At 61.9% G+C, this 112028-nt stretch carries 104 protein-coding genes and 1 tRNA gene (1 of these 105 only partly in view); 48 read left to right on the top strand and 57 right to left on the bottom strand.

All coding sequences use genetic code 11. From position 1 onward, the window contains the following. Positions 1–298: 298 nt before the first annotated feature. Both CLV89_RS15660 and CLV89_RS15655 read right to left on the bottom strand, forming a co-directional pair. Positions 299–2779 carry a hybrid sensor histidine kinase/response regulator gene (locus CLV89_RS15660; RefSeq protein ID WP_243395034.1) on the bottom strand — a complete coding sequence of 827 codons (2481 nt, stop codon included), beginning with the start codon at positions 2777–2779 and terminating at the stop codon, positions 299–301. Between the two features lie 65 nt (positions 2780–2844). Continuing rightward, entirely contained in the window at positions 2845–3318 is a 474-nt protein-coding gene (locus tag CLV89_RS15655) for a putative pterin-binding protein (protein ID WP_106164592.1), read from the bottom strand. A gap of 345 nt (positions 3319–3663) precedes the next feature. Between CLV89_RS15655 and CLV89_RS15650 the strand changes: the two genes are divergently transcribed. Beyond that, positions 3664–4278 carry a response regulator gene (locus CLV89_RS15650; RefSeq protein ID WP_106164591.1) on the top strand — a complete coding sequence of 205 codons (615 nt, stop codon included), beginning with the start codon at positions 3664–3666 and terminating at the stop codon, positions 4276–4278. Positions 4279–4604: 326 nt separating this feature from the next. On the opposite strand, the gene CLV89_RS15645 is transcribed toward CLV89_RS15650, so the two are convergent. Then, positions 4605–5897, bottom strand: coding sequence for a glycosyltransferase family protein (locus tag CLV89_RS15645; RefSeq protein WP_243395033.1), 1293 nt, complete (start codon positions 5895–5897; stop codon positions 4605–4607). A 346-nt stretch (positions 5898–6243) separates the two neighbouring features. Here CLV89_RS15645 and CLV89_RS15640 point away from each other — a divergent pair, with 346 nt between their 5' ends. Next, complete coding sequence (locus CLV89_RS15640; protein ID WP_106164590.1) at positions 6244–6579, top strand: TfoX/Sxy family protein; 336 nt, start codon at positions 6244–6246, stop codon at positions 6577–6579. Positions 6580–6693: 114 nt separating this feature from the next. On the opposite strand, the gene ndk is transcribed toward CLV89_RS15640, so the two are convergent. The 3 genes from ndk to CLV89_RS15625 all read right to left on the bottom strand — a co-directional run bounded on the left by ndk (position 6694) and on the right by CLV89_RS15625 (position 10237). Beyond that, positions 6694–7116 (bottom strand): nucleoside-diphosphate kinase, encoded by a 423-nt coding sequence (gene ndk, locus CLV89_RS15635; RefSeq protein ID WP_106164589.1) that lies wholly within the window; start codon positions 7114–7116, stop codon positions 6694–6696. Between the two features lie 156 nt (positions 7117–7272). Further along, the gene (locus CLV89_RS15630) at positions 7273–8493 is read right to left on the bottom strand and encodes a multidrug effflux MFS transporter (RefSeq protein ID WP_243395032.1); all 1221 of its coding nucleotides are present in this window, start codon (positions 8491–8493) and stop codon (positions 7273–7275) included. A gap of 154 nt (positions 8494–8647) precedes the next feature. Further along, entirely contained in the window at positions 8648–10237 is a 1590-nt protein-coding gene (locus CLV89_RS15625) for a DUF2235 domain-containing protein (protein ID WP_106164588.1), read from the bottom strand. 183 nt (positions 10238–10420) lie between these two features. Here CLV89_RS15625 and CLV89_RS15620 point away from each other — a divergent pair, with 183 nt between their 5' ends. From CLV89_RS15620 to CLV89_RS15610, 3 genes are read left to right on the top strand one after another with little or no spacing between them, the layout of a single operon-like run. Continuing rightward, entirely contained in the window at positions 10421–12280 is a 1860-nt protein-coding gene (locus tag CLV89_RS15620; protein WP_106164587.1) for an ABC-F family ATP-binding cassette domain-containing protein, read from the top strand. Further along, positions 12280–12903 (top strand): MarC family protein, encoded by a 624-nt coding sequence (locus tag CLV89_RS15615; RefSeq protein WP_106164586.1) that lies wholly within the window; start codon positions 12280–12282, stop codon positions 12901–12903. The genes CLV89_RS15620 and CLV89_RS15615 overlap by 1 nt, the downstream gene beginning before the upstream one ends. Positions 12904–12953: 50 nt before the next feature. Next, positions 12954–13535 (top strand): retropepsin-like aspartic protease family protein, encoded by a 582-nt coding sequence (locus tag CLV89_RS15610; protein ID WP_106164585.1) that lies wholly within the window; start codon positions 12954–12956, stop codon positions 13533–13535. Between the two features lie 78 nt (positions 13536–13613). Here the strand turns inward: CLV89_RS15610 and CLV89_RS15605 are convergent, their stop codons facing one another. Beyond that, a complete protein-coding gene (locus CLV89_RS15605; RefSeq protein ID WP_106164584.1) occupies positions 13614–14078 on the bottom strand; it encodes a DNA polymerase III subunit chi in 465 nt (154 codons plus the stop codon). An 8-nt stretch (positions 14079–14086) separates the two neighbouring features. Next, the gene (locus CLV89_RS15600) at positions 14087–15559 is read right to left on the bottom strand and encodes a leucyl aminopeptidase (RefSeq protein WP_106164583.1); all 1473 of its coding nucleotides are present in this window, start codon (positions 15557–15559) and stop codon (positions 14087–14089) included. A gap of 224 nt (positions 15560–15783) precedes the next feature. Here CLV89_RS15600 and lptF point away from each other — a divergent pair, with 224 nt between their 5' ends. The 6 genes from lptF to rsmA all read left to right on the top strand — a co-directional run bounded on the left by lptF (position 15784) and on the right by rsmA (position 23431). Continuing rightward, positions 15784–16917 (top strand): LPS export ABC transporter permease LptF, encoded by a 1134-nt coding sequence (gene lptF, locus CLV89_RS15595; protein ID WP_106164582.1) that lies wholly within the window; start codon positions 15784–15786, stop codon positions 16915–16917. Next, positions 16914–18020 carry an LPS export ABC transporter permease LptG gene (lptG, locus tag CLV89_RS15590; protein WP_106164581.1) on the top strand — a complete coding sequence of 369 codons (1107 nt, stop codon included), beginning with the start codon at positions 16914–16916 and terminating at the stop codon, positions 18018–18020. Before lptF ends, lptG begins: the two co-directional genes overlap by 4 nt. Further along, positions 18004–20202 (top strand): LPS-assembly protein LptD, encoded by a 2199-nt coding sequence (locus tag CLV89_RS15585; protein WP_106164580.1) that lies wholly within the window; start codon positions 18004–18006, stop codon positions 20200–20202. The genes lptG and CLV89_RS15585 overlap by 17 nt, the downstream gene beginning before the upstream one ends. After that, entirely contained in the window at positions 20187–21464 is a 1278-nt protein-coding gene (locus CLV89_RS15580) for a peptidylprolyl isomerase (RefSeq protein WP_106164579.1), read from the top strand. The genes CLV89_RS15585 and CLV89_RS15580 overlap by 16 nt, the downstream gene beginning before the upstream one ends. Further along, positions 21461–22441: a 4-hydroxythreonine-4-phosphate dehydrogenase PdxA gene (pdxA, locus tag CLV89_RS15575; protein ID WP_106164578.1), complete on the top strand. Its 981-nt coding sequence runs from the start codon at positions 21461–21463 to the stop codon at positions 22439–22441. The genes CLV89_RS15580 and pdxA overlap by 4 nt, the downstream gene beginning before the upstream one ends. A 144-nt stretch (positions 22442–22585) precedes the next feature. Continuing rightward, positions 22586–23431, top strand: a complete 846-nt coding sequence (gene rsmA / locus CLV89_RS15570; protein ID WP_106164577.1) for a 16S rRNA (adenine(1518)-N(6)/adenine(1519)-N(6))-dimethyltransferase RsmA — start codon at positions 22586–22588, stop codon at positions 23429–23431. Between the two features lie 103 nt (positions 23432–23534). Here rsmA and CLV89_RS15565 read toward each other — a convergent pair whose 3' ends face one another. The 3 genes from CLV89_RS15565 to prfA all read right to left on the bottom strand — a co-directional run bounded on the left by CLV89_RS15565 (position 23535) and on the right by prfA (position 26320). Continuing rightward, on the bottom strand, positions 23535–24203 hold the full coding sequence (locus CLV89_RS15565; protein ID WP_106164576.1) for a DUF4167 domain-containing protein: 669 nt from the start codon (positions 24201–24203) through the stop codon (positions 23535–23537). 231 nt (positions 24204–24434) lie between these two features. Next, complete coding sequence (gene prmC / locus CLV89_RS15560) at positions 24435–25271, bottom strand: peptide chain release factor N(5)-glutamine methyltransferase (RefSeq protein WP_106164575.1); 837 nt, start codon at positions 25269–25271, stop codon at positions 24435–24437. Beyond that, positions 25268–26320 carry a peptide chain release factor 1 gene (prfA, locus tag CLV89_RS15555; protein ID WP_106164574.1) on the bottom strand — a complete coding sequence of 351 codons (1053 nt, stop codon included), beginning with the start codon at positions 26318–26320 and terminating at the stop codon, positions 25268–25270. Before prfA ends, prmC begins: the two co-directional genes overlap by 4 nt. 72 nt (positions 26321–26392) lie before the next feature. On the opposite strand from prfA, the gene CLV89_RS15550 reads away from it, so the two are divergent. Then, complete coding sequence (locus CLV89_RS15550; RefSeq protein WP_106164573.1) at positions 26393–26701, top strand: hypothetical protein; 309 nt, start codon at positions 26393–26395, stop codon at positions 26699–26701. A gap of 99 nt (positions 26702–26800) precedes the next feature. On the opposite strand, the gene speB (CLV89_RS15545) is transcribed toward CLV89_RS15550, so the two are convergent. The 3 genes from speB (CLV89_RS15545) to CLV89_RS15535 form a co-directional block, all read right to left on the bottom strand. Next, on the bottom strand, positions 26801–27748 hold the full coding sequence (speB, locus tag CLV89_RS15545) for an agmatinase (RefSeq protein ID WP_106164572.1): 948 nt from the start codon (positions 27746–27748) through the stop codon (positions 26801–26803). Next, the gene (gene speB / locus CLV89_RS15540) at positions 27745–28710 is read right to left on the bottom strand and encodes an agmatinase (protein WP_106164571.1); all 966 of its coding nucleotides are present in this window, start codon (positions 28708–28710) and stop codon (positions 27745–27747) included. The genes speB (CLV89_RS15545) and speB (CLV89_RS15540) overlap by 4 nt, the downstream gene beginning before the upstream one ends. Positions 28711–28800: 90 nt before the next feature. Further along, positions 28801–29964 (bottom strand): M20 aminoacylase family protein, encoded by a 1164-nt coding sequence (locus CLV89_RS15535; RefSeq protein ID WP_106164570.1) that lies wholly within the window; start codon positions 29962–29964, stop codon positions 28801–28803. A 63-nt stretch (positions 29965–30027) separates the two neighbouring features. On the opposite strand from CLV89_RS15535, the gene mazG reads away from it, so the two are divergent. Continuing rightward, complete coding sequence (mazG, locus tag CLV89_RS15530; protein WP_106164569.1) at positions 30028–30855, top strand: nucleoside triphosphate pyrophosphohydrolase; 828 nt, start codon at positions 30028–30030, stop codon at positions 30853–30855. A 27-nt stretch (positions 30856–30882) separates the two neighbouring features. Here mazG and CLV89_RS22790 read toward each other — a convergent pair whose 3' ends face one another. Further along, entirely contained in the window at positions 30883–31083 is a 201-nt protein-coding gene (locus CLV89_RS22790; RefSeq protein ID WP_207796948.1) for a hypothetical protein, read from the bottom strand. A 75-nt stretch (positions 31084–31158) separates the two neighbouring features. Between CLV89_RS22790 and CLV89_RS22785 the strand changes: the two genes are divergently transcribed. The 3 genes from CLV89_RS22785 (at position 31159) to CLV89_RS15515 (ending at position 33282) form a co-directional block, all read left to right on the top strand. Then, positions 31159–31746, top strand: a complete 588-nt coding sequence (locus CLV89_RS22785) for a hypothetical protein (protein WP_207796947.1) — start codon at positions 31159–31161, stop codon at positions 31744–31746. Between the two features lie 148 nt (positions 31747–31894). Beyond that, the gene (locus tag CLV89_RS15520; protein ID WP_106164567.1) at positions 31895–32836 is read left to right on the top strand and encodes a nucleoside hydrolase; all 942 of its coding nucleotides are present in this window, start codon (positions 31895–31897) and stop codon (positions 32834–32836) included. Beyond that, the gene (locus CLV89_RS15515; protein WP_106164566.1) at positions 32833–33282 is read left to right on the top strand and encodes a GNAT family N-acetyltransferase; all 450 of its coding nucleotides are present in this window, start codon (positions 32833–32835) and stop codon (positions 33280–33282) included. The genes CLV89_RS15520 and CLV89_RS15515 overlap by 4 nt, the downstream gene beginning before the upstream one ends. Positions 33283–33332: 50 nt before the next feature. Here CLV89_RS15515 and CLV89_RS15510 read toward each other — a convergent pair whose 3' ends face one another. The 3 genes from CLV89_RS15510 to eno form a co-directional block, all read right to left on the bottom strand. After that, positions 33333–33743 (bottom strand): hypothetical protein, encoded by a 411-nt coding sequence (locus CLV89_RS15510; RefSeq protein WP_106164565.1) that lies wholly within the window; start codon positions 33741–33743, stop codon positions 33333–33335. A gap of 311 nt (positions 33744–34054) precedes the next feature. Further along, positions 34055–34654: a GNAT family N-acetyltransferase gene (locus CLV89_RS15505; RefSeq protein ID WP_106164564.1), complete on the bottom strand. Its 600-nt coding sequence runs from the start codon at positions 34652–34654 to the stop codon at positions 34055–34057. 136 nt (positions 34655–34790) lie between these two features. Then, positions 34791–36068, bottom strand: coding sequence for a phosphopyruvate hydratase (gene eno / locus CLV89_RS15500; RefSeq protein ID WP_106164563.1), 1278 nt, complete (start codon positions 36066–36068; stop codon positions 34791–34793). 246 nt (positions 36069–36314) lie between these two features. Here eno and CLV89_RS15495 point away from each other — a divergent pair, with 246 nt between their 5' ends. After that, complete coding sequence (locus tag CLV89_RS15495) at positions 36315–37553, top strand: MFS transporter (protein WP_106164562.1); 1239 nt, start codon at positions 36315–36317, stop codon at positions 37551–37553. A gap of 2 nt (positions 37554–37555) precedes the next feature. Here the strand turns inward: CLV89_RS15495 and CLV89_RS15490 are convergent, their stop codons facing one another. Further along, complete coding sequence (locus CLV89_RS15490) at positions 37556–38449, bottom strand: DMT family transporter (protein ID WP_243395031.1); 894 nt, start codon at positions 38447–38449, stop codon at positions 37556–37558. A 143-nt stretch (positions 38450–38592) separates the two neighbouring features. Beyond that, complete coding sequence (locus CLV89_RS15485; protein WP_106164609.1) at positions 38593–39009, bottom strand: Fur family transcriptional regulator; 417 nt, start codon at positions 39007–39009, stop codon at positions 38593–38595. 429 nt (positions 39010–39438) lie between these two features. Here CLV89_RS15485 and CLV89_RS15480 point away from each other — a divergent pair, with 429 nt between their 5' ends. Further along, complete coding sequence (locus CLV89_RS15480) at positions 39439–40773, top strand: DEAD/DEAH box helicase (protein WP_106164560.1); 1335 nt, start codon at positions 39439–39441, stop codon at positions 40771–40773. Positions 40774–40971: 198 nt separating this feature from the next. Here the strand turns inward: CLV89_RS15480 and CLV89_RS15475 are convergent, their stop codons facing one another. After that, positions 40972–42390 carry a protein adenylyltransferase SelO gene (locus CLV89_RS15475; protein WP_106164607.1) on the bottom strand — a complete coding sequence of 473 codons (1419 nt, stop codon included), beginning with the start codon at positions 42388–42390 and terminating at the stop codon, positions 40972–40974. Between the two features lie 67 nt (positions 42391–42457). Between CLV89_RS15475 and CLV89_RS15470 the strand changes: the two genes are divergently transcribed. After that, positions 42458–42895 (top strand): cupin domain-containing protein, encoded by a 438-nt coding sequence (locus tag CLV89_RS15470; RefSeq protein WP_243395030.1) that lies wholly within the window; start codon positions 42458–42460, stop codon positions 42893–42895. Positions 42896–43057: 162 nt separating this feature from the next. Here CLV89_RS15470 and CLV89_RS15465 read toward each other — a convergent pair whose 3' ends face one another. Continuing rightward, on the bottom strand, positions 43058–44185 hold the full coding sequence (locus tag CLV89_RS15465) for an anhydro-N-acetylmuramic acid kinase (protein ID WP_106164559.1): 1128 nt from the start codon (positions 44183–44185) through the stop codon (positions 43058–43060). A gap of 142 nt (positions 44186–44327) precedes the next feature. Here CLV89_RS15465 and tyrS point away from each other — a divergent pair, with 142 nt between their 5' ends. Beyond that, positions 44328–45581: a tyrosine--tRNA ligase gene (tyrS, locus tag CLV89_RS15460; protein WP_106164558.1), complete on the top strand. Its 1254-nt coding sequence runs from the start codon at positions 44328–44330 to the stop codon at positions 45579–45581. 166 nt (positions 45582–45747) lie between these two features. On the opposite strand, the gene CLV89_RS22655 is transcribed toward tyrS, so the two are convergent. Further along, positions 45748–45900 carry a hypothetical protein gene (locus CLV89_RS22655; RefSeq protein ID WP_165798137.1) on the bottom strand — a complete coding sequence of 51 codons (153 nt, stop codon included), beginning with the start codon at positions 45898–45900 and terminating at the stop codon, positions 45748–45750. Positions 45901–45930: 30 nt separating this feature from the next. Here CLV89_RS22655 and CLV89_RS15455 point away from each other — a divergent pair, with 30 nt between their 5' ends. Further along, complete coding sequence (locus CLV89_RS15455) at positions 45931–46854, top strand: GNAT family N-acetyltransferase (RefSeq protein WP_106164557.1); 924 nt, start codon at positions 45931–45933, stop codon at positions 46852–46854. An 80-nt stretch (positions 46855–46934) separates the two neighbouring features. Beyond that, positions 46935–47690, top strand: a complete 756-nt coding sequence (locus CLV89_RS15450; RefSeq protein WP_106164556.1) for an SDR family NAD(P)-dependent oxidoreductase — start codon at positions 46935–46937, stop codon at positions 47688–47690. 176 nt (positions 47691–47866) lie between these two features. Here the strand turns inward: CLV89_RS15450 and CLV89_RS15445 are convergent, their stop codons facing one another. From CLV89_RS15445 to CLV89_RS15435, 3 genes are all read right to left on the bottom strand, one after another. Beyond that, the gene (locus CLV89_RS15445) at positions 47867–49678 is read right to left on the bottom strand and encodes an ABC-F family ATP-binding cassette domain-containing protein (RefSeq protein ID WP_106164555.1); all 1812 of its coding nucleotides are present in this window, start codon (positions 49676–49678) and stop codon (positions 47867–47869) included. Positions 49679–49824: 146 nt separating this feature from the next. Then, entirely contained in the window at positions 49825–50601 is a 777-nt protein-coding gene (locus CLV89_RS15440; protein ID WP_106164606.1) for a GNAT family N-acetyltransferase, read from the bottom strand. A gap of 141 nt (positions 50602–50742) precedes the next feature. Beyond that, entirely contained in the window at positions 50743–51213 is a 471-nt protein-coding gene (locus tag CLV89_RS15435; RefSeq protein ID WP_106164554.1) for an outer membrane protein assembly factor BamE, read from the bottom strand. A gap of 86 nt (positions 51214–51299) precedes the next feature. Between CLV89_RS15435 and CLV89_RS15430 the strand changes: the two genes are divergently transcribed. From CLV89_RS15430 to CLV89_RS15395, 8 genes are all read left to right on the top strand, one after another. Beyond that, positions 51300–51848: a YceD family protein gene (locus CLV89_RS15430; protein WP_106164553.1), complete on the top strand. Its 549-nt coding sequence runs from the start codon at positions 51300–51302 to the stop codon at positions 51846–51848. A 279-nt stretch (positions 51849–52127) separates the two neighbouring features. Next, positions 52128–52334 (top strand): 50S ribosomal protein L32, encoded by a 207-nt coding sequence (rpmF, locus tag CLV89_RS15425; protein ID WP_005623419.1) that lies wholly within the window; start codon positions 52128–52130, stop codon positions 52332–52334. Between the two features lie 41 nt (positions 52335–52375). Continuing rightward, entirely contained in the window at positions 52376–53503 is a 1128-nt protein-coding gene (gene plsX / locus CLV89_RS15420) for a phosphate acyltransferase PlsX (RefSeq protein WP_106164552.1), read from the top strand. Positions 53504–53518: 15 nt separating this feature from the next. Next, positions 53519–54490, top strand: coding sequence for a beta-ketoacyl-ACP synthase III (locus tag CLV89_RS15415; RefSeq protein WP_106164551.1), 972 nt, complete (start codon positions 53519–53521; stop codon positions 54488–54490). Positions 54491–54577: 87 nt separating this feature from the next. After that, positions 54578–54880 carry an integration host factor subunit alpha gene (gene ihfA, locus CLV89_RS15410; RefSeq protein WP_106164605.1) on the top strand — a complete coding sequence of 101 codons (303 nt, stop codon included), beginning with the start codon at positions 54578–54580 and terminating at the stop codon, positions 54878–54880. Between the two features lie 99 nt (positions 54881–54979). Then, positions 54980–57139: a MerR family transcriptional regulator gene (locus tag CLV89_RS22780; protein ID WP_207796946.1), complete on the top strand. Its 2160-nt coding sequence runs from the start codon at positions 54980–54982 to the stop codon at positions 57137–57139. 103 nt (positions 57140–57242) lie between these two features. Then, positions 57243–57319 (top strand) — tRNA-Pro (locus CLV89_RS15400). Positions 57320–57489: 170 nt separating this feature from the next. Beyond that, the gene (locus tag CLV89_RS15395) at positions 57490–58569 is read left to right on the top strand and encodes a 2'-deoxycytidine 5'-triphosphate deaminase (protein ID WP_106164550.1); all 1080 of its coding nucleotides are present in this window, start codon (positions 57490–57492) and stop codon (positions 58567–58569) included. 6 nt (positions 58570–58575) lie between these two features. Here the strand turns inward: CLV89_RS15395 and CLV89_RS15390 are convergent, their stop codons facing one another. Next, positions 58576–59103 carry an Lrp/AsnC family transcriptional regulator gene (locus CLV89_RS15390; protein ID WP_243395029.1) on the bottom strand — a complete coding sequence of 176 codons (528 nt, stop codon included), beginning with the start codon at positions 59101–59103 and terminating at the stop codon, positions 58576–58578. An 83-nt stretch (positions 59104–59186) separates the two neighbouring features. On the opposite strand from CLV89_RS15390, the gene CLV89_RS15385 reads away from it, so the two are divergent. Then, a complete protein-coding gene (locus CLV89_RS15385; protein ID WP_106164549.1) occupies positions 59187–60383 on the top strand; it encodes an MFS transporter in 1197 nt (398 codons plus the stop codon). Here CLV89_RS15385 and CLV89_RS15380 read toward each other — a convergent pair. The 7 genes from CLV89_RS15380 to CLV89_RS15350 all read right to left on the bottom strand — a co-directional run bounded on the left by CLV89_RS15380 (position 60337) and on the right by CLV89_RS15350 (position 67826). Continuing rightward, the gene (locus tag CLV89_RS15380; RefSeq protein ID WP_106164548.1) at positions 60337–60591 is read right to left on the bottom strand and encodes a hypothetical protein; all 255 of its coding nucleotides are present in this window, start codon (positions 60589–60591) and stop codon (positions 60337–60339) included. The two genes, CLV89_RS15385 and CLV89_RS15380, sit on opposite strands and share 47 nt — an antisense overlap. Before the next feature lie 112 nt (positions 60592–60703). Next, on the bottom strand, positions 60704–61384 hold the full coding sequence (gene scpB, locus CLV89_RS15375; protein WP_106164547.1) for an SMC-Scp complex subunit ScpB: 681 nt from the start codon (positions 61382–61384) through the stop codon (positions 60704–60706). Then, entirely contained in the window at positions 61384–62184 is an 801-nt protein-coding gene (locus CLV89_RS15370; RefSeq protein ID WP_106164546.1) for a segregation and condensation protein A, read from the bottom strand. The genes scpB and CLV89_RS15370 overlap by 1 nt, the downstream gene beginning before the upstream one ends. Next, positions 62177–63217 carry a glycoside hydrolase family 3 N-terminal domain-containing protein gene (locus CLV89_RS15365; RefSeq protein WP_106164545.1) on the bottom strand — a complete coding sequence of 347 codons (1041 nt, stop codon included), beginning with the start codon at positions 63215–63217 and terminating at the stop codon, positions 62177–62179. Before CLV89_RS15365 ends, CLV89_RS15370 begins: the two co-directional genes overlap by 8 nt. Before the next feature lie 4 nt (positions 63218–63221). Further along, a complete protein-coding gene (locus tag CLV89_RS15360; protein WP_106164544.1) occupies positions 63222–64538 on the bottom strand; it encodes an SPOR domain-containing protein in 1317 nt (438 codons plus the stop codon). A gap of 109 nt (positions 64539–64647) precedes the next feature. Then, the gene (gene argS, locus CLV89_RS15355; protein ID WP_106164543.1) at positions 64648–66390 is read right to left on the bottom strand and encodes an arginine--tRNA ligase; all 1743 of its coding nucleotides are present in this window, start codon (positions 66388–66390) and stop codon (positions 64648–64650) included. Between the two features lie 284 nt (positions 66391–66674). After that, positions 66675–67826 carry a deoxyguanosinetriphosphate triphosphohydrolase gene (locus CLV89_RS15350; RefSeq protein ID WP_106164542.1) on the bottom strand — a complete coding sequence of 384 codons (1152 nt, stop codon included), beginning with the start codon at positions 67824–67826 and terminating at the stop codon, positions 66675–66677. A gap of 87 nt (positions 67827–67913) precedes the next feature. Between CLV89_RS15350 and CLV89_RS15345 the strand changes: the two genes are divergently transcribed. After that, positions 67914–68237, top strand: coding sequence for a HesB/IscA family protein (locus CLV89_RS15345; RefSeq protein WP_106164541.1), 324 nt, complete (start codon positions 67914–67916; stop codon positions 68235–68237). 136 nt (positions 68238–68373) lie between these two features. On the opposite strand, the gene CLV89_RS15340 is transcribed toward CLV89_RS15345, so the two are convergent. The 3 genes from CLV89_RS15340 to CLV89_RS15330 all read right to left on the bottom strand — a co-directional run bounded on the left by CLV89_RS15340 (position 68374) and on the right by CLV89_RS15330 (position 70637). Next, positions 68374–69276, bottom strand: coding sequence for a DMT family transporter (locus CLV89_RS15340; protein WP_106164540.1), 903 nt, complete (start codon positions 69274–69276; stop codon positions 68374–68376). Further along, entirely contained in the window at positions 69273–70337 is a 1065-nt protein-coding gene (locus tag CLV89_RS15335; protein WP_106164539.1) for a DUF6902 family protein, read from the bottom strand. The genes CLV89_RS15340 and CLV89_RS15335 overlap by 4 nt, the downstream gene beginning before the upstream one ends. A 78-nt stretch (positions 70338–70415) precedes the next feature. Continuing rightward, positions 70416–70637 (bottom strand): hypothetical protein, encoded by a 222-nt coding sequence (locus CLV89_RS15330; protein WP_106164538.1) that lies wholly within the window; start codon positions 70635–70637, stop codon positions 70416–70418. Between the two features lie 359 nt (positions 70638–70996). On the opposite strand from CLV89_RS15330, the gene xth reads away from it, so the two are divergent. Next, complete coding sequence (gene xth / locus CLV89_RS15325; RefSeq protein ID WP_106164537.1) at positions 70997–71803, top strand: exodeoxyribonuclease III; 807 nt, start codon at positions 70997–70999, stop codon at positions 71801–71803. Between the two features lie 211 nt (positions 71804–72014). Here the strand turns inward: xth and CLV89_RS15320 are convergent, their stop codons facing one another. Then, positions 72015–73184 carry an FAD-dependent monooxygenase gene (locus CLV89_RS15320; RefSeq protein ID WP_106164536.1) on the bottom strand — a complete coding sequence of 390 codons (1170 nt, stop codon included), beginning with the start codon at positions 73182–73184 and terminating at the stop codon, positions 72015–72017. Between the two features lie 97 nt (positions 73185–73281). Further along, positions 73282–73704, bottom strand: a complete 423-nt coding sequence (dksA, locus tag CLV89_RS15315) for an RNA polymerase-binding protein DksA (protein ID WP_005634254.1) — start codon at positions 73702–73704, stop codon at positions 73282–73284. A gap of 187 nt (positions 73705–73891) precedes the next feature. Between dksA and CLV89_RS15310 the strand changes: the two genes are divergently transcribed. The 4 genes from CLV89_RS15310 to CLV89_RS15300 all read left to right on the top strand — a co-directional run bounded on the left by CLV89_RS15310 (position 73892) and on the right by CLV89_RS15300 (position 77872). After that, entirely contained in the window at positions 73892–74731 is an 840-nt protein-coding gene (locus CLV89_RS15310) for an AAA family ATPase (RefSeq protein ID WP_106164535.1), read from the top strand. Between the two features lie 291 nt (positions 74732–75022). Beyond that, on the top strand, positions 75023–76369 hold the full coding sequence (locus CLV89_RS15305) for a DUF2927 domain-containing protein (RefSeq protein ID WP_106164603.1): 1347 nt from the start codon (positions 75023–75025) through the stop codon (positions 76367–76369). 87 nt (positions 76370–76456) lie between these two features. Further along, positions 76457–76654: a hypothetical protein gene (locus CLV89_RS22650; protein ID WP_207796950.1), complete on the top strand. Its 198-nt coding sequence runs from the start codon at positions 76457–76459 to the stop codon at positions 76652–76654. Positions 76655–76687: 33 nt separating this feature from the next. Then, positions 76688–77872: a vWA domain-containing protein gene (locus tag CLV89_RS15300; RefSeq protein ID WP_106164534.1), complete on the top strand. Its 1185-nt coding sequence runs from the start codon at positions 76688–76690 to the stop codon at positions 77870–77872. A 174-nt stretch (positions 77873–78046) separates the two neighbouring features. Here the strand turns inward: CLV89_RS15300 and CLV89_RS15295 are convergent, their stop codons facing one another. Beyond that, positions 78047–78415, bottom strand: a complete 369-nt coding sequence (locus CLV89_RS15295) for a hypothetical protein (RefSeq protein WP_106164533.1) — start codon at positions 78413–78415, stop codon at positions 78047–78049. A 231-nt stretch (positions 78416–78646) separates the two neighbouring features. Further along, a complete protein-coding gene (locus CLV89_RS15290) occupies positions 78647–79804 on the bottom strand; it encodes a beta propeller repeat protein (RefSeq protein WP_106164532.1) in 1158 nt (385 codons plus the stop codon). Positions 79805–79923: 119 nt separating this feature from the next. Here CLV89_RS15290 and CLV89_RS15285 point away from each other — a divergent pair, with 119 nt between their 5' ends. Together CLV89_RS15285 and CLV89_RS15280 are read left to right on the top strand one after the other, a co-directional pair. Then, entirely contained in the window at positions 79924–80610 is a 687-nt protein-coding gene (locus tag CLV89_RS15285) for a M48 family metallopeptidase (protein WP_106164531.1), read from the top strand. A gap of 87 nt (positions 80611–80697) precedes the next feature. Continuing rightward, positions 80698–81690 carry an LLM class flavin-dependent oxidoreductase gene (locus CLV89_RS15280; protein WP_106164530.1) on the top strand — a complete coding sequence of 331 codons (993 nt, stop codon included), beginning with the start codon at positions 80698–80700 and terminating at the stop codon, positions 81688–81690. 109 nt (positions 81691–81799) lie between these two features. Here the strand turns inward: CLV89_RS15280 and CLV89_RS15275 are convergent, their stop codons facing one another. The 5 genes from CLV89_RS15275 to CLV89_RS15255 form a co-directional block, all read right to left on the bottom strand. Beyond that, a complete protein-coding gene (locus CLV89_RS15275) occupies positions 81800–82342 on the bottom strand; it encodes an RSP_2648 family PIN domain-containing protein (RefSeq protein ID WP_106164529.1) in 543 nt (180 codons plus the stop codon). A 16-nt stretch (positions 82343–82358) separates the two neighbouring features. Next, on the bottom strand, positions 82359–83576 hold the full coding sequence (locus CLV89_RS15270; RefSeq protein WP_106164528.1) for an RSP_2647 family RNA methyltransferase: 1218 nt from the start codon (positions 83574–83576) through the stop codon (positions 82359–82361). Positions 83577–83681: 105 nt separating this feature from the next. Next, positions 83682–84332, bottom strand: a complete 651-nt coding sequence (locus CLV89_RS15265) for a DUF6778 family protein (RefSeq protein WP_243395027.1) — start codon at positions 84330–84332, stop codon at positions 83682–83684. Between the two features lie 212 nt (positions 84333–84544). Further along, the gene (locus CLV89_RS15260) at positions 84545–84832 is read right to left on the bottom strand and encodes a hypothetical protein (protein WP_106164527.1); all 288 of its coding nucleotides are present in this window, start codon (positions 84830–84832) and stop codon (positions 84545–84547) included. Further along, positions 84813–87635, bottom strand: coding sequence for a [protein-PII] uridylyltransferase family protein (locus CLV89_RS15255; protein ID WP_106164526.1), 2823 nt, complete (start codon positions 87633–87635; stop codon positions 84813–84815). The genes CLV89_RS15260 and CLV89_RS15255 overlap by 20 nt, the downstream gene beginning before the upstream one ends. A 590-nt stretch (positions 87636–88225) precedes the next feature. Between CLV89_RS15255 and CLV89_RS15250 the strand changes: the two genes are divergently transcribed. The 4 genes from CLV89_RS15250 to CLV89_RS15235 all read left to right on the top strand — a co-directional run bounded on the left by CLV89_RS15250 (position 88226) and on the right by CLV89_RS15235 (position 90549). Next, positions 88226–88675: a DUF2852 domain-containing protein gene (locus CLV89_RS15250; RefSeq protein ID WP_106164525.1), complete on the top strand. Its 450-nt coding sequence runs from the start codon at positions 88226–88228 to the stop codon at positions 88673–88675. A gap of 67 nt (positions 88676–88742) precedes the next feature. Then, positions 88743–89174: an RDD family protein gene (locus tag CLV89_RS15245; RefSeq protein ID WP_106164524.1), complete on the top strand. Its 432-nt coding sequence runs from the start codon at positions 88743–88745 to the stop codon at positions 89172–89174. Positions 89175–89335: 161 nt separating this feature from the next. After that, a complete protein-coding gene (locus CLV89_RS15240) occupies positions 89336–90160 on the top strand; it encodes an arginyltransferase (RefSeq protein ID WP_106164523.1) in 825 nt (274 codons plus the stop codon). A gap of 5 nt (positions 90161–90165) precedes the next feature. Next, the gene (locus CLV89_RS15235) at positions 90166–90549 is read left to right on the top strand and encodes a VOC family protein (RefSeq protein ID WP_106164522.1); all 384 of its coding nucleotides are present in this window, start codon (positions 90166–90168) and stop codon (positions 90547–90549) included. 162 nt (positions 90550–90711) lie between these two features. On the opposite strand, the gene CLV89_RS15230 is transcribed toward CLV89_RS15235, so the two are convergent. From CLV89_RS15230 to CLV89_RS15220, 3 genes are all read right to left on the bottom strand, one after another. Continuing rightward, the gene (locus CLV89_RS15230) at positions 90712–93066 is read right to left on the bottom strand and encodes a TRAP transporter large permease (RefSeq protein ID WP_106164521.1); all 2355 of its coding nucleotides are present in this window, start codon (positions 93064–93066) and stop codon (positions 90712–90714) included. 16 nt (positions 93067–93082) lie between these two features. Continuing rightward, positions 93083–94030 (bottom strand): TRAP transporter small permease subunit, encoded by a 948-nt coding sequence (locus tag CLV89_RS15225; RefSeq protein ID WP_106164520.1) that lies wholly within the window; start codon positions 94028–94030, stop codon positions 93083–93085. Positions 94031–94167: 137 nt separating this feature from the next. Next, on the bottom strand, positions 94168–95253 hold the full coding sequence (locus CLV89_RS15220; RefSeq protein ID WP_106164519.1) for a TRAP transporter substrate-binding protein: 1086 nt from the start codon (positions 95251–95253) through the stop codon (positions 94168–94170). 313 nt (positions 95254–95566) lie between these two features. Here CLV89_RS15220 and CLV89_RS15215 point away from each other — a divergent pair, with 313 nt between their 5' ends. The 4 genes from CLV89_RS15215 (at position 95567) to ilvN (ending at position 100588) form a co-directional block, all read left to right on the top strand. Beyond that, the gene (locus CLV89_RS15215) at positions 95567–97000 is read left to right on the top strand and encodes a cache domain-containing protein (RefSeq protein WP_106164601.1); all 1434 of its coding nucleotides are present in this window, start codon (positions 95567–95569) and stop codon (positions 96998–97000) included. Positions 97001–97046: 46 nt separating this feature from the next. After that, the gene (locus CLV89_RS15210) at positions 97047–97691 is read left to right on the top strand and encodes a response regulator transcription factor (protein WP_106164518.1); all 645 of its coding nucleotides are present in this window, start codon (positions 97047–97049) and stop codon (positions 97689–97691) included. Between the two features lie 515 nt (positions 97692–98206). Further along, positions 98207–99958: an acetolactate synthase 3 large subunit gene (locus tag CLV89_RS15200; RefSeq protein ID WP_106164516.1), complete on the top strand. Its 1752-nt coding sequence runs from the start codon at positions 98207–98209 to the stop codon at positions 99956–99958. Positions 99959–100027: 69 nt separating this feature from the next. Continuing rightward, positions 100028–100588 (top strand): acetolactate synthase small subunit, encoded by a 561-nt coding sequence (gene ilvN, locus CLV89_RS15195; RefSeq protein ID WP_106164515.1) that lies wholly within the window; start codon positions 100028–100030, stop codon positions 100586–100588. A gap of 142 nt (positions 100589–100730) precedes the next feature. On the opposite strand, the gene CLV89_RS15190 is transcribed toward ilvN, so the two are convergent. Continuing rightward, a complete protein-coding gene (locus CLV89_RS15190; protein WP_106164514.1) occupies positions 100731–101213 on the bottom strand; it encodes a hypothetical protein in 483 nt (160 codons plus the stop codon). 193 nt (positions 101214–101406) lie between these two features. Here CLV89_RS15190 and CLV89_RS15185 point away from each other — a divergent pair, with 193 nt between their 5' ends. Then, a complete protein-coding gene (locus tag CLV89_RS15185) occupies positions 101407–102207 on the top strand; it encodes a helix-turn-helix domain-containing protein (RefSeq protein ID WP_106164513.1) in 801 nt (266 codons plus the stop codon). Here the strand turns inward: CLV89_RS15185 and CLV89_RS15180 are convergent. The 7 genes from CLV89_RS15180 to CLV89_RS15150 all read right to left on the bottom strand — a co-directional run. After that, the gene (locus CLV89_RS15180) at positions 102200–103009 is read right to left on the bottom strand and encodes a DUF2189 domain-containing protein (protein ID WP_207796945.1); all 810 of its coding nucleotides are present in this window, start codon (positions 103007–103009) and stop codon (positions 102200–102202) included. The genes CLV89_RS15185 and CLV89_RS15180 overlap by 8 nt on opposite strands. Positions 103010–103084: 75 nt before the next feature. Next, positions 103085–104461, bottom strand: coding sequence for an amidase (locus CLV89_RS15175; RefSeq protein ID WP_106164599.1), 1377 nt, complete (start codon positions 104459–104461; stop codon positions 103085–103087). A 242-nt stretch (positions 104462–104703) separates the two neighbouring features. Then, positions 104704–105708, bottom strand: a complete 1005-nt coding sequence (locus tag CLV89_RS15170) for a hypothetical protein (protein WP_133166729.1) — start codon at positions 105706–105708, stop codon at positions 104704–104706. 4 nt (positions 105709–105712) lie between these two features. After that, on the bottom strand, positions 105713–106837 hold the full coding sequence (gene prfB, locus CLV89_RS15165) for a peptide chain release factor 2 (protein WP_106164511.1): 1125 nt from the start codon (positions 106835–106837) through the stop codon (positions 105713–105715). Between the two features lie 114 nt (positions 106838–106951). Further along, positions 106952–109459, bottom strand: a complete 2508-nt coding sequence (locus CLV89_RS15160) for a penicillin-binding protein 1A (RefSeq protein ID WP_106164510.1) — start codon at positions 109457–109459, stop codon at positions 106952–106954. Positions 109460–109723: 264 nt separating this feature from the next. After that, positions 109724–110947 (bottom strand): N-acetylmuramoyl-L-alanine amidase, encoded by a 1224-nt coding sequence (locus tag CLV89_RS15155; RefSeq protein ID WP_106164509.1) that lies wholly within the window; start codon positions 110945–110947, stop codon positions 109724–109726. After that, positions 110947–112028, bottom strand: partial view of a pyridoxal phosphate-dependent aminotransferase gene (locus tag CLV89_RS15150; protein ID WP_106164508.1) — the 3' portion only. Its footprint extends 64 nt past the window's final position; 1082 of the gene's 1146 nt are visible here — the last part of the coding sequence; the start codon falls outside the window, past its right edge; the stop codon is at positions 110947–110949. The genes CLV89_RS15155 and CLV89_RS15150 overlap by 1 nt, the downstream gene beginning before the upstream one ends.

The following is a 112028-nucleotide window of genomic DNA, read 5'->3' as shown; positions in this document are numbered from 1 at the left end:
GCGGAAGTCCAAATCCGCATCGCCGTCATGAACGGCTATACGGCGCTCGGCATACCCATTACCGAGGCCGTGGGATAAGTCCGTCTAGGGAAAGGGGAACTCTGTCTATCAGTGGATTTGTGCAACAGAGTCCATCAGAATGTCCACTACCGAAAATAGACATTATCAGCACGCCACGGGCACCGTCAGAGCGCCTTCAATGGACGCTCACCCTGGAAATGCAAATGGCAAACTTTATCTCCAATCTTGGCGTGTTGAATTTGCTTAGACGCAGTATACTATGTTGCACCGATAGGGATTACGCGTCCGCCTGATGCCCTGCCCCAATGTAATGCCTAAGCATACCATCAGCAGATCGCCAGGCTGTGCGCAATCCGTAGAGCTCCGGCACAACGTTGGTGTTAGCCTCTTCGAGTTGCAGCATAGAGGCACGCAATTCCAATAGACCCAGTACAGCAGCGGAACCTGCGAGCCGGTGGGCTTCCTGGCGGTGGCGCTCGGTCAACTCTTCGCTTTGCTCCAACTGATCGCTCAGCTTTCGAACATCACTGCAAAACTCAACTAGGAAATGCTTCGCTTTATCGGGTCCAATTGCATTTACAAACTGTTCGATGTCAGAATCACCGGGATGCGCCGGCACAGGCGGGGCGGCTTTCGTCGCATCGAGGTCTCCTCTCCCATGCCGTGCTATAGTGCCCGCAAGTGCATCCCGGTCGATCGGTTTGGTCAGAACCTCGGCAAAACCCGCGTTGAGAATGCGTGAATGGTCATCCTCGGCTGCATGCGCTGTCAAAGCCACGATATTGGTGTCATCGGCAAGATGCTCCTCTCTTGCACGGCGCAACACCTCCATGCCGTCGATGTCGGGCATGCTAATATCAGTAATGACAAGATCGAAGGTCTCGGTTCGAAGTGCCTTGATCCCGTCTTCGCCACCGCTCATCGAGGTGACATCATGGCCAAAATCGCCCAGCATTTTCTCCAGAAGAAGACGATTGATATCATTGTCTTCTATGATCAATAGCTTCTGCCCCGAGCGCGACTGCTCCTGCCCGATCCGCTGTAGACACTGTTCCAGATCCGATGGGGGCAGCGGAACAGCGAAGGTGAACAAGCTGCCCTCGCCCGGTTCGCTCTCGCAGGTGATCTCTCCCCCCATCGTTCGCACCAGACGCTGCGAAATCGCGAGACCAAGACCGGTTCCTTCGCTTCCCCGCTTGTAGCTCGGGTCAAGCATGATGAACTCGTCGAATATCCGTTCCAGATCGTCTGCAGCAATCCCTTGGCCGGTATCGGCAACACTGAACTCGATCGTGTCCCCGGAGGTGCGCATCACATCCACCGATACCGCACCATCACGCGTGAACTTCAACGCGTTGCCGATCAAATTCAGCAAGACCTGCTGCACATAACGACTGCGCCCCAAAACACAATCTGTCGCCCCAAGGCTACAGAACACGCTGAGTTCATTGCCATTCTTGCCCGCCGCAGCTTGCAAGCTATCGCAGGTACTGGCAACCAGATCGGCCAAATCAAACGGCGCGACCGCCTCGGGTTCGGCCCCGGCTTCCAACCGCGACAATTCCAGAACGTCATTGACGTGATGCAGCAAAAGCTCTCCGGAAACCCGCATCGCCTGCAGGAACTTTCGCTGCTCCGACGACGGGGTTAGGTCATCCAGAATATCCAGCGAGCCCAGAATGCCCGTAAGAGGAGTGCGCATTTCGTGGCTCATGACCGTTAGCAGCTTGTCTTTTGCCTTCTCCCCCGCCAGCGCATCATCTCGGGCGCGACGCAAATCCTCTTCCGCACGCAAGCGGCGCGAAATATCGCGGACGTAACTCACCAGCACCTCGTTTCCGTTGGAGCGGCTCATTGTCAGGGACACTTCAACAGGAAGGGTTTCACCGGATTTACGCCGGGCCGTCATCCGGATACGGCCATCGGTCTCTCGCAGCTCACTAGGCAGTTGCTTGTCAGTGAACATCTCAGACTTCACAGGCACCAGATCTTCGAACGGCAACCCGATGGCCTCTTGGGCCGAATAGTCGAAAATTTCCTCTGCCGCGCCGTTGAAGGCCGTGATCCGCCCCGCCTCATCCGCCATCAGAATGGCATCGAGTGAGGAGGTCACCATGGCCTCCGTCCGGGCTGCTTCACGCGCCTGCAGTGCGGCCAATTTCTGCCCCCGCCGGAACAACAGCAGGATCATCAGAGCGGTCAGAGTGAGCGCGGCGGTCAGCGTAATGACGACGATCGCGAGGTTCAGGAACAGATCATGCAGCTGCACGCGTTCATCCCCGGCGGTCTCTGCCTGCAGCGCGACGCCGATCAGCGCGAGGTCACGCACGTCATTGCCATCGGCCACCACCATCTCGCGCAGCTCATCCAAACTGCTCAGCAGCGTCTCATCGGAGGCGTCGATCAACCCGGCCTGCGCCTTCATACCGCGATGCAGGCGCTCCAGGGACAGTTCGCCTTCCTTGTTGTCACGTATGCCAGAGTAAAAAGCGCTCTCACGGAAGGTGGCAATTCGGCTGTAATAGATGTCGAACTGTCGTCGCAGCCTCACCAGGTCATCGGCATCGTTGGTTTGCATCGCTGCCAACCGGTATTTCAGGTAGTCCACCTCCGCCTGCGACAGGGTCCACTGCAGGTTGTCCGTCGCCGCCGAGGACAATGCTTCGATCCGGGATTGCACATCTTTGCCCAGCCTAACGGCTTGTACCGCCAGCAGTATAAGAACCACGGCGGCACCAGTGAAAAGCCAACGATGCATCTGCGGTATCTTGAGGCGCTGCAAGAGCCGGATACCTCCTGAATGTTAGCCCCCGAAAAGGCCGGTTAGTTCACTGTTATCCTGTTCAGCTGCCAGATGCTGCGCGAATAGACCTCTTCGGTGCGAAACTCTGCACCGCTGTCATAGGGATAGATGATCCAAAGTGGCCCCTTGTCTCGAAGAGACATTCTTTCGCCATTTCGCATGTAAGCAACGATGGGCCCACCCGCGCGCACATCCGACATCGGGATCTCAACGGCGTAGTCATTGACGGCGGCCGCTTCCAGCGTGCCTTCAGCGACGTCAACATGGGACAGCAACCGATCCAACGACACCCCGACAAACCTCTGCTCGCCGTCGCTCCAGATCGTGGAGGTCACAACCTCGCGCTCTCCCAGATCGCGCAGGTCGCGGATCGTGAATTCATGAACGTCTTCTCCTGCACGAACCGTTAGCAGAATGTCCTGCTCGCTGGCGATCACGGGCAGGGAAAATGCAAGGGTGAACAAGGCCACCACTGCGGCAAGAAGGCGTTTCATCATGTGTCTCCAATATTCGCTTTGCCCGTCTTCGGGCTTGTCAGGATACTGGCATATCCAAACCAATACGGCATGAACGCCTGTGTATAGTCTGCTAGACTTTCGTATAAGATCGGTAAACTCAGCTTTCGAAAATGTGGCTTTTGTCGCCGCATTGGCACGCCTTTTCAGCACACGCCAATGCGATTCCTGCCAAAATGAGGGCTCGGCAGAGATTTGCGGCGAACAATCCTACCGTGCGACACAAGCAATCCACTGCAAAATAATCCGGCAAAAGTTGATGGATTGGAAAGGTTTGCCCCTGTAGGGTTATCTAGGAACAGTGAAAACAGGTTAAACGGCGACATGCGCATTCTACTTGCAGATGATCATGACATGGTGCGTGATACCATTTCCGCATATCTCACCTCGGAAGGCGGAGCAGAGATTACGGCCACAACGGATTTGCACCGAGCCATGCAAGAGCTTGAAGATCAGGGTCCATTCGATCTCGTCCTGCTCGACTATAATATGCCGGGAATGAACGGCCTCGACGGTCTGCAACGTGCCCTGAAAGCAAACGGCGGTCGTGGCGTCGCCATCCTGTCGGGCAGCGCCCCGACCCGTACGGCGCAGGATGCATTGGACGCAGGTGCCATCGGCTTCATCCCCAAGACAATGGGCGCTCAATCCCTGCTGAACGCTGTTCGCTTCATGAGCGCCGGCGAGATTTACGTGCCAGTCGAACTGATGCGAGAAGAGGCCTCTGCCCCTGCACACCCGCTGCTTGCCCAACTCAGCCCGCGCGAAATCGAGGTTCTAAGTGGCCTGTGCCAAGGCCAGTCCAACAAGGAAATCGCCCGCGATCTGAATTTGCAGGAAGTCACCATCAAGCTGCATGTACGCACCCTGTGCCGCAAACTGGATGCCAAGAACCGCACCCAGGCCGCGATGACGGCAAAGGAAGCTGGCCTGTTCTAAAGACCGCGCCTGTCGTGGTCCAATCGCCCACCGCACGCAGATCACCCTGCCAAGGTGGTTGGATTTGTCAGGGTGGCTGCATAGCGAGCAAAGAAATAGTCGGAGTGTGTAAAGCCTCTCCACCTCAGGCTTCAGGCCCGCAGTTTCCATTCGGATTGAGAGGCAGTTGACCTCCTGCGCCGCCACAAGACCCGCCTCCCCAGATCCCGTCACGTCGATGCTTCACCGTGCCACTGGCTACGGCTGGACCAAACCATCGCACAAAAAGACGCCCCGCGTGGGCGCGCGGGACGTCAAAGTGCCGGTGTTGCTTGAATGGAGGGGGGTTATGCAACTCCGGCGGGGGACACAGAAAGCTTCATGGAATGGTCGCTCGGCGCGCTCAGCGACGAAATCTGCAGTTGCACAAGGTGCAATGTAGCTGAGCCGGGATTTTCGATCATGCGTGTGCGCCCGGCGGGAATACGCGCGCTCTGGCTCTCCCACACAAGCTTGACATGCCCACCCAGCGTGATCAGCGCCGCCCCCTGCACAACGATCCAATGCTCTGCGGCTCCTGCCCCTGCGCTCAGCTCCACCTGAGCACCCGGCTGCACCGTCAAACGTTGCAGGGTGAAACCCGGCCCCATGGCAAGTGTTTCGTGACGCCCCCATTCATGCTCGGATGAGCGGGACATCAGCGCATCGTCCTCGGAGGCGTTGGCGAGACTTTTGTAGACGGACATCATTTCTGCGGTGTGAGAATGCTCCCCTGCCTGCTCCTGCGCCAAATCCGTGTCCCAGGCCGACATCTCGCGGTCTGCCACCGCATCCCGGTCCCAATCGCTCAACTCAGTCCAGGAAGTATCCATCTGGATCGCCGAGACATGCTCCAATTTCTGCGCCACGGCGCGCTCGAAGCTCACGCATTTGACGCGCTGATAGCTACTGTTGTCTAGGTAGATGGCCCGACCCGCTGCGGCGGCCCGCAACAGGGCATTCTTGACCGGGAGAAACAGACGGCTCGCGTGGCGCTTGAAGGCTGCAATTAGCACATCCACCCGCGCAATGTAGATACCAAGCCCCCAGAGCTGGTGATTGCCCTGCAACAGATGAGACAAGGTCGTCTGCCGCCCGGAGGCCAAGAGTCGGCTGACGGAAACCGGGGCGGTGTCACGCGGCTGGTCTGCGATCTCCATCACGCCGAAACCGGGATAGGCCCGTCCGGTGCGATGCCCCAGCATCACCACTTCTCCGCGCTGTGCTGCCGGGATTGCCTGGCACAGAGCTGTATCAAGTGCCTTTTGATCCTCAAGGTTTGCTGAGGCCGGGGCCACGACCACAATCGCATCAGGCTCATGCCGCAGGGAGAGAACCGCACTCAGCAACGCCGCTGCCGGTTTGTGGGTGTCCGGCTCCAGGATGATCCGGGCGTGATTGGATTGTGCCTCGACCAGAGGTCCGCAATCCTGCGTCGCGACGACCAACGGAGATGCAAAGACTTCCCCCGTCAAATGCGCGACAACCTGTTCAAAGCGGCTGGGAATTCCGGGAGAGCGTTCAAAGTGCATCGGACCTTCCCCCGCCTGACGGTCACTGGACGGATGCACGCTACCGGCAAGAATGATGGGATGCAGCATTGGAACCTCTTTCGCTTGGTATTCCGATGTGTACAAACGTATGCCATCTGTCATTGCGCCGTCCCCTATCCATCGGTCTCCGTGCCTCTTGCAAAAGGATAGGACGCAGCCTTTGGGATAGGTGCAGCCCCACCGAGGGTCACAAATTGATTGAATTTCTTTCTATCATTTCTCCTCCGGCAGGGGTCTAACATGCGTTAACCATAAAGCGCGCCAAATGACTGGAATCATTAACCAAGATTCACCAGCACTGATGGAACACATTACGACTCACCACAGGCCTTCAGTGTCGCCAGCCATATCGTTTGGGGCTGACGCAGAGCGGCAATCAGATTAGAACTGGGCCATGACCACACCCGTCTCTTCCATCCGAAACCTCGGCCCGGCCTATGAGGTCGCCTGCGCCCGCGCTGGCATCCACTCCGCCGAGGCGCTGCACGCCCTCGGCGCGGACGCGGCCTATGGCAAGCTGCTGAAATCAGGTAGCAAGCCGCATTTCATCGGGTATTACGTCCTGGTTATGGCTTTGCAGGGGCGCCCCTGGAACGATTGCAAGGGCGAGGAGAAGAAAGCGCTGCGCAAGCGGTTTGATGCGATCAAGGCGTCTTGTTTTGACAACGAACGCTCTGCGCTGGATGCCATTCTGGATGAAATCGGTGTGATCGAGCGGCGCCCGGACTGAGTGCTGCAATGCGCAACGAAAAAGCCGCCGCGTCTGAAACGCGACGGCTCTTCAATCTCAGAATGGTTAAGCGAAGAACGCGCCCCATCCATCAATTTTTCACAAGCGGAGGGCTTAGCCCACCAGTTCGAGACCGGCGAAGAAATAGGCGATTTCTACGGCTGCGGTTTCCGGCGCGTCGGACCCGTGCACGGAGTTCTCACCAACAGATTCCGCGAACTCGGCACGGATGGTGCCGGGCGCTGCGTCTGCCGGGTTGGTTGCGCCCATGATTTCGCGGTTTTTCGCGATGGCACCTTCACCTTCGAGAACCTGCACAACCACCGGAGCGGAGCACATGAAGTCGCACAGTTCGTCGTAGAAGGGACGCTCTGCGTGCACTTCGTAGAACTTGCCAGCTTGAGCTTTGGTCATTTGGATGCGTTTTTGCGCAACAATGCGCAGGCCGGCTTCTTCGAACTTGGCGTTGATCGCGCCAGTCAGGTTGCGGCGGGTTGCATCGGGCTTGATGATCGAAAAGGTGCGTTCCAGTGCCATCAGGCGATCTCCTTCGTGGAATTCACATGTCAATTAGGTGTCGCGGCGCCGGGTCTTGGCCTGCCGCAACGATCTGGCGCCGGGTAGCACGGCTGGTGGCGCATGGGAAGGGGCTTGTGGCCCGCACCAGAGCAAAACACGCCCGCCCTGCGCGGCTCAGGGTTTTGCCGGTTCCAGCGGATCCGCGATGTCGACGATGTGGACGTAGACGGCGGAGATCAGCGCAAGGACGCTTGCCGTCAGCATGATCCCCAGCACCACAAACGGCGCGGTGTCCGGCTGGACCAGCAGCCCCGTCGCGGTGGTCAGCGCTGCGCCCAGCGCAACGGTCATCGCGCCCGACAGCCCCGCCGCACTGCCTGCCAGATCCGGGCGCACCGACATAAGGCCCGCGCTGGCATTGGCGATGGTCAGCCCGTTGCCAAGTCCGACACAGATCGCAGAGCCGAAAAAGACCCATTCGCTGCCCTGCCCGCCCCAGAACAGGCCAAGGCCCAGCGCCGGCCCCACACAAGAGATCACCCGCCCGATCAGGATAAGCGTCAACAGTCGCACCCGTTGCGCCAATCGTCCGGTAATGAAATTCCCCACCATGAAGCCGCAGGTGATGATCCCGATGCCCAGTCCCACCATGGCCGGGCTCAGATCAAACCAGGCGGCAGCGACCATCGGCGCCCCGGTCACAAAGGAATAAAATCCCCCGATGGAAAATGCGACGCAGGCAGAGTAGCCCCAGAACCGACGCGAGGAGAACAATCCCGGATAAAGCCGCATCTGTGCCCGAAAGGTGGCAGAGCGGGAGGTGTTGGTCTCTCCCATGTCCCCCCAGGTCAGCAGCAGCACGATCACGCCCAGCGCGGTATAAAGCCAGAACCCGGAGCGCCAGCCGAACGCCATGTCGAGCGCGCCGCCGATCATCGGACCAGTCATCGGGGCCAGCGCCATAATCATGGCCATGTAACCGAGTTTGCTTGCGGCCTCACTTGGCGGATACATATCCCGGATCACCGCACGCGAAATCACCTGTCCGCTGATGATCGCCCCCTGTAGCAGACGGAACCCGAGAAACACCCAGATGTTGCTCGCCAGTGCGCAGCCAATGGAGGCCACAACAAACAGCGCACAGCAAATCAGCATGATCCGGCGGCGCCCGTAGAGGTCGGATAGAGGCCCCATCAGGATCTGGAGAACGGCGGAGATCGCCAGATAGCCTGCCACCGAGAGATTGGCGAGGCCATAGTCCGCATCAAAGGCAGCCGCGATCCCCGGCAGTGAGGGCAGAAACATATTCAGCGACAACACCGAAAGTGCCGTGCCAAAGATCAGCGTCATCAAGGAGGGCGGCGTCTGTGCGGGGCGCAATATCGTGACAGTCATTCCAATTCCCGGCCAGACAGAGCCGTGACACAAGTCACGACGGCGTTCACAGCAAATCTACATCTCTCAATCTGGGTGCAGTGAACCCCGTCCTCTGGCGGGATACAAGCAAATAGCCTGCTTACGAACAACCTGCAGGGCCTCCCCAGAGCCATCACGGCCTGCGTGCGATCTCCACCCGCAGCGTGCCTGCGTTATTGCGATACATCACCCAGGCGTCATTGGCATAAAGATGGAGATAGCCACTCTCCTGCGCGGTAAAGGACATCTCGCGTCCCAGCACGTGGACCTCGTGATCCTCTACGCCGCTGCCATATTCACTGGCGCCCTGCCCGTTTGCGATCACGCCGATCAGCGCAAACCAGGGCGCGCCCTCCACACGTCGGGTAAAGGGCACATCCGCCTTCTGCAGTCGCTTGATCCGCCGTAGCGCCGCGCGCAGTGCCTCCGGCAGTGTCGCAAGCCAATAGGCCAGCTTGCCCAGATACACACCCGCCCGGGCCCCATCAGCAGTGGCAGGGATCGACGCGTCCAGCCACTCTCCCGCGGCCCTGACATTGTATTTGACACCGCGTTCCAGATAGAGCCCCGTCGCAGTCCAGCGTGGCCGGGCACTGACCCATGTCGTATGGAGGACACCGGGCGCCAGCACATGCGTCGGCCAGTAGCTGCGCTCCCCCGGTGGTGGTGTGCGATGACGCGCGATCACCGACGGGTCAAAGCAGGTGCGGCTGATCCGGTCTGCAATACTGGACGCATCATCCAACAGCTCCGGCACGGCGCGCGGTCGGGTCGGGCGAAAGCGAAACCATCCCAGATAGGATGTATGTCGCAGGGCGAAGGCATCCGGGGTCAACTGTCCCGGTGCGATCTCGCGTATCCCCAGACCATTGGCCTGTGCTTCCCGTATCATCCACTCCAGCGTCAGGTCCCCAAGGCGACAATCGGCATATCCGCCCCCCACGTCACCATGCACGCCGGGAAACCAGCGTTGCTGCACATCCTGCCCCGCGCCCCATTTGGTCCAGAGCGTCGGTGTGAAGTCCTTGCGCCGTTCGTCCATGGCCAGCGCCTGTCGGGCGCAACTGACATTGCCGCCCAATTCAGTATCGCGGAACCCATGCTTGCGCGGATCCCCGAGGATCAGCCGCAACAGCCCCTTGTCGTCCGGGATACCCAGCGCGCCAACAGTGTCCCACACCCCGACAAAGCGGAACCCGACCTGCGCCGGGTCATGGAACTTCACCACTCCTATGGGGCGATCCTGCAGCAAGGCCTCCTGCAACGCGGTCTTGCCCGCACCAGCCTTGCGCGACTGGTATCGCTCCATCAGACGTTTCACCACCTGCCAGGGGTCTTCATAAGGCGAGACGTGATCCGGTCGAAGATCCGCCAGCCCGACGTTGGACACCATCCCCGCGAGACTGCGCACCGCATAGGCCCCTCGGCTGAACCCAAACAGAAAAACTTCGTCCCCCGGTGCGTAGGTTTCGGCCAGGAACTTGTAGGCGCTCATGATGTCATCTTCGAGCCGCAGACCAATGGCTCCGCCCAATGCGCGACGAAAGACACCGCCCGACGTGCCAACACCCGTGCGGTAGTATGCGATCTGCTCAACACCCTGGCCATCATGCGCCGCCACCAGCGAATGCAGCTTTGCCACATTGGTCGGCGTCGGCATTCCGTCGTTGTGCTGATCCGCGGTGTTCCACGTCCCGTCACAACAGATAATCAATCTGCGCATGTCAAAATCCCCCGGCCCCGATGAACCTCTGTCCCGCGACGCGTGATCCGCCCCAGAGACACCTGCAAATAAAACCAAGCCTATCATGCGCGCAGCACAGACCAAGGGCTCTGGTAGAGTGTTCGCACCCTACCCTGCGGATAGTCATTGACCCCCTTCGCGGGTTTCGACATGAGAGAGCCCATGCTCAGGATTGACAACATAACCTATTCCGTCGAAGGCCGCCCTCTGATCGAGGAGGCCTCCGCCACCATTCCCACCGGCCACAAGGTCGGCGTCGTCGGCCGCAACGGCACCGGCAAATCCACCCTCTTCCGCCTGATCCGCGGCGAATTGGTGCTGGAGTCCGGTTCCGTCTCCATGCCGACACAGGCCCGCATCGGCGGTGTCGCGCAGGAGGTGCCCTCCTCTTCGACCTCACTGATCGACACGGTGCTGGCGGCAGACACCGAACGCGCCGCGCTGATGACGGCGTCGGAGACCGAAACCGACGGCACCCGGATTGCCGAGATCCAGACCCGTCTGGCCGATATCGACGCCTGGTCCGCCGAGGCGCGCGCCGCCTCGATCCTCAAGGGTCTTGGGTTTGACAACGAAGACCAGCAACGCCCCTGTTCGGATTTCTCCGGCGGTTGGCGCATGCGCGTGGCGCTGGCGGCCGTGCTGTTCGCACAGCCCGACTTCCTGCTGCTGGACGAACCGACCAACTACCTCGACCTCGAAGGCGCGCTGTGGCTGGAAAGCTATATCGCCCGCTACCCGCATACGGTGTTGATCGTGTCGCACGACCGCGGTCTGCTCAATCGGGCGGTGGGGGCAATCCTGCATCTGGAGGATCGCAAGCTGACGCTCTATCAGGGCCCTTACGATACCTTTGCGGAAACCCGCGCCGCGCGGATCCTTGCCGCGCAATCCGAGGCCCGCAAACAAGACACCCGCCGCGCCCACCTGCAAAGCTTTGTTGATCGTTTCCGCGCCAAGGCCTCCAAGGCGAAACAAGCCCAGTCGCGTCTGAAGATGATCGAGAAGATGAAACCGATCTCGACACCGCAGGAGGCCGCCCTGCGCGCTTTCACCTTCCCGGAGCCGGAAGAGATGTCGCCCCCCATCATCCAGATCGAGGGTGGTGTCACCGGCTATGGCGAGACCGAGGTTCTGAACCGGCTCGATCTGCGCATCGACCAGGACGACCGCATCGCGCTGCTGGGCAAGAACGGTCAGGGCAAATCCACCCTGTCGAAACTGCTATCGGACCGGCTGCCCCTGATGGCGGGCAAAATGGTGCGCTCGTCCAAGCTGCGCATCGGTTATTTCGCCCAGCATCAGGTGGACGAGCTTTACGTGGACGAGACCCCCATCGATCACCTGCGTCGCCTGCGCCCGCATGAGGCCCCCGGCAAATGGCGCACCCGTCTGGCTGGCTTCGGTCTGCTTGCAGCACAGGTCGAAACCCCGGTTGGCAAATTGTCCGGTGGCCAGAAGGCCCGCCTCAGCCTGCTCTTGGCGACACTCGACGCCCCCCATATGCTGATCCTCGACGAGCCGACGAACCACCTCGACATCGAAAGTCGCGAGGCGCTGGTCGAGGCGCTGACCGCCTATAGCGGCGCGGTCATTCTGGTCAGCCACGACATGCATTTGCTGAGCATGGTGGCAGATCGGCTCTGGCTGGTGTCCGGCGGCACCGTGGCGCCCTATGACGGCGATCTCGACAGCTATCGCGAGATGCTGCTGATGCGCGACAAGCCCGCGCGCAAAGCCGATACCAAATCCGCGTCGAAGCCGAAACCCAAACGCGCCAGCCGCGATCAGATCCTTGCCCTGCGCAACGAGGTCCGCAAGGCCGAGGCCCGGATCGAGAAACTGACCGAGATGCAGGACAAGCTGGACGAGAAGCTTGCCGATCCGGAGCTCTACGAGTCGAGCCGCGCCGGGGACCGGGCGGTCTGGCAGAAGAAACACGCTGAATGCATGGACGCGCTGGATCGGGCCGAAGCCCTGTGGATGAAGGCGCTGGAAAAACTGGAGGTGGCAGAGGCCTGATGCTCGATACCGCTTTTCTCATCACATCGTTTGTGACGCTCTTCGTCATCATCGACCCGATCGGTCTGATGCCGGTGTTCCTGGCCCTGACCCAGGGTATGAGTTCAAAGCAGCGCCGGGCGATCGCCATCCGCGCCTCGGTGACGGGCATCGGCATTCTTGCGGTTTTTGCGCTCTTTGGCGAAAGCGTGCTCGGGTTCATCGGCATCTCCATGGCTGCATTCCGGGTCGCCGGGGGTATCCTGTTGTTCCTGACCGCGCTCGACATGCTGTTCGAACGCCGAACCGCACGTCGGCAGCATCAGGGGGACGAGATCGCACCGGAAGATGACCCTTCGGTCTTTCCCATGGCGATCCCGCTGATCGCCGGTCCCGGTTCCATCGCAACCGTGATCCTGCTGACCGGTCAGCACCCGGGCATCGAAGGCTTTGCCTCCGTCATGGCCATCGTAGTCGCTGTGATCGCCTTGATGCTGCTGATGTTTGCCATTTCCGGGATGGTCGAGCGCGTACTCGGGCCCGTTGGGATCAACGTGGCGACCCGGCTGCTGGGCATGCTGCTAGCGGCATTGTCCGTACAGTTTGTTCTTGAAGGTCTGAGCGCCTTTGGCTTTGCCAACTAGACAAGCCCCTATAGGATACCTACCTCCCTACTCATGGAGGAGTGAACACGATGACGTCTGACGATATGGGCCAAATGATCTATCTGGTGGTGCTCCTGGCCGCCGTTGGATCATGGGTGTTTGTTCAGAACCGGCAATCTCTGGGCAAGACCGCGCAGCAGCTGGCCATCTGGGCATTGATTTTTCTCGGCGTCATTGCCGCCTATGGGCTATGGGGTGACATCCGGTCGACCGTCGCGCCGCAACAGGCCGTCATGTCGGATGGTGGCCAGATCAGCGTTCCCCGGTCGCGTGACGGGCACTATTACCTGACGCTGCAGATCAACGAACAGCCAGTGAGCTTTCTTGTCGACACCGGTGCCAGCGAAATGGTCCTCAATGCCGAGTCGGCAGCTCGCGTGGGTATTGAGACCGAAGACCTTGCCTATCTGGGCCGTGCCATGACCGCCAATGGCGAAGTCCGCACCGCACGCATCAAACTGGACAGTGTCGGTCTGGGCGGCATTGTGGATCGCAATGTCTCCGCCTGGGTCAATGAAGGGGCGCTTGAACAATCGCTGCTGGGGATGGGGTATCTACAGCGGTTTTCCGGCTTGGAAATTCGCAACAACGAGCTGCTGCTCACCCGTTGACAGCATCCCCCTTGCCGGGGCTGCGCACTTGTTCGTCCTGCCGACATCGGGCACGGGTCACCAACATGGCCATGCTGCTCAGCCGCCGCTTTCGGCCTTCTTCTCCCAGCGCCCGCTTTCCTCGGACCAATACTGCGCCGCGCATCCCGCCGCGGTCAGCGCTTTCCACTGGCCGCGTGCATGCTGCACCGCCTCCGGATCGGTACCGTCAAACAGGATGCAGACCCGCTCCAGCGCGGTCACCTCGTCTGGCGCAACATCCGCGCCATCAACGCACATGACGCAGGTCGCGCCATTCGACACCTCGGCAGAGGTCGTCAACAGGATCGGTTGCAGCGCATCATGGGGGCCACCCGCCAGCCCGTGCGGCAGGAAACTTGCGTCCCCTGCCTGCCAGAGCGTGTCATCGAGCCAGGCAAGCCGGTCCGGGTCACGCCCACGCACCGCAATGCGCCAGCCTGCGCCACGCGCCTTGTCCAGCAGAACCGGCAAGGTGTCCTGCAATGGCCTGCGCGTCAGGTGGTAGAAATAAGCGGCCCCCATTTTCGCTCTCACTCCGCCTCGAAATGATCCTGCACCAGGCGGCTCAACGCCAGGACGCCCCAGCCCGTTGCTCCCTTTGGCGCATAGGCGGTGTTGGACTTGACCGAAGCCACGCCCGCAATGTCCAGATGGATCCAGGGCGTGCCGTCCTGAATGAAGCGCTGCAGGAATTGCGCAGCCGTGATCGAGCCTGCCGGGCGACCTCCGACGTTTTTCAAATCCGCAACGCGGGACTTCAGCTGATCGTCATAGGCCTGCCCAAGAGGCATGCGCCACGCCCCTTCGTCCTCGGCATCCGCCGCCTTCAGGAAGGCCTTGCACAGGGTATCATCGTTGGAAAACACGCCTGCGTTTTCATGGCCCAGACCGATGATGATCGCACCGGTGAGGGTTGCGAGATCAATGATACCGGCTGGTTTGAACCGTTCCTGCGCGTACCAGAGCACATCGCAGAGCACCATGCGCCCTTCGGCATCGGTATTGATGATCTCCACCGTGTCGCCCTTCATCGACTTGATGACGTCGCCGGGACGAATGGCCGTGCTCGACGGCATATTCTCCACCAGCCCGACCAGGCCCACCACATTCGCCTTCGCCTTGCGCAGAGCAAGGGCGCGCATGGTGCCCGCAACAACGCCTGCGCCGCCCATGTCCATGGTCATGTCTTCCATGCCAGCGGCGGGCTTCAGCGAAATGCCGCCCGTATCAAAGACCACACCCTTGCCGACGAGCGCCAGCGGAGCGGCGTCCTTGTCGCCACCGTTCCATTTCATCACCACGACCTTTGACGGGCTCGCGGAGCCCTGACCAACAGCCAGCAACATCCGCATGCCGAGTGCGTCCAGCGCGGCCTCGTCCAGCACTTCGACCTCGAGCCCAAGGGAGGTCATCTCCTCAAGCCGGTTGGCAAATTCAGTGGTTGTCAGCACATTGGCGGGCTCATTCACCAGATCCCGGGTCATATGCACGCCCTCCGCCACCGCCAGAAGCGGTGCAAAGGCAGCCTCGATCTCCTCGGGCTTGTTGTGGCCGATGGTGATCGTGCCAGCAGCATCCGCCTCAGCGGATTTATGAGCATCAAAGCTATAGCTGCGCAGAGCCAGCCCCAGCGTCAGATCCGCCGCACGGGACATGTTGCCTGTTTTCACTGTCAGCGGTTTGCGGCCGCGTGCCTCGGCCAGCTTGGCCCCGGCCTTGCGCGCCTCGGTCACCGTAAGGCGGCGGGGCAGGACCAATACGTGCAGCGCCTCGACCGCCAGCCCTGCGGGCCAAGCAAGCGTGATGACCTGTCCGGTCTTGGCCTTTGAGAATTCGTCCGAGGCGATCAGACGCGCCACGGCGCCCTTGGACAGCCGATTGGCGCTGCGGGCCGCCTGATCCATGGTTCCCTCGGGCGTCACCACGATCGCAAGATGGCCTTCGACATCGGCGAGGGCTTTGGGATCATAGGTGGAAAAACGGATCGGGGTAAGCGCGCTCATTCAGGTCTCCTGTAGATCATCAGTTCCTGCCGCCGCGCCAAACCCGCGCCGCAGCTTTCGCAATACAGGTAGCGGCTGCCCGGCGCGAATACCAGAGCAGCCGTCGGTTGAAGACGCCGCTTCGCCGATCTGACATCCTGCGGGGAAGATTGCAGTTTTCCCGACCGTTTAATTCCTCTAAGGTCCAAAAAATAATCCGAGCGCAAGATCTATGGGGGGATCGGGTGTCACGCTACGACAGATATGTGCTGTCGCAATACCTATTGTTCTTTGGCTTCTTTGCCTTAATTCTGGTGGCCGTATTCTGGATCAACCGGGCGGTAAGCCTGTTTGACTGGCTGATCGGTGACGGTCAAAGCGTTCTGGCGTTCCTTGAGATCTCCGCGCTGAGCCTGCCGAATCTGGTGCGAATGGTGCTGCCGCTGGCCGCATTTGCTGCCACGGTTTGGGTGACCAACAGGCTCAATTCAGAGAGCGAACTGACGGTATTGCGTGCAACAGGCTCCAGCCCTTGGCAATTGGCGCGTCCCGCCATGGCCTTTGGCGTGATCGGTGCGTTGATGATGTCCGCGCTCAGTCTTTTCCTGCTGCCGGCCTCCCTCGCCCAAATGGATTTGCGCGAGGCCGAGCTTGCGCGAAGTGTCAGCGCTAAACTCCTGAAACCCGGCAGCTTTCTTCATCCGACAGATGGTGTCACCTTCTTTATTGGCAGCATTGACGACCAGGGGACGCTCAACAATGTCTTCCTCAATGACCAACGCAGTTCGGATGTTGAAGTCACCTACACCAGTGACAAGGCCTATCTGGTGCGTGACGGTGACGAAGCGCATCTGATCCTTGTCGATGGGCTTGCCCAACGTCAGGAAATTGGCAGCGACCGCCTCTCGACCACTGCGTTTGCGGATTTTTCACAACCGCTTGGGGCCGTTTCGCCGGTTCCGGCCGACGCGCCGCGCCCGTTGCGCAATATTCCAACACTGGACCTGCTGCAGGACCGCGACGGGATCACTCAGGCGGATGGTCATGCCGCCGGAGCGCAGGCAGAGGAACTGCACCTGCGGTTCGCCCGCGCGACTGTGACCCTTGCTGTAGTGATGATTGCTGTGTCCGCCCTGATGCTCGGAGGGTTCAGCCGGTTTGGCATCTGGAAGCAGTTGCTGGGCGCCTTCTGTCTGCTGATTCTGATCGAGGGGCTGCGTGGCGTGGTCTCTGATCCGGTGCTCGACAATGCCGCCATGTGGCCGATTGTCTATCTGCCATCGGCGCTTGGGCTGCTGATCGCCGTGCTGTTTCTGCATCTGGCCAGTCGACCTCAGGCATTTTCGCGCCAGCGCTTTCGCCGGGAGACGGCCACATGATCCTCGACCTCTATTATGCCAAGCGCTTCCTACAGTGGTTCCTGGTCATCACCGCCGTGCTGATGAGCCTGGTGATGCTGATCGACCTCAGCGAACAATTTCGGCGCTTTGACGCTCAGGACCTCGGGTTTGGCCAACTGCTGGTGCTGACGTGGCTGAACGCCCCGGCCGCACTGAGCGAATTTCTCCCGCTGATCATGATCCTGACCACCATCGTGCTGTTTGTCGGCATGGCGCGCAGCAGCGAGCTGGTCGTGACACGCGCCATTGGCCGGTCCGGCATCCGGGCCCTGCTGCCGCCGGTTGTGGTGGCCCTGATCATTGGCGCTTTGGCGGTCAGCACCCTCAATCCAATCGTGGCCGCGACCGCCAACAGGTACAAGGCGCTGGCCGAGAGCTATCGCCAGCCGGGCGCAGCCGCTGCGGTGTCTCTCACCGGTGAAGGCCTCTGGCTGCGCCAAGGCGGGCAGAACGGCCAGTCGGTGATCCATGCGGGCAATTATCGCGGCGATGCGGACAAGCTGTTCCTCTATGACGTGTCAATTCTGACCTATGCCCCGGAGGGGGGCCCCACACGGCGCACGATCGCCAAAGAAGCCTGGCTTGACGGCGAAGATTGGGTTCTGCGCGACGCCAAGGTCTGGCAGCTGGTTGTTGGCGTAAATCCGGAACGCGGCGCAAGACAGTATGACGAGCTGCGCCTGCCGACAAATCTGACAAATGAACGGATCCGTGACACGCTCGGCTTTGCAGAGGGTATTTCGATCTATGATCTGCCCCATACCGTGACCGCACTGCAAGAGGCCGGGTTTTCGACAACCCGGTTGCGTGTCTGGCTGCAAGTCGAACTGGCCCGGCCGCTGTTTCTGGTGGCGATGGTGATGGTTGGCGCGGCGTTTACCATGCGCCATACACGCCTTGGCGGGACCGGCGTCGCCGTTTTGACCTCAGTTCTGCTTGGGTTTGCCCTTTACTTCGTCCATAACTTCGCACGAATCCTCGGCGAAAATGGACAAATTCCTGTTCTGCTGGCCGCCTGGGCGCCGCCGGTGGCTTCAATACTCCTGACGATGGGATTGCTCCTGCATGCCGAAGACGGTTAATTTCAAGAACTGGCGGCGAGGAGCGCTGCTGAGCACTGTGGTTCCCCTGTGGCTAAGCCTCTCGGCCATCAGCGCAGCCTCCCAGACGGCTGTGCCGCAAGGCGAAAGCGTTGACACACCGGCCATGTTGGTTGCGGACAGGGTTTTTGTATCGCCTGATCGCAAACTGGTGGCGGAAGGCAACGTCGAGGCCTTTCAGGGTGATGTGCGCCTGCAGGCCAGGCGCATCACCTATGACCGCCAAACAGGTCTGTTGAAGATGGAAGGCCCGATCCGCATCGACCAAAGCGGATCAATCACCGTACTTGCGACAGCGGCGGAATTGGACAGTGGATTGCGCAACGGCATTCTGCGCGGTGCCCGCATGGTCTTTGACCAACAGGTGCAACTCGCTGCCCTGCAGATGACGCGCGTCGAAGGACGCTACTCACAGCTGTACAAAACCGCTGTCACGTCCTGCGATGTGTGCAGCGATGGCAGTGCGCCGCTCTGGCAGATCCGGGCAGAGCGGATCACCCATGACCAGACGGAACGCCAGCTTTACTTTGAAGGCGCGCAATTGCTGATCAAGGACGTTCCGGTGTTCTATTTTCCGGCACTGCGTCTGCCCGACCCGACACTGGAACGTGCGGACGGATTTCTAACGCCTTCGCTGTTCAGCTCTTCCAACCTCGGCGTAGGTCTCAAACTGCCGTATTTCGTCACCATCGGTCCCGACAAGGATCTGACCATCACGCCTTATCTGGCTGGCAAGACGACAACCCTGGAACTGCGGTATCGGCAGGCCTTCCGCACAGGCAACATCGAGATTTCCGGCGCCTTCAGCCGCGATGACATTCAACCCGATGACGGGCGCGGTTTCCTGTCTGCAGCGGGCCGGTTCGATATCTGGCGTGACTTCAAGCTTGAATTCGACCTCAACACCGTCTCCGACGACGCCTATCTTGCCGACTATGATATTTCCGACACTGACCGTATACGCTCGGAACTGAGCATCAGCAGGGTGCGGCGCGATCAGCTCATTCAGGGGAATATCTACAACTACAAGACACTTCGAGACACAGAGAACCAGGATTTCATTCCCTCGACCATCCTGACCGGCACCTTCGAACACCGACTGTTTCCCAAGCATATCGGCGGTGAGCTTCGACTAAAGTTGAACGCCACTCAGTTCACCCGCAAATCCTCGCTTGATGCCACCGCGACGGATCCCAACGGCCGCGATGTGACGCGGGTGTCGGCGGACGTGATCTGGTTGCGCAGTTGGATTTTGCCTTATGGGGTCGAAACCAACTGGACCGTTGGTCTGGGGCTGGACAGCTTTGCGCTTTCAGACGATGGCGCATTTGACAATGACGCCACGCGCGTGACCCCCAAAACTGCGCTGACGTTCCGTCGGCCCATGACCCGGCAAACGGCCTCCGGCGCGGTTCAGGTTCTGGAGCCGATCCTTCAAGTCGGCTGGACCGACGTGAACGGCGACGACACCCCGAATGAAGCCAGCAATATTTCCGAATACGATCAGGGCAACCTGCTGGCGCTGTCCCGCTTTCCTGAGACGGACGCGCGCGAAGACGGCAAAACACTGATCTACGGGGTGAACTTTTCCCATTTCGACACGTCTGGTTGGTATGCCACCGGCACGATCGCGCAAATTCGCCGGGACGAGGCGCAGCCTGGCTTTACGCTCTCGTCTGGTCTCGATGGTCAGAACTCCAACCTTCTGGTCGCCGGGCAGATTGGCTTGCGCAATAATCTGACCCTGACCGCCCGAAGCATTTTTGATGAGGAATGGTCGGTGTCCAAGGCCGAATTCCGCGGCGACCTCAATCGCGATCGCGTGTCTCTTGCTGGCAGCTATCTCTGGCTGCAGGCTGATCCTGCCGAGAACAGAGCACAGGAGACCTCAGAGCTGTGGTTTGATGGATCTTACGCGCTGAACCAGACCTGGCGTGCCGGAGCGAACATGCGCTACGACATAACCGATGGCCGCGCCACACGCGCAGGTCTCGGCCTGAGCTACCGAAACGAATGTGTCACCCTCGACCTCTCGGTCAGCCGGCGCTATACCAGCACGACAAGTGTTGAGCCTTCGACCGATTTCGGATTTACACTATCGCTCAACGGGTTCTCCGTGAAGAGCGGCAACACAACGAGCAGGCGATCATGCAGCAAGACCTAAATTTCCGCCAGGCCTCCCTGGCCCTGATCAACTGGACCCGCAAGGCCGCCTGTGTCGGTGGACTGGCTCTGACTGTTCTGATCACCTCACCAGCATCTAATGCAGAAGCGCAGGGGTTGTTCTCTCCCGTCATCACCGTGAACGAGGATGTGATCACCGACTACGAACTGCAGCAACGCGCCCTTTTCCTGAATGTGCTGGGGTCCGTGCAGGGCGACCCGATGACCGTTGCGCGCAATGACCTGATCGAGGACCGGCTGAAGCGGCAGGTGATGTCCGAAGTTGGCCTCACCCTGAGCGAAGAGGAAATCACCGAAGGCATGCGCGAACTGGCGCAGCGCACCAATCTGACGCTGGAACAGTTCCTCCAGAGCCTGAAACAGGCCGGCGTCGATCCGGAAACCGTGCGCGACTTCACATCCGCCGGGATCGGCTGGCGCGAGTATGTGCGGGGGCGGTTCTCTGCACAGGCGCGCCCGACCGACACTGAAATTGACCGCGCCATGGGCAACTCGGGCTCAGGAAGCGTGCAGGTGCTTCTGTCGGAAGTCATCATGCCGATCAACGAGAATAACGCCGCGCAGGTTCAGGAACTCGCCATCCAGATTTCCGAGCTGAAGAACCCCGAGGCCTTTGCGGCCTCGGCAGCGCAATTCTCCGCCTCCGACAGTCGTGTAGACGGTGGGCGCTTGCCTTGGATGCCGCTCAGCCGTCTGCCCAGCCAACTGCAAGAAGTTGTGCTCAGCTTGGAGCCGGGCCAAATCACCCAGCCGCTGCCGATGCAGGGGGCCATCGCGATCTTTCGGATGCGCGGACTGCGCGAAGTTGACGGACGCAGCGCGAGCTTTGCGGCCATTGACTATGCGACCTACCGCATTCCCGGCGGTCGCAGCGCTGAGGCGCTCGCCCGCGCCGCCGAATTGCGTGACACGGTCGACACCTGCGATGATCTTTATGGTGTGAACAAGGACAAGGACCCTGCCCTGCTCTTCCGCGGCAGCCTGGCCCCGTCAGAAATCCCGCAGGATATCGCGCTGGAACTGTCCAAGATGGATCCAAACGAATCTTCGGCGGCGGTGACGCGTGACAACGGTCAGACCTTGTTGTTCACCATGCTGTGCGGCCGCACCAGCGACGTCGTTGCAGCGCAAGAAAACGCGCGTGCATCTGTGGCGAACGCTCTGGTTCAGCAACGCCTGAACAGCCTCGCCGAGAGCTTGATCGAGCAACTGAAAGCCAACGCCCGGATCGAAGGGCTATGAGCCAGACGCCGCAGGTGATTGCACTTTCCTGCGGCGAACCGGGTGGCATCGGCCCCGAGATTGCCGTTGCCGCCTGGCAGCGCCTGCGTCAGGACTGTCCGTTCGTCTGGATCGGCGATCCACGCCATTTGCCGAAAGGCACCCCGACGCAAGTCGTTCAGCACCCCGCCGAAGCCACAGAGATCTGTGCGAATGCCTTTCCGGTCATGCCCTTGCAGTTCGCCGGGGATAACACCCCCGGCACCGCAGATTCGCGCAATGCCGCAGGTGTAATCCAGTCCATCGAGACCGCGGTCGCCTTGGTCACCAGCGGACAAGCATCCGCCGTTTGCACCGCTCCGATCCACAAAAAAGCGCTGATCGACGGCGCCGAGTTCGCCTACCCCGGTCATACCGAATTCCTCGCGGCCCTGGCGGGAGTTGACCGCGTGGTGATGATGCTCGCCAGTCAGCAGCTGCGCGTTGTTCCCGCCACCATCCATATTGCCCTGTCAGAGGTGCCCACGGCGCTGACACCAACCCTGCTGCGTGAAGTGATTACCCTGACCGAACAGGGGCTGCGTCAACAGTTTGGCATCCCCGCTCCACGGATCGCACTCACCGGCCTCAACCCGCATGCGGGCGAAGGCGGGGCCATGGGCCACGAAGAGCTGGACTGGATCGCCGATCTGATCGGCGAGATGCGCACCGAGGGCCTCTCCCTGACCGGACCGCATCCGGCTGATACACTGTTCCACGCCGCTGCCCGCAAGACATATGATGCCGCCATCGCCATGTACCACGATCAGGCCCTGATCCCGATCAAGACACTGGACTTCGACAAGGGCGTGAATGTCACCCTCGGACTGCCGTTCATTCGCACGTCGCCGGACCATGGCACCGCATTTGATATCGCCGGTCAGGGACGCGCCAATCCCTCCAGCCTGATCGAGGCGCTGCGCCTTGCGCAGACCATGGCCGCCGCCCGCAACGCCTGACCGTTGGGCGCTGTCCTGACGACTGATATTCCGGCGACGCGCACGGTCATTTCAGCCTGAGTCCGGCCTTCGAGAGGACAGCATGATGTTTTGTCGCAAGAAGCCGCTTTCCAGTTGCCTGCGACCGCCTTATGAACATGCATCATGAGCGCCATCGACAATCTCCCCCCGCTGCGCGAGGTCATCGCGACCCACCAGCTCTCGGCCCGCAAATCGCTGGGTCAGAACTTTCTCCTCGACCTGAACCTGACCGCCAAGATCGCGCGGCAGGCAGGCGATCTGGCCGGCTGTGACGTCCTCGAGATCGGTCCCGGTCCGGGCGGCCTGACACGTGGACTTCTGAGCGAGGGCGCGCGTCGGGTGCTCGCCATTGAAAAGGACCAGCGCTGCCTGCCCGCGCTGGAGGAGATTGCCGCAGCCTACCCCGGTCAGTTGCAGGTCATCAACGGCGATGCGCTGGAAGTGGATCCGCTGGCGCATCTCACGCCGCCCATCCGGGTCGCGGCCAACCTGCCCTATAACGTCGGGACGGAGCTTCTGGTGCGCTGGCTGACACCAAAGGAATGGCCGCCGTTCTGGCAAAGCCTGACGTTGATGTTCCAGCGTGAGGTGGCCGAACGCATCGTGGCAAAACCGGGTTCAAAAGCATATGGGCGGCTTGCGCTGCTTGCGCAGTGGCGCGCAGAGGCGCGTATCGCTGTGTCTCTGCCGCCAGAGGCCTTCACCCCGCCGCCCAAAGTCTCCAGCGCCGTGGTGCATCTGACTGCCCTGCCGGAGCCGCGCTTTCCCGCCGATGCCGCCATCCTCAGCCGCGTTGTGGCTGCCGCATTCAACCAGCGCCGCAAGATGTTGCGCGCCTCACTCAAGGGCATATCGCCCCAGATCGAGGATCACCTGAATGCGGCTGGCATCCCCCCCACCGAACGGGCGGAACAAGTCAGCCTGGAAGGGTTCTGCGCCCTCGCCCGCAGCCTCGCACAAAGCAGCTGAGCAAGACGCGCCCAACCGCGCGCGCCCCTCAAGTATACAGACAAAAGAGCCCCCGGTTGCAATTGCGACCGGGGGCTCTTTCAATTCTCAGTTACAAACGCGCTTATTCAGCGGCTTCCTGCGATTCATCTGACTTGGGTTTGGGCTTTGCACGGCTGCGCTTTGGCTTTGGCTTGGCCTCTGCGTCCGCCTGCGGCTGGGCATCCCCACCTGCATCAGCTGCTTTGGGCGCAGCTGGTTTGCGGCTTCGGGGCTTGCGCGCCGGTGGTTTTTTTGCGGCAGGGGTGCCATCCGCGTCGGATGTCGCACCTTCCGGCGTCTCCACCAAACCGCTGTCGCCCTGTGCAGGCTGAACTGCAGCGTCGCGCGGATCCTGGATATCGGGCTGCGGCCCTTCACCAGACGTCTCGGCGGCGTCGGCAGCTTCGCGTTCCTGGCGCTCCAGACGCTCCGCCCGCTCACGATCCCGCTCAGCTTGACGCTCGCGGTTCTGGCGCTCCTGCTCCTCGCGCTTGGCATCGATTTCGCGCTGCGCCTCATTCAGCATACGCAGATAGTGCTCTGCGTGCTGCTGAAAATTCTCGGTCGCAACACGATCGTTGCCCAGCTGCGCATCACGGGCAAGCTGGTTGTATTTGTCGATTATTTGTTGCGGCGTTCCGCGAACCTTACCTTCGGGTCCATTGCTGTCGAACACGCGGTTCACAACACTTGCACCATTCGGGCGGTTCCGGTTCGACTTTGAACGCGAACGTGATTTGGACGATCTCATATGCCTAACGTCAGCCTTGATTCTAATTGTCGAAGACCTCGTATCGCGCGTTCTGCGCAAGGGCCTGCGAACTTTTTTGGGCTTGGCGTCGCCGAGAGGCCTACTTGGGTCCTCTTGCAACAGCGACACTTTGAGTAACCACTTTCCGACATGACAAACAAGGGGTCTGAGGCGGAAATTTTACTCTTTTTGCTCTCAACACTCAAAATATGGCGTATTTCGCCGCAAATGTCACGACTTTCTGCCCAGTACGACGCGATCTCGTCCGTCGAGATCCTGCAGGACAACAACATCGATCAGGCCGGCGGCGCGCATCATTTCAGCCACATCGGCCGCCTGGGTTGGGCCGATTTCCACCATCACCCGCCCTGTTCGAGCAAGATGCGGCATCACACCAGCACAAATGCTGCGATAGGCGCTCAATCCATCAGCGCCATCGGTCAACGCCATCTGTGGTTCATGGTCCCGCACCTCTGTCGCCAAGCCGTCCATTTCTTCCAGTGCGATGTAAGGCGGGTTGGAGACGATCAGGTCGAATTGCCCATCCACCTTGGCAAACCAATCAGAACAGCGAATATCCGCCCGCCCCTCCACCCGGTGCAGCACCGCATTGGCGCTGGCCTGCAGACAGGCTGCCTCGCTCAGGTCCACGCCAAGGCCGATGGCGCCCTGCTGTTCTGCCAGCAGCGTCACCAGGATGCAGCCCGAGCCAATCCCAAGGTCAAGTACCCGCTCGAACGGTTCAGCCAGCGCCGCCTCGATCAGCGTTTCGGTCTCCGGACGCGGGTCCAGCACATCCGCCGAAACCTTGAAGCGGCGCCCGTAGAAATCCCGCTCACCGATCAGATGCGAAACAGGCACCCGGATCGCGCGCAGGGAAATCAGCTGGTCGTAGCGCTCGGCAATCTCATGCGACAACTCCTCCGGGGCGATCAGCGTCACCCGCGCCGCCTCGATCCGCGCTGCATGGGCCAATAGCACCCGCGCATCCCGCGCCGGATCATCCACCCCGGCGGCCCGCAGACGTGCGGTGGCGGCGACCATGGCCTGTGCGGCGGTGGTGCTCATTGGCCCATCTCCGCCAGGAGCTTGGCCTGATGTTCAGAAATCAGCGCATCGATGGTCTCATCCAGATCGCCGCCCATGATCTGCTCCAGCTTGTAGAGCGTCAGGTTGATACGGTGATCCGACATGCGACCTTGCGGGAAGTTATAGGTGCGGATGCGCTCGGAGCGATCCCCCGACCCCACCTGACTGGCCCGATCTGCCGAGCGTTCGCTGTCGATGCGCTGGCGCTCCAGATCAAACAGCCGCGTCTTCAGCACCTGCATGGCGATCTCACGGTTGCGGTGCTGGGATTTCTCCGAGCTGGTTACGACCAGCCCCGTCGGCACATGGGTGATCCGCACGGCAGAGTCGGTGGTATTCACATGCTGCCCACCGGCGCCCGAGGCGCGCATGGTGTCGATGCGCAGATCATTAGTGTCGATCTTGATGTCCACATCCTCGGCCTCTGGCAGCACTGCGACCGTGGCGGCAGAGGTATGAATGCGCCCGCCGCTCTCCGTCACCGGCACCCGCTGCACGCGGTGCACGCCACTCTCATACTTCAGCCGCGCAAAAACGCCGGTGCCGTTGATCCGCGCCACCAGCTCCTTGAGACCGCCCAGCTCCGAGACCTGCTCTTCGATCACCTCGACCTTCCAGCCCTGCGCCTCGGCATAGCGGCTGTACATCCGGTAGAGGTCGCCGGCAAACAGCGCCGCCTCGTCGCCACCGGTGCCCGGGCGGATCTCGATGATCGCGGCCCTTGTATCGGCCTCGTCCTTGGGTAGCAGAGCCAGCTGCAGGTCGTGTTCCGCCTCCGGCAGGGCCGCCTTCAACGCGGGGATCTCCTCCTCGGCCAGCGCCTTCATATCCGGGTCGGCCAGCATCTCCTGGGCGTCGGCGAGGTCGCCCAGAAGCTGGCGATAGGCGCTGATCTGCTCCGCCACTGGACGCAAATCAGAGTACTCCTTGGCCAGCTTGGCGATATCGCCCCCGGCCCCATCGGCCATTGCGGCCTCAAGGTACTGGTAGCGTTGCAGGATCTGTTCCAGCCGGTCTTCGGGGATCATCTTTGCTCGGGTCTCGCTGTTGGATGCGCCTCTTGTTTTGGCGCGGGGCTTCACATGTGATAGGCTAGAGCCATGAAACATGCCAGTGGTCTTGTCCGGTTCGCACGTCTCGCAGCACTTGCGGGGCCGGGGCTTTGGGGCAGTGCTGCAGGTGCCGATGTCACCGGGCCGGGCGGCAAGACCATCGATTGCTATTGCACCGACAAGCAGGGCGGCCGCATCGAGCTGGGTGAAACCATCTGCCTGCAGGTCGACGGGCGAATGTTCATGGCGCAGTGCCAGATGTCGCTCAATGTGCCGATGTGGCGCGAGGTCGAAGACGGCTGCCTCTCTGCCGCCAACAGCCACACGCCCCTCCCGGCAGAGCTGCCGCGTCTCTAGCGCGGGGATCGCAGGGCGCAGCCCGGCGCCCGGCCCAACGCGAACGGATCTGCCGCGCTGATCCGGCGACGGGCGGGAGAGCCCCCGCCCATCCCGCGATTACTCCGACGCGCGTCCCGGCAGGATGCACAGCAGCTCATAGATCAGATTTGCCGCCACCAGAGCGGTATTGCCCGACGGATCATAAGGCGGCGAGACCTCCACCAGGTCACAACCGACCACATTCAGTCCCTTGAAGGCCCGGATCAGCTCCAACGCCTGCATGCTGGTCAGCCCGCCGATCTCCGGCGTGCCGGTGCCGGGGGCAAAGGCCGGGTCAAGACTGTCGATGTCATAGGTGATATAGACCGGACGCGCCCCGATATCACGGCGGATCTCCGCCCCCATATTGTGTAGCGAGCGGTTCCACAGCTCCGAGGCCGGGAAATGCTGAAAGCCCCAGCCCTGCGGCTCCTTGAAATCATCCGGCCCGTAGCCGGTGCCGCGCAGGCCGATCTGATAGACCTTGTCGGCCTCCAGAAGCCCTTCCTCATAGGCCCGGCGAAACACCGTGCCATGGGTTTCCTTCTCGCCGAACATCTCATCATTAACGTCCGCATGCGCATCCACATGGATCACCGAAACCGGCCCGTGCTTGCGGGCGATCGCGCGCAGGATCGGCAGGGTGATCGAGTGATCGCCGCCCATCGCCACCGGCATCACCCCGGCACTCAGGATGGCATCATAGCTGTCCTCGATGATGCGCAGGCTCTCCGGCAGGTTGAAGGTGTTGATCGCCAGATCGCCGATATCAGCGATGTTGAGGTGATCGAACGGCGCAGCACCCGTGGTCATGTTGTAGGGGCGGATCATGGCGCTCTCGGCGCGGATCTGCTTGGGACCAAACCGGGTGCCCGACCGCCAGGAGGTGCCGATATCCATCGGAACGCCCAGCACCGCCACGTCCAGCCCCTCAAGCGAGGTCGCCTGCGGCAGCCGCATATAGGTGCCCGGACCGGAAAACCGCGCCAGATCGTTGCCGCTGATGGGTTGATTGAACTCGCTCATCGCTCTGTCATCCTCCAGCCCAGAAGGCAGATAATACTCATGGCCACATGGGCGCCCGCGATCGCGGTGGCGCCGGTGGTGTCGAACGGCGGCGAAACCTCGACGATATCGCCGCCCACAATGTTGATGCCGCGCAGGCCCTTCAGGATCGCCTCCGCCTGCGCCGTGGTCAGACCGCCCCAGACCGGCGTGCCGGTGCCCGGCGCATAGGCCGGATCAAGGCAGTCGATGTCAAAGGTCAGATAGACCGGCCGATCCCCCAACACCTCGCGGATACGACGCACGGTCTCGACCGGGCCGATTTCATGCACGGTGGGCGCGTCGATGGTCGGCACGCCGAGATTGTCCTCATTGGTGGTGCGAATGCCCACCTGCACCGAGGTCACGGGATCAATGATGCCGGATTTCACCGCCTTGTAGAACATGGTGCCATGATCGACGCGGCTGAAATCATCATCGGCCCAGGTGTCGCTGTGGGCATCGAAATGCAACAGCGAGATCGGACCGTATTTCTCGGCATAGGCCTTGAGGATCGGAAAGCTGACGTAGTGGTCGCCGCCAATCGCCACCGAAGCCGTGTCGGTCGCCAGAATGCCCCGGATATGATCGGTCAGCCTGTCGGGAAACGCCGGCACATCGGCATAGTCAAAGGCCAAGTCGCCATAATCCACGATCGCCAGCTCGCTTGCCGGGCAGATGTCCCAGCCATAAGGCGCATCCGGGCTTTGTAGCGCCGAGGCCTCGCGCACCGCGCGCGGGCCCAGCCGGGTGCCGGGCCGGTTGGTCACCGCCTGATCGAAGGGGATGCCGGTAACGGCGATATCCGCGTGGCTTAGATCCTTGGTGTAGCGGCGTCGCAAAAAGGACGTCGCCCCGCCAAAAGTGTTCTCAAAGCTCAGGCCCTTCAGGTCCTCGCGGGTGAAGGCCTGATCGACCTGTGTCTTCGCGTCTTCCAACGCCATGTCGGACTGCTCCCTCTTCTCGGGTTATGGCCCACGTCCTAGCGAATGCGGGCGGGCTTGTCATCCGAAAGCCCGCGCCGCGCCGCCACTTCACGCCAGCGGCTGTGCTTTCTCCACCAGACGGGCAAAGAACGACGCCCCGATCGGGGCCACCTCGTCGTTGAAGTCATACTCTGGATGATGCAGCCCGGCAGTGTCACCCTGCCCGATGAACAGATAGGCGCCGGGGCGCGCCTGCAGCATGTAGGAGAAATCCTCCGCCCCCATTTCCCGGTCAGCCTCGCCCTCGACATTGGCCGCACCGGCAATCTCGCGCGCCACTTCGGTGGCAAACCCGGCCTTCCCGGCGTCATTGATGGTCGCGGGATAGCCGACCTCATAGTCCAGCTCCGCCTCCACGCCATAGGCCACGGCGCAGCCCTTCACGATTTCCTCGAACCGCGCCATCACCATCTTCTGAACCTCTGGATTGAAGGTGCGGATGGTGCCGTTCACATAGGCGGTTTCCGGGATCACATTGTCGACGGTGCCGGTGTGGATCTGGGTGACCGAGATCACCAGATCCTCGGTCGCGTGGTGGTTGCGGCTGACGATGGTCTGGATCGCCTGCGCCATGCCGCAGGCCGCCATCACCGGATCGCGGGTCTCATGCGGCATCGCACCATGGCCGCCGCGCCCCTTGATGTTGATGGTGAAGGTATCCACCGCCGCCATCAGCGCCCCCGGCGTGGTCAGGAAATGCCCCACCGGCAGGCCGGGCGAATTATGCAACGCATAGACCTCAGCGATGTCAAAGCGCTCCATCACGCCTTCCTCGACCATGATCTGCGCGCCACCAATGATCTCTTCGGCGGGCTGGAACAGGAGCGCCACGCGCCCCTTGAAGTTGCGCGTCTCCGCAAGGTACTTCGCGGCCCCCAGCAGCATGGTGGTATGGCCATCGTGGCCGCAGGCATGCATCTTGCCGGGCACGGTGGACTTGTACTCCAGATCGCGCACTTCGGTGATCGGTAGTGCGTCCATATCAGCGCGCAAGCCGATGGTCGGCCCCTCGCCCTGCCCGTTGATGATCGCGACAATGCCGTTCTGCGCGATGCCGGAATGGATCTCGTCGACACCAAATGTCTCAAGCATCTCAGCCACATATGCGGCGGTCTTCACGGTATCCAACCCCAGTTCGGGGATCTGGTGAAGATGACGGCGCCACGTCTTCATCTCTTCGCTGTAATCGGCAATGCGGTTCACGACCGGCATGGGGTGGACTCCTGTAAGATAGTCGGGATGATGCAGCTGAACACCAAATAGCGGGCAGGTGCAATGAGCGACGACAAGCTGATCCACGATGAGAGCGCCGGTATCGAACGACTTCTGGAAATCATGCGCCGCCTGCGTGACCCGGAAAGCGGCTGCCCTTGGGATATCGAGCAGAGCTTTGCCAGTATCGCGCCGTACACCATCGAAGAAGCCTATGAGGTCGCCGATGCCATCGAGCGCAAAAAATGGGATGAGCTTAAAGGCGAGCTGGGCGATCTGCTGTTCCAGTCCGTGTTTCACGCACAGATGGCGGATGAGGCGGGATATTTCAATTTTCAGGATGTGGTCACCACCATGTCCAACAAGATGGTCTCGCGCCACCCGCATGTGTTTGGCGATGAGAGCCGTGAAAAATCCGCCGATCAACAGACCCAGGACTGGGAGACGATCAAGGCCGCCGAACGCGCCGCCAAGGCAGAGACCGGCGCGCTGGATGGCGTGGCGGTGGGCCTGCCCGCCCTGCTGCGCGCCTACAAATTGCAGAAACGCGCCGCGCGGGTGGGGTTTGACTGGCCGTCGGCACAGAATGTGCTGGCCAAGATCGCCGAGGAATCCGCCGAGCTGGTAGAGGCCCGCGAGGAGCTGACCCAAGACGAGGTAGAAGAGGAGTTTGGCGATCTGTTGTTTGTGATGGCCAATCTTGGCCGCCACCTCGGAGTTGAACCCGAAGCCGCCTTGCGTCGCACCAATGCCAAATTCACCCGTCGTTTCAAGGGGGTGGAGGCAGGACTTGCCGCTCGCGGAAAGCGCGCCGAGGACAGTGACCTCGATGAGATGGATGCGCTCTGGAACGAGGTGAAGGCTGAGGAAAAGGCCGGAAGGAAGACTTGACCGCGTCCTACGCCCAGATCCGACCGCCTAAATCAGAACCATGCCCGGCTCTTGCGAGATCCGCTCCAAATCCCTTTCATAACGGATTGAAAACGCTTTCTTTTCACGTGAGGTAAACTCCGTCAAACCGAGCGTCTCCCGATCGTGCGCCCAGTCCTTGATCAGCTTGCGGCGCGCCATCCGCGTGAGCTTTTCACCCTTGCGGTGGATCGTCTGCAGTTCAAGCAAGGCCCGGTCCGTCGCAGATGTGTTGAGCGACCGCCTCGGCTCTGACAGTGGGCCGATATCCAGTTGGGGCACCAGATGTTGCAGCAATTCGAGACGCTTGAACCGGTCTTCGTGACGGACCACGACCAAGCAAGAGGGCTGCAGGATATCTCGAATTTCCTGCAATACCTCAACCCAACCGCGGTTCATGGCAAGATAAGCTGCCGCTGCCGCATCAAAATCACGCTCATAGGTTTCTTCCATCCGCTTGCGAATGCAGGACCGGAAGAACGCACCATAGTCCCGCACCACAAACAGAACCGAAACTGCGGGACCTTCCATGGCATGACGCAACGCAGACAGGCGCTGTTTGGAGGCCGGGTGAAATCTGGCCTTCTGAAAATGCACCATGCTGCCCAGAGTGTTTTCCTCCGAAATGATAACCTGCTGATGCGGATCTTTCGCGATCTCTTCATTCAGGTGGCGCCGCGCCGCGTCTGCCCGCTCCTGAACCGCATTTCGGTCATGACGCGGGGCTGGCAGCCGCAGCGCCAACTGCCCGGCCCTGACCCCATCCCGCGCGGGAAAGGCGATCTGATATCCCTGCTGCCAGAGCGATTCCTGGTTTTCATGCAGGCAGAGCTGAAAAGAACTGCTCCCCGTGCGATGTGCGCCCAGATGTAGATGATATTGCCGTGCCATACTCTCTCACGCCACTGGGGAGGAATTTTCGCGGATATCAGGCGTTTCACTCTTTGTGTCCATGGTCATCAGGTGGACAATCTTTATCCGGGCTGCAAGGGTTTGCCGAACTGACCGAGGAATACCCCGAATGAGCGCGCGCAAAATCATCATCGACACCGACCCCGGACAGGACGACGCCGTCGCCATACTGCTGGCGCTGGGTTCGCCGGAGGAGATCGACCTTCTCGGGATCACCACGGTGGCCGGCAATGTGCCGCTGGCACGCACCCAGACCAATGCCCGCATCACCTGCGAGGTGGCGGGCCGCACGGAAGTAAAAATCCACGCCGGCTGTGATGCTCCTCTGGAGCGCCCACTGGTGACCGCAGAACATGTACACGGGCGCAGCGGGCTTGACGGGCCGGAATTGTTCGACCCCACAATGCCGCTGCAGGACCAGCATGGCGTCGATTTCATCATCGACACATTGCGTGCAGAGGCGCCCGGCACCGTGACGCTCTGCCCTCTGGGCCCGCTGACGAATATCGCTGCCGCCTTCCGCCGCGCCCCCGACATTATCGACCGCGTGATGGAGATCGTCATGATGGGCGGCGCCTATTTCGAGGTCGGCAACATTACCCCGGCGGCGGAGTTCAACATCTACGTCGACCCGGAGGCCGCGCGCGAAGTATTCGCCTCCGGCGTGACGCTCACCATGATGCCGTTGGATGTGACCCATAAGGCGCTGACCACCCGCGCACGGGTCGAGGCGTTCCGCAACCTCGGCACGCGGGTTGGCAACTTCACCGCAGAGATGCTTGATTTCTTTGAACGATTTGATGTGGAGAAATACGGCTCCGAAGGAGGGCCGCTGCATGACCCCTGCGTCATCGCCTATCTGATCCGTCCGGAGCTGTTCTCTGGTCGCCACGTGAATGTCGAAATCGAAGCGACATCGCCCCTGACCCTCGGCATGACCGTGGCGGATTGGTGGGGCGTGACCGACCGAGCGCCCAATGCAATGTTCATGAACGAGGTGGACGCCGAAGGTTTCTTTACCCTGCTCACCGAACGGCTGGGCCGGCTATGAGCGCCGCGCTGCATCTTGCCCGCCCGGACGATCTGGAAAAACTGCTGACCATGGTGCAGGGGTTTCACGCCGAAGAAGGTATCGACAGCAATGACGCGCAACGCCGTGGCGCACTGTTGCCGCTGCTCGAAGGCATCCCCTACGGCGCGATCTACCTGATTGGACCCGCTCGGGCCCCCATTGGCTATATCATCGTGACCTTTACATGGTCGGTGGAGTTCGGCGGGCTCGACGGGATGATCGACGAATTATTCATCCGCCCCGCCGTGCGCCAGCGCGGCATCGCCAGCGAGGTGCTCCATGCCCTGCCCCGCACGCTCGCAGAGGCCGGCGTGCGGGCGCTGCATCTGGAAGTTGATCGCGAAAACGAGGCCGCGGTCAAACTCTACAACCGCGCACGCTTTCTGGCGCGCGACCGCTACATGCTGATGACCCGCGCACTCTGACCCCGACGCGGCCTCAGATGCCTGTCTGGCGCATCAGCGCCCAGCCGCCCTCAATGCCCGCTGATCAGGCGGGTGCCGCTGGCCGAAGCGATCTGTTCGTCTCCCAACGCAAACAGGATCGAACAGGCACCGTCACAGGCGTGCCCCTGTGCCATCACCATCGCCAACCGGACGCCCTGATCCTGCGCAACGGCCATGATCTCGCCGATCCGTTTGGCCGCCGCTTCGTCCCCGCCGGACCCGGCGAGCCAGATCGCGATGGGCGCATAGCGCGGCTCTTCCAACATGGCGGTCTCGAAATGATGCAGGAAAGCGCCGAAGTCGATGGCCTTGACCTCCCCATCCAATCGAAGCCCACCCGGCACGCGGCTCCAGCCTGCTTCTGCCTGTGGTGCCTGCAATGCAGCCACGCCGATCAGGCTCATCATCAACGCAGCTGACAGAGAATTTACTCGAAACATAACACACCTCCAAAGGTCACGAGGTGTCGCATTTATGTACTTCGCGACCATCCAAGCATGTCATAAAATCGTTACGAAATGTAAATCACACCAAAGTCACTCTTTGACGCCAACCTGCTTCGGCGCGGGGCCTTGCGATCAATCTGCACAACATGTCGTAGAACAGGCCGACACCAAAGAGGATGCGCCTGCACCCTCACGACATGAACATCGTCAGGACGCCCCGATCCGCAGCGCGCTGACCTGCCCCTTCATCTTTTCATAAATATCTCGGGGAGCGCGAGGGGCTGGCCCCTCGCTCCCGCGCCCGATTACCTGCGCAACAGGGGGATATGCGGCGCGCTCTCCGCGGGCGCCAACCCAGTCAGGCGCGGATCATCAGCAACCTCCACCGCGCGACCATAAGGCGCGAAGCCAGACCGGATATAAAACGGCAGCGCCTGCGCACTGTCGAGCGTGCAGGTGTGCACGAAGAATCGCGTAATCTCCCGCGCGAACGCCCGGTCGATGGCGTGTTCCATCAGCCAGCGCCCTACTCCGCCGCCGATCAGCGAGGCTGACAGGCCAAAGAATGACAGCTCGCAGTCGCCGTTCTGCATCCATTCAAGCTCCAGCAACCCCAGGTCCGCGCCATCCTTCTGCACCGACCAAACCTCGACCTTGTCCGACCACAGATGTGCCGCCAGCGCCGCATCATCCATCACCAGGCGGGAAAACCACAGATAATCGTCCCCGACCAAGCGATAGAGCTTGCGATACCACTCCACGCTCGGCGCATCATGCAGGGCCAACGTCAAGTCAGGCTGCGCCGTCGTTGCGCGGGGGGCTGGGCGCTCGGTCATCTCCAGATAGGTTACAACAGAGGCGAGCTTTCCGGGTGTCAGGTCCGTAATGCCTTCGGGCAGCGTCATATGCGGGCTCCATAGTGTTCTGTATCTATTTTTTCCGCAAGCTAGGCGCTGGCACAAAGCAGAGCAACCCTTTGCCCAAAAACGAAAAACGCCCCGGCGCGAACCGGGGCGTTCAATTTACATCAGATCAGACGGCTCAGCCCTTGAGGATCGAGCGCCCGGCATATTCTGCGATCTCGCCCAGGGTTTCCTCGATGCGGATCAGCTGGTTGTATTTCGCCAGCCGGTCGGAGCGCGCCAGCGAACCGGTCTTGATCTGACCGCAGTTGGTGGCCACCGCGAGGTCGGCAATCGTGGCATCCTCGGTCTCGCCCGAGCGGTGCGACATCACATTGGTATAGCGCGCACGATGGGCCATATCGACCGCCTGCAGGGTCTCGGTCAATGTGCCAATCTGGTTCACTTTCACCAGCATGGAGTTGGCACAGCCGCGTTCGATCCCCTCGGCCAGACGCACCGGGTTGGTGACAAACAGATCGTCACCGACCAGCTGTACCTTGTCGCCGATCTGGTCGGTCAGCGCCTTCCAGCCGTCCCAGTCATCCTCGGACATGCCGTCCTCGATCGAGATGATCGGGTAATCTGCAACCAATGCTGCCAGATAGGCGGCGTTTTCTTCCGAGGTCAGGGTCTTGCCCTCACCGGACAGGACGTATTTGCCGTCCTTGTAGTATTCAGTCGCGGCGCAGTCGAGCGCCAGATAGATGTCCTCGCCGGGCTTGTAGCCAGCTTTCTCGATGGACTTCAGAATGAAATCAAGCGCTTCACGGGTGGAGGCGATGTTGGGAGCAAAGCCGCCCTCGTCGCCGATCCCGGTGGACAGGCCCGCCGCCGACAGCTCTTTCTTCAGGGTGTGGAACACCTCGGAGCCCATGCGCACCGCGTCGCGGATGTTTTCCGCAGAGACCGGCATGATCATGAATTCCTGAATGTCGATCGGATTGTCCGCGTGCTCACCGCCGTTGATGATGTTCATCATCGGCACCGGCAGAACCCGTGCGGAGGTACCGCCGACATAGCGATAGAGCGGCTGGGTGGTGAAATCGGCTGCCGCCTTGGCCACCGCCAGCGACACGCCGAGAATGGCATTGGCGCCCAGACGGCTCTTGTTCTCGGTGCCGTCCAGCTCGATCATCGCGCGGTCGATGGAGACCTGTTCGGTGGCGTCAAAGCCAACCAGCTCATCCGCGATCTCGCCGTTCACGGCCGCCACGGCTTCCAGCACACCCTTGCCCATGTAACGGGACGTGTCGCCGTCGCGCTTTTCCACCGCCTCATAGGCACCGGTCGATGCGCCAGACGGCACCGCCGCGCGGCCCATGGTGCCGTCTTCAAGAACGACATCGACTTCGACGGTGGGGTTGCCCCGGCTGTCGAGGATCTCGCGGGCGTGAATGTCGATAATGGTGCTCATCGCAAATGGTCCCTCACTGTGACACGATTTGCCCCCGGTCATAGCAAGCCCGTGTAAAAAGTAAACCGGATGCGTTATCGCTAACGGTCGTTATTCGAGAGGTTTAACCCTAACATCAGGAAATTTTTGCCACTTCGCCAACCGCCTGCCGTAGGGCGCGGCAAAAATGACGCGAGAGAACCGGTAAGCCCTGCGATGATAGCGCTCACCCTTGCGTCACATCCTTAACAGGTAAAGCTTACGCGCATGTCTCAGCCCATCCGATTCCACGAATTCCTGCTCAGCAATGCCCCCTATCTCTCAGCGGGCGTGCTGCTGACCTTTCTGTCAAGCTTTGGCCAGACCTTCTTCATCTCGGTCTTTGCCGGGCAGATCCAGACCGAGTTCGACCTCAGCCATGCCGGCTGGGGCGGTCTCTATATGGTGGGGACCACCGCCTCGGCCTTGCTGATGGTGGCAGCCGGAGGGCTGTCGGATATCATGCGGGTGCGCCACCTCGGGGCCTTTGTGCTGTGTGGGCTTTCGGCGGCCTGTTTCCTGATGGCGCTGAACCACAGCTACTGGGTCTTGCCGCTGTCGATTTTCGCGTTGCGGTTCTTCGGCCAAGGTATGAGCACCCATCTCGCAGTGGTGGCCATGGCACGCTGGTTTGTGGCCGCACGCGGACGCGCACTGTCGATTGCGGCGCTCGGGGTTGCACTGGGACAGGCCATCCTACCGCTGATCTTTGTGGCGCTGATGACGGCGCTCGACTGGCGCACGCTCTGGCTGATCAGCGCTGCAATCTGTCTCTGCGGGGCGCCGGTGCTGGTGCGCCTGCTGTCAAAGGAACGCACGCCACAATCCACCTCTGATGATGTCAGCAGCACCGGTATGGACCTTCGGCACTGGACCCGCTGGGACGCGCTGCGCTCGCCGGTGTTCTGGCTGATGGCCCCGTCGATCCTCGGCCCGGCGGCTTTCACCACTGCATTTTTCTTTCACCAACTGCATTTCGCCACCACCAAAGGCTGGACCCTTTTGGAACTGGTGGCCTATTTCCCGTTCTTCACGGTGATGTCGGTCGTCTCCATGCTGGTGGCGGGCTGGGCGCTGGATCGCTGGGGCGCCACGCGGCTGATGCCGCTTTACCAGCTGCCACTGGTTGCAGCCTTTGTGATCTTTGCCACCGTCTCCAGCGGCGTGGGCATGGCTGCAGGTTTCCTCTGCATGGCGGCCTCGGTCGGGGCGCATTCGGTGCTGCCCAGCTCCTTCTGGGCCGAAGTCTACGGCACCCGCAACATCGGCGCGATCAAGGCCTTGGTGATGGCGGTCATGGTCTTTGGCACAGCTATCGGACCGGGGTTGACCGGGCTTCTGATTGATCTTGGCATCGACTTCGGCGACCAAGGGTATGGTATTGCAGTATATTTCCTACTCACCACCCTCTGCATGGTGATCGGCGTCAGCGGCGCACGAAAACGGCTGACACCAGTCGCGGCCTGAGGTCAGGCCGGTTGCGCCGCCATACGGGCAGAGCGACGCGCCAAACGCCGCTCGCGCACGAAGGTATAAAGCCCCGTTGCGATGATCAAAGCGGATCCCAGCAGCGTCATCGCATCGGGCCGTTCGGAAAACACGATCGCGCCGCCGATCATGGAAAAGACCAGACGCGAGTAGCGAAACGGCGTGATCACTGCAGCATCGGCGATCCGTGTCGCGGTCACGATGCCATAGTATCCGATGACACCAAAAATGGTTCCGCACAGCAGCATGCCCCATTCAAACGATGTCGGCGATACCACGGGCTGTGACGTGGCCAGCAGCAGAATGCCCCCCGCCACAACCACGGTGCCATAGGCCTGAACACTGACGACCGACGAGGGGATGCTCACATCCATTCGCCGTGTCATCAGATCTCGTGCCGCAACACAGAGAACAGAAATCAGCACCAGCAGCGCGTTGGGTTCAAACCCCGCAAGGCCGGGCCGAATGATAATCAGCACACCGATGAAACCCACGGCGATCGCGCTCCACCGGCGCCAGCCCACCTGCTCGCCCAGAAACAGGGCGGCCCCCATGGTGATCGCCAGCGGCGTCGCCTGAAACACGGCGGCCACCACCGAGATATCGACCAGCGCAAGCGCCGTTGCAAAGCTGACCGCCGCGCCGCCTTCGGCCAGGGCGCGCAAGACAGGTATCAACCGCCAGGCCGTGCGGTTCCACGGGCTCTGCCCCTGCACCGCCATTGCGACCAAGAACACGACGCTGGCCCCCAATCCGATCAAGATCAGGATCTGCCCGACAGGCAAGTTACCGGAGAGCTGTTTGATGAACAGATCCTCGATGGTGAACCCCACCATGGCCACGAGCAGCAGCACAATACCTTTGACGTTGTCCATGGGGCGTATCCTTTGTGCCAGCGAAGAAGATCGGTTGGTTCCGGCATCGCGCGATGCAATCACTCGGCGCAAGCCAGAAAGCGACGACAACACCGCATAACTTGTGACACACTCCATCACGGGTTGTGATGAGACAGTCCCGTTCAGTCGGTTTTCTTGATTGGTACGCCGTAAAGCTCCAGCTTGTGGCCCTTGAGACGATAACCGAGCTTCTGTGCGATCTTTTCCTGCAAGGCCTCGATCTCCGGGTCGCAGAACTCGATCACCTGGCCGGTGTTGAGGTCGATCAGATGGTCGTGGTGCTCCCGGTCCGCATCCTCGTATCGGGCACGGCCATCACCAAATTCCAGCCGGTCCAGAATCCCCGATTCCTCAAACAGCTTCACCGTGCGGTAGACCGTCGCCAGCGAAATACCGTTATCGACGGCATTGGCGCGGGCGTGCAGCTCCTCCACATCCGGGTGATCAAGGCTCTCCTGCAGCACCTTGGCGATGGTCCGGCGCGGGCCGGTCATGCGCAGACCATGGGCCTCGCAGCGGGAAATGATCGTATCGGTCATGCCTGTCTCGTCCCTGTCGGTCACAGCGGGGGTCCCTTGCTTGGCGCTTCTTTTTAGCGAATGCAACCCCCGACGAAAACAGGCAAGTTCCGCGCATGCATCATTGACATTTGCGCCCATCACCGCCATTTGCCCTTCAGGCATACCCTCTGCCGCGTGAGCAGAGACCCGCAGCGCTGTCGGAATTTGATCGTTCCGACCTTTCGAATGTCTTCTGGTTTCAGAAGAGATACGGCGCTTCGCAGCGGATCTTCTCGGGGATGCCATGGTTCCAAGATCACGCGTGGGGCTAGTTGCGAGAGATCGGCACAGTGACATGAGGTTGTCTGGGTCTGAGGTCTCCGCCCCACTGATGAACGGGTGCGCAGGTCGAGTGACCGTGCCCCGTGTGGTCCTGTGCGTTTGCACGGGCCACCGAAAGGACTTTGAATGACTGAATTTTCCACCATGGACCTGCCCAAGCACCTGCACACCCGGATCGAAGCCATGGGCTTTCACACTCCGACGCCGATCCAGGCGCGGGCGATCCCGCATGCGCTGAACGGACAGGACGTGCTGGGTCTGGCGCAGACCGGTACAGGCAAGACCGCCGCCTTTGGCGTACCGCTGATCGCCCAGATGCTGGAATATGGCCGCAAGCCTGCTGCCGGCACCGTGCGCGGGCTGATCCTAGCCCCGACCCGCGAGCTGGCCAACCAGATTGCCGAGACCCTGAAAGGTCTGACCGAAGGCAGCCCGTTGAAAACCGGCCTTGTGGTCGGCGGTGTTTCCATCAACCCGCAGATCACCCGCCTGTCGCGCGGCACCGATATCCTCGTCGCAACGCCGGGCCGCCTGCTCGACATCCTCGACCGCAAGGCGCTGGATCTCGGCTCTTGCGACTTCCTGGTGCTGGACGAGGCCGACCAGATGCTGGACCTCGGCTTCATCCACGCCCTGCGCAAGATCGCCTCCCTGCTGCCCGAAAAGCGCCAGACCATGCTGTTCTCGGCCACCATGCCCAAGCAGATGAACGAGATCGCCAACGCCTACCTCAAGAGCCCGGTGCGCATCGAGGTGACCCCTCCCGGCAAGCCTGCCGCCAAAGTCACCCAATCGGTGCATTTCATCGCCAAAGCGGAGAAGCTGGGCCTGCTGAAAGAGCTGCTGACCGCCCATGACGGCGAACGCACGCTGGTCTTCGGCCGCACCAAACATGGCATGGAAAAGCTGATGAAGGTGCTGGACAAGGCCGGCTTCAAGGCCGCAGCCATCCACGGCAACAAAAGCCAGGGCCAGCGCGAACGGGCGCTGAAAGCCTTCAAATCCGGCGAGATCTCCGTGCTGGTGGCCACCGACGTGGCGGCACGCGGGCTGGATATTCCGGATGTGAAATACGTCTACAACTACGAGCTGCCGAATGTGCCGGACGCCTATGTGCACCGCATTGGCCGCACCGCGCGTGCGGGCAAGGAAGGTCAGGCCGTGGCCTTCTGCGCCCCGGATGAGATCGGCGATCTGAAGGCAATCCAGAAAACCATGAGCATCACCATCCCCGTAGCCTCTGGCCGCGCCTGGGAAGAGATGCCCGATCCCGCCGCCAAATCCTCGCGCGGTGGCGGTCGTGGTCGCCCCGGTGGCGGTGGCGGTCGTGGCAAACCCGGTGGCAAGCCGGGCGCCGGGCGTCGTCGCTTTGGCGGTGGGGGTAAATCCGAAGGTCAGGGTGGCGGCGGCGAAGCCCGCGCAGCCGGCGGCGGCGCAGGCCGTCAACGCCGGAAGTCCTGAACCCTCTCCGATCTGACTACAACTGAACGATAGACCAAGGGGCGGGGGGACACTCCCGCCCCTTTCCTCTGAGCCAAAGGCTCCGACAAAAGCGTTGGGCCGCGCAGGCCGCGCCGAAGGCGCGGCCTGCGCTCCCGGGCGCCGCGGACCGCGGCGCAAATCCTCAAGAGACGGAGCAAGGCCCGATGGCCGGTCGCGTCAGGTGCCGCAGAACGTGGCCTTGACCACTTCATCCTCGGCCGGCGGGTGACGCAGATCGGCAAACTCGGCCTCGTCCGCGAAGGGCGTGGCGAGTGCACGCATCAACCGTTCAAACGGCGCAAAATCCCCCGCCACGGCGGCGGCGATCATCTGCTCGATGCGATGGTTGCGCGGGATCAGCACCGGATTGGCCCGCGCCATGGTGTCTTGTGGCGCATCCTCATCCGCCAGACGCTGTGTCCAGCGCTGCTGCCAGGCATCAAATTGCTCGGGCGCCAAGAACTGATCTCGCGCGCCGCCCGTCGACAAGGCCCTGAAGGTGTTGGTGAAATCCGCCTTCCCGTCGGCCATTAGGCCCAGCAGGTCGGTAATCAATTCCATGTCCCCCTCTTGCGCACCGGTTATGCCGATCTTGGCGCGGAACCGGCGCAACCAGGCGGCCTCGATCATCTCGGGCATCGCATGCACGATCTCTGTTGCCTCTTGGACCACGGCCTCAGGATCGTCGAACTGCTGGATAAGCGCGGTGGCGAGCTGGGCCAGGTTCCACACCGCGATCTGCGGCTGGTTGGAATAGGCATAGCGCCCCATGCGATCAATGGAGGAAAACACCCGGTTGGGGTGGAACACATCCATGAACGCACAAGGACCATAGTCGATGGTCTCGCCCGCGATGGAGGAATTGTCGGTGTTCATCACCCCGTGGATGAAGCCGACGCTCATCCAGGCGGCAATCAGCTCCACCTGCGCATCACGCACCGCCCGCAACAGCCCCATCGGTCCTTCCGCCTGCGGATAGTGGCGCGCAATGGCGTATTCAGTCAGTGTTTTCAGCGCCTTGGCATCACCTCGCGCGGCAAAGATCTGAAAGGTGCCGACGCGCAGATGGCTTTTGGCCACCCGGGTCAAAACTGCGCCGGGCAGGCCGCCCTCGCGCCAGACGGTCTCGCCGGTTGCCACTGCAGCCAGCGCCCGTGTCGTCGGAATGCCAAGCGCATGCATCGCTTCGGAGACCACATATTCGCGTAGCACCGGCCCCAGCCAGGCCCGCCCATCGCCGTTGCGCGAATAGGGCGTGGGACCAGAGCCCTTGAGCTGGATATCGCGGCGCATACCATCGCTGCCGACAACTTCGCCCAGCAGCACTGCGCGGCCATCGCCCAACTGCGGGTTATAGTTGCCAAACTGGTGGCCCGCGTAGAGCTGCGCCAGCGGCGCGGCCCCGTCGGGTATCGCATTGCCGCCAAAGATCTCGGCCAGCGCCGCATCTTCCGCGCGCTTCACACCAAGCAGCTCGCCCAGCCCGTCATTGAAGGCCAGCAGACGCGGCGCTTTCACCGGGGTCGGATCTTGCCGGGTGTAGAAGTCGGGCGCCAGTTGCGCATATGTATTGTCAAACGGGATATTCAGGGTCATGCGCCAAACATATGGCGCCGCGCCCGGAATACCACCCGCAATCACGCCAAGACCGGAGCAGAATCGCATGACACAGGACATGAGCGCAGACGAGATCATCCACACCCTCGGGCTCGCACGCCATCCCGAGGGCGGTTGGTATCGCCAGACCTGGATTGAAGACACCCGCGAGGAAACGCGCCGCCCCTGTGGCACCTGTATCTATTTCTTGCTGGGCGCGGGCGAGCGCAGTCATTGGCACCGGGTGGACGCCACCGAGATCTGGCTCTATCACGCGGGCGCTCCGCTCATCCTGTCCCTGTCGGAACACGATGAGGGGCCGGCCACCGACCACATCCTGACCCCGGATCTGCATACCGGCCGTCCGCAGCTGATCGTGCCCAAGGACCATTGGCAGGCCGCGCGCAGCACCGGCGATTGGACGCTGGTCAGCTGCACCGTGTCGCCGGGCTTCGACTTCGCCGGCTTCACCCTCGCCCCGGAAGACTTTGATATTCCGCGATAACCTTCTTGACTCCGTCAGAGAGGTTTCGCTTCGGGCACAACCCGAAGCGACCCGCGCCGCGCAGCCGTTCCGGCTGCGCGGCGCTTGGCCCAACGGGAGCGGAGGCATTTTACATGCATCGCGCGACGGGCGGGAGCGCTCGCCGCCCAGTGACAATCCGCCTCAACCGGCGCGCATGCTCCAGCCGTCGGGCACCGTCAGGATTCCACCGCCGACACAGGCCCGAACGCCGGTGGTGCGCGGCGCGGAGGTCGCCAGACCACGCGCCACCCGCACGGCCAGATAGGCAAAGGCCTGCGCCTCCAGCATGTCGCCATCCAGCCCCACCGCCTCGACCGGCTCCACCGGGCAATCCAGCGAGACCCGCAGCATCTCCATCAGCACCGGGTTGTGCCGCCCGCCACCGGTGACCAGCAGCCGTGTGGGCGGCTCCGGACAATGCTCCATACCCTGCGCCACCGCAGCCGCACACATGGCCGTGAGCGTCGCTGTCGCATCGGCATCGCAAAGTTCGCTCACCAGCCCGATCATTTCTGGGAAATCATTTCGATCCAGAGACTTCGGCGGCATTCTTGAAAAATAAGGCTCCGCCAGAAACAGCTCCAGCGCACCGTGTTCGACCGTGCCACCGCTGGCGACCTTGCCGCCCTCGTCCATCTGCAGGCCCAGTCGCGCCTGCAGGAAATCATTGATCGGTGCATTGGCCGGACCGGTATCAAAGGCCAGCAACGCGCCCGCATCCTCTGGGCGCGCCACGCGCGGATCAACATAGGTCAGATTGCCCACGCCGCCGAGGTTCAGGAAACACAACGGCTCCGCCGCGCCGATATACTGCGCGCAGGCATGGTGGAAAAACGGCGCAAGCGGCGCGCCCTCGCCGCCCATGGAGACATCATCTGAGCGAAAATCCCACACCACGGGCCGCCCTAGCGCCTCGGCCAGAACCGATCCATCGCCCACCTGAAGCGTGCCCTGCAGCCGTGGCGCATGGGCCACCGTCTGGCCGTGAAATCCGATCAGATCCACGTCGAGGTGGTCGCGCATCAACTCCACATGCGCCGCCTCTACCACCCGCGCCGCTGCCGTCACCGCGTCCCCGCTCCACTGCCCCAGCGCCGCCCGCAACACCGCGCGCTCCTCACTGGAATAGGCCCGATAGCCCACCTCGCCAAAGCCGAAGATCGCCTGCCCGTCGGTCTCCAGCACCGCAACATCCACCCCATCAAGCGACGTTCCGCTCATGGCCCCAAGGGCGCGCACCGGCCCGGACTTGGATATGGCTTTGCCCATCTCTGCACTCTTCCTTGCAAATCCGGGCCGTATCACCCGTTGTCACAGGTATTACACTGTGCATTTTGTCCCGAAAACAGGTTCCAACCCTTCGCGATGCGATTTATACAGCCGCTTGCATATTCAAAAGCCGAGGCATGCTATGACCTACCATCCGAAATCGGACTTCATCGCCATCATGATGGAACGCGGGTTCCTGGCGGACTGCACCGATTATCAGGGTCTCGATGAGGCGCTGGTGAGCGGAACGCAGACGGCATACATCGGCTATGACGCCACCGCGCAATCGCTGCACGTGGGCCATCTTCTCAACATCATGATGCTGCGCTGGCTGCAAAAGACCGGCCACCGCCCGATCACCCTGATGGGCGGCGGCACCACCAAGGTGGGCGATCCTTCTTTCCGCTCCGATGAACGGCCGCTGCTTGGCCCCGAGCAGATCGACGCCAATATCGCCGGCATGCAGAAGGTGTTCGCCAAATACCTCAGCTACGGCGACGCGCCTTCCGATGCGCAGATGCTCAATAATGCCGAATGGCTCGACGATCTGAACTATCTCGAATTTCTGCGCGACATCGGCCGGCATTTCTCGGTGAACCGGATGCTGGCCTTTGAAAGCGTGAAATCGCGCCTGGATCGCGAGCAGTCGCTGTCGTTTCTTGAGTTCAACTACATGATTCTGCAGGCCTATGATTTCCTGGAGCTGAACCGCCGCTATGGCTGCGTTCTGCAGATGGGCGGCTCGGACCAATGGGGCAACATCGTCAACGGGATCGACCTGACACGCCGGGTGCTGGAAAATGAGATCTACGGCCTGACCTCGCCGCTGCTGACCACCTCTGACGGGCGCAAGATGGGCAAGTCGCAGGGCGGCGCCATCTGGCTCAATGACGAGATGCTGAGCTCTTATGAGTTCTGGCAGTTCTGGCGCAACACCACCGATGCGGACGTGGGCCGGTTCCTGAAGCTCTATACCGAGCTGCCGGTCGATGAATGCGACCGCCTTGGCGCATTGCAGGGGTCAGAGATCAACGAGGGCAAGATCATCCTCGCCAACGAGGTGACCACGCTTCTGCACGGGGCCGAGGCCGCCAAGGCTGCCGAAGCCACCGCGCGCGAAGTGTTCGAGAAGGGCGGTGTCGGGGACGACCTGCCGACCCTTTCGCTCTCGGCGGCGGAGCTCCGAGACGGCATGTCTATCGTGCAGCTGATCGTGAAATCCGGCCTGGCCAAGACCGGTAAGGAAGCCAAGCGCCTGATTGCCGAAAACGGTGCCAAGATCGACGACGCACCGCTGACGGACGCGGGGCTGATGATCGACGCGGCCGCGCTGGCCTCGCCGATCAAACTCTCCGCCGGCAAGAAGCGCCACGCCTTGGTGCAGCTCGCGGGCTGAAGTCTGACAGTCGGGTGAGAGGGGCGCCGTCGCTCTCACCCGACCCTCTCAAGCGAGCCAATTCACGCCGAGCTATCTCTGTGTGGAATCTATTCCGATGAAACAGGCGGGGGCCTTCGGCCAGATCACTCCCCTGATCTGTGGGCGCCAAGTGTGAGGCCGCGCCTCACAAGATCAACAAATCGATCACCGTTAGAACAATGAACGTCGGCACAGACAGGGCCGTCGCGATCAACAGTGCTGCGCATTTTGTCATACGCGCGGCCGGGGCTGTCTTGCCGAGGATTTTAACGGGCGTTTTCATGGTGTCATTAACCATGAATTAGGTTTCCATCCTGTTAATGGCTGCATGTTCGACCTTGGCTCCGCAGATGTCATGCCCCGTCCCATTCAGCGTTCTCCCCTTGCCCGCACGCTTGCACAATCGCCTGAGTTCACGCGCGCGCTGCGCTGTGCTGGTCAGGACGTGATGGCGCTTGACCGGATGCAAGACATGGTTGTCCTGCGGCGCAGGATTTGGGGCATGCCGATCGCTATGATCAACCGCGCTGACCTGGTTGCGCCTGCCCGTCTGCTGGAGATCCTGCAGGAAGAAGGCCTGCGTCGTACCCCAGTGATCCTGTCGCCAGAACGCCCCGTTTCGGATCTCGCGCGGCTGGGCGCCCTGCCCCTGATGACCCCGGCCAGCGTCGGGCAACTGGACATCCTCCCGTGTCGCGACGCGCAGCGCGCTGGTCTGGAGCAGAAATGGCGCAATCGTCTGGTCCACGCCGAGGGCAGCTCCCTGCGTATCACCCGCCAGAACATGCCTCTCAAATATGACCACTGGCTGCTGCAAGCGGATGCTGCGCAGCAAGTGAAACGCCGCTATCGCTCTTGGCCCACGGCCCTGACCCTCGCCTATGCCAAAGCCAACCGGGGCTGCGCCAAATTGTTCGAGGCGCATGAGGGGCGTGAAACCGTCGCCGGCATCCTGGTGCTGACTCATGGCGACGGGGCGACCTATCACATCGCCCACAGCATGGATCGCGGCCGAGCTCTGTCGGCTCATAACCTGCTGATGTGGCAAGCAATGAACTGGCTGGCGGACAAGGGCATCCGGCAGTTGGATCTCGGGGTGCTCAACACCGAAGACGCCAGCGGCCTGGCCCGGTTCAAGCTGGGCACCGGTGCCCGCGTCGAACGGCTCGGCGGCACCTGGGTTTACTGGCCGCCCCTTGGGCGACGTCTGGCGCCGCTGGCCGCCCTGGACCGAAAGCTGATGGGGATCTGACAGGGCGGGTCGACACTGGACAGACACGCTGCGCCATGATTATTTGAACGCATGTTCATTTCATGGGAGGAGCGAGAAAGATGAGACTCGCAACCACACGCGCCGTTGTCACCGGCGGCGCATCCGGCCTTGGCGAGGCCACCGCCCGCCATTTCCGCAATGCAGGTGCTGCCGTCACCATCCTGGATCGCGACACGGATCGCGGCATGAGGATAGCCGACAGCATCGGTGCGCATTTCGCAGAGACGGACGTCACCAGCGAAGAAAGCGTAGAGGCCGCGATTGCGTTGGCACAGGAAAAGATGGGCGGGCTGACCGCAGCGGTGAACTGCGCCGGTATTGCGCATGCGATCAAGACTGTAGGGCGCGACGGCCCGCATCCCCTTGGCGCGTTTCAGAAAACCGTCGACATCAACCTAGTTGGCAGCTTCAACGTCTCGCGTCTGGCCGCAGCGGCGATTGCCAAGAACGATCCAGAGCAAGACGGCGCACGCGGCGTCATCATCAACACTGCGTCGATCGCTGCCTTTGACGGGCAAAAGGGTCAGGCGGCCTATGCAGCCTCCAAGGGCGGCATTGTTGGCATGACCCTGCCGATGGCCCGCGATCTGGCGTCCTCCGGCATTCGGGTCATGGCGATCGCACCGGGGATCTTCATGACACCGATGCTTGCGGGACTGCCGGAAGAGGCCCAAGCGCAGCTGGCAGCGGATGTTCCGAATCCCGCACGTCTCGGCGATCCGGAGGAATATGCGCGGCTGGCCGGTTTCATCGTCGAAATGGGATATCTGAACGGCGAGGTCATTCGCCTCGACGGCGCATTGCGGATGCGCTGAGGTCTTGCGCGGGCGGGCCTCTCCCGTCCGCTCACCTCCACGCATGGTGCCTCAGGTCGTTCCAGACCTTCCTGATCCCTGTGGACCTGATCCGGTTCGGCATGGCGCCGCGCGCGCCCCGCAGGGGCGCGCGCGGCGCTGGTCGCTTCGGGCAAAGCCCGAAGCGAAACACCTGTTCAGCCGCCGGCCTTCTCTTCCAGCACCAGCCATTCCTCTTCCGCGGCAGCCAGTTTTTCCTGTCTCTGAACAAGGGCTTCGGTGGCCTTCTTGAACTTGACCGGTTCCCGCGTGAACAACTCGGGATCGGCCATCAGCTGCTCCAGCTTGGCGATTTCCTGTTCCAGCCGGTCAATCTCAGCCGGAAGCGCCTCGAGGCGGTGCTTTTCCTTGAAGCTCAGCACATCCTTTGACGCCTGGGCCTCCGCCTTTGCCTTCGACTTGGTCGCCTTGGGTTTCTCTGCCTTCTCGACAACCTCAGCCGGCGCCCGCTGCGCGAGGTAATCGCTCCAGCCACCGGCATAGGCGGTTGCATTGCCCTGCCCCTCCATCGCCACCGTCGTGGTCGCCACACGATCCAGGAAATCCCGGTCGTGGCTCACCAGCAGCACGGTGCCGTCATAGCCGTCCAGCAATTCCTGCAGCAGGTCGAGCGTCTCTACGTCCAGATCGTTGGTCGGCTCGTCGAGCACCAGCATATTGGAAGATCGCGCCATGAGTTTCGCCAACAGCAAACGCGCCTTTTCGCCCCCCGACAGGGAGCGGACAGGCGCGCGCACCTGACGCTCGTCGAACAGGAACTCTTTCAGATAGCCAACCACATGTTTGGGCTGGCCCCGCACCATGACCTGATCCGCCTTGCCGGAAATCCCCATCAGCGGATCGGCGGTCAGGTTTTCCCACAGGCTCGCATTGCCATCAAGCTGGTCGCGGGTCTGATCGAACACCGCAACCTCCAGATTGGTGCCGAGCTTCACGCTGCCCTCGTCCGGCGCCTCTTCGCCCAGCAGCATCTTCAGAAGGGTGGTCTTGCCAACGCCATTGGGGCCGACAAAAGCGACCCGTTCCCCGCGCTGCACGGTGAGCGAGAAACCCGACAGGATTTGTTTGTCGCCAAAGCCTTTAATCAGCCCCTCGGCCTCGATCACCTTGCGACCGGATTTTGGTCCCGCCTCGAGATCCATCGCCGCCGCACCCTGCCGTTTGATCTGCCCGGCGCGTTCAGATTTCAGATCCTGCAAGGCGCGCACCCGGCCCATGTTGCGCTTGCGGCGGGCAGAGATGCCCTCCACCGCCCAGCGGCTCTCGGATTTGATCAGCCGGTTGAGCTTGTGACGCTGCATGTCCTCCTCTTCCCAGATCTTGTCGCGCCAGGCCTCGAAATGCTCGAACCCCTTGTCCTGACGGCGCACCTGTCCCCGGTCGACCCAAAGCGTGGCGCGGGTCAGCGCCCGCAGGAATGCCCGGTCGTGGGAGATCAGCACAAAGGCGGCGCGGGTCGAGGCCAGCTCGCTCTCCAGCCAAGAAATTGCTTCGATATCAAGGTGGTTGGTCGGCTCGTCCAGAAGCATCAGCTCCGGTGCTTCGGCCATCAGCTTGGCCAGTGCAGCACGACGCCGCTCGCCGCCCGAGGCGGTCTCGACCGGCCTTGCGGGGTCAAACTTCAGCCCCTCGCCAGCGCGCTCAACACGGTACAGCTCCCCCGGTTCCAGCTCGGAGGCGGCAAAATCGCCCAACGTGGCAAAGCCCTCCATCTTGGGGTCCTGCTCCATGTAGCCGACGGAATTGCCCGGCGGGATCACGATGGAGCCGGCGTCCGCCTCCACCAGGTTCGCCATGACCTTCATCAGGGTCGATTTACCGGAGCCATTGCGCCCGACAAGCGCCACCCGGTCCCCGGGTTGCACCACGAGATCGAGATCGGAAAAGATCGGATCACCGCCGAAGGTCAGCGAGATACCGGACATCTGCAAAAGAGGAATACGTGCCATGACAGCGAGCTAAACCGCGCCGCAGGCTTCGTCAACGGGCCATGCGCGCTCGCGGGCAACGCGCGGTGCCAGAACCGACGAGCTCAGCAAGAAGCCCGCCTCCCGATGAGAACAATCCGGGCAAGGGAGGACCGCGCCCGTCCAGCCTATCCCGCCACCGCGCGCAGCAAGCGCTTGCGGGCGGGCGGAATGGCACCGATCTCAAGGCCGGTAAACACATGCAGCGTGTTCATATGCTTGTCGACCACCGCGTGATCGCTCACCCAGCCGCCCATCATCAGATATGTACGCAGCAGCGGCGGCATCCGAAGCATGGCTTTCTTGGCGTCCGGTTTTCGTCGCAGCCTTGCGGCAAAGCGGAATACATTCGGGGCCTTCACCCGCGGCAACCAGCGTTTCGGGGCAAGGTGGCGATGCTTCAGCATTGCAAAGGCATCGAGATACTCGGCGGTCTCGGTACCAGCAAACGACGAACAGCCAAACAGCATCTGGATGTCCTCCCGGTCCACGAATGCGGTCATCGCCCCCCATGCCACGCGCAGAATGTCGGGATCGCTCCAGCCCTGATGAATGCAGAATCGCCCCATCTCCACCATGCGGCCCTCGAAGTCCCGCAGGCCGGAGAGGTCATAGAACTGCGCCGAATAGGTGCGCGCGACCTCATGGCCGCCCTCCAGCACCAGCATGCGGAAACAGCAGACCAGCGCGTCGCTGCGGGTGTCCTCCACCAGCACATGGGCGCAGGTGGCGTCAAAGTCGTCCTGATCGATCTCCGCGGTGCGAAAGCACAGGGTGCGCAGGGCTTGAACTGCCGCGATGTCCACCGGGCCCGCCGCAAGCCGTGCTCGATACCGGCCTTTCGATAGCAAAGGACCGTTGGCCTCGTCTGTCGGTGAAATGTCGGACCGGGGTGTCGTGGCCATGAACTGCTCGCGTCTGATCTTGACTGCAATCGCGACCGCTCCGCGTCGGGGCGGCGGACTGCTTGCATTGCTATCATGACAAATGTGAAGCCCGGGTGACGAATCCATCCCCCGAGCTCATAATTTACGCGTGGTGCAGCCTTATTGCTGCAGGAAGCTGCCGGGGTTGAAATTGCCCAGGTTGCCGACAAGCTGTCGCAGGAATGTCTTATCCTCCAGGCTCGAGTCGGTCACGCGGCGTTCCAGCGGAATGACCCGGCCATCCTCCAGCGTGTAGCGCTGCACGCTGTCCACCACGCCTGACGATGCGAAGGTGATCGCCACCAGATCGCGCGAGACCACCTGAGGCTCCTTTGCGCCAAAGCGTTTGACCCGCGAGGTCACGTAATAATATCCGCTTTCGTCGGCCAGCGAGTCGATTGTCGGCTCCCCAACGGTTTCAGCGACCGAGTCGCGGGTATCCACGCCGACCACAACCTCGTTCAGAAGGTCCGGTCCGGGGATCCAGCCATGCTTGCGATACTGGGCGGTACAGGCCGTCACGGCCAACACCGCTCCGACAAGAAGCGCGCCCCGCAATGCGGTTTTTACGGTCTTCGGACTTGCAATCATGCGCTTCCCCTGCCCTTCGGGTTGATAAAGACTGAAGTCCCGATTACCTAACTCGGGCTTCTGGTTCAAGAAATGAAAGTACACACGTGAGTTCGCACCCTTCCGAGACGACAGCCCTGCGGGTTGCCGAGTTGCCCCAGAACCGCCCGACACAGTTTTCGGTGGTTCCGGACGCAGACACACTCCGCGCCATCGCTCATGATCTGGGCGTCGACACCCTGCGCAAACTCCGCTTCGAAGGCGAGATCAAGGCGCGCGGCAAGCGGGACTGGACCCTGACAGGCAAACTTGGCTTTACAGTCGTGCAGCCCTGCGTCGTGACGCTGGAGCCGGTGATCAGCCGGATCGACACGCAAGTGGAGCGCCTGTTCCTTGCGCATATCGCGACCCCCGAAGAGGAGGAGGTGGAAATGGCGGAGGATGACAACGTTGATGAACTGGGTGAAACCATCTCTCCGTTTGACGTAATGGTTGAGAGTGTTGCCCTGCATCTGCCGCAGTATCCGCGCAAGGACGGCGCGGAACTGGGACAAAGCCTGCACGCTGAACCCGGCACCAAGCCGATGACAGACGAGGACACCCGCCCCTTTGCAGGGCTTGCAGATTTGATGAAACCAAGCGACAAGGACACCTGAACGACGCGTTCGGATGTGTGGCTCAGGATGTCCTGGACTGCAATATCTGATGTCACCTGAATTCTTGCTGGCACTTACGTGCTGGCTCTCCTAAGAAAAGCCTTGCGCCGCCGAAGATTCGCAGTATTTTTGCGCGCTCATCGGAATTTTTGGTTGGACATCGGAGAGACTGCGGCCTACACGCACGTCACACCGGACGTCACACCGATTGACACGGAAACATGAAACGCGCCCGACGGCTCTCTTGCCTGGTGGCCCTAGTTAGACAAAGGTTGAGACATGGCTGTCCAACAGAACAAAGTATCCAAATCGCGCCGCAACAACCGCCGCGCGCACGATGCTCTGGTTGCTGCAAACCCGAACGAATGCTCGAACTGCGGTGAACTGCGTCGTCCTCACCACGTGTGCCCGTCCTGCGGCCACTATGACGACAAAGAAATCGTAGCACAGGCCGACGAGATCGACCTGGACGAAGACGCGGCCTGAGTCGAAACGGGATCACGAATGCCAGGCAGGCACGCAGTCGTATGACGGGTAACACCGCTCCATCGCAGGCAGATGCCCGCCGCACCGTGATCTCGGTGGACGCCATGGGTGGCGATGCCGGACCGGCCGTTGTGGTCGCAGGCATCGCCAAATCCGCCAAGAAGAATCCCGATATCCGGTTTCTTCTTCATGGTCCTATCGAACAGCTCGAACCACTCGTGGCCCGCAGGAAGCACTTGGCGGGCCGTGTAGAGATTCGTGACGCGCGCGACGTCGTCACGATGGAAGACAAACCCAGCCAGGTGATGCGCAACGGCAAGGGCACCAGCATGTGGTCCGCCCTCGAAGCTGCGCGCAATGGCGACGCTGCTGGCGTGGTCTCTTGCGGCAACACCGGTGCGCTGATGGCGCTGTCGATGCTGCGCCTGCGCAAATTGCCGGGCGTAAATCGACCCGCGATTGCGATTCTCTGGCCCTCCCGCAACCCTCAGGGCTTCAATGTGATGCTCGACGTAGGGGCAGACGTGCGCGCCGACGCAGAGGATCTTCTGCAATACGCCCTGATGGGCACCTCCTACATTCGCAACTCGATGGATCTGCCCTGCCCGCGTGTTGGCCTGCTGAATGTGGGCACCGAGGAGCACAAGGGCCGCGCCGAACTGAAAGAGGCCTATGCGCTGATCTCTCAGAATGCGGAAAAGGCCAACTACGAGTTTGTCGGCTTTGTTGAAGGCAGCGACATTCCCGGCGACATCGCAGATGTGATCGTCACAGATGGCTTTACCGGCAATGTGGCGATCAAGACCGGCGAAGGCACCGCAAGTCTTTTGCGCTCCGCCCTGCGCGAGGCGTTTGAATATTCGATTCTGTCGCGGCTTGCCGCGCTTCTGGCCTATACATCCCTGGCACGGCTGTCGAAACGCATTGACCCGCGACGGGTCAATGGCGGCATTTTTCTCGGCCTCAACGGAACCGTCGTCAAATCCCACGGCGGCGCCGATGCAACGGGCGTATCTGCTGCCATCAAACTCGCGTTTCTCCTTGCAGAGCAAGGCTTTGCGGAAAAGCTTGCAGCCCGGGTTGCATCCGCCGTAGAGCTTGCCCAAGATGACGCAACGTCCGCAGACGCGGACGAACCCGGCGATTCTGAGTCCGGGAGCACGAACTAGAAGGCAGGCAAAAGAATGACGCGACGCGCAGTGGTGATTGGCGCAGGGCACTACCTCCCCGAACGCATTGTAGAAAACGCGGAATTCGAAGCCACGCTGGAGACCTCCGACGAATGGATTCGCTCCCGGTCCGGCATCGAACGCCGCCATTTCGCGGCCGAGGATGAAACCACCTCGCATATGGCGACCCGTGCGGCTGAAGCTGCGCTGAAATCCGCCGGCCGCACTGCTGCGGATGTGGACGCCATCATTCTGGCAACCTCCACGGCCGACCTAACCTTCCCCTCCGCCGCCACCATGGTGCAGTCGCAGTTGGGCATGACCAAAGGTTTTGCCTTTGACGTCCAGGCGGTCTGCGCGGGTTTCGTCTATGCCCTGTCGAATGCCAATGCGCTGATCGCGTCCGGTCAGGCGGAGCGCGTGCTGGTCATTGGCGCCGAGACCTTCTCGCGCATCATGGATTGGACGGATCGCTCCACCTGCGTGCTGTTCGGTGATGGTGCCGGCGCGATTCTTCTGGAGGCCCAGGAAGGCGACGGCACCAGTGCTGATCGTGGTATTCTCGCCACCGATCTGAACTCTGATGGGCGCTACAAGGACCTGCTCTACGTGGATGGTGGTGTTTCGACCCAATCCACCGGCCATCTGCGCATGCAGGGCAACCAGGTCTTCCGCCACGCGGTCGAAAAACTCGCATCAACCGCGACCACCGCACTGGAGCGCGCAGGCGCCAGCACGGATGACGTGGACTGGATCGTGCCGCATCAGGCCAATATCCGCATCATTCAAGGCACCGCAAAGAAAATGGGCCTGCCCATGGACAAGGTGGTCGTGACGGTACAGGATCACGGGAATACATCCGCAGCCTCCATTCCGCTGGCATTGTCCGTCGGCGTCGAGCGTGGCCAGATCAAACAGGGTGATCTCATCGTGACCGAAGCCATTGGCGGCGGTCTGGCTTGGGGTGCCGTGGTTTTTCGGTGGTAAAGCCGACGAAACAGCGCCTTCCAATTCATTGATATTGACAGGGAAATTCTCAACACCCTATTGTTTTTGAAAACAATGGGGATGGCGATGACCGAAAAAACAATTACGAGAATGGATCTGAGCGAGGCCGTGTTCCGCGAGGTCGGCCTGTCACGCAACGAAAGCGCACAGCTGGTGGAGAGCATGTTGCAACACATGTCGGACGCCCTGGTGCGCGGTGAACAGGTGAAAATCTCCTCCTTTGGCACCTTCAGCGTACGCGATAAATCTGCCCGCGTGGGCCGCAATCCAAAAACTGGCGAAGAAGTTCCAATCCAGCCGCGCCGGGTCCTGACCTTTCGGCCGTCTCACCTGATGAAAGACCGCGTCGCAGACGGCAACCGAAAGTAACCCCGAGACGGCTGACCCGTCCGTTACCAAACCGGCTCTGCGCGCAGGGCCTCATCCAGTTGCGCCGCAGCGCGCCACCGATACAAGAGAGATGCCCCAATGTCCAAGTCACCTGACGCCTTTCGCACCATCAGCGAAGTCGCGGAATGGCTGGATATTCAGGCCCACGTCTTGCGGTTCTGGGAAAGCAAGTTCACTCAGGTCAAACCGGTCAAGCGGGCTGGTGGACGGCGCTACTATCGCCCGACCGACATGCTCCTGCTGGGCGGCATCCAGCATTTGCTGCATGAAAAAGGGCTGTCGATCAAGGAAGCGCAGGCGCTTGTCCGCGAGGAAGGCGTTCAGCATGTGCAGAGCCTCTCAAAGCCGCTGGAAGCTGACGAAGCCGAGGACGAGACCCCGCCCGTGGAGGCCAAACCTGTCAGCAAATGGGTCGAGCCTGACGCGGTTCAGCCGCCTGAACCCGAGGCGCCCCGTCCCCCGGTTGTGGATCGAGATCCGCCGGACGAGCCGGAGCCCCCTCTGCGCACGTCAGCCCCCCCGACACCTCCGCCGTTCAGCGCCCCGCAGCCTCCAGCGCCGGTGGAACATGCAGATCAGCTCGAAGGCCAACCTCTAAATAACCAGCAAGAGGGCGAGAACGCAGGGTCTCCTGCTTCAGCCGCTCCTGCCGCCGCACCTCCAGCAGCGCCCGCCCCTCCTACGGCTCCCGCCGCCCAGCCCGATGTGGCCCAGACACCCTCGGTCGCGGAACCGCAGGAACGCGCTGTGGGTGCAGCGCCGATAGACACGGCCCTGCCGTCCGCGTCGGAGCGCCCAGAAGGCTCCGCCGATGCTCAGCCCCCGCAGGACACTGATATGTCCCAGCAAAATGCGCACCCTGCAGAGACGCACCCGATTTCCGCTTCCACCTCGAACGCGGGGGACGAGCCTGTGGCGTTGACCGACGCGCCGCCAGCTGCGGTTGAGGCCACCGCAAGTGAAACGCCTGCCGAAAGCAGCGCCGACCATGCTGCAAGCCACTTCGAGGGCGACACTGAGGGCAGCGCCGAGGGCAACACTGATGTCCAAATCGACATGCCCTTTGATCTGCCAGATGCTCCCCAGCGCCCACGAGATCTGTCTGAGCAAGGGCCTGTGCCCTCACACAATTCCGCTCAGATCTCCGATGCCGCGTCTGATGCTGCACCAACTGCGCAACAGGATTTCTTTGCCAGCTCAACCGCCGCGGACACCGCCCCCACGGCGAATGAGGACGTAGAAGACGCATCGCGCCCGCAGTCGCCTGCGCCTTCAGGGTCTGAGCCCTCACAGGCGCCTGCGCCGCAGACAGCTCCCATCTCCAGCCCATCGGCCCCGCACGCAGCCCCTCAGGAGGCAAGCCCGCAGGCCGCATCTCCATCTGCATCCGAAGACGAGGCGCCAGAGGCCGATGCCTTTGTCGCGCCGGACCCGATGGAGGACGCAAGCGGATTTTCAACGCACCGGGAGTCTGCTGCCGCTGACGATGCCGCCACAGCGGAGCCTGCAGACACGTCCGCCACCGCCCTTGAGAGCGATCCCGAACCCGAGGGTCCGAACAGCAGCCCGCCTGCGACAGAGCCGGCCCCGGAGGTCCCCTCGCCAGCCGAAGATGAGACCGCAGACCCGACCAGAACAGCGGGAGAGATCGCACGTGCCATGGCCGCCATGGCAGAGATCATACCGAGCCAGGATCAGGCCTCTGCACCGGACCAATCTCCTGCCCCTGCTGCCGAAACTGATGACGATCAGATCACCCCTGCAGCGACCCCGGATATGCCGGAAGATGCGCCAGATACCCCGGAGGCGGCGCCGGACACATCTGACGCCCCTGTCGAAGAGGTGCCGATCTCTGCCGTGGCCGACACATCGGAATTCACCGATCCGTCCAGCGCAGAGGACGTAGACGCCGACGATGACATCGGTGAAAGCGTCGCTGAGATCGAAACCGCCTCCAGCGATATGGCGTCTCCCGATGAGGGCCTGCCCACACAGTCCAATGACGACAGTGATGCGCAAGACAGCGATCCAGTGCAGACCACGCCGGAGCTGGCAGCGGATGAGCCGCAACAGACGTCCCTGAGGGCGAGAGTCGTCGATGTCCCTGATGAGCCGCAAGGGACCATTCCTGCCGGGGTTCTTCAGCGTTTGTCCTCAGTGGCGGCACAGTCACCCGCGCAATCCGCGGTGCTGAGCGAAATCATCGAGGATCTGCGCCACTTTGGACAGCAGCGCTGATCCGCCTTTCTGGCGAGGGCAAAATGAGGCGCGTTGAAAAAGCGCGGAAAAAGCAAATTCGCCTCTTGCCCCTGCCGCAAAAAGCAGTAGAAAGCTCCAACAACGGGCTATGGCGCAGCCTGGTAGCGCGTCCGTCTGGGGGACGGAAGGTCGCAGGTTCGAGTCCTGCTAGCCCGACCATAACAAAACGCCCGAGCGGTCACCGCTCGGGCGTTTGTGTATCCGCCGCCTGCTTTGTCGTTGGTTTTCCAAGGTAAATTCTCGGCCTCAAGTGACAAGGCGATTGTGGCACGACAGAATTTGCGTCAGCATCCTGCGGGATAGCGACGCCATCAGGGGGAACGGCAGATATGACCGGTGTTTTGCCCAGCCAGACGATCGAGACCATGCTTGCCCGCGCGGAGATCACCCTCGACGCGCCGCTGATCGAGGGTCAGATCCAGCCCGCCAGCCTTGATTTGCGCCTGGGCACCGTCGCCTATCGCGTTCGTGCCTCCTTCCTCGCCGGTCAGGGCCGTACCGTGTCCGAACGGCTGGACGAGTTTGAGATGCATCGCATCGACCTCAGCGACGGCGCCGTGCTGGAAAAGGGCTGCGTCTACGTGGTGCCGCTGATGGAATCGCTCGATCTGCCCGCCAACATCACCGCCGTCGCAAATGCCAAAAGCTCGACCGGGCGGCTTGATCTGCTGACCCGGACCATTACCGATGGCGGCGAGGAATTCGACCGCATCCGCCCGGGCTATACCGGTCCGCTTTACGCCGAGATCTGTCCGCGGTCCTTCTCGGTGCTGGCACGCCCCGGTATGCGCCTCAACCAGATCCGCTTCCGCGACGGGCAATCAGTGCTGGATGACGACACCCTCGCCGCTCTGCATGCCGACACACCACTGGTCGATGGCGAGGCCGTCATCGAGGATGGCTTGGGCTTTTCCGTCGATCTGCGCCTGCCGGGCACCGATCTGGTGGGCTACCGCGCCAAGCCGCACACCGGCGTGATCGATCTGGACCGGATTGGCGCCTATGATCCCAGCGACTACTGGGAGGAGGTGCGCAGCGACAAGGGCCGTATCATCCTCGATCCCGGTGCGTTTTATATCCTCGTCAGCCGCGAGGCGGTGCATATCCCGCCCGAATATGCCGCCGAAATGGCGCCCTACCTTGCCATGGTGGGCGAATTCCGGGTGCATTACGCGGGGTTCTTCGATCCCGGTTTTGGCCATGCCGAGGCAGGTGGCGCGGGCTCGCGCGGGGTGCTGGAAGTGCGCTGTCACGAGGCGCCCTTTGTGCTCGAACACGGTCAAGTGGTGGGCCGTCTGGTCTATGAACGGATGGCCTCCCTGCCCGAGCAGCTTTATGGTGCGGGCATTGCCTCCAACTATCAGGGCCAGGGGCTGAAGCTGTCGAAACATTTCCGCAGCCCCGCCTGAGTCGCCTCAGCGCGGATAACTGACGCTTTCTAGGTCCGCCGTGACATCCGCCTGCGCGGTGCGTTCCAGCACTGTCGACAGGGTCAGATAGGTGCTGGTGCCGCGCACCCCCTCGATATCGTAGACCTTTGACAACAGCCCCTCCAGCGCTTGCGGGCTGGCAACGCGCACCTTCATGATCAGGCAGGTATCACCAGTGGTGGAATGGATCTCCTCCACCTCGGGGAATTGCTCCAGCGCCATGATCTCGCGCGTTTTGCCCCAGCCGATGGTATCCACATGGATAAAGGCGAGAATCGGCTTTCCGACCTGCGCCCCGTCGATTTGTGCTACGGTGGCCTTGATTGCGCCCGAGGCCCGCAGCCGCTTGACCCGTTCATGCACCGCCGGTGCCGACAGGCCCACCTGTTCGCTGATCGCCGCATAGGACTGCGTGGCATCTTGGCTCAGCGCGCCTAATATTCTTCGGTCCAGCGCGTCCATACCCCGTGCGGATCGTGCCGAGGTCCGAATGCTCTCTGTTTTTTCCACCATCAGATCTTTAACACCTTCACAGAATGATTTTCGCCAATTAAGCCAAACTGCCGAATGAAATTCAATCTGGATTAAGCCTGACCATGCCATCTTCTGCCCCGCCGCTCTGGATCTCCATCGCCACGCTTATGTGCGCCATTGCCATTGTGGGCACCAATGCGCTGTTGCTGTCCCCCTTGGTGCAGACCGTGGGCGCGGATCTCTCCGCCAGCCCAACGCAAGTGCTTTGGGCCTCCAGCGGTTACGGGTTGGGGGTGGCGGCAGCGGCGCTGCTGATTGCCCCGATCGGAGATCGCATCGGCAGCGGGCGGCTGTTGCGGATGGCGCTGGCAGTTCTGACCGTTGGCTTTGTTGCCAGTGCCCTTGCCCCCGGCCTGATCGCGCTGATTGCCGCGCAGGTGCTCTGCGGCATCGCCGGTGGGGCGGCCCTGCCCTCGATCTACACAATGGCGGCGGTGATCGCCCCAAAGGGGCGCGAGGCGCGGGTGGTCGGCGCGGTCATCACCGGATGGACTCTCTCGCTGGTGCTGGGGGTCAGCCTCGCTGCATGGAGCGCCGAGTTCCTTGGCTGGCGCATGGTCTACGGGGCCCTTGCGGCGCTTTGCGCTCTGGTCTGGGGGCTGAGCGCACCGCTGGCGCGGCTTGATGCGCCGGGGGGTGCGACCAGCTCGCCGCTCAGCGCGCTCCGGGTGCCCGGCATGGGGCGCGGTATCCTCGCCTCGGTCGGCCTCATGCTCAGCTTCTATGTGACCTATTCCTATACCGGCGCCCATGCCACCATCGATCTTGGCCTCAGCACGGGTCAGGCCGGGCTCTTGCCGCTGATCTACGGCCTGGGGTTTGGCGGCGCGGTGCTGCTGGACCCGCTCCTTGACCGCGTCGGCATGGCGCGCGCCACCACACCGGTGTTTCTCGCACTCACCCTGACCTATGTGGCGATGGGCGTGCTGGGCGCCAGCTACCCGCTGTTTCTGGCGCTGGCAGTGCTCTGGGGGATCTTCCAGCATTTCGGCCTGAACCTGCTGGTGGCCCGGCTCACCGCGCTGGACCCGCGCCAGCGGGGTGCGATCATGGGGATCTACTCAACCACCACCTACCTCAGCGTCTTTGCCGCGCCCTTTGTGGGCGGCATCGGCTTTGCAACACTGGGAATTCTGGGCTGCGTTCTGATTTCAGCGACCCTGACCATGATCGCAGCAGTCGAGGCACTGAGCCTGCGGCGCACCACCGCGCTCAGCTCTTCTCCCGCGCCGCACGACGTGCCCGACGCGCCTGTCTGACCTCACGGATACGGGCGCGCTCGGCCTCTTCCTCGGGCGTGCGCTGCGGCTTTTGCGGCGCGCCCTGCGTTTCGTCCTGGCCCCGGCGTGCCGCCTTCTTGCCACCGGCCCGTTTGCCAACTGCATTGATGCCGGCGTTGACGCCCGCGTTCACCGCGCGCCCGATCAGGCGGCGCAGGACCATATTGGCGATCCGGTCAAATCCCATGAGGACCTCCCTTGGGGTCTGAGTGTAGGTTTGCTGCGTTCGCCATACATATAGGTGCTGAGTACGGCGATTTCTTGGCATGTGCAAAGAGGAGCGAGCGCCAAGCCCCGGGTCAGTCCTCGAACAGCTCCGGCTGCTCCTCGTCCTGTCGCTCGTCCTCGCTGTCGCCCTGACCGATCGGGAAGGCGCTCGGCGGTGGACGGTTCTCCAAGAGCCCGGCGGCGCGCAGCTCCTTCAGCCCCGGCAGATCGCGCGCGCTCTCCAAACCAAAGTGATCGAGGAAGGTCGGCGTGACCACAAAGGTCACCGGCCGCCCTGGCGTCATCTTGCGCCGCCCCAGACGGATCCACTCCATCTCCAGAAGCTGGTCGATGGTGCCCCGCGACACCGACACGCCGCGGATTTCTTCGATCTCGGCCCGGGTCACCGGCTGGTGATAGGCGATGATCGCCAGGGTCTCGATCGCCGCGCGCGACAGCTTGCGGCTCTCCACGGTTTCCTTCTGCATCAGATAGCCGAGATCCGGCGCCGTGCGCATCGCCCAGGCGTCCCCCACCTGCACCACCCGCACACCGCGCCCCTCGTAGCGTTTGCGCAAATACTCCAGCGCCTCGCCCGGGTTGCAGCCATGCGGCATGCGCGACACCAGATCGCGCACCGTCACCGGCTCCGCGCTGGCAAAGAGCACCGCCTCCACCATACGCTCCTGCTCTGCCATCGGCGGCGCATCGAACAGGCTGTCACTGTCCTGCTTCGCGGACGGCTCATTGGGGCTGTGGGTCTGGTCGTCCATTATATATCCTCTGGCCGGTTGCGCAGCTGGATCGGGGCGAAGCTCTCGCTCTGGCGGATCTCCATCTTGCCCTCCTTCACCAGCTGCAGCGAGGCGGCGAATGTGGCGGCGGTGGCCGAGCGGCGCTTGACCGGATCACTGTGCCAGCCGTCTGGCAGATAGCTCAGCATATCGGTCCAGCTGCCGGTAAACCCCAGCAGGCTGCGCATACGTTCCAGCGCCTCTTCCATGGTGAAAACACTCTCGCGGTCCATCACGAAGGGGCGGAATTCATCCTTGGTGCGGATGCGCGCATAGCCCTGCATGAGGTCCAGAAGGTTCGCGGTATAGGTCACCGTCTTGATGCGCTGCACGTCCTCGGCCTGCCCGCGGGCAAAGAAATCCCGTCCCAGCTGGTCGCGCCCCATCAGCCGCGCGGCGGCGTCGCGCATCGCCTGCAGGCGCTCCAGCTGGAACGCCAGATGCGCCGCCAGTTCCTCGCCCGAGGGGCCTTCTTCTTCCGGGTCGGGGGGCAGCAGCAGGCGCGATTTCAGGAACGCCAGCCAGGCCGCCATCACCAGATAATCGGCGGCTAGCTCGATGCGCAGCTCCTTGGCCTTTTCCACGAAGGTCAGGTACTGGCGCGCGAGTTCGTAGACAGAGATCTGGCGCAGATCGACCTTCTGGGTGCGCGACAACGTCAGCAGCAGATCCAGCGGCCCTTCAAAGCCATGCACATCAACGATCAGCGCCTCGGCTTCGAGGCGTTCCTCGACCGAAATCTGCGTCTCATCCGGGAATAACGAGTCTTCGTCAGCCATATACCTGTCCGCCCATGAGGGCAGATAGTTCCGCTTCAGCCGCATCCGTGTCAAGCGCAGCAGGGGTTTGACGGCAGGCAAGTGCCGCCTCGGCGCGCCGTTGGGCGGCATCCGTCATGCAGCCGGCAGCCTCAACAACGGCAGCGCGAGCCACCAGCGAGGAGTTGCAAAACAGCGCCACATCGCAGCCCGCATCGAGGGATGCCCTCGCAATTGCCCCAGCCGCCATATCTGGATCGTCTGGCTGCAAGCCGGACAGCTCAGGCGCCCACAAGGCCTTCATCGATATATCATCGGTCATCACCAGACCGTCATAGCCCAGCTCCTGCCGGATCACCCGCATCATCACCGGCGACAGGGTCGCAGGACGCGGATCAAAAGCGTCGTAGACCAGATGCGCGGTCATCGCCATCGGCAGATCCTTCAGCGGCGTGAAGGCGGCAAAATCCTCGGCCCGCAGCACCTCCGCCGGGGCAGTCACATGTGGCAGGTCGTGGTGACTGTCCATGCTGGAGCGGCCGTGACCAGGGATATGCTTCATCACCGGCACGACGCCGCCATCCAGATGCCCCGCCGCACAGGCGCGGGCAATCGCGGCCACGCTGGCGGCATCCGTTCCGTAACAGCGGTTGCGCAGGAAGGGATGCGTGTCAGCGCTGGCGATATCCGCGAGCGGCGCGCAATTGCTGTCGATGCCAAGCGCATGCAGCTCCGCCGCGATCAGCCGTGCCCGCAGATACATCGCCCGCACCGGGTCGGTGGCCGCCTGCACGTGATCCAGCGCCGGACGCCACTCGCGTGCAAGCGGCGCGCGCAGCCGCTGCACCCGACCGCCTTCCTGATCGATGGTGATCAGACACTCATGCCCCGCCGCCTCGCGGAAATCATCACAAAGCGCGCGGACCTGGTCGGCGCTGTCGATATTGCGGGCAAAGAGGATAAAGCCAAAAGGCGCCGCCTCGCGGAACAGCGCCTTTTCATCCGACGTCAGGCGATGGCCTTCGGCGTCCAGAATGGTGGCCCCGAACCGCATCGGCTCAGCGCATTGTCACAGGGATGCAATCGGCATTGCCCGCGACCAGGGCCGAGCAGAAGCGACGCGCGTCCGACAGGTCCTCAAACCCGTGCGCGCGCAGGCGATAGAAGATCCGCCCACCGCTTTCGGCGCGCTGTACCACGCGCGCCTTGTCGTCAAAAAATTCACCAAAGTTGGCGCTGATCCGGGTCCACTCGCTGCGGGCCACCTCGGCACTTTCAAAGGCGCCCAGCTGTGCCAGCCGCGTGCCAACTGCCAGGCTCTTGGGGTCAATATCAACGGTCCGCTGCTCTGGCTGTGCGGCGCTCTCTCTTGCGGCGGGCGCCGGGGCAAATCGCGCCGGACGAACCTGCGGCCGCGGTGTTTCGCGTACACCTGGGGCATTGCGGATCGCTGCAGGCACACGGGCGATCGCAACGTCTGCGGTATCCAGCGGATCCGGTTGCACGATGGATGCGGAGGTTTCGCGCAGGTCTTCCAACGGCACCGCCCCGTCCGTCAGGGACGCCACCAGTGCGTCGATATCATTATTGCGCTGCTCCAGCGGCGAAACATCTTCGATCTCTGCGCTTTGCAGTTCATCCTCGGCGACAGGCGCCTGCGCGTCTTCTGCGGCATATTCCGCCTCGAGCGCGGCCTCATCCTCGGCCGCCTGGGTCAGTGCCGGGATCGGCTGGTCATCCTCAGTGAGGGCAATGGTCTCAGGCGCCAGCCGCAGGGTATCTGCCGGATCTTCGGCGATCCCGTTTGCGGCAACGGAATTGACTGCCAACCCCTGATTGTCCGCCGTCTCGCCGCCCGGCTCCGCTGGCGCCACGCGCATCGGACCCGCAACGGCGCTGACCACCGGCACGCCGGAGACATCGCGCATAATCAGTTTGTATCCCCAGACGGAGATGCTCACCACAAGCGCGATGGAGGCCGCAGCGCCGAGAAACGCCGCCATGCGCCCCAGCTCGCCGCGTGCGGGTTGCGGGGCAAAAAGCTCCTCTTCGTCACCGCCAAACCCGTCACCATAATCGCTGACGTAGTCATATCCCGCTTCGGGGTAGTCGCCTGCGTTGTCATAGTTTCCCGCACCGGAAAACGTGCCGACATTGACGCTCGGCGACTGTCTCAGGCCGAAATTCGGATAGGGTGTCTCTGTCACAGGCTCAGCGGCTTCGATGGCGGCCGCTGCCATGTTGTCTTGCGCGTGATCCTGTGCCGGAGCACGCGAATATTGATGAGAGGAAAACGGATCGAAGGCGGAGCCTCCGGTGTCACCATCGCCATTTGAAGAGGGAGCGCCTGCGCCCACCTGTGCAAAATATGCCATATCCGCCTCACTGCCCTAAGTCGCAATCATCCCGCCAAAACAAAGGGCGGGACGCATGCGCGTGGGTCTCTTGATCTGCCTCGGGCCAGCGGTTCGGGTGACTTTGGCGTCACATCTCCTGCGCTGGTTTAACGCCAAGAATACCAAGACCAGCAGAAATGACAATGGAAACAGAGCGGGCAAGTGCCAAATTAGCATGTGTTGCCGTTTGGCTGCTCTCATTAACAAATCGTAAACTCATTTCAGATTTGCCAAGGTGGTATAGCCCATGCAGGTCCGACGCCAGGTCATAGAGGAAAAAGGCGATCCGGTGCGGCTCATTGGTGCGTGCAGCAATCTCAACCTGACGCGGCCATTCGGCAATCTTCCGCGCAACCGACAGCTGTGCATCGTGAGCAAGCGTGCTCAGGTCGGCTGATGCGAGGGTCGCGTCGTCGGTGGCGATGCCCGCCTCCGCCGCCTTGCGCAGGGTCGAATGGATGCGCGCATTGGCATATTGCACGTAGAACACCGGATTGTCCTTGGACTGCTCCAGCGCCTTGTCGAGATCAAAGTCGAAGCCCTGATCGTTCTTACGCGTCAACAGCATGAAGCGCGTCACATCCGCGCCCACTGCCTCGACCACGTCGCGCAGGGTGACAAAGGTCCCTGCCCGCTTGGACATCTTGAATTCCTGGCCGTCCTTGAACAACTTCACCAGTTGGCAGAGCTTGATGTCCAGCGGAACCTGACCATCGGACAGGGCTGATACCGCTGCCTTCATCCGCTTGACATAGCCACCGTGGTCCGCACCAAAGATATCGATCAGCATGTCAAAGCCACGGCTGACCTTGTCGTAGTGATAGGCGATATCCGGCGCGAAATAGGTCCAGGCACCATCGGATTTCTTCACGGGGCGATCAACGTCATCGCCATGTTCGGTGGATTTGAACAAGGTCTGCTCGCGGGGCTCCCAATCATCGGGTTTCTTGCCCTTCGGCGGCTCCAGCACGCCTTCGTAGATCAGCCCCTTTGCATCAAGGCTCTCCAGAGCGGTTTCGATCCGCCCTGTGCCATAGAGCGATTTTTCCGAATAGAAGACATCCATCTTGATACCGAGAAGCGCGAGATCGCCCCGGATCAAATCCATCATCATCTCGGTGGCGGCGTTGCGGATTTCCTCAAGCCAGATTTCCTCGGGCTGGTCGATGAATTGCGCGCCGTACTTGTCCTTCAGCGCGGCCCCGACATCCTTCAGGTATTCACCGGGATAGGTACCGTCTGGGAATTCCACCGTCTGACCATGCGCCTCGAGGTAACGCAGGTAGGCCGAGCGCGCCAGAACATCGACCTGCGCGCCGCCGTCGTTGATGTAGTATTCACGGGTGACCTCATAGCCGGCGTAGTCCAGCAGGCTCGCCAGCGCGTCGCCAAACACCGCTCCCCGTGTATGGCCCACATGCAGCGGCCCGGTTGGGTTGGCAGAGACATACTCCACGTTGACCTTCTTGCCCTGCCCCAGATCGGAGCGGCCATAGGCCTCGCCACCCTTCAGCACCTTGCCCAGAACCTCCTGCCAGACCGATGCCTCAAGGCGCAGGTTCAAGAACCCCGGCCCGGCCACCTCGGCAGAGGCGACGCGCGTGTCCGCCCCCAGCTTTGCGGCCAGCGCCTCGGCAATGTCGCGGGGCTTCATCTTGGCAGGCTTTGCCAGAACCATCGCCGCATTGGTTGCCATATCGCCATGCGCCGCATCTCGGGGGGGTTCCACCGCGACATTGGCAAGATCGAGCCCTTCAGGCAGGGTCCCTTCGGCCGTCATGGCCGCGAGGCTATCAATCACAAGCGTACGGATATCGGTAAAGAGGTTCATGTCTGGCGTCCTTTGGTTCAGCCTCAGCGGATACCGAGGGGCGCGCTCAGGGTCAACAGTCGAAGCAGGCGCGCCCAGTGGCCGCGCGCACACTCTCCGGCGCGACATCGCCCGATCTGCCCCTTTCAAGGGGGCACCACCAGCCCAATCCTGATCAAAGTGAACCACCGCGCGCGACGCAGAAGGGATTTTGGCGCCGCGATACCAGCCCCCCCTTCAGCTTTTTGCTAAATACCTCGGAGCGCGAGGCAGCGCCTCGCTTCCCCATACTGCAGTACCTGCCGTCAGTCTCGGTGTTCCCCCAGCGCCAACTGATCATAGAGCTGCAGCGCAAAGCGGTCGGTCATCCCGGCGATATAGTCCGACACGATCCGCGCCCGCTCCACCTCTGTGGCGGCAGCACGGATGTCATCATGCCAGCGCTCCGGCATCGCCATCGTATTCTCCAGATAGTAGGTGAACAACGCCTTCACCACATGTGCGACCCGCTCCCGCACCACCATCACTGACGGGGCACGATACATGCGGGTGAACAGAAACGCGCGCAGCTCTTTCAGCTGACGCCATATCTCATCCGAGAAGGTCACGACCGAGTGGTCAAGCGCCCGGATCTCCTGCACCGACTGGGCGCCAGAGGCGGCCAGTTTCCGGCGCGCGGTGTCGATTACATCACTGACCATCACGCCGAACACCCGGCGCAGCGCCTCGTGCCGACGGCGGTTCGCATCCAGCCCGGGGTATGTCTCGTCGACCTGCGCATAGGCAGGGCCGATCAGCGACAGGCCGCAAATATCGTCATCACTGAACAATCCCGCCCGCAGCCCGTCATGCAGGTCGTGGTTGTTATAGGCCACATCATCCGCCAGCGCCGCCACCTGCGCCTCGGCGCTGGCGTAGGTGTGAAGCTCCAGATCAATCGCCTGATTGCAGGCTGCAAGCGCCCAGGGCAGATCCCCCACAACAGGCCCATTGTGTTTGGCGATCGCTTCCAGCGTTTCCCAGGTCAGGTTCAACCCGTCGAATTCGGCATAGTGCCTTTCCAGCGCCATCACGATCCGCAACGCCTGCGCGTTGTGGTCAAAGCCGCCATAGGGCGCCATCATCTCGTGCAGCGCGTCCTCGCCGGTATGGCCAAAGGGCGTGTGACCGAGATCATGGGCCAGCGCCACCGCCTCTGTCAGTTCCTGATTGAGCCCCAGCGCACCGGAAATCGTCCGCCCCACCTGCGCCACCTCGATGGTATGTGTCAGCCGGGTGCGATAGTTGTCGCCTTCGTGTTCGACAAAGACCTGTGTCTTGTGCTTCAGCCGCCGAAAGGCGCTGGCATGGATGATCCGGTCACGGTCGCGCTGGAACGGCGAGCGAAAGCTGCTTTCTTCTTCGTCGACCTGACGCCCGCGTGAAAGCTCGGGCATGGTGGCATAGGGCGCGTACATGGTTTATTCCTCGGGAAATCTTGTCGCCTCGCGCGCACCTTTCTATATTTGACTCAACGCTGCAACACGCCATCGGAGAAAACCAGTATGCAACTGCCCCCAAAAGTGACGGATCGTGCCTTTGACCGGCTGGCCGAGATCGGGGCCGCCGACCAGGGCCAGGCCCTGCGCATCGCCGTAGAAGGCGGCGGCTGTTCCGGGTTCCAGTATGAAATCGCTCTGGACGCGCCCAAAGCAGAGGATCTGATCCTCGAAGGCAAAGGACAGAAAGTCGTTGTCGACGAGATTTCCCTGCCCTTTCTGGAGAATGCGGTGATCGACTTTACCGAAGAGCTGATCGGCGCGCGCTTCACCATCGAGAACCCCAATGCCACCTCCAGCTGTGGCTGCGGCACCTCCTTCTCGATGTAACGGCTTTGTGTAGCGGATGTCAGCGCCCGGTTAGCGTCCGGCGCGCCAGGCGCCGCGACACTTTCCGACACGGGGCTTTTCACGCGGCGCTGGTGCCGTGCCTCGAGTCTGCGACCGCCCGCCCCCCCCAAACCCTCTATGCCCCCTCGCCCCCCAGCGCCACGGCGCGGGCCGCTTTGATTGGCGGAGTGTGCGCCTGATCCCACACCAGGAACACGCCAGAGGCCGCAACCACGGCCATGCCCAGACAGGTTGAAACCGCCGGCAGCTCACCAAAGGCCAGCACCCCGATCAATGTCATCCAGACGAATTGCAGATTGAGCAATGGCGTGACGGTATAGGCTGGCAACTGACGCAGCGCCAAGACCAGCAACCAGCGCGCGCCGAACAGAACAACAGCATAGGTACAGATCCAGCCCCAGTCGGCCACCGCCATCGGCCGCCAGACGAACGGCAAGACACACAGCATCACCACCCCCAAGGTCAGGTTTGGATAGAAGACCTGCGGCAGAACATTGCTGTCATACCGACTGATATAGCGCGCCATGATGATGGACAGGGTTCCGAAACCCACGCCCGCCAGCGCCAAGGCCGAACCGGTAGCACCGCCCATCTGCACGGCGGGTCGCATCACCAAAAGACCGACCACCCCGAGACATAGCGCCAGCCAGACCACGGGTCGGATCCGCTCCTTCAGGATCAGCCCCGACAGCAGCGCTGCAAAAAGCGGCATCAACGCGATGAAGACAAACACCTCGGCAAGCGCCAAATATCGGAAGGCAAAAAAGAATGACGTGCAGGCCAGAACCGTCGCAACTGACCGCAGCATCATCGCCTTCACGCAACGCGTACTCAACCCTTCCGGGTGCCCTTGTATGTGATTTACGCCAAGACAAAAGGCCGCGACCAATAGGCCGGAGACCGCGAACAGCTGCGCCGGCGCGAACTCCGACGCCATCATTTTGGTGATCCCGTCCGCCGTTGCTATGAGGCCGGTGTACACCAGCACTGCAATCACCCCTGCGGCAACACGGTTCATGCGCGACCAACTTGGCCCGAGCGCGAAAATACCTCGAAGAAGGGCTCAAAAACGGGGGTGCTGGCCTCGACCCGGCACAGCAGATCTCCATCCTCCGTGCTCAGGCTCTGCAACAATGGACGACGCATTCTGGCCCAGGTTCCGGGGGCCTGATCCAACAATGTGTAAAGAGCCATCGACACCCCCCGCAACGCACTGGGGCGCGCTTGCCCCTCGATAACGACTGACCCTTTGCAGTCTGCATCAGAAAATCCGCTGCGTCCAACCAGAAGTTGAAACCAATTGCACATCAAATAGGGATGGTAGTCGTCGTTTCCGACGCGCCCCTGTGCAGACCGCAAGGTGAAGCTGCCGACTTGCTGGTCCAGCCAACGGCACCAATCCTGCGGCGGTACCTCGTTGCAGAAGGTCAGCGCGATGCAGATCTCGGCGAGCAGATCCGCGTCCTGATCCAGAAAGGCAACCAGCCCAGCGAACAACAAGCTGCGGCGCTCTTCGCTCTCCAGACGGATCGGCGCGCGGCCATATTCAGTCAGATAGAAAACCACATGTGTCAGCTCGTAGGCGGCCTTGCGGTTTGGCACCGCGAAACAGGCGCTTTGGCGCATGAAGCCCCGCAACCTGTCATCAAGCCCCTCCACGCCGCGCAAATCGACGCCCCGGCGCGCCAGCAAGCGCCGCGCCTCGCCCCGCTGCAGATCCGACAACTCACTGCGTGCGATATCACGGTCGGCAATCCAGCCCGCCATCGCTTCGCCCCGCTCCCCCGGCAGGCCCAGATCCTCAAGGTCGAGACAGATCGACAGGATAAAGCGGTAATACTGACGGAAGAAATTGAGGTGCCGCAGGCTCCCTTCGTAAAATGGGAGTAAAGGCTCCAATGCGCCGCATGATATTTTGCAACCCGTGGTTTCTAAAACATTGAGCAGCTCTGCATTTTCCTTGAGCCACAATACATCAAGGCGATCTTTTCGAAATGCGCCAAAGGTTTCCAACAACCCTGGAACTCCAGAACTGCCTCTCTGCGCTCGGGCATTTGAAAATGATAAAACCTGCCCCATCGGCATCCCCTCCGCGGAATTAGAAACCTGTCGAGTTTCGTGATCCAGCACAGGCCGGATCACGATATCTCACCGGGGTTACTTCATCTGTTCGAGGCAGGTCGACGACACCATATGCGTTGCGGCGCCGCCATGCATGTCCGTCACCTCAGAAGAAATACATGTGGAACTGTAAAGGGATACATGACCACCCTCATGCGCGCCATCAAGGCAGGTCGAGCTGACGAGCCCAACATTCTCACCAGCAAATGCGCCGGTTTCACACAGTGCGACGTCTACCATTTTCTTCAGTGCAGTCATGACTTTTCTCCTATTTGGAAGCTCACACTTAAAAGGTGCCCGCAAATAGAAATACATCAAGAAAATAATTAAAAACCGCACCCACCAAATGACAATATCACATTAATTCCGATCAGCAATAAACTGATTCCCGATCCAATTTCGAGTTACACACATTCAACTCACAGAATTACTCACACCGTCATTCCTGCAAAGCAAAAGACAAAACCGCTTAGGTTGTACGTAGATATTTGCTTTAACCTATTCCAAACACCGATTCTCCCTCCCCGGAGGATTCGGCTCCGCCCCCTCTCGCCCGCTTGCAGGACGGTTGGAATTCAGCGATAGAACGGGTCTCGGATCGCAACACGGAGACCGCCATGAAGATCGCCAGTTTCAACATCAACGGCATCAAGGCCCGTGTGAATGCGCTCGCCGATTGGCTGGACGAGGCGCAACCCGACGTTGCCGTCCTGCAGGAAATCAAATCTGTCGACGACGCCTTCCCGCGCGAGATGTTCGAAGAGCGAGGGTACAACCTGGAGACCCACGGCCAGAAGAGCTTCAATGGCGTGGCGATCCTGTCGAAACTCCCCCTTGAGGATGTACGTCGCGGCCTGCCCGGCGATGACAGCGACGAACAAGCCCGCTGGATCGAGGCCACGGTGGTCGGCAAACAGGCGATCCGGATCTGCGGTCTTTACCTGCCCAATGGCAACCCGGTCGAGCTGGAAGAGGACGGAACCCCGGTGGCCGGCGGCAAATACGCCTACAAGCTTGCCTGGATGGAGCGGCTGAAGGCGCGGGCCGAAGAGCTCATGGCAGAAGAGATGCCCGCCCTCATGGCCGGTGACTACAATATCATCCCTCAGGCCGAAGACGCCAAACGGCCGGAGGCCTGGCAGGAAGATGCGTTACATCGGCCCGAAAGCCGCGCCGCCTTTCAGCGCATCGTAAACCTTGGGTTCACCGAAGCCTTTCGTGCCCGGACGCGGGGCCCGGGTCACTATACGTTCTGGGATTATCAGGCGGGCGCCTGGAACCGTGACGACGGCATCCGCATCGATCACTTCCTGCTGACGCCACAGGCTGCGGACCTGCTGAAGGACTGTCAGATCGACAAGGACATTCGTGGCCGTGAAAAGCCGTCCGACCATGTTCCGATCTGGGTCGAGCTGGACATCTGAACCCTTAGACCATCCGCTCGCCAATGGGCAGGCAACGGGCCCATGCTCTCAGAACGGGCATGCGCCGCTGGTGCCTCCCGCCCGGCATCAGCGGCATTCATAATGCCACCACGCCCGTTGGGCCGAGCGCCGCGCGCCCCGCAAGGGGCGCGCGGCGCGGGTCGCTTCGGGCAAAGCCCGAAGCGAAACTCCTCATGCACCGACAAGTGTTTCAGAGCGCGGTTTCATCGTGGCGATAGATCCAGTCGAACTGGCTGACCATCTTCTGGGGCGCCAATGAGCCTGCGGCGCGCAAGATCTGATGTGCCGGCCAGCTCAACGGCGGGCGCAGATGATACTTCCATGCATTGCCATTGGCCGCTTCGACCACCTTGGAGGCACGTGTGCGACGACGGGTCTGATAAGCTGCGAGGCCTGCCGCAAGATCCTCTGCCTGCCACAGGCAATCGGCCAAGGCATACGCGTCCTCCAGCGCCATATTGGCTCCCTGCGCCATGAATGGCAGTGTCGGATGGGCGGCATCGCCCAACAACGCAACCCCGTCATGCCCCCAAGTCTGCGCCACGGGATGACGGAACAAGCCCCAGAGCTTCACCTCGCGCACATCATCAAGCAAGGCACCAGCCGCCCCGCCAAAGTTGCCAAACGCCTGGCGCAGGTTCTCCGGATTGTCGCTGCGGTTCCAGCTCTCATCCGCCCATTCTCGACGCTCTTGGGCTGCAACCAGGTTGACCAAAGAGCCGTCTTTAAGGGGATAGGCCACCAGATGTCGCCCCGGCCCCATGAAGACCTGCGCCTCGGCTGGCAACTCCAGTCGGTTGGGCACGGTTGCCCGCCAGGCCACCTGACCGGTGAATTTTGGTGCCGAGACGGGGTTGAGCGCCGGACGCACCCGCGAATGCAGCCCATCTGCACCAATCACCAGATCCGCGCCACATCGGGCACCATTGGCCAGCCGGACTTCGGGACGCGCGCCGGGCACAACGCTACTGACCTTCTGCAACAGCCGCACCTGAACGCCGGACCGGCGCACCGCATCCGCCAGCAGGTTGATAAGATCAGCGCGGTGGACGAAGTAATACCGCAGATCGTGAGCATATTGGTCGAGATCCAGGCGCAAAACCTCGCGGCCTTCGCGGTGATGGCGCAGCACCACGGCACGCGCGCGCTGTGCGCACCAGGCCAGATCATCCGCCAGCCCCATTGCCCGCAGCACCGCAACACCGTTGGGCGTGACCTGCAGCCCGGCGCCGACTTCGGAAATCTGCTCGGCCTGCTCCAGCACCGTGACCTGCGCGCCTTTTGCACGCAAAAGCTGCGCCACCGCCAGGCCGCCAATCCCGGCGCCGATCACCGTTACCCTGATATCCTTGAAATTCATGCACCCAATGCCTGCTTACCGCACGTATAAGCTCATAACAAAAAAGCGCCGGAGCAAAAGGCCCGGCGCTTCATAAACTTGTGGATGGACTATAAAATTAGTCGTCGCGATGGACTTTCTCGCGCCGTTCATGCCGTTCCTGAGCTTCAAGGCTCATGGTGGCAATCGGACGTGCGTCCAGACGCTTGAGTGAGATCGGTTCCCCCGTCACGTCACAATATCCGTATTCGCCCTCGTCGATACGGCGGATTGCGGCGTCGATTTTGGCAACCAGTTTGCGTTGACGATCACGCGTGCGCAACTCCAAAGCCCGGTCAGTCTCTTCGCTTGCGCGATCAGCCACATCGGGAATGTTACGCGTGTTTTCCTGCAGGCCTTCGATGGTATCCCGGCTTTCGTCCAAAAGCTCGGCTTTCCAATTCAGCAACTTGCGACGGAAATACTCCATTTGCCGTTCATTCATAAACGGCTCGTCTTCGGCCGGGCGATAGTCCTCCGGCAGAAACACGTCCTGCTTCATTTCGGCTCCTTCGGTCTGGCCCATAATCTTGGTCTCTTTTAAATTTCCAAGCATCGTGGCTCCCCCATGCCGCAGCGTTTAATCCCAAGCGCGCCGAATGTCACTACACAATAGTGGTGCGCTATGATTATACGGAACCCTAACATGCCAGTTCGGCAATTCTATGGCGCAACCCAAGGGAGAGTTCATGTTATTTCAGGGCACTAAGGACTACGTGGCAACCGAAGACCTGAAAATTGCGGTCAATGCAGCCGTCACGCTGGAGCGCCCTCTGCTGGTCAAGGGAGAGCCCGGCACCGGCAAAACCGAGCTGGCCAAGCAGATTTCCAGCGCCCTTGGCATGCGCATGATCGAATGGAACGTGAAGTCGACCACCCGCGCCCAACAAGGGCTCTATGAGTATGACGCCGTCTCCCGTCTGCGTGACAGCCAGCTTGGTGACGAACGCGTGCATGACGTGGCGAACTACATCCGCAAGGGCAAGCTCTGGGAAGCCTTCGAGGCCGATGAAAAAGTGGTGCTGCTGATCGACGAGATCGACAAGGCGGACATTGAGTTTCCCAACGACCTCTTGCAGGAACTCGACAAGATGGAGTTCCACGTTTACGAGACCGGCGAAACCATCCGCGCGAAGAACCGCCCGGTGATCATCATCACCTCGAACAATGAAAAGGAACTGCCCGACGCCTTCCTGCGCCGCTGTTTCTTTCACTACATCCGCTTTCCCGATGCCGAGACGATGAAAAAGATCGTTGAGGTGCACCACCCCAATATCAAGCCCGACTTGCTGTCGGCCGCACTGACGCAGTTCTACGAGATCCGCGACACGCAAGGTCTGAAGAAGAAGCCCTCAACCTCCGAGGTGATCGACTGGCTGAAACTGCTGCTGGCCGAAGACCTGAGCCCCGAGGATCTGAAACGCGACGGCGCCAATGCGCTGCCGAAACTGCATGGCGCGCTGCTGAAGAACGAACAGGACGTGCATCTGTTCGAACGGCTCGCCTTCATGGCGCGGCGCGGGCGCTGACACGCCCCGCCTGCCCCGGCTGGCACACGTCAGGCCCCGCCACCCTATGACTGCAAGGCGGCAGGCAGAAGCCGACATGCAGGGGCGCGCCCCCAAGAACTGCGCCTTGATCGGGGCCATTGCGTGGCATTGACGTCACGCACCGCCCTCTCCGCTTCAAACTGATGTCCAATTCCTGGTCAAAGTAGTAGCCTCGATAGGGTCCGTTTCCGATGACGGACCAGACAGGGCAGTCAATTGACTTTGAAACACCATTTTTCGGGATACAGCTTGCGCGCACGGCGCCCCCTGATGACCGCTCTGGCGGTTCTGCTGGCGTTGGTCGCCGGGGCCTGCAGCGACAGCGCCTCACCACCATCGCGCGCGTCGGCGTCCCTGACCATGGACCTGCCCCCGATCCGCACCTTCCCGACGCGCGCCGCCCTACCGCCGCAGCGCTCCAATGCCGATATGGCGCGCGATTTTCTGGATCTGCACTTCCGCCTCGAAGGCGGTACGGAAATGCCGGTGCTGACCCGATTTGAAACGCCCGTAGGCGTGACCATCACCGGCAGCCCCACCGCAACGCTGCGCCCCGATCTTGAGGCCCTGCTGTCCCGGTTGCGCAACGAGGCCGGGCTCGACATCCGCCGGCTGCCGACAGGGACGCCCGCGGCCATTACCATAGAGGCGGTCAACCGCTCCCGCATTCAGCGCCTGCTGCCGCAAGCCGCCTGTTTCGTGGTTGCCAATGTCAGCTCTCTGGACGAATACCGCCGCACCCGCCGACAGCCCCAGACCAACTGGAAGAACCTGCGCAGCCGCACGCGGCTGGCCATTTTTGTTCCCAATGATGTCAGCCCGCAGGAACTCCGCGACTGTCTGCACGAGGAACTGGCCCAGGCGCTGGGGCCGCTGAACGACCTCTACCGGCTGCCGGACTCTGTCTTCAACGACGACAATGTACATACGGTTCTGACCGGGTTCGACATGTTGATGTTGCGGGCGACCTACGACCCGGCGCTGAAAACCGGAATGAGCCGCGCCGAGGTCGCCGCGAGGCTGCCAGCCATCCTGGCCCGCTTGAACCCGGCCGGTCAGCGTCGCGCCTCTGCCCCTTTGCCGGAAACTCCACGCAGCTGGGGGCTGGCGGTGGAGACCGCATTGGGCGGTTATGGGTCCGGCGCCATGCGGATCCGTGCGGCGCATGAGGCCGCGCGCATTGCCCGTGACCTCGGCTGGCGGGACCATCGTCGTGCATTTGGGCATTTTCTGATCGGCCGCGCCATTCAGGACAGTGATCCCACAGAGGCTGAGGCCCATTTCCGCAGCGCGCTGACCTTCCTCGGCGGCGGGCCCGACACGGCAGGGCATCGTGCGCTCGTGCAATCCCGACTGGCCAGTTTCGCCCTACGCCAAGGCAAGCTGAAAGAGGCGGACCGCCTGATCGCACAGGCCCTGCCCGCGGCAACCGCTGGGCAAAACGCGGCTCTGATGTCCACTCTGCTGGTCTTGAAGGCGCATCTGGCAGAGGCGCGCGGGCAGAAACGCGCAGCGAGCAGCCTGCGGTCCGAGAGCCTTGGCTGGGCGCTCTACGGCAATGGCGTCGAGGCCACGGTGAAAACACGGCTGCGCGAGGTTGCCGCAGCGCGCCCGTGACCTTTGCACATGAGGCGAAGCCGGGCTATATCCGACAAATCACCTGACACCGGTCATTCCACTGATCCGTAACGCACCCTGCGGACCATGCCGACCACAGACCTGGATAGCTTCCACATGATCGTCATTCTCTCGTTTCTCCTCGGCGCGGCAATCGGTGCCTTCAAGGCCCGCAAACGTGGCGGCAATGTCGCCGACATGCTGCAATACGGGGCTGTCTACGCCATCATCTTTGGTATTGTTGGCCTGTTCGTCACAATCGTCATCGACCGCACCCTGTTCTGATCTGCCACAGATCCCGACCACGCCGGAGGCCCCATGTTCCAGCCCTTCTTCGAGAATCTGCGCAACGCCGCCGTGCCGGTCAGCCTGCGCGAATATCTCGCCTTTCTCGAAGGGCTGAAAGCGGGGCTGGCCACCTATGACGTGGAGGCGTTTTATTACCTCGCCCGCGTGGTGATGGTGAAGGACGAGCGCCACCTCGACCGCTTTGACCGCGCCTTTGCCGCCACCTTCGAAGGGCTCGACCAAATCCCCGCCTCTGCGGTGATGGAGGCGGTCGACATCCCCGAGGAATGGCTGCGCAAGATGGCCGAAAAGCATCTGAGCGCCGAGGAACGCGCCGAGATCGAGGCGCTGGGTGGCTTTGACAAGCTGATGGAGACGCTGAAGGAGCGCCTGAAGGACCAGGAGGGCCGCCATCAGGGCGGCAACAAGTGGATCGGCACCGCCGGCACCTCGCCCTTTGGCGCTTATGGCTACAACCCCGAAGGCGTGCGCATCGGCCAGAACGAAAGCCGCCATCAGCGCGCGGTCAAGGTCTGGGACAAGCGTGACTTCAAGAACCTGGACGGCGATGTCGAACTCGGCACCCGCAACATCAAGGTCGCCCTGAAACGCCTGCGCCGCTGGGTCCGCGAAGGCGCCGCCGAAGAGCTGGATCTCGACGGCACCATCCGTTCCACCGCCGAGAACGGCTATCTCGACGTCAAGACCCGGCCAGAGCGCCACAATGCCGCCAAGGTGCTGCTGTTCCTCGACGTCGGCGGCTCCATGGATCCGCATATCAAGGTGGTGGAGGAGCTGTTCTCTGCCGCGCGCAGCGAGTTCAAGCATCTGGAATATTACTACTTCCACAATTGCCTTTACGAGGGCGTGTGGCGTGACAACCGCCGCCGCTGGGACGCGCAGACGCCGACCCATGAGGTGCTGCGCACCTACGGGCCGGACTACAAATGCATCTTTGTCGGCGATGCCTCGATGAGCCCTTACGAGATCGCCTACCCCGGCGGCGCCAATGAGCATTGGAACCAGGAGGCCGGTCAGGTCTGGCTGCAGCGCGCCCGCGAACAATGGGGAGCGCATCTGTGGATCAACCCGGTGCCGGAGAAATACTGGGAGTACACCCATTCGATCCAGATGATCCGCGAGATCTTCGAGGACCGCATGGTGCCGATGACCCTCGACGGGCTGGAACGCGGCATGCGCGACCTGACCCGCTGAGCCGCATCACTTTCGAGAGCTAACATATTGCAAACGCAACGTTCTGACAGGGCGCAACCCGCATCTGGGTTCGATCTGCGGGCGTGGCCCGACAAAAAGTATCAGCCTTCCTGCCCCATTGTTTCGTGCGCGAAACACAAGGTCAGCCCTCCTGACCTGTTCAGTCTGTTTGGCCTAAACGCCCCATAGCCCCCAGGCCCCCAGCAGCATCACCGGGACAAACAACCAGCCCTGCGGCAGCACCGCATAGGACAGCCGCCGCAGCGGTGGTACGAAAATACCGATCCCGGCGCTCATCGCCGCCAGCAGCACTCCAGCCAGCGCCATGTCGCGGCGCCCCAGTGCTCCGAGAGCGAGAAACAGCGCCATCAGGACCAGCATGCCAGTCACCAGATGCCAGCACAGGATCATGGTTTCGCGCACCTCGTCCGGCAGCGTCGTGTTCGCCGCCAGCGGGCGTTCGCACTGCCGTCCGCCAATGATCGCATGCACCAGCATCCAGCAGGCCGAAAGCCCGGCCGCACTCACCAAATAGAGGTTCATTCCAATATCCCTTGCCCGCATCTGCCGCCAGGGAACCACGCGTCACCGCCCCGCGCCACAGGCACATGGTCGCAGGTCTTCAAGGGAGAGCTCCCGCCCCTGTTTCCGCAGGCACAGCCTGCGTCAAAAGCGTTGGGCCGGGCGGCGGCCGCGCCGCAGGCGCGGCCGCCGCCCTCGCGCGATTTGCAACGCAAAGCGCAACACCTCTGACCTAGTACTCAAGAACGCGCCTCACCCGCGGTCCATCACCTCGACCGACAGGATGGTGGGCAGATGCCGGGCGATCTCCTGCCACGCATCGCCTTCGTCAAAACTGGCGAAGACAGAGCCGGAGTTGGTACCGAAATAGACCCCCGCGGGGTCGCGCCGGTCCCCGGCCATCGCCTGTCGCAACACGGTGAAGAAACACCCTTCCTGCGGCAGGCCGGCCCGACAGTCCTGCCAGCTCTCGCCTCCATCGCGCGACCGCCACACCGCCGCCGCCGCCTCAGGTGGGAACCGCCCGGCGCTGTCGCCGTTGAGCGGCAGGGTCCAGATCACCTCCGGGTCGCGCGGATGCACATGGATCGGAAAGCCGAAGGTCGAGGGCAGCCCGGCGTTGATATCCTCCCAGCTGCGGCCCCCATCGCGGGATTTCCAGACCCCGTGGTGGTTCTGCTGGTAGATCAGCTCGCCGCTCCCCGGTGCCCGCACCATGTTGTGCACGCAATGTCCGGTTTCCCCGTCCCGCGGTGCCGCCGGGTGGTCATGATGGGCGCAGCCCTCCGCATTGGACAGCCGGTTGCGCCGCTCCCAGGTTATCCCGCCATCCTCGCTGGCAAAGACGCCGGCGGCGGAGATCCCGCACCACAGATGCGAGGGGCGCTCCGGGTCGGTCAGGATCGTATGCAGCACCAGCCCCGCCGCGCCCGGGGTCCAACTGTCAGACGATGGATGAGTGCTCAGCCCCTCCACAAGGGTCCAGCTTTGACCGCCATCCACGCTGCGCAACAGGTTGGCGGGTTTTGTGCCAGCATAGAGCACGCCTGCACCGACCCCCACCGACCAGATCTGCTGGAAGTCGCTGCCAAAGGGCAGCTCCACCGGCTCATAGCCGATCATCGCGGCAAATTCCGGGTCTTTCTCGGCCCAGTCATCGGTGGTGCCCCGTGTCAGCCGGGTCACCTGCCAGCTCTCGCCGCCATCGGGGGAGTGCCAAATCCCGGCGCCGGTCCACTCGCCGCCACCGCCAGCCCAGATCTCACCACTGGCAGGATCCCCCACCACATGGTTGATCCCCCAGCCGTCACAGAACGGCCCGCGCACCCGCCATTCGCTTCGCTCTGCGCCACCGTCGATCAGGAACGCGCCCTTGGTCGTGCCCACCAGTACCGTCACCGTGCCATCCATCACTGACCCTCCTCTGCCCGGCTATCGCTGGCGCAAGGGTAACATGAACCGCCCCACAGCTGGCGTGAAATCCCGCAAACCGCTTGTCGCGGGCCCGAAACACGCCCATATCACAAGTCATGCTGAGACTGACTCCCATCCTCCTCGCCGTGATCTACGGGCTGGTCATGTACCGCCTGTCCGTTTGGCGCACCCATCGCGAGCTGGACGCCCGCTCCACCGAGCTGGCAGACCCGCATCTGAAGCGCATGACAGACCGGCTCGCCGCGGCGCTGGAGCTGCCGCGCATCCCAGTCTACATCTACGAGATCGACCCGGTGAACGGACTGGCCGCACCGGATGGGCGGATCTTCATCACCCGCGGCTTTTATCGCAAGTTCCAGAGCGGTGAGGTCTCCGACGCCGAGATGGCCAGCGTCATCGCCCATGAGCTGGGCCATGTGGCGCTGGGACATGCCAAGAAGCGGATGATCGACTTTTCCGGCCAGAACGCCCTGCGCACCATGTTGATGATGGTGATCGGCCGCTTCATCCCGGTGATCGGCCCGTGGATTGCCGGCGCGCTGACCAGCCTGATCGCCGCGCGCCTGTCGCGGGGGGATGAATATGAGGCGGATGAATATGCCGCCGCACTTCTGACCAAGGCCGGCATCGGCGTCGAGCCGCAAAAGAGCCTGTTCCGCAAGCTCGAGGAGCTGACCAGTGCACGGGCCGGCATGGCGCCTGCCTGGCTGATGAGTCACCCCAAGACCGAAGAGCGCATTGCCGCGCTGGACCGGCTTGAGGCCAAATGGGACGAGGGCTGAGCCTAACAGGCCCGGTTTCCGCCGCAGCCCTCTTGCGCACGTCACCACGAGACCCCATCTAGACCTTCCAGCAAGGAGAAGGTTTTCATGCGCTATTCCGTCCTCGATCTCGCCCCGGTTCCGGAAGGCTCCTCTACCGCAGGCGCGCTGCGCAACAGCGCCGATCTGGCCCGTCATGCGGAGGGCTGGGGCTATCATCGCTATTGGCTGGCGGAGCATCACAACATGCCCGGCATCGCCAGTGCTGCCACGGCGGTGATGATCGGCCATATCGCGCAGGCGACCTCTACCATGCGCATCGGGGCCGGCGGCATCATGCTGCCCAATCACGCGCCCTATATGGTGGCCGAGGCCTTTGGCACATTGGCCGAGATCCACGGCCCGAGGATCGACCTCGGGCTGGGCCGCGCGCCGGGCACCGACATGGCCGCGATGCGCGCCATGCGCCGCGGCTTGCAGGAGGCTGGAGACCGTTTCCCGCAGGATGTGCAGGAGCTGATCGGCTATTTCGGCCCCCGCTCCGAGGGCGGTAATTTGCGCGCCATTCCCGGCGAGGATACGCAGGTGCCGGTGTGGCTTCTCGGCTCCAGCCTCTATGGTGCGCAGCTGGCGGCGATGCTGGGGCTGCCCTATGCCTTTGCCTCGCATTTTGCGCCGCAAGCGCTGGAGCAGGCGTTCGAGGTCTACCGCCGCCAGTTCCGCCCCTCGGCGACGCTCGACAAGCCCCATGCGATGCTGGCGATCAACGTTTTCGCCGCCGAGAGTGACGCCGAGGGCGAGCGGCTCCGCACCACCATGCAGCAGGCCTTTGCCCGCCTGCGTCTGGGCATGCCCGGCAAGCTGCCAGCACCGGTGGACAATATCGCCGCGGCCCTGGCGCCGGAGATCCTGGCCGGGGTCAATCAGGCGCTGACCATATCGGCGACGGGGTCAAAGGAGACGGTGCGCGGAGATCTGTCGCGGTTGATCGAGACATATCAGCCCGACGAGGTGATCCTGACCGGGCAGATCCACGACCACACCGCGCGCTTGCGGTCCTTTGAGATTGCAGCAGAGATTTTGGGCGAATTGGGGAACTAAGGGCCGCGCATGTCCGCGGGCGGAAGCAAAGCGCCCGCCCATGGGGGCGGACGGGCGCTGCCCGGTCTTGCGACCGGGCGGTAGACTATCCTGCGGCCTTGCTAGGACCTCACGAACCCAGGGCCTTGGCGATCCTCGGCAAGCGCGCCTTTTTCAAGAGCGCCCGCATTTCCCATGTCCGGCCGGACAGCCGATCGGCCTCAGCCAGCACCTTGGCCCCGACCGCGGCCAACCCGTCGCGATCCTTCAACCACAGTTCATAAAGCAGCTGATCCGGGCCCACTCGCTCCAGCCCTTCCTCGGCGAGCAGATTGCGCGGGAAATCCTTGATGTTCACCGTGACGATCCCATCCGCATGACCGCTGATCGCGGACGACAGCACGTGGATGTCATTGGCATCCGGCAGCCACAACCGCGAGGTCACCCCCGGTTTCAACGCCACTTCTGCACGCGGCCAGACCGCGCGCAACAAGGCGATCTCCGCCTTGGCCTGCACGGGGCCCTCGGGACCGATCTTGGCCGCCGCGCGTTCCCATTCCCCGAGGATCCGCTCCGACCAGAGCGGGGTGAAATGCCCCAATTTCGCCGCGCCCAGCAGCATCTCCCGCATCACCGTCGGGTAGAGCACACATGTGTCCAGAAGCAGCTTCATCGGGGCCTCTCCTGTATCAGTCCAACCGGAAGAACACGGATTTCAGATAGCCGCTCTCGGCCAGCTGCGGCATCTGCGGATGGTCCGCCCCGGCATAGCCGGTGTGCAGCAGCTGCCCGCGCCGACCACCCCGCCCGATGCCACGCGCCGAGGCATTGCGGAACAGCGTCAGATCGGCCGCGTGGGAACAGGAGCACAGCCCCAGATAGCCGCCCGGCTTGACCAGCGGCGCGGCCAGTTTGGCGATGCGCTCATAGGCGCGCAGACCGGCCTCCAATGCCGGTTTTGCAGGCGCAAAAGCGGGTGGATCGCAGACCACCACGTCAAATTGCGCGCCCTCGGCGGCAAGGGCGGCCAGCGCGTCAAAGGCATCGCCTTGACGGGCGGTAAACCTGTCGCCGTGGCCGGAGGCCGCGGCGCCCGCTTGGGCAAGATCAAGGGCGGCAGCAGAACCGTCGACGCAGGTCGCATGGCCTGCGCCCGCTGCCAGCATCGCCAGACCAAATCCGCCCACATGTGAAAACACATCCAGCACAGCCGCGCCGGGTGCCACCAATCGGGCGGCAAAAGCGTGGTTGTCGCGCTGGTCGTAAAACAGCCCTGTTTTCTGGCCGCCGGTGAGGTCGGCCATATAGGTCGCGCCATTCATCTGCACTGGCAGAGGCGCGTCGGGGGCGGCGCCCTTCAGCACGGCGTTCACATCGTCCAGCCCCTCAAGGCTCCGGGTGCGTCCAGCGGCATTCTTCAGGATCACCTCACAGCCGGTAACCTCGCCCAGTGCCGTGCTCAGCGCCTCCAGATGCGCCTCCGCCCAGGCGGCATTGGGCTGCACCACGCAGGCCGCGCCAAAGCGGTCGATCACCACGCCGGGCAGCCCGTCGGCCTCGGCATGCACCAGCCGGTAGAATGGTGCGTCATAGAGCTGCGCGCGCAAGTCCTGCGCGCGGGACAGCCGGGCGGCAAACCAGGCCACGTCGATCTCTGCCTCCGGATCACGGTCCAGCATCCGGGCGATGATCTTGCTCTCCGGGTTCACCGCCACCAGACCCAGGCGGGCGCCGGTCTCATCCTCCAGCACCGCAAGGCTGCCGGGGGCGATCTTCTTGGTGCGCCGGTCGGTCACCAGCTCATTGGCATAGACCCAGGGAAAGCCGTGGCGGATAGCGCGGGCGTTCGATTTGGGTTTCATCTTCACGCGCGGGCGTGGCGTCGGGGTCAGGTCAGGTTCTGTCATGGATCTCACATAGCCTGACTTCTGCAAGACCCCAAGACGTAAAAGCAGAGGCGCACGAAACAGAAGCCTCTGCCTTCCTTGCTGCTTAGGCGTAGCGCCGATGGCTTACATCTTGTTCAGGGTCTGGAGCAGCCCAAGCCGCGCATTCCGGTAGGAGTTCGGGTCCACCAGAACCTGCTGGATGACCTGTGCGAGGTGATCGGTGATGCGTCGCTTCTGGGTCTCCCCCCGCGCCATCGCACTGATCGCAGCCTTGCCGCCATAGGCCTCCAGATCGGCCTCCACCCGGCGAGCATCGGACAGTGGCGTGCCGGTTGCCGGATCGACGAGGCGCATATCAAAGGCGATGGAGTGAACTCCGCCGGTGAACTTGCGCGCCTTTTCCGTCAATGCATGAAACCGCACCAGCTGAACCTGCAGGATTGCCTCGACAGGGCCATTCATGCCCGCAACTCCACGCTCCATGGCGCTCTGGACGATGGTCTGGACCTGCTGGTAGCGATCTCCCGCGGGATCTTCGCGCCAGACAATGTCACCGGATGGCAGAAAGAGGTTCGCCTCCGCCACCCGCAGCGAGCGCGGCACCACCACCTGCACATCTGTTACCGAGACCGACGGCACCGGCAGCGGCGCAATCGCAGGCGAGATGGCGGCAAGTGGCTCGCCGCTGGCATTGCGGCTGGGTGGTTCGACCGCTCCGCAGGCAACAAGCGACAGGCACAGCCCCAAAGTCATAGTCAAACGCGTGATCAGCATAGAACCCCTCCTGGCCCGCTAGGGGGCCACAATCCACCGTGTTGCAGATGGTGTGGCAGTCAATCAGGGCAGGATTTCGACCGAACCCGCACATTTTAACGAGTTGTTAACCATTTTTCTGACCGCTGAGCGGTTCAGCAAGCAAGATTGCGGCGCGGCGCGCGATCCACAGAAGCCGAGCCACAGATCAAGGCCTCAGACCACGCAAACGGTCACTCACTGCGCGGGCGGGCGCGCCAGCCGCCGCGGCGCCTTGGACGGACGCCCCCTGCCAGACCATCGCGCAGCACGCCTGTCATCGGATGATCGGGATGCATAGGCCCATAGCGTTCCAACAGGGCCGAGAGAGCCGCATTTGTGTCCTGATCCATGGGCGCCGACAAAGCCCAGTCGAGAAAGATGCTGCGGCACTGCGCGGCATCGACCCCCTCGATCCGGTAGGCTTCGCGGATCAATCCCTTTGGGTCCAGCGCCCCGGCCTCAGCTGATGGCTTGCTCATCACTCTCGTCCTTCGTTCCCGCGGCGGCACCCACCGCGGCATCAATACAGGCGGCCGACGTCGCATAAGCTGCTTCCAGCGCCTGTTGCAGAGCGCCAATCCCGTCGCATCCGGTGCTCCGCTGAAGGAAGGCCGCGCCCCCCTCACCCCGTACCGCACCGTCAGAGCCCTTGCCCGCGATCAACCGCGCAGCGCTCTGTACCGACCAATATAGCCCATATGCCTCTGTCAGCCCTTGCGCCTGAGCGTCATCAAGCCAGCCGCTGGCGACACCTGCCAACAGCCCCTCTGCCACGGTCCGGCAGGATTGCCCCGCCAGCAGTGTGCCAGCCTGCGCTGCCAGTTCGATATCCAGCATACGCCCCGGCCCGGTCTTGGCGTCCCACGGACCATCCGGCGTCTTTGCCGCAGCCAGACGTCGGCGCATCTCCGACACCCCTGTCAGGACCGTTGTCCGGTCGCGTGGTGCCGCAAGGAAGTCGCTGCGGAAGGCCTCGACCTCGGCGGAGAGATCCCGGTCTCCCGCGACCACCCGGGCGCGGGTCAGTGCAAGATGCTCCCAGATCCAGGCGTCGTTTTTCTGATACTGGGTGAAGCTGGGCCAGCTGGTGGCCACCGGCCCCTGACTGCCGGAAGGGCGCAGGCGCATGTCCACCTCATAGAGCCGTCCTTCCGCCATCGGTGCCGACAGCGCCGTCACCACCGCCTGTGTCAGCCGCGCATAATAGGGCCGCACCGCAAGCGGGCGTTTGCCCTCGGACATCTCGGCATCGAGGGGGTCGTAGATCATGATCAGATCAAGGTCAGAAGAGGCTGTCAGGCGTCCTGCGCCCAGCGACCCCATGCCGACGATCACACAGCCCCGCCCCGGCATCGGTCCGTGCTTGGCGGCGAAATGTTCTGTCACCTTCGGCAGCAAGCCGACAATCACCGCATCCGCCAGCTCCGCATAATGCTGCCCGGCCTCCGCCGCATCAATCAGTCCGCGCAAATGATGCACACCGGTGCGGAAATGCCATTCGCGATGCCAGCGCCGAGTCAGGTCCAGCTGACGTTCGTAATCGCTTTCGGCGGCCAGCGCCTCCTGCAGTTCGGTGATCAGCGCGGCGCGCCCTGGCCAGTCGGAAAAGAAACCGCCATCCAACACCGCGTCAAACACGGAGGAATTGCGCGACAGATAATTGGCCAGCGCTGGCGAGGTGCCGACGATATCCACCAGCAGGTCGATCAGCTGCGGATTGGCCTCGAAGAGCGAAAACAGCTGCACGCCCGCCGGCATGCCGGCCAGGAAGCCATCCAGCGCCAGCAGCGCCTCGCCAGGGTTGGCGGTCCGGGACAGGCGGCCCAGAAGTTCCGGTTTGAGCCGTTCAAAGATCCGCGCGCCGCGATCAGACCGCAGCGCGGGATAGGTCGGCCAGCGGGCGATCACCGATTGGTCCAGCTCCTCGGGCGCGGGCTCTGCCGGTTTGGCCGTACCACCGCCGGAGGGCACGAAGAAGTCCTCTGTCAGCCGATGCACGTCCTGCAACCGCTCCCGCAGACCGGCGACAAAGCTCTCGGCGTCCTCGTCCATCAGGCAGGCGATGCGGGCAAGCCCCTCCTCTGAGGTGGGCATCCGGTGGGTCTGGGCGTCATGCACCATCTGGATGCGATGCTCGATCTCGCGGTGGTCGCGGTAGTGGCGAGCCAAGGTCTCGGTCACATCGGCAGAGATCCACCCGGCCTGCGACAACGCCTGCAGCCCCTCCACAGTGCCGCGCACCCGCAGCGAGGGATCGCGCCCGCCCGCGATCAGCTGACGGGTCTGGGTGAAGAACTCGATCTCGCGAATGCCGCCGCGTCCCAGCTTCATGTCGTGGCCCAGCACGGTGATCGGCCCACCGGTGCCCTTGTTCTCGCGGATGCGCAGCCGCATGTTGTGGGCGTCCTCGATGGCGGCAAAATCCAGATGCCGTCGCCAGACAAAGGGCGTCAGGGTCTTGAGGAACCGCTCACCCGCGGCGATGTCACCGGCGCAGGCGCGCGCCTTGATATAGGCGGCGCGTTCCCAAGTGCGGCCCAGGCTCTCGTAATAGCGTTCCGCCGCCTCCATCGCCAATGCCACCGGTGTCACCGACGGGTCCGGGCGCAGCCGCAGATCGGTGCGAAACACATAGCCCTCGGCGGTGCGGTCGTTGAGGGCGGCGCTCATGTTGCGGGTGGCGCGCACCATGGCCTGACGCGCCTCCATGAAGTCATCGGGCGCAAAGCGGGTCTCGTCAAAGAGACAGATCAGGTCGATGTCGGAGCTGTAATTCAGCTCATAAGCACCCATCTTGCCCATGGCAAAGACGCTCATGCCGCCAGCGGTTGCGATGTCTTCCTCACTCATCCCCGGCAGCTTCTTGCGTCGGATCGCCAGGGCGATCTCCGCCTTCAACGCCACATCCACCGCCAGTTCGCCAAAACGGGTGAGCGTGCCGGTCACCTCCTCCAGCGGCCAGTGACCGGAGAGATCGCAAAGCGCACAAAGCAGCGCGATCTTGCGTTTGGCCCCGCGCAGGACAGACTTCAGCTGATCCGGTGGGCAAGCGCGGCAGTCGTCGAACACCGTCGCGCGCGCGGCCTGGGGATCCGCGAGGGCGCCCTCGATCCAGTCACGCTCGGAGCGGATCAGGGTTTGAAGATACGGGCTGCTGCCCGCTGCCCCTTCCAGAAGCGCGCGCCAATCGGCGGGCAAGTGGCCAAGCTCTGCCGTGACCTCGCGGCTGATCGCGGGGTCGAAGGAACGGGGACAGCGTATGATCTGAAGCGCATTTGACATGGCGGGAGACTGTGGCGCAGCGACCAGAGCGTCAATCCCCAAATGCCAGGTGCCACCCGCGCAAGATCATCGTTAAATTTTCGAAAAGCGATATTGCTGACGCCAAAGCCTGCGCGTTTTTCGAAGCACCAGACTCGCCGCGCCCTCCGTAAACACTCAATCTTTTCGGTAAACTAACGGTTCAGGCGCCGTAAGGCGCATCTACAGCCTTCCACAAATGCAACTATTCGGATATTATTGAAACAGCGGTCGCGCTCCCATTTCGGGGACCGAGTGATGCAGTAACCAGTTGTTTGTCTGGCGGGCTTGTTTCCGGCAGGCCGTCCGAAACCAGTGTTTTCGGACATTATACTTAGTACACGTGGTTTTGGGCGCGTGGCCGCACCTTGGCTTCCCTCTTTCTCTGCGCTTTTGCGTCATCCCGCGTCGCAGTCTGACGGCCTTGGCGCTGTTCTCGGCAGGCATGTTCCTACGCAAAATCAAAGTAAATGTGAAAAACATTTACATGCCCCCTTGCAGGGAGGCCGGTGGCTCCACATATCGGTGATGTAAATGATGTTTACATAAACCCATCACCGTGGAGAGAACCGATGACGAGTTATACCACCAACCTGCCGCCGACCCCGCACCAAGGGTGGCTGGCCAAGAGCGAAGCCTGGCTGGATTCCAAGGGCAAAGGGGCCTGGATCGCGGCAATGGTTCTGGGTTTCGTTCTCTTCTGGCCTGTCGGCCTTGCCATCCTTGCCTATATGATCTGGAGCAAACGTATGTTCAAATCCTCCTGCCGCCGCCGTTCGTCCCACATGCATCACGGATTTCACGCGATGAAATCGAGTGGCAACAGCGCCTTTGACGCCTATAAGGCCGACACGCTGTCGCGCCTTGAACAGGAGCAGAGCGATTTCGAGGCTTTCCTCGCCCGGCTGCGCGCCGCAAAGGACAAGGCCGAGTTCGACGAGTTCATGGATGAGCGGTCCCGTCATGCCGGTGCCGAGACATCGGATGATGACACCGCCGACCGTCCCGCCGGTCAGGCCTGATAGACACCCTGCCCGCCCGGAGCTGTTCCGGGCGGGAGCGCCGTTTCCAAATTTGCAGGAGCCCCGAATGACCGCCCTTCCCGATCCAGACATTCAGGCCGAGTTCTATTCCGGCGTCGCACCCAAGCGGCTGTTTGCCTTCCTGATCGATTCTGTCCTGATCTTTGCCATCGCGGCACTGATCGTGCCGTTCACCGCGTTTCTCGGTCTGCTGGTATGGCCCGCCCTCTACCTGACGGTCGGCTTTGTCTACCGGGTCGCGACGCTGGCCAACGGGTCTGCCACATTGGGTATGCGGTTCAGCGGCATCGAGCTGCGCGAACAATCCGGGCAACGCCTGGATGGCGGCAGCGCGCTGTTGCACACCGTGGGCTATACCGTTTCCATGGCGGTTCCGGTACTGCAGGTGATTTCCATCCTGCTTATGCTTACCACCGCGCGTGGCCAGGGGTTGAGCGATCACATGCTGGGAACCGTGATGCTGAAACGGCGCGCCTGACGCGCCGTTTTTAACGATGGATTCCGAGGCGTTAATCCATTTTTCACATGGCCACTTGTCTCGCGCGACCCTGTTGCTATCATCCAGATACTGCAGAATTGTCATTGGACCGCCGTGCCCCGGCGGCCTGTCCCGTTAGAAGAGAGCCACAGACGCCCCTCATGCGCCATACGCTTCCGATTGCTCCTCAGTTTTATGTGACCGCACCGCAGCCCTGCCCCTATCTGGAGGGCCGGATGGAGCGCAAGCTGTTCACCTCACTGCAGGGCAACGGCGTGGAGCAGTTGAACAGCTCTCTGAGCCAACAGGGGTTCCGGCGATCACAAAATGTGCTCTACCGACCGTCCTGTTCGGATTGTTCCGCCTGCATGTCGGCGCGGATCAACGTCGACGCCTTCAAGCCGACGCGCAGTCAGCGCAAGACCCACAATCGCAGTCGGTATCTGGAGCGTCGCGCCACATCGCCCTGGGCAACGGAAGATCAATACGCCCTGTTCCGCGAGTATCTGGACCAGCGCCATGCGGACGGGGGCATGGCCGACATGGATGTCTTCGAATATGCGGCGATGGTAGAGGAAACCCCGATCCGCACCCGCGTGATCGAATACATGGACCCTGAACGGAACGCGCTGACCGCCGTCGCGCTGACCGATGTGCTCGAAGACGGGCTGAGCATGGTCTACTCCTTCTATACGCCGGACCTGCCGCAAAACTCGCTTGGTACCTTCATGGTGCTCGATCATATCGAAATCGCGCGCGAGGCGGGATTGCCGTATGTCTATCTCGGCTATTGGGTCGCGGGCAGTCAGAAGATGGGATACAAGGCGAACTTCTCCGGGCTTGAGGTCTATTTCGGCGGCCAGTGGACGCCGCTCAAGGATCCCGCAGCCTTTGAAGCCGAAGACCACCCGCTGTCCTCCGCGCCCATCGCTGAACAGGTGGCCAACATTCATCTGCCGCAGGGCCAGCACCCGTCAAAAAGATAGAGACCATGCAGCATCTGCATGCTTTGTCCCTTGTCGTTCCCGATTATGACGCAGCCATTGCCTTTTACTGCGGCCAGCTTGGCTGGCAGCTGGCCGAAGACGTCGATCAGGGCCGCAAGCGCTGGGTGCGCATCCTGCCACCGGGTGCCAGCCAGGGCAGCCTGATCCTTGCGCGCGCCGATGGCCCAGCTCAGCAGGCAGCGATCGGAAACCAGTTCGGCGGCCGTGTCGGTCTGTTCCTCGCCACGGATGACTTCGACCGGGATCACGCCGCGATGCTGGCGGCCGGTGTTGTCTTTGAGGAAGAGCCACGGCACGAACCCTATGGCACCGTCGCCGTCTGGCGCGACCCGTTTGGCAACCGCTGGGACCTGATCCAGCTCGTCTAGATTTTGAATTCACTTTGGTTGATGAGGCCAGCCGCTCGGGCGGGCTGTCCAGCTTTGCGGCTGTGCCTTCCGCCCCTGCAAGATGCCACGATCCGCAAAAGCCAAAGGGCCCCGCAGTTGCTGCGGGGCCCTTTTCTGTCTTGGTGTCTTGCCGGTGTTAGATCAATTCGGGATCAGCGCCGGCACGATCGTCACGATCGACGGGAAGAACCAAAGGATCGCCAGCCCTGCCACCTGGATCAGCACGAAGGGCAGAACCCCGCGATAGATATGCCCGGTGGTCACCTCTCGCGGTGCCACCCCGCGCAGGTAGAACAGCGCAAACCCGAACGGAGGCGTCAGGAAAGAGGTCTGCAGGTTCACCGCCACCATGATGGTGACCCATTTAGGGTCGAACGAACCGCCATAGATCACCGGGCCGACGATGGGGATCACGATGTAGATGATCTCCAGGAAGTCGAGCACAAAGCCGAGGATGAACAGCACGAGCATCACGATCAGGAAGACTTTCATCTCACTGTCGAAGCTCTTCAGGAAGTCCTGAATATAGTGTTCGCCGCCAAAGGAGATCACCACCAGGTTCAAGAGCTGCGACCCGATTAGGATGGTGAAGACCATCGACGTCACCTTGGCGGTCTCCCGCACGATCGGCGTCATCACCCCGCCCCGGAACAGCACCCAGATGCCATACAGGAGACCAAAGAGGGCAAACAGATAACACGCATAGGCAAAGAAGAAGGCCGCGTAGCTTTCTGCCGGCACCACATCCTGATTGATCCGCAGGTCGAAGTTCACACCGGTCAGGATCGCAAGGATCACCGCAAAGGTGGCCCAAATGATGATACTGCCGGTCTGCCCCTCATCCTTCAGCTTGCGGTAGGCCGCCAGCATGATTGCACCACCGGCCCCAAGCGCCGCAGCCGGCGTCGGGTTGGTAATGCCACCGAGGATGGACCCCAGCACCGCCACGATCAGAACCAGCGGCGGGAACACCACGCGGATCAGGTCGTTGCGGGCACAGCGCGCCGCCGCTTCACGACAGCCATAAAGCGCAAGCAGGGTCGGCAGCAGCATCCAAGCCACCGTGGCCGAGGCCGAAGTGGTTGGCGTGATCGCCACGATATCCACCAACGCCAGAACCAACAGGCCAATGGCACCGAGGATCAGCGGCTTGGCATCGCGCGACGGCGCCACCCCACGGCCTACGGCCAGGGTCAGACCCAGCAACACGATCAGCGTCGCGATCCCGGTACCGATGGGAGCTGCGTTGGCGATCTTCTGCTCCAGCGCAACCGCCTGCTCGTCTTCCGAGAGTTTGGTCGCGGCGGCAACACCACCTGCGGCGTCGATCTTGACCTGCTCGGCCACCGCATCGTCCCAGGCTGATTGACCATGCAGGTCGATCATCGCTGCCTGACACTCCGGCCCAACATTGGTGCGCAGCGTCGCGGTCTGCCCCGCATCCGAGAATGTGGAAATGGTGATGTCCTGGCTGCCAACCACGTTGAGGCTGCTCATCAGGACCGTGCCAACGATCAGCGCCGCCGGAACACCAAGGAACCAAGTCAGCCCCTCCCCGCGGGTGATCGGCTCTTCATTGGCCGCCCCCATCGACACCGCCGGCGCCTTGTGCGGGTTCATCAGCGCGTAGCCAAAGGCATAAAGCGCATAGAGCAGTGCCAGCATGATCCCCGGCAGCAATGCTGCCTGGAACAGGGTGCCGACAGAAACCACTGCCGGCTCGCCGAGATAGGTCAACGCGTCAGAGCACCCTGCCTCCTGAGCGCGGTTTTCCTGCGCGGTGGAGTAGAGATCCCCTGCCAGCGTGCCCAGCAGAACGATCACGATCGAGGGCGGAATGATCTGCCCCAGCGTGCCGGAGGCCGCAATCACACCCGTCGCCAGCTCTGGCGAGTAGTTGTTGCGCAGCATGGTCGGCAGGGCCAGCAGGCCCATGGTGACCACGGTGGCCCCCACGATCCCGGTGGACGCGGCAAGAAACGCGCCCACAACCACGATGGACACCGCCAGACCGCCTGGCAGCGGGCCGAAGACGCGCGCCATGGTGGTCAGCAGATCGTTGGCGATCTTGGAGCGTTCCAGCGTGATGCCCATCAGCACGAACATCAGCACCGCCAGCAGCGTCTCGATCGACGCACCTGCAAGGACGCGTTCGTTGATGCGATTGACGATGAAGGAGACGTTGCGATCCATCGCAACTTCCCAGCCCTGCGGGAACACCGGTTCGCCGATGCGTGGCAACTCCGGGTATCGGAAGACCGAGATCACATCGGGTTTCACACCCGAGTTGACCAGATTGCTGTAGGCTTGGCTCGACGTATCGATAGCCTGGTGGATAAGAAGGCCACCACTGTCCAGTGCGGCGATGATCCCGAAGGAAATGACCCCGGCCCCGCCGATGGCAAAGGCCACCGGAAAGCCGGAAAGAATGCCCCCGAAGAGGCAGAAAAAGACGATGATCAGGCCGATTTCGACGCCATCAAGTCCGAATAGCATGTGAGCTGTCCCTTAGTTAATGAGCGCCTTCATAGGCTTCTTCACCTGCGCCAAGCGTATCCTTGTCGAGGTACTTCCCCTCTGCTTCCTCACCCTCGATGAACTCGAGGAAGGAGCGGTAGAAGAAGGCCACCGCATGCAGGAACACCAGTCCCGCAAAGGAGATCAGCAGGATCTTGAACAGGAAGTAGGCGTTGAAGCCGTTGGGCGAGAACCCGATTGTTTCGACATTCCAGCGCAGCGCACGGGCCTTCATGACCAGGCGATCAAGCGTGTCGGACGCCGAAGGGTTCGGCACGATCAGATGACGCCACAGGAAGAACCAGCCGTACATCCAGGTGATAACCGCAACCGGCATCATGAAGATCAGCGAGCCGATCATGTCGATGACACGTTTGGCCCGGTGTGAAATGCCAGCGTAAATCAGATCAACCCGCACATGGCCGCCCTGCACGAAGGTGTAGGTGACGCAGAAACACACCACGAGGGCGTTGTAGAGTTTCAGCTCTTCGGCGAACCAGGAAATGTCTTTTTCCAGCGCGATCCCAAGACCGAAGCTCATGTCCGGACGGGCAAAGACGCGCTGCATAAACACGATGATGATCTGCTGGACCACCATCAGCAACCCGGCCCAGGCAAAGATCCGGCCCAAGGTGTTGGCAAAGCCCTCAAGCGCGCGCACCATGCCCCACATGAAGCCGCGGAAGTAGAGCCCCACGCCGGTCAGTACGAGGAATGTGGTGAAGACCACAAAGAAAAACTCGACCGAGCCACCGTAATAGACAAAGCGCATCACCGCCTCTTTGTCCTCGGTGGTGTTCGCCCAGGTCAGCCAGCCAAGCCAGAGCTCGGGATGGGTGATGGCATAGCCAAGATTATAAAAGGCGCCAAAAACATTAGAGACGAGCCACCACAGGAAGCCGCCAATTGCGCCAAAAAAGGAAATACTCATGTCGTCCTGCATGGCTCCCCCGGAAGTTCAGCAGGCGGTCAGGGGGCGTCTGGCAACGGAACATCCGGAGACGCGCACCTCAAGACCGCAAGTGCAAAAGAGATCCCCCGCGCGATGCGGGGGATCCGTTTCAAGTTCACAACCGGGGATTAGCCCAGAACGCGATCTCGCTGTGCCACATAGGTGCCGGACGAGGTGTTGATCCAACCCGAAGACGACTTCATCGACGCCATGGCGCTGTCGTAGATCTTCTTGTAGAGCTCGTCGCCCATGTTTTCCTGATGCACTTCCATGGAGGCCTTGCCGAAGGCATCCCAAACGCTGTCGGGGAATTCCATGACCTTGACGCCACCGGCCTGCAGACGCTGCAGCGCCGCGCCGTTGTTGGCGAGGAACTGGCTGAGGTTCCACTGGTGCGCTTCGGCGGAGGCGATCTCGATCACCTTCTGATGCGCGGGCGACAGGCTCTCGAACACTTCGCGGTTGGTGGCAACGGACAGACCTGCACCCGGCTCGTGGAAGCCCGCGGTGTAGTAGGTCTTGGTGATTTCCTGGAAACCGGCTTTTTCGTCCGCCCAGGGGCCGATCCACTCGGTGCCGTCGATCGCACCGGAGGACAGCGCCTGATACACTTCGGAGCCCGGGATGTTCTGAACGGAGGCGCCCAGTTTACCCAGTGCTTTACCGCCGAGACCCGGCATACGGAACTTCAGACCGTTGAAGTCGTCGGGGCTGTTGATCTCCTTGGAGTACCAGCCACCGGCCTGCGCGCCGGTGTTGCCGCCGAGGAAGGATTTCAGACCAAAGATCTGACCCAGCTCGTCGTGCAGCTCCATGCCGCCGTCCTGGTAGTACCAGTTCGCCAGTTCCTGCGCGGTCATGCCGAAGGGCACAGCGGTGAAGAAGGCATAAGCCGGGTGCTGACCGACGAAGTAGTAGTCGGCACCATGATACATGTCGGCCTGACCGGCGGTCACGGCATCGAAGACTTCGAACGCGCCGACGAGTTCGCCTGCGGCCTTGAGGTCAACGGTCAGCGCGCCATCGGTCATGGCGGTGATGCTGTCGGCCACGCGCTGCGCGGAGTCATGCACGCCTGCAAGGCCACGGCCCCAGGTGGTGACCATGGTCAGGGTGCGGTTGCCCTGGGCATAGGCCGGAGCAGCGAGGGTTGCGGATGCGGCAGCAGCGGAGCCGCCGATGGCGGATGTTTTCAGAAAGGATCGACGATCCATGGTGTTAGTTCCTCCCAAAACGTATCGGCCGCTCCGGTGCACGACACTTTGTCCTTGCGCGTGCGGCCTTCTTAACGTGACACACACCCTACCCACCCGGTGAGACATGTGAATACCAATTAATACGTAGACGCGGTGCTTTTTTGTCCGTAGCCGGAGGAAACCAGACCAGAAATGCCTTGCGAAACTGCCTGCGCGCAGCTTTGTGAGGGGGCAAGCGGTTTGCGGGGTTTGAATCTGAGCGTCGGTGCCGTAACGATTCGAGACGCCCCTCTGCCCGACCTCCCAATTGGCCAACTGCGGAACCGATATGATGATCCGGCGCCTGTTTCGCCCGAATTACGCACAAAAACTGTCTCTTTTGGCAACGCTCCCGCTGATTGTGGCCTGCTTGGCAATTGCCGCGCTGGTGGCGCATCAGTCGCGCTCCATGGCAGAGCGCGAAATTCAGGTCCTTGAACGGCAGTTGATCGAGGCGAAGAAAGCCGAGCTGCGCAACTACGTCACCCAGGCTAGAAACGGCTTCATGCACATCTATGGCCCGGCTGCTCCTGATGACGCGCAGGCCAAGCAGCAGGTCACCCAGATCCTCAGCGCGATGATTTATGGCAAGGACGGCTTCTTCTTTGTCTATGACTACGACGGCACCAATCTCGTCAGCCCGCGCCAGACGGACTTCATCAATCGCAACTGGTCCGGTCTGACCGATCGCGATGGCGTGCCTGTCGTCGACCGGTTCATCGAGATCGCGCGTCAGGGCGCGGGCTGGCACAGTTTCACCTGGGAGAAACCCTCCACCGGCGAAGACGCGCAGATGATTGCCTACGTGGTCGGATTGCAGGACTGGCAATGGGCGGTGGGCACAGGCGTTTTCATTGACGATGTGATTGCCTCGATCGCCACCTCCCGCCAGGAGGTGGAGCACCGGGTGCGGCGGACATTTCTCTATATCGGGGCGATCACGCTGGTGGCGCTTTTGCTGGTGTTTGCCTCTGGCATGCTCCTGAACATCCGTGAACGGCGGTTGGCAGATGCCAAACTGAAGGAGCTGACCCAGAGGGTCTTTGACGCCCAGGAAGAAGAGCGTGGCCGGGTCGCGCGGGAGCTGCACGATTCCATCAGCCAGCTTCTGGTCGGGGTGCGCTACACGCTGGAAACCGTGAAACAGCGCATTGGACGCGGCGAATACAAAGCTGCCGCCGCCCCGCTGGAGAAAGGCGTCGAGGGGTTGGCAACCGCGATCACCGAAGTGCGCCGGATCAGCCGGGATCTGCGGCCGGGCGTGCTGGATGACCTCGGCCTTGGTCCCGCGCTCAAGGCTTTGACGGATGATTTTGCCAGCCGCACCGGGATAGAAACCGATTTCACCACGGTCGTATTCCGCAACCGTCTGGATCAGGAAGCCAAAATTGCCCTTTATCGCATCGCGCAAGAAGCACTGACCAATATCGAACGCCACGCAAAGGCAACACGGGTCACCATGGATCTACGCGGCCACGAAAAAGGGGCAACCATGCGGATCACCGACAATGGCATTGGCCTGCCGCTGGACCAGGCGCGTGGGACCTCCGGCATCGGACTGCGGAACATGCAGGAGCGGATGGAACAGCTTGACGGTAGCATACACATTCTGTCATCTCGCGGCGCCACAGCTGGCAAGACCGGTGGCACCGTGATCGAAGCCAGCCTGCCGCTCAGTCACCTGCTGCCACCGGGAGACGAGCTGGCAGCACACCGCCTGCCCTAGCGCATGCACCAAGGAACCGACGGTTGATCGAACCGGGAGACACAACATGACCGCTATCACCCGCGTCTTGGTCGTGGACGACCACCCGATGGTGGCCGAAGGCATTCAGTCCATCCTGGAGGGGTATGAGGACATCGAAGTGGTTGCAGCAGCCTCCGGAGGCCGCGACGCCATCACCCGCGCCGAAGACCTGCTTCCGGATGTGATCCTGATGGATCTCAACATGCCCGATGTCGGCGGCCTCAGCGCCACCGAAATCATCCTGGAACGCTGCCCGGACATCCGCGTGCTGATCCTGTCGATGCATGACAGCCCGGAATATATCTCCGCCGCCCTCAGCCATGGCGCCGTGGGCTACGTGCTGAAGGACGTCCAGCCAGAAGAGATCAAGACGGCGATCGATGCTGTCATGCGCGGAGAGCAATACCTCTGTACAGGCGCTGCGGGATCGCTGGCGCCCAGCTCCGGCACCAGCCGCGAAGCGCTGACCGGTCGCGAGCAGACTATCCTGCTGGAACTGGCGCAGGGCAAGTCCAACAAGGAAGTGGCAATCGCACTGGACATCTCGGTGCGCACGGTGGAGACCCATCGAAAGAACATCAAACGCAAACTCGGCATCTCCTCCACCGCAGGTCTCACCCGCTATGCGCTGGAACATGGCGTGCTGCAGGGCACCGGTCGCGGCATCTGACGTTACCCGATGCCCTCAGGCCAGGCGGTGCGTCCGTCCGGCGATGCAGACCGCCCCACTTCATCTTTTCCCAAATACCTCGGAGCGCGAGGCAGAGCCTCGCACAGGACAGCGCGCACAACCGCGCTGCTGATCCGGCGCGCCGCAGGCGCTCCGCGTGGCCCTCTCCGCTACAAAAGCCACGAGACGTCAAAAACCACCCCAAATCTTCCCAATAATGTCAAAAAACAATAGGCTGACGAAAGAAAACTTCACAACAGGGGTGTAAAACCTGTCTTTTCCCTGTTGACCCTCCCCGCGGACGCTCATAATGTCGCCGAAGAACGCATGAAGGAGGCCACCAACAATGGCACGGCTAGTCGTAATTGTAGGACACACGCGCATGGGCCGGTGACGGTAGACCATAATTGAACCCATGCGCCTCCGATCCAGAAAATCGGGGGCTTTTTTATGCCAAGACCACTGAGTGAAGACCGACGCGAAGAAAGACGATGTCGTGAACTGGAGCAAAGCAGATGACACGTGAAATGACCGGCGCAAAAATGATCGTACAGGCCCTGAAGGATCAGGGCGTGGACACGGTATTCGGATACCCCGGAGGCGCCGTCCTACCCATTTACGACGAAATCTTCTTGCAGAATGACATTCGCCACATCCTGGTGCGTCACGAACAGGGCGCGGTGCATGCCGCCGAAGGCTATGCGCGCTCCACAGGCAAGCCGGGCGTTGTGCTGGTGACCTCCGGGCCCGGTGCCACCAATGCGGTGACCGGCCTGACGGATGCGCTGTTGGATTCCATCCCGCTGGTGGTTCTTACGGGCCAGGTTCCAACCTTCATGATCGGTTCGGACGCCTTTCAGGAGGCAGACACCGTCGGCATCACCCGCCCCTGCACCAAGCATAACTGGTTGGTGAAGGACACCGAGAAGCTGGCCGCCACCATCCATGAGGGCTTTCACGTTGCCACCTCCGGCCGCCCCGGCCCGGTGCTGATCGACGTGCCCAAGGACGTGCAGTTCGCCACCGGCGAGTACCAGCCGCCAAAGCCCACCGCCTCGCATTACCAACCCTTGGTGAAGGGCGACATGGAGGAGATCACCGAGCTGGTTGCCGCCATCGAGAAGGCCGAACGCCCGGTGTTCTATACCGGCGGCGGCGTGATCAACTCCGGCCCCGCCGCCAGCCAGCTGCTGCGCGAACTGGTAGAGGCGACAGGCTTTCCGATCACTTCGACCCTGATGGGACTGGGCGCCTATCCGGCATCCGGCAAGAATTGGCTGGGGATGCTCGGCATGCATGGTCTCTACGAGGCCAACATGGCGATGCATGACTGCGACCTGATGATCAACATCGGCGCGCGCTTCGATGACCGGATCACCGGCCGCATCGATGCCTTCTCGCCGAACTCCACCAAGGCGCATATCGACATCGACCCCTCCTCGATCAACAAGGTGATCCGGGTCGATATCCCGATCGTCGGCGACGTGGCCCATGTTCTGGAAGACATCCTCAAGGTGTGGAAGTCCCGCGGTCGCAAGACAAATGCGGAGGCACTGGCCAACTGGCAGGGCCAGATCAGCGAATGGCGCGCCATCAGCTGCCTGAGCTACACCGGCTCCGAAACCACCATCAAGCCGCAGTATGCGCTGCAGCGGCTCGAAGCGCTGACCAAGGATCGCAATCGCTACATCACCACCGAGGTGGGCCAGCACCAGATGTGGGCGGCGCAATATCTGAACTTCGAAGACCCCAACCGCTGGATGACCTCCGGCGGCCTCGGCACCATGGGCTATGGCGTGCCCGCCTCGATCGGCGCGCAGGTGGCACATCCCGATGCGCTGGTGATCAATGTCGCCGGTGAGGCCTCCTGGCTGATGAACATGCAGGAAATGGGCACCGCGACCCAGTACCGCCTGCCGGTGAAACAGTTCATCCTCAACAATGAACGCCTCGGCATGGTGCGCCAGTGGCAGGAGCTCTTGCATGGCGAGCGCTACTCCCACAGCTGGTCCGAAGCCCTGCCCGATTTTGTGAAACTGGCCGAGGCCTTTGGCGCCAAGGGTATCATCTGCAAGGATCCGGCGGATCTCGACGATGCGATCATGGAAATGCTGGACTATGATGGCCCGGTGATTTTCGACTGTCTGGTGGAAAAGCATGAGAACTGCTTCCCGATGATCCCCTCGGGCAAGGCGCATAACGAGATGCTGCTGGGCGAGGCCGAAACGCAGGGCGTGATCCAGTCCGGCGGCGCGGTGCTGGTCTGATCTTCACAGGTTTTCTCGCGCGGCGTGCCTGCCACGCCGCGCCCCGATATTTCGAGGAAAGGGACTGACATGTCTGCCCTACACATCAAAAAAGGCTCTACCAAGCACTCCGCCTACAACCTGCGTCCGAACTTTTCCGACGTGCAGGAGCGGCACACGATCACCGTGCTGGTGGAAAACGAACCCGGCGTGCTGGCCCGCGTCATTGGCCTGTTTGCTGGACGTGGCTACAACATCGACAGCCTCACCGTGGCCGAGGTCGACCATACCGGCCACCTGTCGCGCATCACCGTGGTCACCACCGGCACGCCGCAGGTGATCGAACAGATCAAGGCGCAGCTGGGCCGCATCGTGCCTGTGCATGAGGTCACCGATTTGACCGTTGCCGGCCCCTTCGTCGAGCGTGAGCTGGCGATCGTCAAAGTGGTCGGAGAAGACGACAAACGCGTCGAAGCGATGCGTCTGGCGGATATTTTCCGCGCCAAAGTGGTGGATACCACGCTCAACAGCTTCATTTTCGAGATCACTGGCACACCGGACAAGATCGACGCTTTTGCGGATCTGATGCGCCCGCTTGGCCTGACCAAGATCGCCCGGACCGGAGTTGCCGCCCTGCTGCGCGGCGAGTGATCCGCCACAGGCCGGCCTGGCCGGCCGAAGGCTCAAACCTGCAAAAGCGCACCCGCAAGGGTGCGCTTTTTCCGTTGGATCACGTAAAACCAGCCAGAAACGCCGCAGACCTGGCGACCTGATCAGTGTCAGCGCATCAGCGCTATGCGCGCATCAGTTCAGGAAACAAGGGCAGGATCGTCGCCCCGGAATGTTCCGTATTGGCAGCGGCTCGCTGTTCAGGCTCACCGCCCCGCACCGGGATCGACAGTGTCGTGACCTGCGCACCGTGGTGGACAGTATCGCGTCGATCTTCGACGTCATGACCAGCCAAAACCTCACCATCGACGACGGTCTCACGCTGAGCAATGTCACCAGACACCGCATCACTGCCCGCGGTCGGCACGCCAGCTTTCAGCACATCCGCAAGCCCCGGTCGCGTATCCATATCAACGACACGAACACCCGCAGCCATGCGTAGACCGCTTTCATATTGGCTTTTAAATTCCACGAGATCGCCCTTCTTCAACAGGGTGGGTTTGGACACCACATCCTGATGAACGTAATAGGCTAAATCTCCTTGATCTTCACACCAGATGACCGCTTTTGACTTTGCGGTATCGGCCCAGACGACAACCCCGATCATTGCGGACCCCTTTTTGCCCGACTCTATTGTGCGTCAAATTCCTCTTTTCAAACATCCCCAACTTTCGCAATGAGAATTGCAATTTGTGTCGGCGTTGATACTCTACAGCGTCAGGTATTTCAGAAAATGTCTCTAAATGGCGTCATGCCATGATACCCAGAAGAACCAGTGTCGGAGTGAGTGCGGACCAAACATGTTGAAACAAAGCCGATCCCCTGCAGAATTGAGGACAGTCTTCGGAGACAATCTACGCATTCTGGCCCGCGAATACCCCTCCATTTCCGAACTCTCACGACGCCTTGGTATCAACCGCACCCAGTTCAACCGATATCTTTCCGGAGAGAGCTTTCCACGTCCCGATGTGCTGGACCGGATCTGTAGCTTCTTTGACGTCGACGCACGAATCCTCCTCGCTCCGGTTCAAACGCTTGGCCAGAATGAAAGCCACGCGCTGCACGGCAGCTATCTGAAAGATTTCATCGACGCCGGGCTCAGCCGTCTTACCGAAGATATCTTTCCTTCCGGGTTCTACCGCTTTACCCGGCGCAGCTTCATCAGCGAAGACAAGTTCGTCGTGGGCATCGTCCATGTCCACCGGATAGACGGGGTGACCTACGTCAAAGGCTACGAACCCCGTGCTGGTATGCGCTATCAGGGCCTTTCGACCGATGGGCCATCCCGGGAATACCGCGGCTACATGACCTGTCACGAGGATGGCGTCGCCTTTGTTCTCAGCCGCCGAAATACCCTGACATACTCCTTCAACTATCTCGCACGGGTCTCATCCGCCGAAAACAGCCTCTGGGCTGGCTATGTCGCCCGTACCGTCCGCGAGAGCGAAAGCGGAGAGCGGGTGCTGCGCATGATCTACGAATATCTCGGCACTGACGTGTCGCGTGCAATCGCCGCTGCCCGCGGCAGTGGCTTCACCAGCGCGCCGGACATCATCCCGTTCCACAAACGGCTGCTGCAACTGGGCACCCCGTTCAAGTAGCCGGAGCTTCGACCCGGAGCAGCCGATAGAGATGCCAGCTGGAATGCCCCAGCCACGGCAGCACGATCAGAAGCCCGAGAAACCCCGGCAGCAGCGCGACAAAGGTCAGCCCCGCCAGTAGCATGGCCCAGCCAAGCATCGGCAGCGGATGCGCCTGAACATAGGTGAAACTGGTGATCATGCCGGTCACAAAGTCGATCTCACGGTCCAGAAGCAGCGGCAAGCCCAGCACGGTGATCATGTAAATCAGCAGCGCGAACAGCGCCCCCACCAGAGTGCCGACAGCCAGCATGGTGACGCCCTGAAGGGTCAGAAAAACTTCGGTCGAGGTCGACACATTGACCATCGGCATATGCCCGAGAAACAGAGCAAAGATCATATGCCCGAGGAAGAACCAGAACATGAAAACGACGACGATAATGGCGCATATGGATGGCAATTGCCGCCCGCCCTGCTCAAGTATGACGCCAAAGATGCGGCGCGCATCCAGCCCTTGCCCCTGCTCGAGCCGACGTGACACCTCATAGTGTCCAACGGCGGCAAACGGGCCGATAAGAGGAAAACCGATGGCGGCCAGTACCAGCCAGTAACTCGTTTCGGTGCGGAGGGTGATCCAAGCCATCATCCAGCCAGCCAGCACATAGAACCCCGCAAAGATCAGGCCAAACATCGGCTTGGCGCGAAAATCGCGCCAGCCGCTGTACAGGGCCTGGCGCAAAATCGCTGCGTTCACGGGTCGCAACTCCGGCACCCCCATCGGGCGTGTGGGACTTTGCTGGTCGGGCCCCGTGATGTCTGTCATCTGCATCTCACCTTCCGTTCTGTCTCCGGCTCTGTCGCGGAACGCCTGCCGCTGCGCGTCACTCCCTCCGCGCGGTCAGGTCGCCGCCATGGCATTGTGGTAACGCTGGCCGAGACCGAGGATCCGGGCGTCACTGTTGTGAGGACCGATGATCTGCAGACCGATGGGCAAGCCTTCGGCCCCGCGCCCTGCAGGCACCGCCAGAGATGGCAGTCCCAACAGGCTGGCAGGCACCACGACCTCCATCCAGCGATGATAGGTGTCCATCGCCTGCCCGGCAATCTCGGTGGGCGCGGTCCACTCCACCGGGAAGGGCCAGCATTGCGCTGTCGGCAACAATACCGCGTCATAACTCTCGAACATCCGTGCGGCCGCGCGCATCCATCCGGCCCGCAGGTCAGACGCGGCCTGCACTTCCGCCCCCGTGAACCCGAGACCGCGGTCCAGTTCCCACAGGGCGGCCTCCTTGAGCTGATCGCGCTGTTCGGCAAGTGGGCGCAAACCGGCCGCCACCGCATAGGAGCGCAGGGTGATCCAGCTCTGCCAGATGTGCTCGGCCGGATAAGGCGGGGTCAGACGGTCAACCTGATGGCCTTGTGCCTCGAGGTCGGAAATTGCGCGCTCGCAGGTGTCCAAAATTCCCGCATCCATCGGATACGCCCCGCCCCAATCGGCAAGCCAGCCCAGTTTCAGCGGCCCCGGATCCTGCAACGGCAACACCGGCTCAGCACCCCGATGCAGGGGCAGACGCGGATCTCCCCCCGCCATGACATCCAGCAACAGGGCAACATCCCGCGGCGTGCGCGCCATCGGCCCGTTGGTGGCCAGCGTATGCAGGAACATGTCCCCTGCCGGCTCTGATGGCACCCAGCCCCAGGTGGGGCGAAACCCGTAGATCTCGTTCCAGCCCGCCGGATTGCGCAGGGATCCCATCATGTCGGAGCCATCCGCCAGCGGCACCATCCCCGCAGCGAGCGCCACCGCAGCGCCGCCGGACGAGCCCCCGGCAGAGCGGCTGGGGTCGATGGCATTGCCGGTCGCGCCATACACGGGATTGAACGTATGCGAACCGAGGCCGAACTCCGGCGTGTTGGTCTTGCCGATCAGGATCGCACCGGCGGCGCGCAGCCGCGCCACAAAGATATCATCCGCCTGTGCCACCTGCCCTGCAAAGAGCGGCGAGCCCTGAGAGCTGACCAGTCCACGGGCATTCGACAGATCCTTGATCGCCATCGGCAAACCATGCAGCGCGCCCCGGTCGGCCATCGGCACGGCGTCGGCAGCTCGGGCCTCGGCCATCAGCTCCTCGGTGGGCCGCAGTGCGACGATGGCATTCAGCGTTGGATTACGCTCCGCGATACGCGACAGAGAGGCCTGCATCAGAGCCTCCACGGTCAGCGTTCCCTTGCGCAAATCGCCGAGCAATTGGGTGGCAGTCGTGTCGCAGAGCATCATCCGAAGTCCCTTTCGATCTTTCGACCCAGAGCCTAGGATGCGGATAACGGTCTGAAAAGCCCCTAAAAACTAGAAAAGCAGATGCGCTAGGCGCACTGCAGCCGGACCGCCAGGTCAGGCTGCCACGCCCAACGCCGGAAGGGCATCTGTGATGCATGCACCGGGGGCGGGAGCCGTTCGCGCCAGCATGGGGCGTTGGCCGTCGGGCTAACGTAGCGCCAATCGCCGGACTGCGCTGCCTAGAGACGGCACAAAGGGGGACGCGGCGTGCCTCTGTCAGCGATTGACGCGCCTTCAAACCATCCGGCGCCAAGAGCGCCCGAAATCACTTCAATCCCGATCCAGGCGTTTTCGGGGGCCTCACCTGCCAACTCTTTCCAAAGCAGATGCGCCTCCCTGCCCATCAGAGCGTCAGATGCATCAAACGTATCGCAAGAGGTTTCCGCGCCGCGCGCCCTGACGAACGTACCGAAATGCTGCTCCAGCATGGCATGGCTGCTGGTGATCGCAGCCTGCTCTTCAGGTGTCCAGCATGCGGGCGCTGTCAGCACGTAACCGGGCGGGGTGACCAGAATATCATCGGAGAAAAAGGTCAGCTCCCCTTGCTTCAGGCCAGAGGCGATCAGCGCTACCGCTGCACGGAAGCTGCGATCTTGCGACCAGCCGCGTGTCTGTTGCAATTCGCTCGCGATCTCTGATGCGCCGCCCAAAAGACAACGGGGGCGTTCCATATATTCTGCGAGGGCATCGGGATCGACACCGACAGCGCGCAACTCTTGCGCGGTAATGCCCTGCTCCTCGAAATGGCGAAGCGAGACCCCCAACGTCCGGAGCGTGTCCGCCGTCTCATTCAGCCATTGAATGTCGTCTAGGGACGGTACGTAAAGATTCAACCGCAAGGTGTCTTGAACCTCGGAACTGTTCAGCGTCAGCTCTGATGTAACATCGGGAAACCGTATCGTGCAGACCTCCGGGCCGAGCACGGTCCAGTCGCCTTGTTTTTCTGCAGATCCATCCACCAGAAGCCGCGCGCCGAGGGCCGTCAGTGCGTCCCCATCAAACCCAGCCGCCCTCGCAGCGCCCGCGCTATGCGGACCGATCACGCAGCCATCACCACCGAGGAAGGTCAGCAGCGCGTTTGCATCCGTTTCCGGAGTGGAGGCGCGATCTTCTGCCGCTGCGGGAAGCATACCTCCGAGAAGCAGCCACGTGACCATGACACACTTCAGCGCAGGTCTCTTCATGGCCTTAGTCCTCGCCCTGGGCGTCGGCCCGGCTCTTGCCGGCCACCTTCATCGCGAGCGTTGCCGCCATGAACCCGTCGAGGTCACCATCCAGCACCCCTTTGGTGTCAGCGGTCTCGAAGTTGGTCCGCAGGTCTTTGACCATCTGGTAAGGCTGCATCACGTAGGACCGAATCTGGTTGCCCCAGCCTGCATCGCCCTTGGCCTCATGCAGCGCATTGACCTCAGCGTTGCGGCGGTCGAGCTCCATCTGGTAGAGCCGCGATTTCAGGGCCTTCATGGCGATGTCGCGGTTCTGGTGCTGCGATTTCTCAGAGGAGGTCACAACGATGCCCGTCGGCGTGTGGGTGATCCGCACCGCAGAGTCGGTGGTGTTCACGTGCTGACCGCCCGCACCGGACGACCGATAGGTATCGATGCGGATATCGGCCGGATTGACCTCGATCTCGATATTATCATCAATCACCGGATAGGCACCGACGGCGGCAAAGGACGTCTCGCGCGTGCCCTTGCCAAAGGGCGAAATCCGCACCAAGCGATGCGTGCCGCTCTCGGATTTCAGCCAGCCATAGGCGTTGTGGCCCTTGATCTGATAGGTGGCGGATTTGATGCCCGCTTCGCCGCCCCCCTGCTCTTCCTGCAGGTCTACGGTGAAGCCACGGCTTTCGGCCCAGCGTACATACATCCGCGCCAGCATCGACGCCCAGTCGCAGGCCTCGGTGCCGCCGGCGCCAGCCTTGATCTCCAGGAAGGCATCGTTGGCATCGGTCTCGCCATCCAGCAGCGCTTCCAGCTCCTTCTTGGCGGCCTTTTCCTTCAGCGCCTTCAGGGTGTTCTCGGCGTCGGTGACGACCTCTTCGTCCTCTTCCATCTCGCCCATCTCGATCAGCTCGACGCTGTCGTCGAGATCCTGACGGATGCCCTTGTAGGTGTCGATGGCATCAACCAGCGACTGGCGATCCCGCATCAGCTTCTGCGCCGCTGCCGGATCATCCCAGAGGTTGGGATCCTCGACCCTTGCGTTGAATTCCTCAAGCCGAAATTCCGCCGTCTCCCAGTTCATCCGCTGGGCAAGCAGGTCGAGCGATTTTTCGATATCGGCCACGATGGTCTGGATCTCGGCGCGCATGAGCATTCCTTGAAATCTTGTTTGAGATTGCGTGATACCGCAGCACCGGGACCACTACAAGAGTGCGGGCAGACAGGTGTATCCTGCCTGCCCGCACCAGAACTGTCAGTGGTGTCAGTAGAGCCCGCCGGAGCTGACGTCGCCAAAGGTCGCCTTGGGACCCAGCACAGCAGTGCCGCCGCTGGAGGTGGTGACCTGACGACCAGATTCGCTGACTTCCTCGAACAATGGCAGGTTCGATCCCATGCCAAAGCCCCCGTCGAAGGTCAGACCAAAGATCGGCTCTTCCCCGTCGCGGAAATATTCCGCCACTACATTGGCACCGCCCGCGCCGTTGGGCAAACGCCCGCCCGTATAGCGGTCGATCTTGATGAAATGGCCGCCCGGCGGCACGTCAAACGGACCACCCCCGAACTTCTCGGTCGCCTTGGTCATGAACTGCTGGAACACCGGGCCACACAGGGTGCCACCGTAACCGCGGCCCCCCTTCATCGGACGCGGATTGTCATAGCCGAAGTAGCACCCTGCAACGATGTTGGAGGTAAAGCCGACAAACCACGCGTCGCGCGCGTCATTGGTTGTCCCGGTCTTGCCTGCAGCCGGCACCGGCAGGTTAATGAGCCGCGAGGCGGTGCCGCGATCAACCACACCTTTAAGCATGGATGTCAGCTGATAGGCAGTGATCGGATCCATCACCTGTTCGCGGTTGGTCACGATCTTGGGCGCGCGGCCCGCGTCGAGTTCGGTAAAGCTGCAGTCCACGCAATCGCGATCATCGTGACGATAGATGGTCTGACCAAAGCGGTTCTGGATACGGTCCACCAGCGTTGGCTCCACCCGTTCGCCGCCATTTGCAAACATCGCATAGGCCGCGACCATCTTGTAGAGGGTGGTCTCTTCCGACCCGAGAGAGTTGGCGAGGAACGTGCCCATGTTGTCATAGACGCCAAAGCGCTCCGCATAGCCGGCAACCACTGGCATGCCGACCTCCTGCGCCAGACGGATGGTCATCAGGTTCCGGCTCATCTCGATCCCGGTGCGCAAGGGCGTGGGGCCGTAGAACTTGTGGTTGGAGTTCTTCGGTCGCCAGACACCCTGCGGGGTGTTGATCTCGATCGGAGCGTCGATCACGATCGTCGCCGGGCTGTACCCGCTATCCAGCGCCGCGGCATAGACAAACGGTTTGAAGCTGGAGCCGGGCTGACGCTGGGCTTGTGTGGCGCGGTTGAACACCGAATCCTGGTAGGAGAACCCGCCCTGCATGGCCAGAACACGGCCCGTGTTCACATCCATGGCGACAAAGCCGCCCTGAACCTCTGGCACCTGCCGCACCGACCAATGCTTCACTGCGTCGCCGTCGCGCACTGCAAGGGCATGGATCACATCGCCCGGTTTGAAGTTGTCGAAGAAATCGCCCCGGAGCCACTTGATATCCGACCGTGGAACGGTGCCGGTTCCGGTGACGCTCTCAATCCCGATGGTCAAGGCGTTTGCCTCAACCGCCATCACCACGGCGGGCAGCCAGGCGCCATCCTCCGTAATGATGTCACGCGAAATATCCGCATCGCCCAATGCCGCACGCCAGTCGTCCTCTGCGTCCAGGAGTGCCGGGTCAATCTCTGCAACCGGCCCCTGCCAGACACCGGTGCTGCGGTCGAACTCTTCCAGCCCCTTGCGCATTGCCAGCGCGGCCTCGGTCTGCATTTCCTCGTCGATCGTCGCACGGATGGTAAAGCCGCCGGTAAAGAACTCGCCCTCGCCAAAGTCATCCGACAGCTGGCGGCGGATCTCGTCGGTGAAGTAATCGCGCGGCGGCAGTGCGGTCCGGAAGGCGTCGAAATCGCCGTTCTGGACCGACCGCAATTCCTGTTCGCGCTCCACCTCGTAGACCGCTTCGGAAATGTAGCCGTTCTCTTTCATCTCCCGCAGCACATAGTTGCGGCGCTGGAGAAGGCGCTCTTTTTCACGAACCGGATGATAGTCAGACGGCGCTTTGGGCATCGCGGCCAGCGTGGCTGCCTCATGCGGTTCCAGCTCGCCCAGCGTCTTGTTGAAATAGGTCTGCGCCGCCGCAGTCACCCCATAGGAGTTCTGACCGAGGAAGATCTCGTTCAGATAAAGTTCAAGGATCTTGTCCTTTGACAGGGTCTCCTCAAGCCGTGTGGCGAGGATGATTTCCTTGATCTTGCGCTCCGCACGGCGGTCGCCGGACAACAGGAAGTTCTTCATGACCTGCTGGGTGATGGTGGAGGCACCGCGGACGTTCTCCCCGCGGGATTTCACCGCTTCGATGGCGGCGGCCAGGATACCACGCGCGTCATAGCCGGCGTGGGAGTAGAAGTTTTTGTCTTCCGCCGAGATGAAGGCCTGCTTTACCAGATCGGGAACCTCTTCCGATGGGGTAAACAGACGGCGTTCCTTGGCGAACTCGTCGATCAGCTGCCCCTCGCCGGAGAAAATCCGGCTGATGGTCGGCGGCTGGTACTGCGCCAGCGACTCATGGCTAGGCAGATCCCGGCCATAGACCCAGAAGATCGCCCCGATGGACAGGGCACCCACCCCGATTCCAAGGGTGATGGTACTGAAAATGGATCCAAAAATGGACAGAATGAACCTGATCACGGTGTGGGCCTCTCTCGCACGATGCGGCTCCTTATAGGGGGCAAGGTGACAAGGGTCAAAACGAGTTATGGCGGCGCATGAAACGCCACCGGATGGAGGGTAGAGCACATCATAGCAGATGCGCTGGGGTCTGTATTCTCACAATCTAATGTGGGGCCCCGACCGGCAAAAACCAGCAGAGTCGCAACCGCACAAGGGGGAGATCCCCGCACGCGGCGTCACAGTTGCTGCGTCGCGCTGTGTTGCCGTCCCGCCGGAGGGTGGCTACTGCCGTACCAACGCGCGGCGCGCGACATCGGCCTCACGCCAGGCCAGAAGACCGTTGAGGATGCTTTGTGCCGTTCTCGCCTGCCACGCCGGATCGGTCAGCAACTCCAGATCGCGCGGGCTGGACATGAAACCCAACTCGATCAGCACTGACGGGATATCCGCGGATTTCAGCACCGAAAACCCGGCAGAGCGCAGCGGGCGGCGATTGACCGGTCCCCCCTGCTCCATGAGCGCCTCGATCACCGATTGCGCCAGTGCCTTTGATCGCGGATGCGTCTCCTGGCGCGCCAGATCGAGCAGAACATCCGTTACCACATCATCCGCTTCGCTCAGATCGCTGCCCGCCAGAAGATCGGCGCGATCATGGCGTTCCGCCAGTTTTGCCGAGGCCACATCAGAGGCGGATTTCGACAGGGTGTAGATAACGGTGCCATGGGCCATGCCCTCTGTTACCGAATCCGCGTGCAGAGAAATGAAGATATCCGCGCCCTGCTGGTGCGCCATGGCGATGCGGCGCTCCAGAGAAACGAAGTAATCGCCCTCCCGCGTCAGCAAGACCTCGAATGCGCCGGAGCGCACCAATCGTTCGCCGAGATCATAGGCAAAGGCGAGCATCAGATCCTTTTCGGCGATGCCGCCTTCTGCCTCTGCCCCGGGATCAAGTCCGCCGTGGCCCGGATCCAGCATCACCACGAGGGGGGCCTCTGTGTCGCGCGGCATCAGGCCCTCGATCTGTGCTGGCGCGGGCAAATCCAGCCGCGGGTCATAGGGCGCCCCGGCCGCTGCTGCAAAGGCCTCGGCGTTGGTCTGCGCCAGCGCCAGTTTCAGGGTGGCAGCGCTGGTTTCGCGATCAATTTCCATCGCGGCGGACCTCACCTGCATCGGCTCGGCCAATTCCAGCACCAGCCTGGACCAGCCGGGAACATAGCCGCCAAAGCGCACGTTGCTGACTGGCGCTGCCTGCAGAAAGGTCGCCGCATCCAGTCCCGTCCAGTCCACTTCCTGAAAATCCAGCACCACCCGGCGCGGATCACTGAGGGTAAAGACCCGAAACGGAACCCCCTGGCTCAGCCCCAGTTCAAGCTGCACACCGGAGCCATCATCGCTGAGACGGCTTTCCTCGGGCAGCACCCGCGCCAGAGCCGAGAACCCCTGCGCCATTGCCCCGACCGGCAACAGCAAAAGCACGCACGTCAGAATAGTCGCAAGTCCCCGCATCAGCGACGGCCTTCCATAAACGCCTTGAGCCGGGACAGACCTTCCTCGATATCCGCCGTAGATCGCGCATAGGAAAACCGCAGCGTTGTGGCGCCGCGCACAGGATCAAAATCCAACCCGGGCGTCACCGCAACTCCTGCCTTTTCAAGCACTTCCACGGCAAAGCTGCGGCTGTCGTTGGTCAGGTCGGACACATCCGCATAGACGTAGAAGGCCCCATCCGGCGGCGCGATCTTGGTGAACCCGGCTTTGGGCAGCCCCTCCAGCATCAGAGCGCGGTTCTTTGCGTAGACCGCAAGGTTGGCCTCCAGCTCCTCATGACAGTCCATCGCAGCAAGGGCGGCAACCTGGCTGGCGTGCGGGGCGCAGATGAACATGTTCTGCGCGATGCGCTCCACCGTTCGGATATGGTCCTCTGGCACCACCATCCATCCGACCCGCCAACCGGTCATGGAGAAATACTTGGAGAAGGAATTGATGACATAGGCCTCGTCCGAGATCTCCAGCGCCGTCACCGCCTTCGCCTCATACTCGATGCCGTGATAGATTTCATCGGAGATGAAGCTGGCGCCTTCGTCGGCTGCAGCGTCCATCAAGGAGGCCAGCGCCGGCCTGTCGAGCATGGTGCCCGTCGGGTTGGCAGGGCTTGCCACCATCAGACCCGCAAGGTTCTGATCGCGGATATCGACGGCGACAGGCTGCAAGCGATGTTCCGGCGCGGTCTGGATGTCTACGGGTTGCATGCCAAGCGCGCTCAGGATCTGGCGGTAGGACGGGTAGCCGGGCGCGCCGATGCCGACGCGATCCCCACTGTCAAACAGCGCCGTGAAGCTGAGGATAAACGCACCCGACGAACCGGGCGTGATCACAACGCGTTCCGGGTTCAGATCGACGTTATACCACTCGCCGTAAAGCTGCGCGATACGACGGCGCAGCGCTGGCAGACCCAGCGCGACGGTGTAGCCCATGGCGTCCGTCTCGAACGCCTGCGACAATGCGCGCCGCGCCGCTTCCGGCGCGCCGGTGGCGGGCTGGCCCACCTCCATATGGATGATATGACGTCCCTGTTCCTCCGCCTTGC

The sequence above is a fragment of the Tritonibacter scottomollicae genome (assembly GCF_003003215.1).
GTDB lineage: Bacteria > Pseudomonadota > Alphaproteobacteria > Rhodobacterales > Rhodobacteraceae > Epibacterium > Epibacterium scottomollicae.
This window is presented reverse-complemented; position numbering and strand designations above follow the sequence as displayed.

Excerpts from the sequence above, each read along its gene's own strand:
- CLV89_RS15615 (WP_106164586.1), top strand. The coding sequence starts at position 12,280 with ATGCTCGATACCGCTTTTCTCATCACATCGTTTGTGACGCTCTTCGTC.
- CLV89_RS15585 (WP_106164580.1), top strand. The coding sequence starts at position 18,004 with ATGCCGAAGACGGTTAATTTCAAGAACTGGCGGCGAGGAGCGCTGCTG.
- CLV89_RS15170 (WP_133166729.1), bottom strand. The coding sequence starts at position 105,708 with ATGAAGAGACCTGCGCTGAAGTGTGTCATGGTCACGTGGCTGCTTCTC.
- CLV89_RS15440 (WP_106164606.1), bottom strand. The coding sequence starts at position 50,601 with ATGGCCACGACACCCCGGTCCGACATTTCACCGACAGACGAGGCCAAC.
- CLV89_RS15245 (WP_106164524.1), top strand. The coding sequence starts at position 88,743 with ATGACCGCCCTTCCCGATCCAGACATTCAGGCCGAGTTCTATTCCGGC.
- CLV89_RS15300 (WP_106164534.1), top strand. The coding sequence starts at position 76,688 with ATGTTCCAGCCCTTCTTCGAGAATCTGCGCAACGCCGCCGTGCCGGTC.
- CLV89_RS15485 (WP_106164609.1), bottom strand. The coding sequence starts at position 39,009 with ATGACCGATACGATCATTTCCCGCTGCGAGGCCCATGGTCTGCGCATG.
- CLV89_RS15310 (WP_106164535.1), top strand. The coding sequence starts at position 73,892 with ATGTTATTTCAGGGCACTAAGGACTACGTGGCAACCGAAGACCTGAAA.
- CLV89_RS15370 (WP_106164546.1), bottom strand. The coding sequence starts at position 62,184 with ATGGCTGACGAAGACTCGTTATTCCCGGATGAGACGCAGATTTCGGTC.
- CLV89_RS15415 (WP_106164551.1), top strand. The coding sequence starts at position 53,519 with ATGACGCGACGCGCAGTGGTGATTGGCGCAGGGCACTACCTCCCCGAA.
- xth (WP_106164537.1), top strand. The coding sequence starts at position 70,997 with ATGAAGATCGCCAGTTTCAACATCAACGGCATCAAGGCCCGTGTGAAT.
- CLV89_RS15625 (WP_106164588.1), bottom strand. The coding sequence starts at position 10,237 with ATGCGCAGATTGATTATCTGTTGTGACGGGACGTGGAACACCGCGGAT.
- CLV89_RS22780 (WP_207796946.1), top strand. The coding sequence starts at position 54,980 with ATGTCCAAGTCACCTGACGCCTTTCGCACCATCAGCGAAGTCGCGGAA.
- CLV89_RS15345 (WP_106164541.1), top strand. The coding sequence starts at position 67,914 with ATGCAACTGCCCCCAAAAGTGACGGATCGTGCCTTTGACCGGCTGGCC.
- CLV89_RS15255 (WP_106164526.1), bottom strand. The coding sequence starts at position 87,635 with ATGTCAAATGCGCTTCAGATCATACGCTGTCCCCGTTCCTTCGACCCC.
- CLV89_RS15645 (WP_243395033.1), bottom strand. The coding sequence starts at position 5,897 with ATGCTGCATCCCATCATTCTTGCCGGTAGCGTGCATCCGTCCAGTGAC.
- CLV89_RS15320 (WP_106164536.1), bottom strand. The coding sequence starts at position 73,184 with ATGAATTTCAAGGATATCAGGGTAACGGTGATCGGCGCCGGGATTGGC.
- CLV89_RS15295 (WP_106164533.1), bottom strand. The coding sequence starts at position 78,415 with ATGAACCTCTATTTGGTGAGTGCGGCCGGGCTTTCGGCCTGCTGGATG.
- lptG (WP_106164581.1), top strand. The coding sequence starts at position 16,914 with ATGATCCTCGACCTCTATTATGCCAAGCGCTTCCTACAGTGGTTCCTG.
- CLV89_RS22785 (WP_207796947.1), top strand. The coding sequence starts at position 31,159 with ATGTTGCAGCAATTCGAGACGCTTGAACCGGTCTTCGTGACGGACCAC.
- CLV89_RS15305 (WP_106164603.1), top strand. The coding sequence starts at position 75,023 with ATGACCGCTCTGGCGGTTCTGCTGGCGTTGGTCGCCGGGGCCTGCAGC.
- tyrS (WP_106164558.1), top strand. The coding sequence starts at position 44,328 with ATGACCTACCATCCGAAATCGGACTTCATCGCCATCATGATGGAACGC.
- CLV89_RS15580 (WP_106164579.1), top strand. The coding sequence starts at position 20,187 with ATGCAGCAAGACCTAAATTTCCGCCAGGCCTCCCTGGCCCTGATCAAC.
- CLV89_RS15340 (WP_106164540.1), bottom strand. The coding sequence starts at position 69,276 with ATGAACCGTGTTGCCGCAGGGGTGATTGCAGTGCTGGTGTACACCGGC.
- CLV89_RS15435 (WP_106164554.1), bottom strand. The coding sequence starts at position 51,213 with ATGATTGCAAGTCCGAAGACCGTAAAAACCGCATTGCGGGGCGCGCTT.
- CLV89_RS15385 (WP_106164549.1), top strand. The coding sequence starts at position 59,187 with ATGCCATCTTCTGCCCCGCCGCTCTGGATCTCCATCGCCACGCTTATG.
- CLV89_RS15515 (WP_106164566.1), top strand. The coding sequence starts at position 32,833 with ATGAGCGCCGCGCTGCATCTTGCCCGCCCGGACGATCTGGAAAAACTG.
- CLV89_RS15335 (WP_106164539.1), bottom strand. The coding sequence starts at position 70,337 with ATGGGGCAGGTTTTATCATTTTCAAATGCCCGAGCGCAGAGAGGCAGT.
- CLV89_RS15505 (WP_106164564.1), bottom strand. The coding sequence starts at position 34,654 with ATGACGCTGCCCGAAGGCATTACGGACCTGACACCCGGAAAGCTCGCC.
- speB (WP_106164571.1), bottom strand. The coding sequence starts at position 28,710 with ATGGCGTTGGAAGACGCGAAGACACAGGTCGATCAGGCCTTCACCCGC.
- CLV89_RS15290 (WP_106164532.1), bottom strand. The coding sequence starts at position 79,804 with ATGGATGGCACGGTGACGGTACTGGTGGGCACGACCAAGGGCGCGTTC.
- CLV89_RS15360 (WP_106164544.1), bottom strand. The coding sequence starts at position 64,538 with ATGGCATATTTTGCACAGGTGGGCGCAGGCGCTCCCTCTTCAAATGGC.
- prmC (WP_106164575.1), bottom strand. The coding sequence starts at position 25,271 with ATGAGCACCACCGCCGCACAGGCCATGGTCGCCGCCACCGCACGTCTG.
- CLV89_RS15380 (WP_106164548.1), bottom strand. The coding sequence starts at position 60,591 with ATGGGATTTGACCGGATCGCCAATATGGTCCTGCGCCGCCTGATCGGG.
- CLV89_RS15180 (WP_207796945.1), bottom strand. The coding sequence starts at position 103,009 with ATGACAGACATCACGGGGCCCGACCAGCAAAGTCCCACACGCCCGATG.
- ihfA (WP_106164605.1), top strand. The coding sequence starts at position 54,578 with ATGACCGAAAAAACAATTACGAGAATGGATCTGAGCGAGGCCGTGTTC.
- CLV89_RS15275 (WP_106164529.1), bottom strand. The coding sequence starts at position 82,342 with ATGAAGCTGCTTCTGGACACATGTGTGCTCTACCCGACGGTGATGCGG.
- rpmF (WP_005623419.1), top strand. The coding sequence starts at position 52,128 with ATGGCTGTCCAACAGAACAAAGTATCCAAATCGCGCCGCAACAACCGC.
- prfA (WP_106164574.1), bottom strand. The coding sequence starts at position 26,320 with ATGATCCCCGAAGACCGGCTGGAACAGATCCTGCAACGCTACCAGTAC.
- CLV89_RS15215 (WP_106164601.1), top strand. The coding sequence starts at position 95,567 with ATGATCCGGCGCCTGTTTCGCCCGAATTACGCACAAAAACTGTCTCTT.
- CLV89_RS15600 (WP_106164583.1), bottom strand. The coding sequence starts at position 15,559 with ATGAGCGCGCTTACCCCGATCCGTTTTTCCACCTATGATCCCAAAGCC.
- CLV89_RS15565 (WP_106164576.1), bottom strand. The coding sequence starts at position 24,203 with ATGAGATCGTCCAAATCACGTTCGCGTTCAAAGTCGAACCGGAACCGC.
- eno (WP_106164563.1), bottom strand. The coding sequence starts at position 36,068 with ATGAGCACCATTATCGACATTCACGCCCGCGAGATCCTCGACAGCCGG.
- CLV89_RS22650 (WP_207796950.1), top strand. The coding sequence starts at position 76,457 with ATGCCGACCACAGACCTGGATAGCTTCCACATGATCGTCATTCTCTCG.
- CLV89_RS15655 (WP_106164592.1), bottom strand. The coding sequence starts at position 3,318 with ATGAAACGCCTTCTTGCCGCAGTGGTGGCCTTGTTCACCCTTGCATTT.
- CLV89_RS15465 (WP_106164559.1), bottom strand. The coding sequence starts at position 44,185 with ATGGGCAAAGCCATATCCAAGTCCGGGCCGGTGCGCGCCCTTGGGGCC.
- CLV89_RS15640 (WP_106164590.1), top strand. The coding sequence starts at position 6,244 with ATGACCACACCCGTCTCTTCCATCCGAAACCTCGGCCCGGCCTATGAG.
- CLV89_RS15285 (WP_106164531.1), top strand. The coding sequence starts at position 79,924 with ATGCTGAGACTGACTCCCATCCTCCTCGCCGTGATCTACGGGCTGGTC.
- CLV89_RS15200 (WP_106164516.1), top strand. The coding sequence starts at position 98,207 with ATGACACGTGAAATGACCGGCGCAAAAATGATCGTACAGGCCCTGAAG.
- CLV89_RS15280 (WP_106164530.1), top strand. The coding sequence starts at position 80,698 with ATGCGCTATTCCGTCCTCGATCTCGCCCCGGTTCCGGAAGGCTCCTCT.
- CLV89_RS15265 (WP_243395027.1), bottom strand. The coding sequence starts at position 84,332 with ATGCTGATCACGCGTTTGACTATGACTTTGGGGCTGTGCCTGTCGCTT.
- CLV89_RS15210 (WP_106164518.1), top strand. The coding sequence starts at position 97,047 with ATGACCGCTATCACCCGCGTCTTGGTCGTGGACGACCACCCGATGGTG.
- CLV89_RS15230 (WP_106164521.1), bottom strand. The coding sequence starts at position 93,066 with ATGCTATTCGGACTTGATGGCGTCGAAATCGGCCTGATCATCGTCTTT.
- rsmA (WP_106164577.1), top strand. The coding sequence starts at position 22,586 with ATGAGCGCCATCGACAATCTCCCCCCGCTGCGCGAGGTCATCGCGACC.
- CLV89_RS15175 (WP_106164599.1), bottom strand. The coding sequence starts at position 104,461 with ATGCTCTGCGACACGACTGCCACCCAATTGCTCGGCGATTTGCGCAAG.
- CLV89_RS15535 (WP_106164570.1), bottom strand. The coding sequence starts at position 29,964 with ATGCCGGTCGTGAACCGCATTGCCGATTACAGCGAAGAGATGAAGACG.
- ilvN (WP_106164515.1), top strand. The coding sequence starts at position 100,028 with ATGTCTGCCCTACACATCAAAAAAGGCTCTACCAAGCACTCCGCCTAC.
- CLV89_RS15330 (WP_106164538.1), bottom strand. The coding sequence starts at position 70,637 with ATGACTGCACTGAAGAAAATGGTAGACGTCGCACTGTGTGAAACCGGC.
- CLV89_RS15260 (WP_106164527.1), bottom strand. The coding sequence starts at position 84,832 with ATGAGCAAGCCATCAGCTGAGGCCGGGGCGCTGGACCCAAAGGGATTG.
- CLV89_RS15235 (WP_106164522.1), top strand. The coding sequence starts at position 90,166 with ATGCAGCATCTGCATGCTTTGTCCCTTGTCGTTCCCGATTATGACGCA.
- CLV89_RS15250 (WP_106164525.1), top strand. The coding sequence starts at position 88,226 with ATGACGAGTTATACCACCAACCTGCCGCCGACCCCGCACCAAGGGTGG.
- speB (WP_106164572.1), bottom strand. The coding sequence starts at position 27,748 with ATGAGCGAGTTCAATCAACCCATCAGCGGCAACGATCTGGCGCGGTTT.
- CLV89_RS15495 (WP_106164562.1), top strand. The coding sequence starts at position 36,315 with ATGTCTCAGCCCATCCGATTCCACGAATTCCTGCTCAGCAATGCCCCC.
- CLV89_RS15620 (WP_106164587.1), top strand. The coding sequence starts at position 10,421 with ATGCTCAGGATTGACAACATAACCTATTCCGTCGAAGGCCGCCCTCTG.
- prfB (WP_106164511.1), bottom strand. The coding sequence starts at position 106,837 with ATGCGCGCCGAGATCCAGACCATCGTGGCCGATATCGAAAAATCGCTC.
- CLV89_RS15190 (WP_106164514.1), bottom strand. The coding sequence starts at position 101,213 with ATGATCGGGGTTGTCGTCTGGGCCGATACCGCAAAGTCAAAAGCGGTC.
- CLV89_RS15610 (WP_106164585.1), top strand. The coding sequence starts at position 12,954 with ATGACGTCTGACGATATGGGCCAAATGATCTATCTGGTGGTGCTCCTG.
- CLV89_RS15520 (WP_106164567.1), top strand. The coding sequence starts at position 31,895 with ATGAGCGCGCGCAAAATCATCATCGACACCGACCCCGGACAGGACGAC.
- CLV89_RS15390 (WP_243395029.1), bottom strand. The coding sequence starts at position 59,103 with ATGGTGGAAAAAACAGAGAGCATTCGGACCTCGGCACGATCCGCACGG.
- CLV89_RS15185 (WP_106164513.1), top strand. The coding sequence starts at position 101,407 with ATGTTGAAACAAAGCCGATCCCCTGCAGAATTGAGGACAGTCTTCGGA.
- CLV89_RS15270 (WP_106164528.1), bottom strand. The coding sequence starts at position 83,576 with ATGACAGAACCTGACCTGACCCCGACGCCACGCCCGCGCGTGAAGATG.
- CLV89_RS15630 (WP_243395032.1), bottom strand. The coding sequence starts at position 8,493 with ATGACTGTCACGATATTGCGCCCCGCACAGACGCCGCCCTCCTTGATG.
- CLV89_RS15605 (WP_106164584.1), bottom strand. The coding sequence starts at position 14,078 with ATGGGGGCCGCTTATTTCTACCACCTGACGCGCAGGCCATTGCAGGAC.
- ndk (WP_106164589.1), bottom strand. The coding sequence starts at position 7,116 with ATGGCACTGGAACGCACCTTTTCGATCATCAAGCCCGATGCAACCCGC.
- CLV89_RS15450 (WP_106164556.1), top strand. The coding sequence starts at position 46,935 with ATGAGACTCGCAACCACACGCGCCGTTGTCACCGGCGGCGCATCCGGC.
- CLV89_RS15660 (WP_243395034.1), bottom strand. The coding sequence starts at position 2,779 with ATGCATCGTTGGCTTTTCACTGGTGCCGCCGTGGTTCTTATACTGCTG.
- CLV89_RS15445 (WP_106164555.1), bottom strand. The coding sequence starts at position 49,678 with ATGGCACGTATTCCTCTTTTGCAGATGTCCGGTATCTCGCTGACCTTC.
- CLV89_RS15470 (WP_243395030.1), top strand. The coding sequence starts at position 42,458 with ATGACACAGGACATGAGCGCAGACGAGATCATCCACACCCTCGGGCTC.
- CLV89_RS15350 (WP_106164542.1), bottom strand. The coding sequence starts at position 67,826 with ATGTACGCGCCCTATGCCACCATGCCCGAGCTTTCACGCGGGCGTCAG.
- CLV89_RS15550 (WP_106164573.1), top strand. The coding sequence starts at position 26,393 with ATGAAACATGCCAGTGGTCTTGTCCGGTTCGCACGTCTCGCAGCACTT.
- pdxA (WP_106164578.1), top strand. The coding sequence starts at position 21,461 with ATGAGCCAGACGCCGCAGGTGATTGCACTTTCCTGCGGCGAACCGGGT.
- CLV89_RS15395 (WP_106164550.1), top strand. The coding sequence starts at position 57,490 with ATGACCGGTGTTTTGCCCAGCCAGACGATCGAGACCATGCTTGCCCGC.
- CLV89_RS15240 (WP_106164523.1), top strand. The coding sequence starts at position 89,336 with ATGCGCCATACGCTTCCGATTGCTCCTCAGTTTTATGTGACCGCACCG.
- CLV89_RS15155 (WP_106164509.1), bottom strand. The coding sequence starts at position 110,947 with ATGCGGGGACTTGCGACTATTCTGACGTGCGTGCTTTTGCTGTTGCCG.
- CLV89_RS15480 (WP_106164560.1), top strand. The coding sequence starts at position 39,439 with ATGACTGAATTTTCCACCATGGACCTGCCCAAGCACCTGCACACCCGG.
- mazG (WP_106164569.1), top strand. The coding sequence starts at position 30,028 with ATGAGCGACGACAAGCTGATCCACGATGAGAGCGCCGGTATCGAACGA.
- CLV89_RS22655 (WP_165798137.1), bottom strand. The coding sequence starts at position 45,900 with ATGGTTAATGACACCATGAAAACGCCCGTTAAAATCCTCGGCAAGACA.
- CLV89_RS15475 (WP_106164607.1), bottom strand. The coding sequence starts at position 42,390 with ATGACCCTGAATATCCCGTTTGACAATACATATGCGCAACTGGCGCCC.
- scpB (WP_106164547.1), bottom strand. The coding sequence starts at position 61,384 with ATGGACGACCAGACCCACAGCCCCAATGAGCCGTCCGCGAAGCAGGAC.
- argS (WP_106164543.1), bottom strand. The coding sequence starts at position 66,390 with ATGAACCTCTTTACCGATATCCGTACGCTTGTGATTGATAGCCTCGCG.
- CLV89_RS15225 (WP_106164520.1), bottom strand. The coding sequence starts at position 94,030 with ATGCAGGACGACATGAGTATTTCCTTTTTTGGCGCAATTGGCGGCTTC.
- CLV89_RS15650 (WP_106164591.1), top strand. The coding sequence starts at position 3,664 with ATGCGCATTCTACTTGCAGATGATCATGACATGGTGCGTGATACCATT.
- plsX (WP_106164552.1), top strand. The coding sequence starts at position 52,376 with ATGACGGGTAACACCGCTCCATCGCAGGCAGATGCCCGCCGCACCGTG.
- CLV89_RS15455 (WP_106164557.1), top strand. The coding sequence starts at position 45,931 with ATGTTCGACCTTGGCTCCGCAGATGTCATGCCCCGTCCCATTCAGCGT.
- dksA (WP_005634254.1), bottom strand. The coding sequence starts at position 73,704 with ATGAAGCAGGACGTGTTTCTGCCGGAGGACTATCGCCCGGCCGAAGAC.
- CLV89_RS15490 (WP_243395031.1), bottom strand. The coding sequence starts at position 38,449 with ATGGACAACGTCAAAGGTATTGTGCTGCTGCTCGTGGCCATGGTGGGG.
- CLV89_RS15365 (WP_106164545.1), bottom strand. The coding sequence starts at position 63,217 with ATGCGGTTCGGGGCCACCATTCTGGACGCCGAAGGCCATCGCCTGACG.
- CLV89_RS15220 (WP_106164519.1), bottom strand. The coding sequence starts at position 95,253 with ATGGATCGTCGATCCTTTCTGAAAACATCCGCCATCGGCGGCTCCGCT.
- CLV89_RS15510 (WP_106164565.1), bottom strand. The coding sequence starts at position 33,743 with ATGTTTCGAGTAAATTCTCTGTCAGCTGCGTTGATGATGAGCCTGATC.